The sequence below is a fragment of the Corynebacterium testudinoris genome (assembly GCF_001021045.1).
GTDB lineage: Bacteria > Actinomycetota > Actinomycetes > Mycobacteriales > Mycobacteriaceae > Corynebacterium > Corynebacterium testudinoris.
This window is the reverse complement of the sequence record NZ_CP011545.1, coordinates 1719028-1832298: the sequence shown is the minus strand read 5'-3', so window position 1 is coordinate 1832298 and position 113271 is coordinate 1719028. Positions and strand designations below refer to the sequence as shown.

110 protein-coding genes and 1 riboswitch (2 of these 111 cut by a window edge) are annotated in these 113271 nt (G+C 63.1%); of the genes, 71 read left to right on the top strand and 39 right to left on the bottom strand.

All coding sequences use genetic code 11. The features are described 5' to 3' along the window. Window positions 1-1090: the 5' portion of an ABC-F family ATP-binding cassette domain-containing protein gene (locus tag CTEST_RS08775; protein WP_047253418.1), read on the bottom strand. It extends 584 nt beyond the left edge of the window; 1090 of the gene's 1674 nt are visible here — the first part of the coding sequence; the start codon lies at window positions 1088-1090; its stop codon lies off the left edge, out of view. Between the two features lie 116 nt (window positions 1091-1206). After that, window positions 1207-2229 (bottom strand): DUF6263 family protein, encoded by a 1023-nt coding sequence (locus CTEST_RS08770; RefSeq protein WP_236686068.1) that lies wholly within the window; start codon window positions 2227-2229, stop codon window positions 1207-1209. An 83-nt stretch (window positions 2230-2312) separates the two neighbouring features. On the opposite strand from CTEST_RS08770, the gene lspA reads away from it, so the two are divergent. From lspA to CTEST_RS08755, 3 genes are read left to right on the top strand one after another with little or no spacing between them, the layout of a single operon-like run. After that, complete coding sequence (gene lspA, locus CTEST_RS08765) at window positions 2313-2864, top strand: signal peptidase II (RefSeq protein WP_047254349.1); 552 nt, start codon at window positions 2313-2315, stop codon at window positions 2862-2864. A 47-nt stretch (window positions 2865-2911) separates the two neighbouring features. Then, window positions 2912-3787 (top strand): RluA family pseudouridine synthase, encoded by an 876-nt coding sequence (locus tag CTEST_RS08760; RefSeq protein ID WP_047254348.1) that lies wholly within the window; start codon window positions 2912-2914, stop codon window positions 3785-3787. Further along, on the top strand, window positions 3784-4371 hold the full coding sequence (locus CTEST_RS08755) for a hypothetical protein (RefSeq protein ID WP_236686067.1): 588 nt from the start codon (window positions 3784-3786) through the stop codon (window positions 4369-4371). Before CTEST_RS08760 ends, CTEST_RS08755 begins: the two co-directional genes overlap by 4 nt. Here CTEST_RS08755 and rarD read toward each other — a convergent pair. Continuing rightward, a complete protein-coding gene (gene rarD, locus CTEST_RS08750; RefSeq protein ID WP_047253416.1) occupies window positions 4368-5240 on the bottom strand; it encodes an EamA family transporter RarD in 873 nt (290 codons plus the stop codon). The two genes, CTEST_RS08755 and rarD, sit on opposite strands and share 4 nt — an antisense overlap. Window positions 5241-5310: 70 nt before the next feature. On the opposite strand from rarD, the gene dnaE reads away from it, so the two are divergent. Next, on the top strand, window positions 5311-8877 hold the full coding sequence (dnaE, locus tag CTEST_RS08745) for a DNA polymerase III subunit alpha (protein ID WP_047253415.1): 3567 nt from the start codon (window positions 5311-5313) through the stop codon (window positions 8875-8877). Window positions 8878-8953: 76 nt separating this feature from the next. Here dnaE and CTEST_RS08740 read toward each other — a convergent pair whose 3' ends face one another. After that, the gene (locus tag CTEST_RS08740) at window positions 8954-9286 is read right to left on the bottom strand and encodes a hypothetical protein (RefSeq protein ID WP_047253414.1); all 333 of its coding nucleotides are present in this window, start codon (window positions 9284-9286) and stop codon (window positions 8954-8956) included. A 137-nt stretch (window positions 9287-9423) separates the two neighbouring features. Between CTEST_RS08740 and ilvA the strand changes: the two genes are divergently transcribed. Next, window positions 9424-10728, top strand: coding sequence for a threonine ammonia-lyase IlvA (ilvA, locus tag CTEST_RS08735; RefSeq protein ID WP_047253413.1), 1305 nt, complete (start codon window positions 9424-9426; stop codon window positions 10726-10728). Here ilvA and CTEST_RS08730 read toward each other — a convergent pair. From CTEST_RS08730 to treZ, 3 genes are read right to left on the bottom strand one after another with little or no spacing between them, the layout of a single operon-like run. Next, the gene (locus CTEST_RS08730) at window positions 10725-11459 is read right to left on the bottom strand and encodes an AAA family ATPase (protein WP_083985524.1); all 735 of its coding nucleotides are present in this window, start codon (window positions 11457-11459) and stop codon (window positions 10725-10727) included. The two genes, ilvA and CTEST_RS08730, sit on opposite strands and share 4 nt — an antisense overlap. Then, window positions 11456-12184 carry an AAA family ATPase gene (locus CTEST_RS08725; RefSeq protein ID WP_047253412.1) on the bottom strand — a complete coding sequence of 243 codons (729 nt, stop codon included), beginning with the start codon at window positions 12182-12184 and terminating at the stop codon, window positions 11456-11458. Before CTEST_RS08725 ends, CTEST_RS08730 begins: the two co-directional genes overlap by 4 nt. Before the next feature lie 5 nt (window positions 12185-12189). Beyond that, complete coding sequence (treZ, locus tag CTEST_RS08720; RefSeq protein ID WP_052844431.1) at window positions 12190-13923, bottom strand: malto-oligosyltrehalose trehalohydrolase; 1734 nt, start codon at window positions 13921-13923, stop codon at window positions 12190-12192. Between the two features lie 55 nt (window positions 13924-13978). On the opposite strand from treZ, the gene CTEST_RS08715 reads away from it, so the two are divergent. From CTEST_RS08715 to CTEST_RS08705, 3 genes are read left to right on the top strand one after another with little or no spacing between them, the layout of a single operon-like run. Then, window positions 13979-14614 carry an IMPACT family protein gene (locus tag CTEST_RS08715; RefSeq protein WP_407919237.1) on the top strand — a complete coding sequence of 212 codons (636 nt, stop codon included), beginning with the start codon at window positions 13979-13981 and terminating at the stop codon, window positions 14612-14614. A gap of 24 nt (window positions 14615-14638) precedes the next feature. Continuing rightward, on the top strand, window positions 14639-14872 hold the full coding sequence (locus tag CTEST_RS08710) for a hypothetical protein (protein WP_047253410.1): 234 nt from the start codon (window positions 14639-14641) through the stop codon (window positions 14870-14872). 12 nt (window positions 14873-14884) lie between these two features. Continuing rightward, window positions 14885-15265 (top strand): RNA-binding S4 domain-containing protein, encoded by a 381-nt coding sequence (locus tag CTEST_RS08705; protein ID WP_047253409.1) that lies wholly within the window; start codon window positions 14885-14887, stop codon window positions 15263-15265. A 177-nt stretch (window positions 15266-15442) separates the two neighbouring features. Here CTEST_RS08705 and CTEST_RS13925 read toward each other — a convergent pair whose 3' ends face one another. The 5 genes from CTEST_RS13925 to CTEST_RS08685 form a co-directional block, all read right to left on the bottom strand. After that, window positions 15443-15571 carry a hypothetical protein gene (locus CTEST_RS13925; RefSeq protein WP_260452797.1) on the bottom strand — a complete coding sequence of 43 codons (129 nt, stop codon included), beginning with the start codon at window positions 15569-15571 and terminating at the stop codon, window positions 15443-15445. Window positions 15572-15616: 45 nt separating this feature from the next. Continuing rightward, a complete protein-coding gene (locus CTEST_RS08700) occupies window positions 15617-16642 on the bottom strand; it encodes a GTP pyrophosphokinase (protein WP_047253408.1) in 1026 nt (341 codons plus the stop codon). Then, window positions 16635-19088 (bottom strand): malto-oligosyltrehalose synthase, encoded by a 2454-nt coding sequence (gene treY / locus CTEST_RS08695; protein ID WP_047253407.1) that lies wholly within the window; start codon window positions 19086-19088, stop codon window positions 16635-16637. Before treY ends, CTEST_RS08700 begins: the two co-directional genes overlap by 8 nt. A 44-nt stretch (window positions 19089-19132) precedes the next feature. Next, a complete protein-coding gene (locus tag CTEST_RS08690) occupies window positions 19133-19741 on the bottom strand; it encodes a hypothetical protein (protein ID WP_052844347.1) in 609 nt (202 codons plus the stop codon). Window positions 19742-19845: 104 nt separating this feature from the next. Beyond that, window positions 19846-21219 (bottom strand): exonuclease domain-containing protein, encoded by a 1374-nt coding sequence (locus tag CTEST_RS08685; protein ID WP_047253406.1) that lies wholly within the window; start codon window positions 21217-21219, stop codon window positions 19846-19848. A 90-nt stretch (window positions 21220-21309) separates the two neighbouring features. Here CTEST_RS08685 and CTEST_RS08680 point away from each other — a divergent pair, with 90 nt between their 5' ends. Beyond that, a complete protein-coding gene (locus CTEST_RS08680; protein WP_047253405.1) occupies window positions 21310-21687 on the top strand; it encodes a winged helix-turn-helix transcriptional regulator in 378 nt (125 codons plus the stop codon). Between the two features lie 4 nt (window positions 21688-21691). Here CTEST_RS08680 and glgX read toward each other — a convergent pair whose 3' ends face one another. Beyond that, window positions 21692-24109 (bottom strand): glycogen debranching protein GlgX, encoded by a 2418-nt coding sequence (glgX, locus tag CTEST_RS08675; RefSeq protein ID WP_083985522.1) that lies wholly within the window; start codon window positions 24107-24109, stop codon window positions 21692-21694. Window positions 24110-24140: 31 nt separating this feature from the next. Next, the gene (locus CTEST_RS08670; protein WP_047253404.1) at window positions 24141-24704 is read right to left on the bottom strand and encodes a TetR family transcriptional regulator; all 564 of its coding nucleotides are present in this window, start codon (window positions 24702-24704) and stop codon (window positions 24141-24143) included. 85 nt (window positions 24705-24789) lie between these two features. Here CTEST_RS08670 and CTEST_RS08665 point away from each other — a divergent pair, with 85 nt between their 5' ends. The 3 genes from CTEST_RS08665 to CTEST_RS08655 are packed head-to-tail and all read left to right on the top strand — an operon-like array spanning window position 24790 to window position 26761. After that, the gene (locus tag CTEST_RS08665) at window positions 24790-25419 is read left to right on the top strand and encodes a hypothetical protein (RefSeq protein WP_052844345.1); all 630 of its coding nucleotides are present in this window, start codon (window positions 24790-24792) and stop codon (window positions 25417-25419) included. A gap of 2 nt (window positions 25420-25421) precedes the next feature. Continuing rightward, the gene (locus CTEST_RS08660) at window positions 25422-25937 is read left to right on the top strand and encodes a hypothetical protein (protein WP_047253403.1); all 516 of its coding nucleotides are present in this window, start codon (window positions 25422-25424) and stop codon (window positions 25935-25937) included. Continuing rightward, on the top strand, window positions 25934-26761 hold the full coding sequence (locus tag CTEST_RS08655) for a nicotinate-nucleotide diphosphorylase (protein ID WP_052844344.1): 828 nt from the start codon (window positions 25934-25936) through the stop codon (window positions 26759-26761). The genes CTEST_RS08660 and CTEST_RS08655 overlap by 4 nt, the downstream gene beginning before the upstream one ends. Here CTEST_RS08655 and CTEST_RS13105 read toward each other — a convergent pair. Beyond that, window positions 26758-27861 (bottom strand): YbjN domain-containing protein, encoded by a 1104-nt coding sequence (locus CTEST_RS13105; RefSeq protein WP_052844343.1) that lies wholly within the window; start codon window positions 27859-27861, stop codon window positions 26758-26760. The genes CTEST_RS08655 and CTEST_RS13105 overlap by 4 nt on opposite strands. A 139-nt stretch (window positions 27862-28000) precedes the next feature. Here CTEST_RS13105 and hisD point away from each other — a divergent pair, with 139 nt between their 5' ends. The 15 genes from hisD to pyk all read left to right on the top strand — a co-directional run bounded on the left by hisD (window position 28001) and on the right by pyk (window position 40301). After that, window positions 28001-29332 (top strand): histidinol dehydrogenase, encoded by a 1332-nt coding sequence (gene hisD, locus CTEST_RS08645; RefSeq protein ID WP_047253402.1) that lies wholly within the window; start codon window positions 28001-28003, stop codon window positions 29330-29332. Further along, window positions 29333-30427 (top strand): histidinol-phosphate transaminase, encoded by a 1095-nt coding sequence (locus CTEST_RS08640; protein WP_047253401.1) that lies wholly within the window; start codon window positions 29333-29335, stop codon window positions 30425-30427. Between the two features lie 6 nt (window positions 30428-30433). Then, window positions 30434-31036 (top strand): imidazoleglycerol-phosphate dehydratase HisB, encoded by a 603-nt coding sequence (hisB, locus tag CTEST_RS08635; protein WP_047253400.1) that lies wholly within the window; start codon window positions 30434-30436, stop codon window positions 31034-31036. Beyond that, window positions 31037-31210: a hypothetical protein gene (locus tag CTEST_RS13755; protein WP_047253399.1), complete on the top strand. Its 174-nt coding sequence runs from the start codon at window positions 31037-31039 to the stop codon at window positions 31208-31210. 21 nt (window positions 31211-31231) lie between these two features. Next, window positions 31232-32482 carry an MFS transporter gene (locus CTEST_RS08625; RefSeq protein ID WP_047254340.1) on the top strand — a complete coding sequence of 417 codons (1251 nt, stop codon included), beginning with the start codon at window positions 31232-31234 and terminating at the stop codon, window positions 32480-32482. A gap of 25 nt (window positions 32483-32507) precedes the next feature. Beyond that, window positions 32508-32894 carry a hypothetical protein gene (locus CTEST_RS08620; protein ID WP_047253398.1) on the top strand — a complete coding sequence of 129 codons (387 nt, stop codon included), beginning with the start codon at window positions 32508-32510 and terminating at the stop codon, window positions 32892-32894. A 10-nt stretch (window positions 32895-32904) separates the two neighbouring features. Beyond that, on the top strand, window positions 32905-33540 hold the full coding sequence (gene hisH, locus CTEST_RS08615) for an imidazole glycerol phosphate synthase subunit HisH (RefSeq protein WP_047253397.1): 636 nt from the start codon (window positions 32905-32907) through the stop codon (window positions 33538-33540). Window positions 33541-33558: 18 nt separating this feature from the next. Beyond that, entirely contained in the window at window positions 33559-34299 is a 741-nt protein-coding gene (gene priA / locus CTEST_RS08610) for a bifunctional 1-(5-phosphoribosyl)-5-((5-phosphoribosylamino)methylideneamino)imidazole-4-carboxamide isomerase/phosphoribosylanthranilate isomerase PriA (protein ID WP_047253396.1), read from the top strand. Between the two features lie 9 nt (window positions 34300-34308). Beyond that, window positions 34309-35097: an inositol monophosphatase family protein gene (locus CTEST_RS08605; protein WP_047253395.1), complete on the top strand. Its 789-nt coding sequence runs from the start codon at window positions 34309-34311 to the stop codon at window positions 35095-35097. Window positions 35098-35127: 30 nt separating this feature from the next. Further along, complete coding sequence (hisF, locus tag CTEST_RS08600; RefSeq protein WP_047253394.1) at window positions 35128-35904, top strand: imidazole glycerol phosphate synthase subunit HisF; 777 nt, start codon at window positions 35128-35130, stop codon at window positions 35902-35904. Next, the gene (gene hisI, locus CTEST_RS08595; protein ID WP_047253393.1) at window positions 35901-36251 is read left to right on the top strand and encodes a phosphoribosyl-AMP cyclohydrolase; all 351 of its coding nucleotides are present in this window, start codon (window positions 35901-35903) and stop codon (window positions 36249-36251) included. Before hisF ends, hisI begins: the two co-directional genes overlap by 4 nt. Continuing rightward, a complete protein-coding gene (locus CTEST_RS08590; RefSeq protein ID WP_236686066.1) occupies window positions 36248-36895 on the top strand; it encodes a TIGR02234 family membrane protein in 648 nt (215 codons plus the stop codon). The genes hisI and CTEST_RS08590 overlap by 4 nt, the downstream gene beginning before the upstream one ends. Before the next feature lie 75 nt (window positions 36896-36970). Further along, window positions 36971-37792, top strand: coding sequence for an indole-3-glycerol phosphate synthase TrpC (locus CTEST_RS08585; RefSeq protein ID WP_047253391.1), 822 nt, complete (start codon window positions 36971-36973; stop codon window positions 37790-37792). 21 nt (window positions 37793-37813) lie between these two features. Next, entirely contained in the window at window positions 37814-38791 is a 978-nt protein-coding gene (gene lgt, locus CTEST_RS08580; RefSeq protein WP_083985520.1) for a prolipoprotein diacylglyceryl transferase, read from the top strand. Between the two features lie 76 nt (window positions 38792-38867). Continuing rightward, window positions 38868-40301, top strand: coding sequence for a pyruvate kinase (gene pyk, locus CTEST_RS08575; protein WP_047253390.1), 1434 nt, complete (start codon window positions 38868-38870; stop codon window positions 40299-40301). Window positions 40302-40476: 175 nt separating this feature from the next. On the opposite strand, the gene CTEST_RS08570 is transcribed toward pyk, so the two are convergent. From CTEST_RS08570 to CTEST_RS08555, 4 genes are all read right to left on the bottom strand, one after another. Beyond that, window positions 40477-42861, bottom strand: coding sequence for a glycogen/starch/alpha-glucan phosphorylase (locus CTEST_RS08570; RefSeq protein ID WP_047253389.1), 2385 nt, complete (start codon window positions 42859-42861; stop codon window positions 40477-40479). Between the two features lie 104 nt (window positions 42862-42965). Continuing rightward, window positions 42966-44231, bottom strand: coding sequence for an amidohydrolase (locus CTEST_RS08565; protein WP_047253388.1), 1266 nt, complete (start codon window positions 44229-44231; stop codon window positions 42966-42968). 75 nt (window positions 44232-44306) lie between these two features. Beyond that, the gene (locus CTEST_RS08560; RefSeq protein ID WP_047253387.1) at window positions 44307-45023 is read right to left on the bottom strand and encodes an 8-oxoguanine DNA glycosylase OGG fold protein; all 717 of its coding nucleotides are present in this window, start codon (window positions 45021-45023) and stop codon (window positions 44307-44309) included. A 49-nt stretch (window positions 45024-45072) separates the two neighbouring features. Further along, a complete protein-coding gene (locus CTEST_RS08555; protein WP_047253386.1) occupies window positions 45073-46410 on the bottom strand; it encodes a DUF4921 family protein in 1338 nt (445 codons plus the stop codon). 30 nt (window positions 46411-46440) lie between these two features. Between CTEST_RS08555 and CTEST_RS08550 the strand changes: the two genes are divergently transcribed. Further along, the gene (locus CTEST_RS08550; RefSeq protein WP_047253385.1) at window positions 46441-46839 is read left to right on the top strand and encodes a hypothetical protein; all 399 of its coding nucleotides are present in this window, start codon (window positions 46441-46443) and stop codon (window positions 46837-46839) included. Here CTEST_RS08550 and CTEST_RS08545 read toward each other — a convergent pair. Continuing rightward, the gene (locus CTEST_RS08545) at window positions 46809-47909 is read right to left on the bottom strand and encodes a glycerate kinase family protein (protein ID WP_047254338.1); all 1101 of its coding nucleotides are present in this window, start codon (window positions 47907-47909) and stop codon (window positions 46809-46811) included. The two genes, CTEST_RS08550 and CTEST_RS08545, sit on opposite strands and share 31 nt — an antisense overlap. A 124-nt stretch (window positions 47910-48033) precedes the next feature. Here CTEST_RS08545 and gdhA point away from each other — a divergent pair, with 124 nt between their 5' ends. After that, window positions 48034-49377 (top strand): NADP-specific glutamate dehydrogenase, encoded by a 1344-nt coding sequence (gene gdhA / locus CTEST_RS08540; protein ID WP_047253384.1) that lies wholly within the window; start codon window positions 48034-48036, stop codon window positions 49375-49377. On the opposite strand, the gene CTEST_RS08535 is transcribed toward gdhA, so the two are convergent. Further along, complete coding sequence (locus tag CTEST_RS08535) at window positions 49374-49826, bottom strand: hypothetical protein (RefSeq protein ID WP_047253383.1); 453 nt, start codon at window positions 49824-49826, stop codon at window positions 49374-49376. The genes gdhA and CTEST_RS08535 overlap by 4 nt on opposite strands. Window positions 49827-49952: 126 nt before the next feature. Between CTEST_RS08535 and CTEST_RS08530 the strand changes: the two genes are divergently transcribed. From CTEST_RS08530 to mutM, 4 genes are read left to right on the top strand one after another with little or no spacing between them, the layout of a single operon-like run. Next, window positions 49953-50675, top strand: coding sequence for a DivIVA domain-containing protein (locus CTEST_RS08530; RefSeq protein WP_047253382.1), 723 nt, complete (start codon window positions 49953-49955; stop codon window positions 50673-50675). Window positions 50676-50689: 14 nt separating this feature from the next. Next, entirely contained in the window at window positions 50690-51202 is a 513-nt protein-coding gene (locus CTEST_RS08525) for a YceD family protein (protein ID WP_047253381.1), read from the top strand. Beyond that, window positions 51199-51957 (top strand): ribonuclease III, encoded by a 759-nt coding sequence (gene rnc / locus CTEST_RS08520; RefSeq protein ID WP_047253380.1) that lies wholly within the window; start codon window positions 51199-51201, stop codon window positions 51955-51957. The genes CTEST_RS08525 and rnc overlap by 4 nt, the downstream gene beginning before the upstream one ends. After that, window positions 51957-52805 (top strand): bifunctional DNA-formamidopyrimidine glycosylase/DNA-(apurinic or apyrimidinic site) lyase, encoded by an 849-nt coding sequence (mutM, locus tag CTEST_RS08515; protein ID WP_047253379.1) that lies wholly within the window; start codon window positions 51957-51959, stop codon window positions 52803-52805. The genes rnc and mutM overlap by 1 nt, the downstream gene beginning before the upstream one ends. 39 nt (window positions 52806-52844) lie before the next feature. Here the strand turns inward: mutM and CTEST_RS08510 are convergent, their stop codons facing one another. Further along, window positions 52845-53831, bottom strand: coding sequence for an Abi family protein (locus CTEST_RS08510; RefSeq protein ID WP_047253378.1), 987 nt, complete (start codon window positions 53829-53831; stop codon window positions 52845-52847). A gap of 409 nt (window positions 53832-54240) precedes the next feature. Between CTEST_RS08510 and CTEST_RS08505 the strand changes: the two genes are divergently transcribed. The 11 genes from CTEST_RS08505 (at window position 54241) to CTEST_RS08455 (ending at window position 70315) form a co-directional block, all read left to right on the top strand. Next, window positions 54241-55746: an alanine/glycine:cation symporter family protein gene (locus CTEST_RS08505; protein WP_047253377.1), complete on the top strand. Its 1506-nt coding sequence runs from the start codon at window positions 54241-54243 to the stop codon at window positions 55744-55746. Next, window positions 55731-56012 (top strand): acylphosphatase, encoded by a 282-nt coding sequence (locus CTEST_RS08500; protein ID WP_047253376.1) that lies wholly within the window; start codon window positions 55731-55733, stop codon window positions 56010-56012. The genes CTEST_RS08505 and CTEST_RS08500 overlap by 16 nt, the downstream gene beginning before the upstream one ends. Window positions 56013-56043: 31 nt before the next feature. Beyond that, window positions 56044-59493, top strand: a complete 3450-nt coding sequence (gene smc, locus CTEST_RS08495) for a chromosome segregation protein SMC (protein WP_047253375.1) — start codon at window positions 56044-56046, stop codon at window positions 59491-59493. A 32-nt stretch (window positions 59494-59525) separates the two neighbouring features. Then, entirely contained in the window at window positions 59526-61295 is a 1770-nt protein-coding gene (ftsY, locus tag CTEST_RS08490) for a signal recognition particle-docking protein FtsY (RefSeq protein ID WP_047253374.1), read from the top strand. Between the two features lie 146 nt (window positions 61296-61441). Further along, window positions 61442-62869 carry an ammonium transporter gene (locus CTEST_RS08485; protein WP_083985518.1) on the top strand — a complete coding sequence of 476 codons (1428 nt, stop codon included), beginning with the start codon at window positions 61442-61444 and terminating at the stop codon, window positions 62867-62869. 3 nt (window positions 62870-62872) lie between these two features. Next, the gene (locus CTEST_RS08480) at window positions 62873-63211 is read left to right on the top strand and encodes a P-II family nitrogen regulator (RefSeq protein ID WP_047253373.1); all 339 of its coding nucleotides are present in this window, start codon (window positions 62873-62875) and stop codon (window positions 63209-63211) included. Further along, window positions 63198-65351: a [protein-PII] uridylyltransferase gene (locus tag CTEST_RS08475; RefSeq protein WP_236686065.1), complete on the top strand. Its 2154-nt coding sequence runs from the start codon at window positions 63198-63200 to the stop codon at window positions 65349-65351. Before CTEST_RS08480 ends, CTEST_RS08475 begins: the two co-directional genes overlap by 14 nt. A gap of 44 nt (window positions 65352-65395) precedes the next feature. Then, window positions 65396-67027 carry a signal recognition particle protein gene (gene ffh, locus CTEST_RS08470; protein WP_047253371.1) on the top strand — a complete coding sequence of 544 codons (1632 nt, stop codon included), beginning with the start codon at window positions 65396-65398 and terminating at the stop codon, window positions 67025-67027. A gap of 44 nt (window positions 67028-67071) precedes the next feature. Beyond that, the gene (locus tag CTEST_RS08465) at window positions 67072-68241 is read left to right on the top strand and encodes a TIGR04053 family radical SAM/SPASM domain-containing protein (RefSeq protein ID WP_047253370.1); all 1170 of its coding nucleotides are present in this window, start codon (window positions 67072-67074) and stop codon (window positions 68239-68241) included. Between the two features lie 136 nt (window positions 68242-68377). Further along, entirely contained in the window at window positions 68378-68908 is a 531-nt protein-coding gene (gene rpsP, locus CTEST_RS08460; RefSeq protein WP_047253369.1) for a 30S ribosomal protein S16, read from the top strand. A 465-nt stretch (window positions 68909-69373) separates the two neighbouring features. Next, window positions 69374-70315 (top strand): sugar-binding transcriptional regulator, encoded by a 942-nt coding sequence (locus CTEST_RS08455; RefSeq protein WP_047253368.1) that lies wholly within the window; start codon window positions 69374-69376, stop codon window positions 70313-70315. A 56-nt stretch (window positions 70316-70371) separates the two neighbouring features. On the opposite strand, the gene CTEST_RS08450 is transcribed toward CTEST_RS08455, so the two are convergent. Next, window positions 70372-71586: a NupC/NupG family nucleoside CNT transporter gene (locus CTEST_RS08450; RefSeq protein WP_047253367.1), complete on the bottom strand. Its 1215-nt coding sequence runs from the start codon at window positions 71584-71586 to the stop codon at window positions 70372-70374. A 6-nt stretch (window positions 71587-71592) separates the two neighbouring features. Then, the gene (locus CTEST_RS08445; protein ID WP_047253366.1) at window positions 71593-72000 is read right to left on the bottom strand and encodes a cytidine deaminase; all 408 of its coding nucleotides are present in this window, start codon (window positions 71998-72000) and stop codon (window positions 71593-71595) included. A 149-nt stretch (window positions 72001-72149) separates the two neighbouring features. Here CTEST_RS08445 and CTEST_RS08440 point away from each other — a divergent pair, with 149 nt between their 5' ends. The 4 genes from CTEST_RS08440 (at window position 72150) to CTEST_RS13100 (ending at window position 78368) form a co-directional block, all read left to right on the top strand. Further along, window positions 72150-73436 carry a thymidine phosphorylase gene (locus CTEST_RS08440; RefSeq protein ID WP_047253365.1) on the top strand — a complete coding sequence of 429 codons (1287 nt, stop codon included), beginning with the start codon at window positions 72150-72152 and terminating at the stop codon, window positions 73434-73436. A gap of 10 nt (window positions 73437-73446) precedes the next feature. After that, on the top strand, window positions 73447-74094 hold the full coding sequence (deoC, locus tag CTEST_RS08435; protein ID WP_047253364.1) for a deoxyribose-phosphate aldolase: 648 nt from the start codon (window positions 73447-73449) through the stop codon (window positions 74092-74094). A 14-nt stretch (window positions 74095-74108) separates the two neighbouring features. Further along, a complete protein-coding gene (locus CTEST_RS08430; RefSeq protein ID WP_047254336.1) occupies window positions 74109-75677 on the top strand; it encodes a phospho-sugar mutase in 1569 nt (522 codons plus the stop codon). Between the two features lie 690 nt (window positions 75678-76367). Continuing rightward, the gene (locus CTEST_RS13100; protein WP_052844342.1) at window positions 76368-78368 is read left to right on the top strand and encodes an LGFP repeat-containing protein; all 2001 of its coding nucleotides are present in this window, start codon (window positions 76368-76370) and stop codon (window positions 78366-78368) included. A gap of 468 nt (window positions 78369-78836) precedes the next feature. On the opposite strand, the gene CTEST_RS08415 is transcribed toward CTEST_RS13100, so the two are convergent. Next, entirely contained in the window at window positions 78837-79184 is a 348-nt protein-coding gene (locus tag CTEST_RS08415) for a cupin domain-containing protein (protein WP_047254334.1), read from the bottom strand. A gap of 106 nt (window positions 79185-79290) precedes the next feature. Between CTEST_RS08415 and rimM the strand changes: the two genes are divergently transcribed. The 4 genes from rimM to CTEST_RS08395 all read left to right on the top strand — a co-directional run bounded on the left by rimM (window position 79291) and on the right by CTEST_RS08395 (window position 81953). Beyond that, window positions 79291-79857 (top strand): ribosome maturation factor RimM, encoded by a 567-nt coding sequence (gene rimM, locus CTEST_RS08410; protein WP_047253362.1) that lies wholly within the window; start codon window positions 79291-79293, stop codon window positions 79855-79857. Continuing rightward, the gene (gene trmD / locus CTEST_RS08405; RefSeq protein ID WP_047253361.1) at window positions 79854-80720 is read left to right on the top strand and encodes a tRNA (guanosine(37)-N1)-methyltransferase TrmD; all 867 of its coding nucleotides are present in this window, start codon (window positions 79854-79856) and stop codon (window positions 80718-80720) included. The genes rimM and trmD overlap by 4 nt, the downstream gene beginning before the upstream one ends. 1 nt (window position 80721) lies before the next feature. Further along, window positions 80722-81099, top strand: coding sequence for a hypothetical protein (locus CTEST_RS08400; protein ID WP_047253360.1), 378 nt, complete (start codon window positions 80722-80724; stop codon window positions 81097-81099). Window positions 81100-81197: 98 nt separating this feature from the next. Then, the gene (locus CTEST_RS08395; RefSeq protein WP_052844430.1) at window positions 81198-81953 is read left to right on the top strand and encodes a DedA family protein; all 756 of its coding nucleotides are present in this window, start codon (window positions 81198-81200) and stop codon (window positions 81951-81953) included. Here the strand turns inward: CTEST_RS08395 and CTEST_RS13565 are convergent. The 3 genes from CTEST_RS13565 to CTEST_RS08375 form a co-directional block, all read right to left on the bottom strand. After that, window positions 81950-82990, bottom strand: coding sequence for a GIY-YIG nuclease family protein (locus CTEST_RS13565; RefSeq protein ID WP_144413253.1), 1041 nt, complete (start codon window positions 82988-82990; stop codon window positions 81950-81952). The two genes, CTEST_RS08395 and CTEST_RS13565, sit on opposite strands and share 4 nt — an antisense overlap. After that, window positions 82930-83667: a DUF3320 domain-containing protein gene (locus tag CTEST_RS08380; protein WP_158408158.1), complete on the bottom strand. Its 738-nt coding sequence runs from the start codon at window positions 83665-83667 to the stop codon at window positions 82930-82932. Before CTEST_RS08380 ends, CTEST_RS13565 begins: the two co-directional genes overlap by 61 nt. Window positions 83668-84036: 369 nt before the next feature. Further along, window positions 84037-85062, bottom strand: a complete 1026-nt coding sequence (locus CTEST_RS08375; RefSeq protein WP_047253356.1) for an ABC transporter substrate-binding protein — start codon at window positions 85060-85062, stop codon at window positions 84037-84039. 46 nt (window positions 85063-85108) lie between these two features. On the opposite strand from CTEST_RS08375, the gene CTEST_RS08370 reads away from it, so the two are divergent. The 4 genes from CTEST_RS08370 to CTEST_RS08355 all read left to right on the top strand — a co-directional run bounded on the left by CTEST_RS08370 (window position 85109) and on the right by CTEST_RS08355 (window position 90270). Continuing rightward, the gene (locus CTEST_RS08370) at window positions 85109-86101 is read left to right on the top strand and encodes an iron chelate uptake ABC transporter family permease subunit (RefSeq protein WP_236686064.1); all 993 of its coding nucleotides are present in this window, start codon (window positions 85109-85111) and stop codon (window positions 86099-86101) included. An 80-nt stretch (window positions 86102-86181) separates the two neighbouring features. Next, window positions 86182-87135, top strand: a complete 954-nt coding sequence (locus tag CTEST_RS08365; protein WP_311775648.1) for a FecCD family ABC transporter permease — start codon at window positions 86182-86184, stop codon at window positions 87133-87135. Between the two features lie 17 nt (window positions 87136-87152). Then, window positions 87153-87992 carry an ABC transporter ATP-binding protein gene (locus CTEST_RS08360; RefSeq protein ID WP_047253353.1) on the top strand — a complete coding sequence of 280 codons (840 nt, stop codon included), beginning with the start codon at window positions 87153-87155 and terminating at the stop codon, window positions 87990-87992. Window positions 87993-88002: 10 nt separating this feature from the next. Further along, on the top strand, window positions 88003-90270 hold the full coding sequence (locus tag CTEST_RS08355) for a Tex family protein (protein ID WP_047253352.1): 2268 nt from the start codon (window positions 88003-88005) through the stop codon (window positions 90268-90270). Here CTEST_RS08355 and CTEST_RS08350 read toward each other — a convergent pair. The 6 genes from CTEST_RS08350 to thiC form a co-directional block, all read right to left on the bottom strand. Beyond that, a complete protein-coding gene (locus CTEST_RS08350) occupies window positions 90267-91316 on the bottom strand; it encodes a ThiF family adenylyltransferase (RefSeq protein ID WP_047253351.1) in 1050 nt (349 codons plus the stop codon). The two genes, CTEST_RS08355 and CTEST_RS08350, sit on opposite strands and share 4 nt — an antisense overlap. Further along, complete coding sequence (locus tag CTEST_RS08345; protein WP_047253350.1) at window positions 91317-92096, bottom strand: thiazole synthase; 780 nt, start codon at window positions 92094-92096, stop codon at window positions 91317-91319. It abuts the gene before it with no gap. Window positions 92097-92101: 5 nt separating this feature from the next. Further along, the gene (gene thiS, locus CTEST_RS08340; RefSeq protein ID WP_047253349.1) at window positions 92102-92305 is read right to left on the bottom strand and encodes a sulfur carrier protein ThiS; all 204 of its coding nucleotides are present in this window, start codon (window positions 92303-92305) and stop codon (window positions 92102-92104) included. Further along, complete coding sequence (gene thiO, locus CTEST_RS08335) at window positions 92299-93363, bottom strand: glycine oxidase ThiO (RefSeq protein ID WP_047253348.1); 1065 nt, start codon at window positions 93361-93363, stop codon at window positions 92299-92301. Before thiO ends, thiS begins: the two co-directional genes overlap by 7 nt. Beyond that, window positions 93360-93995, bottom strand: a complete 636-nt coding sequence (locus tag CTEST_RS08330; protein ID WP_236686063.1) for a thiamine phosphate synthase — start codon at window positions 93993-93995, stop codon at window positions 93360-93362. The genes thiO and CTEST_RS08330 overlap by 4 nt, the downstream gene beginning before the upstream one ends. Continuing rightward, entirely contained in the window at window positions 93988-95748 is a 1761-nt protein-coding gene (gene thiC, locus CTEST_RS08325; RefSeq protein WP_047253347.1) for a phosphomethylpyrimidine synthase ThiC, read from the bottom strand. Before thiC ends, CTEST_RS08330 begins: the two co-directional genes overlap by 8 nt. Then, window positions 95744-95857: riboswitch (TPP riboswitch) on the bottom strand. It overlaps the preceding gene by 5 nt. Before the next feature lie 202 nt (window positions 95858-96059). On the opposite strand from thiC, the gene rplS reads away from it, so the two are divergent. Beyond that, window positions 96060-96401, top strand: coding sequence for a 50S ribosomal protein L19 (gene rplS, locus CTEST_RS08320; RefSeq protein ID WP_047253346.1), 342 nt, complete (start codon window positions 96060-96062; stop codon window positions 96399-96401). Between the two features lie 410 nt (window positions 96402-96811). Here the strand turns inward: rplS and CTEST_RS08315 are convergent, their stop codons facing one another. Both CTEST_RS08315 and CTEST_RS08310 read right to left on the bottom strand, forming a co-directional pair. Continuing rightward, entirely contained in the window at window positions 96812-97414 is a 603-nt protein-coding gene (locus CTEST_RS08315; protein WP_047253345.1) for a response regulator transcription factor, read from the bottom strand. Further along, window positions 97414-98616 (bottom strand): sensor histidine kinase, encoded by a 1203-nt coding sequence (locus tag CTEST_RS08310; protein WP_052844341.1) that lies wholly within the window; start codon window positions 98614-98616, stop codon window positions 97414-97416. The genes CTEST_RS08315 and CTEST_RS08310 overlap by 1 nt, the downstream gene beginning before the upstream one ends. A 150-nt stretch (window positions 98617-98766) precedes the next feature. Between CTEST_RS08310 and CTEST_RS08305 the strand changes: the two genes are divergently transcribed. The 4 genes from CTEST_RS08305 to CTEST_RS08290 are packed head-to-tail and all read left to right on the top strand — an operon-like array spanning window position 98767 to window position 100941. Continuing rightward, window positions 98767-99249, top strand: coding sequence for a hypothetical protein (locus tag CTEST_RS08305; protein ID WP_052844340.1), 483 nt, complete (start codon window positions 98767-98769; stop codon window positions 99247-99249). Window positions 99250-99281: 32 nt separating this feature from the next. Further along, window positions 99282-100013 carry a signal peptidase I gene (gene lepB, locus CTEST_RS08300; protein ID WP_047253344.1) on the top strand — a complete coding sequence of 244 codons (732 nt, stop codon included), beginning with the start codon at window positions 99282-99284 and terminating at the stop codon, window positions 100011-100013. Next, entirely contained in the window at window positions 100013-100639 is a 627-nt protein-coding gene (locus CTEST_RS08295; RefSeq protein ID WP_047253343.1) for a ribonuclease HII, read from the top strand. Before lepB ends, CTEST_RS08295 begins: the two co-directional genes overlap by 1 nt. Further along, entirely contained in the window at window positions 100636-100941 is a 306-nt protein-coding gene (locus CTEST_RS08290) for a DUF2469 domain-containing protein (RefSeq protein ID WP_047253342.1), read from the top strand. Before CTEST_RS08295 ends, CTEST_RS08290 begins: the two co-directional genes overlap by 4 nt. A 57-nt stretch (window positions 100942-100998) precedes the next feature. Here the strand turns inward: CTEST_RS08290 and CTEST_RS08285 are convergent, their stop codons facing one another. Next, entirely contained in the window at window positions 100999-101517 is a 519-nt protein-coding gene (locus tag CTEST_RS08285) for an Ltp family lipoprotein (protein ID WP_083985515.1), read from the bottom strand. Between the two features lie 428 nt (window positions 101518-101945). Here CTEST_RS08285 and CTEST_RS08280 point away from each other — a divergent pair, with 428 nt between their 5' ends. The 4 genes from CTEST_RS08280 (at window position 101946) to CTEST_RS13380 (ending at window position 106104) form a co-directional block, all read left to right on the top strand. After that, window positions 101946-102311, top strand: a complete 366-nt coding sequence (locus CTEST_RS08280; RefSeq protein WP_047253341.1) for a YraN family protein — start codon at window positions 101946-101948, stop codon at window positions 102309-102311. Next, window positions 102298-103797 (top strand): YifB family Mg chelatase-like AAA ATPase, encoded by a 1500-nt coding sequence (locus tag CTEST_RS08275; protein WP_047253340.1) that lies wholly within the window; start codon window positions 102298-102300, stop codon window positions 103795-103797. Before CTEST_RS08280 ends, CTEST_RS08275 begins: the two co-directional genes overlap by 14 nt. After that, window positions 103794-104951, top strand: a complete 1158-nt coding sequence (gene dprA, locus CTEST_RS08270; RefSeq protein WP_047253339.1) for a DNA-processing protein DprA — start codon at window positions 103794-103796, stop codon at window positions 104949-104951. Before CTEST_RS08275 ends, dprA begins: the two co-directional genes overlap by 4 nt. A gap of 142 nt (window positions 104952-105093) precedes the next feature. Then, window positions 105094-106104 (top strand): type IV toxin-antitoxin system AbiEi family antitoxin domain-containing protein, encoded by a 1011-nt coding sequence (locus CTEST_RS13380; protein ID WP_158408157.1) that lies wholly within the window; start codon window positions 105094-105096, stop codon window positions 106102-106104. Here CTEST_RS13380 and CTEST_RS08260 read toward each other — a convergent pair. Further along, a complete protein-coding gene (locus CTEST_RS08260) occupies window positions 106002-107240 on the bottom strand; it encodes an IS256 family transposase (RefSeq protein WP_047253337.1) in 1239 nt (412 codons plus the stop codon). The genes CTEST_RS13380 and CTEST_RS08260 overlap by 103 nt on opposite strands. 188 nt (window positions 107241-107428) lie before the next feature. Between CTEST_RS08260 and CTEST_RS13680 the strand changes: the two genes are divergently transcribed. The 4 genes from CTEST_RS13680 (at window position 107429) to CTEST_RS13375 (ending at window position 111122) form a co-directional block, all read left to right on the top strand. Continuing rightward, window positions 107429-107566: a hypothetical protein gene (locus CTEST_RS13680; protein WP_158408156.1), complete on the top strand. Its 138-nt coding sequence runs from the start codon at window positions 107429-107431 to the stop codon at window positions 107564-107566. Between the two features lie 60 nt (window positions 107567-107626). Then, entirely contained in the window at window positions 107627-108466 is an 840-nt protein-coding gene (locus CTEST_RS08255; protein WP_052844339.1) for a nucleotidyl transferase AbiEii/AbiGii toxin family protein, read from the top strand. A gap of 413 nt (window positions 108467-108879) precedes the next feature. Next, the gene (locus CTEST_RS08250) at window positions 108880-109755 is read left to right on the top strand and encodes a tyrosine recombinase XerC (RefSeq protein ID WP_047254327.1); all 876 of its coding nucleotides are present in this window, start codon (window positions 108880-108882) and stop codon (window positions 109753-109755) included. A 17-nt stretch (window positions 109756-109772) separates the two neighbouring features. Then, window positions 109773-111122, top strand: a complete 1350-nt coding sequence (locus CTEST_RS13375; RefSeq protein ID WP_047253336.1) for an LssY C-terminal domain-containing protein — start codon at window positions 109773-109775, stop codon at window positions 111120-111122. On the opposite strand, the gene CTEST_RS08240 is transcribed toward CTEST_RS13375, so the two are convergent. Continuing rightward, window positions 111070-111558: a M23 family metallopeptidase gene (locus CTEST_RS08240; RefSeq protein WP_047253335.1), complete on the bottom strand. Its 489-nt coding sequence runs from the start codon at window positions 111556-111558 to the stop codon at window positions 111070-111072. The two genes, CTEST_RS13375 and CTEST_RS08240, sit on opposite strands and share 53 nt — an antisense overlap. Before the next feature lie 302 nt (window positions 111559-111860). Here CTEST_RS08240 and rpsB point away from each other — a divergent pair, with 302 nt between their 5' ends. Together rpsB and tsf are read left to right on the top strand one after the other, a co-directional pair. Further along, entirely contained in the window at window positions 111861-112733 is an 873-nt protein-coding gene (gene rpsB / locus CTEST_RS08235) for a 30S ribosomal protein S2 (RefSeq protein ID WP_047254326.1), read from the top strand. Between the two features lie 116 nt (window positions 112734-112849). After that, window positions 112850-113271, top strand: the 5' portion of a protein-coding gene (tsf, locus tag CTEST_RS08230; RefSeq protein ID WP_047253334.1) for a translation elongation factor Ts. Its footprint extends 406 nt past the window's final position; the window shows 422 of its 828 coding nt (coding positions 1-422); the start codon lies at window positions 112850-112852; its stop codon lies off the right edge, out of view.

Sequence of the window (113271 nt, the reverse complement as noted above, 5' to 3'; positions counted from 1 at the left end):
GTTCGCCGAGCGAGGCCAGCGTTCCGTGCTCGGGAATGCCATGGAATTGCAGGCGAGCGGGCGGCTGGGGCAGCTCGTCGCGTTCCAACGCCTCCAATCGGTTGCGGGCCGAGCGGAGCCGGTTGCCTAACGTCTTGGCGGCGCGATCGGAATAGAACTTGTCGGTGATCCGCGACTCGGACTTGGACTTATCGCTGTGGAAGATGTCCGATTCGCCGGTCTGGGTGGCCTTTTCCAGGCGAACGCGCTCGTGTTCCTGTGCGGCGTAGAGCTCTTCCCAACGGCGGCGGATATCCTCACGGGACTCCAAGTAATCACTGAACGAGCCGGTGAACTGAATGCCCTGGCGGGTATCCTCGCCCGAGCCGCCTTCCGCGCCGAGACCAGGGTCGAGGTCGACGAGAGCGTCTGCAGCCTTGTCCAGGAAGAAGCGGTCGTGGCTGGCTACGAGCACCGGGCCGGAGAACTCCTTGAGCTCGTTGATGAGGAAATCCACGCCGTCATCATCGATGTGGTTGGTGGGCTCGTCGAGCACGAGGGCGTCGACCGGGCGCAGCAGGAGAGCGGCGAGGGCGAAACGGCGACGCTGCCCGCCAGAGAGATGGCCGATGGTGGTGTCCAAGGGAATGCCAGCCAAGCCGAGACCGGCGAGGACGGTGGCGATGCGCGAGTCCAACTCCCACACCCCCGACTGCTCTGCCTGAGCGAGGGCGGCATCGAAGGCCTCGGCGAGCGCCGGATCATCCGGGGTATCGGCGATGGCAGAGGAAATCTCGCCGATGCGCGTTTCGACGGCGCGGAGCTCAGCCACCGCGGCGTCGATAAGCGCGGAGACGGGGGAGGAAAACGGCAAGTCCGTCTCCTGCGCGATGAACCCCGTGGTGGGCGGGGTGGTGATGAAACCAACGTCCGGCTGCAGATTCCCGGCAATGAGCTCGAGGAGGGTGGATTTGCCGGCGCCGTTTTCGCCGATGAGACCGGTGACACGCCCGGCGGGGATAGCGAAGTCGACGTCGGTGAGAACGCGGCGCGCAGTTCCGGGATAGGTAAAGCTGACGCCGTCAATTTTTAAGTGGTGGGGAGAAGCCATGGGGTGATCCTTCGGCCGGGGCGGGAGCCGAGAACACAGGCTGCGACCGCACGGAAGATGGGGAAATGGGGATGAACTACCAAAGGATCATGGGTGACAGTGTACCAGTCGTGAGATTAACCCTGAGCAAACGCCAGGGACGTGGTGGAATCCTGCACGATCCTGATGGCCGGATCCTGGCCACCGTAGACGACTCGGGTGGTGAAGGAGACGCGGCCGTCGATAGGCAAGGGCTTGGTCAGATCGACTGTCAGCGTGCCCTCGCTGGTGGTGTTGGAGTTGAGCACGTTGAGGGTTTGGCCGGTCATTTCCATCGCGCCGGGCAGGCCGTCGATGCTCAGGGAGCTGATCGCGGGGCGCTGGTGCACCGAGACATCCAGGGTCACGATGTCGCCGTTGATGGAATTGAGCGTGTACGTCGTGGTCTGCAGCAGGGTGGATTCGCCCGTAACCCGGGAATCAACCGTCCACGTTGCGCCCTCGGAGACCGCCTCGGTGGGGAATTGCACCGGCAGGGACACCAGCTTGAGCAGCGCTTGCTCCGTGACGGCGCGGCCATTATCCGTCGCATCCTGCGGTGCCGCCAACCGCACCGTGGACATCCCGCCGTCATCTCCGGCCCGCCAACCGAGGCGGAAGCCCTCCGTGGAACGAATGTCATCGGTGAGCTCTAAGTTGGAGTTCGACGGCTGCCCCAACACCAGGGAGACGTCGCGGGTGGCTGCGCGCTCCTGGTTATTGGTGTCCGCCTCTGAGGCCACGCTCGTGGAACCTGTCAACGGCAGGCGCATGGTCTGCACATCACCGCCAGCGGGGGCGTTGACGTCGAGTTTGTCTTGAGTGACGGCGAATTGGTTGAACCCTTCAGCGACTTCGACGTTGAAGGTGTGCTCGGCTGCCTCCTCGCCCTCCGGCGTTGCGTCGCGGAAGGCGAGAACCTGTGCTTGTCCATTGCTACCGCCGCCGAGGGACTCCACGATGAGCCGACTCGCGTCGAACGGCAAGCCGACCGCATTCTCCACTGTCGGCGCCGAATCTTCCTCCGACGTGCACGCACTAAGCACCAGGGCCGAGGACACCACGAGGGCGGCAGCGGCGAGCAGCGGACGGGGGAGACGGCGCGAAGTGGAAAAATTCACATCGTCCACGCTACTCCATGCAGGTTGCGGTGAGGGCAGACGGTGGGCGCGCGGGTGGACCTGGGACGGCGGGGTGGGGGATGATGGTCACCGTGACTTCGCCAGCAGCTCCCGCATCGCCCGCCGCGTCCGGGCCTCGTGCCCGATACATCGCGCTCATGGCTGCCATCATTGTGACGGTGGCCGCGCTGGATCAGGTGATCAAGATCCTCGTCGTGCACTTTATGGAGCCAGGGGACATCATCCCGGTGATTGGTGATTGGTTGCGGCTGTACCTACTGTTCAACCCCGGCGCGGCATTTTCCATGGGCGCGAATTCTACGTGGCTGTTCACCACCATCCAGCTCACCTTTGTCGTGGTCATCGCGGTCATTTCTCCGCGCATTCGGGAACGGTGGCAGGCCGTGGGTTTGGCGATGATTGCCGGTGGCGCCCTGGGCAATCTCATCGATCGACTGTTCCGGGAGCCTGGTTTTTGGTTCGGTCACGTCGTGGATTACATCTCGGTGGGTCGCTTCGCCATCTTCAACCTCGCGGATGCCTCGATTACTGTCGGCGTGGTGGTCTTTGTTATTGCGATGTTCGTCGATGAACGGCGCGCTAAGCCCGCAGCACCTGAGGAGGTCGACGCGTGAGCCAACGTGAAACCCGCAACCTGCCCGTCCCCGAGGGCCTCGCCGGCATGCGCGTCGATGCCGGTTTGTCCAAGCTTTTGGGCCTCTCCCGGACCGTCGCGGCGGATCTCGCCACGGCGGGGGAGGTGCTTATCGACGGCGCACCGGCAGGCAAGTCCGATCGCCTCCCGGCTGACTCGTGGCTGGAGGTCACCCTCCCGGAGGTTGCAGATCTCACCCCACGGGCAGAACTGGTCGAGGGGTTGGACATCCTCTACTCCGACGATGATCTCATCGCGGTGCACAAGCCCGTCGGCGTCGCCGCGCATCCCACCGTCGGCTGGGAGGGGCCGACGGTGGTCGGGGGACTGGCCGCCGCGGGTTTCCGCATCTCAACCTCCGGGCCACCGGAGCGCAAGGGCATCGTCCAGCGCCTCGACGTCGGGACCTCCGGGGTCATGGTTGTCGCCGCCTCCGAACGCGGTTATTCGGTGCTTAAGCAGGCCTTCCGCGACCGGACGGTGGACAAGACCTATCACGCCCTGGTCCAGGGCCATCCTGACCCCTTCACCGGCACCGTCGATGCCCCTATTGGCCGTCACCCCTCCTCCGGCTGGCGATTTGCCGTCACCTCCGAGGGCAAGCACGCCATCACCCACTACGACACCATCGAGGCATTCCGCGAGGCCACCTTGTTGGAGGTCAAGCTGGAGACGGGCCGTACCCACCAGATCCGCGTCCACATGTCAGCCATCGGGCACCCGTGCGTCGGCGACCCCATGTACGGATCTAACCCGGAGCTCTCCGCGCGTCTGGGGCTCAGCCGCCAGTGGTTGCACGCCGTGCGTTTGGGGTTTAACCACCCGGCGGATGGTCGATGGATGGAGATCGAGGCGCCCTACCCGGATGACCTCGCCCGTGCGTTGGATCGAGTGCGGGAATGAGTGCCGGTATGCACGAGCAGCGTTCCGCGCTTATCACTCGCGTCGTCGGTGGCCTGGCCATGCTCGCCCTCGTCGCAGCCTTGATTTTCGCTTTCTTTGATGACGCCACGTCGCGGCCGCTCGCGCCGAACGGGGATACGGTGGGCAAGGAATCCGCCGAGCCTTATTCCGTCTATGCCGCTCGTGCGGCTGATACGTTGGCGGCCGCCGATGACCCCGCTTATGCGCTGGTCACGTTCACGCATCCGCTGACGCCGGAGGAAACCCAGGCAGCGCTCGGCTCGGTGGGTCGCGTCAACGCCATGGTTATTGACTCCGCCCCGCCCTTCCCCCTTCCCGAACCCGTCGACGGCGCTTCCCGCTCCTCCGTCTTCCACACCCAGTTGGACCGCATTGCCCTCATGCTCTCCGGCGTGGGGGAGGTGCCGGTTCCGGAGCGTATCGACGCCGTCGTGGTCTACGATGCCGGCGACTCCCTCCGGGAGGTCGCCTCCCACACCGACATCGCCACCGTGGAGGTCCTTCCTGCGGATGCCTCTTGGGGCCGCTTCGGGGTGCGACCAGTGGAGGTCCCCCAGGGCTAGGCTCGCTTGCGGGCGGCGGACCGCTGCCGCGCCTTCCGTGCCAGGTCAATGAGGTAGATGGCCACGGCGAACCAGATGATGATGAAGCCGATCCAGCGACCCGTGGAGAGGAATTCCTGGGTGACAAACAGCGCCCACAGCATCTGCATCGTCGGCGTGAGGTACTGAATCATGCCGAGGGTGGCCAAGGGGATTCGCTTGGAGGCCATGCCGAACAGCAGCAACGGCACGGTAGTCACCAGGCCAGAGATGATAAGCAGCGCCGTGTGCGAAGGGCCTTCGCTGAGGAACGTGCTGCGCCCCACGGCGGTGAGCCACACGAGGTAACCGATCGCCAGCGGCGCCATGACCAGAGACTCCGCCGTCAGCGATGCGGTGGGTGGCACCTGTACCTGCTTCTTCACCAGCCCATAGAAGCCGAAGGAAAACGCCAGGCCGAGGGCCAACATGGGGGCCTGCCCGGACAGGAACGTCAATTGGATGACACCGACGGCCGCGATCGCCACCGACATAGTTTGGAGGCGGCTGAGGCGTTCGCCGAGGAAGACCACCCCCAGCAGCACTGAGACCAGCGGGTTGATGAAGTAGCCGAGGGCGGCGTCAGCGACGTGATCGGAGTTCACCGCGACGACATAGATGCCCCAGTTCACCGAGATCAGCAGCCCGGCTGCGACGAGCAAGAGCCAGGTGGTGCGGCTGGCGCGGCGGAGGGCGCCCCACCCCTTGAGGGCGGTGAGCACGACGATCATGGTCACGGCGGTCCACACGATGCGGTGGGAGAGAATCTCCACCGGACCCGCTGGCAGGAGCAGCGGGAAGAAGGCCGGGAACAGTCCCCACAGCAGGTAAGCGAGCAGACCATAGATCATGTGAGGTCATGCTACTAGCGAGTTGGCCAGCCAATTTCTTTGACTTGCCAGACTAGCTAGACTTCACGGCATGGCTAAGAACTCCTCTTTCGTCCACTTGCATAACCACACCGAGTTTTCGATGCTCGACGGAATGGCCAAAGTGGACCTGCTCGCAGAGGAGGTGGGCCGCCAGGGAATGCCCGCCGTCGGCATGACGGACCACGGCAACATGTTCGGCTCGGATGCGTTCTACAAGCGCATGACCGCCGCCGGGATTAAGCCGATCATCGGCATTGAGGCTTATCTGGCGCCGGAAAGCCGCTTCAACAAGACCCGCGTGCGCTGGGGTGAGCCCCACCAAAAGTCCGATGACGTCTCCGCTTCGGGCGCTTACCTCCACCAGACGATGCTCGCGGAGAACGCCACCGGGTTGAAGAACTTGTTCTACCTGTCATCCATGGCGTCGTATGAGGGGCAGCTGGGCAAGTGGCCCCGCATGGATGCGGAACTCATCGCGGAGCACGCCGATGGCATCATCGCCACGACGGGCTGCCCCTCGGGCGATGTGCAAACCCGCCTCCGCTTGGGCCAATTTGATCAGGCATTGGAAGCCGCCGCGATGTGGCAGGACATCTACGGCAAGGACAATTACTTCCTCGAACTCATGGATCACGGTCTGCACATTGAGCAGCGGGTGCGCACCGAGCTGCTGGAAATCGGGCGCAAGCTCGAACTCCCCGCCCTCGTCACCAACGATTGCCACTACGTTCTCGAATCTCAGGCGCAGGCCCATGAGGCCATGCTCTGCGTCCAGACCGGCAAGACCCTCAACGATCCTGATCGTTTCAAGTTCGATGGCACCGGCTACTACATCAAGCCTGCCTCCGAGATGAGACAGCTTTTCGACGACATCGTTCCCGACGGATGCGACAACACCCTGCTCATCGCGGAAAGGGTCCAAGACTACGGGGAGATCTGGGAGTCCCACCCCCACGACCGCATGCCGGTGGCTGACGTGCCCGACGGCCATACCCCGACGACGTGGCTCCACCACGAGGTGATGGAGGGCCTGCGCGAACGCTTCAACGGTGCGGAGGTCCCCGCCGAGTACCTCGAACGCGCCGAGTTCGAAATCAACGTCATCGACATGAAGGGCTACCCCTCCTACTTCCTCATCGTCGCCGAGATCATCAAACACGCCCGCTCCATCGGCATCCGCGTCGGCCCGGGCCGTGGTTCCGCAGCAGGTGCGTTGGTGGCATACGCCCTGACGATTACTAACATTGACCCGATCGAGCACGGCCTCCTCTTCGAGCGCTTCCTCAACCCCGAGCGACCGTCTGCCCCCGATATTGATATCGACTTCGATGACCGTCGTCGCGGCGAGATGATCCGCTACGCCTCCGAGCGGTGGGGCGAAGACAAGATCGCCCAGGTGATCACCTTCGGCACGGTGAAGACGAAGCAGGCGCTAAAGGACTCCGCCCGTGTGCAGTTCGGCCAGCCCGGCTACCAGATGGCCGACCGCATCACGAAGGTCCTTCCGCCCCCCATCATGGCCAAGGACATTCCCCTGTCCGGCATCACCGACTCCTCGCACGAGCGATTCAACGAAGCCGGAGAAGTCCGCCAGCTCATTGAGACAGATCCGGACATCCGAAAGATCTACGAAACTGCCCGCGGCCTCGAAGGAGTGGTCCGCCAGGCCGGCGTGCACGCTTGCGCCGTCATCATGGCGTCGGTTCCCCTCCTCGACCACATTCCCATGTGGCGCCGCGCCAACGACGGGGCCCTCATCACCGGCTGGGACTATCCCGCCTGCGAGGCCATCGGCCTACTGAAGATGGACTTCTTGGGTCTGCGCAACCTCACCGTCATCGGAGATGCGCTGGACAACATCAAGTCCAACCGCGGCGAAGACCTCGACCTAGAGACGCTGGCGATCGAGGATACGGAGACCTACGAACTGCTCGGCCGCGGCGAGACCCTCGGCGTGTTCCAGCTGGACTCCGGCGGCATGCAGGAGCTGCTCAAGCGAATGAAGCCCACCGGCTTCAATGACATCGTCGCCTCCCTGGCGCTGTACCGGCCCGGCCCGATGGGTGTGAACGCCCACCTGGACTACGCCGACCGCAAGAACGGCCGCAAACCCATCGTGCCCATCCATCCCGAGCTGGAGGAGCCGCTGCGCGACATCCTCGACGAAACCTACGGCCTCATCGTCTACCAAGAGCAGATCATGGAGATCTCGCGCCGGGTAGCCAACTATACGGCCGGTGAAGCAGATGGATTCCGCAAGGCCATGGGCAAGAAGAAGCCCGAGGTGCTGGAGAAGGAATACGCCAAGTTCGAGGCCGGGATGCTTTCCAACGGCTTCAGCGCGGCATCCATCAAGGCACTGTGGGACACGATCCTCCCGTTCGCCTCCTACGCGTTTAACAAGTCCCACGCCGCCGGATATGGGCTGGTGTCCTTCTGGACCGCCTACCTCAAGGCCCACTACGCCCCCGAATACATGGCCGCCCTGTTGACCTCCGTCGCGGATAAGAAGGACAAGTCCGCCATCTACCTCTCCGACTGCCGGCACCTTGGTTTGAAGGTCCTCCCGCCGGACGTTAACCAGTCCGAAAACGACTTCGTGGCCGTCGGCGAGGACATTCGCTTCGGCCTGGGGGCAATCCGCAACGTCGGTGAGGAGGTGGTGGCATCCATCGTGGAAACCCGCAAGACGAAGGGCGCGTTCACCAGTTTCTCCGATTACCTCGACAAAATTGACCTGCTTCCCTGCAATAAGCGCATCACGGAATCGCTCATCAAGGGTGGAGCCTTCGACTCCTTGGAGCACCCGCGCAAGGGGCTCATGCTGGTCCACGAGGACGCCGTCGATTCTGTCCTGGCGACGAAGAAAGCCGCCGATAAGGGCCAATTCGATCTCTTTGCCGGCTTCGGCGGCGATGACGGGGATGATAGCGGCGTCAGCGTGTTCGCCATCGAGGTTCCCGATGAGAACTGGGACCGTAAGCACGAGCTGGCGCTCGAACGCGAGATGCTTGGTCTCTACGTCTCGGGTCATCCCCTCGACGGCTTTGAGGAGGCGCTCGAGGCCCAAACCGACACCGCTTTGACGACGATCCTCGCCGGAGAGGCCCGGCACGGGGCCGAGGTCACCATCGGCGGCATCATCTCGGGTGTGGACCGCCGCTTCTCCAAAAAGGACGGCTCCCCCTGGGCCATCGTGACTATGGAAGATCACCACGGCGCCCAGGTGGAACTCCTCGTCTTCAACAAGGTCTACTCGCTCGTGGCGTCCCAGATCGTCGAAGACAACATCATCCTGGCTAAGGCTCACGTGTCCATCAAAGATGATCGGATGTCTTTGTTCTGTGATGACCTCAAAGTCCCCGAGCTGGGGCCGGGCAATGGTGCCGGGCTACCCCTGCGCCTGACGCTGCGCACCGATCAGTGCACCATCGAACACATCACCAAACTCAAGCAGGTGTTGGTCTCTAACAAGGGCGAATCCGATGTGTACCTCAAGATCGTCAACGGCGATTCCTCCACGATGATGGTCCTCGGCGAGCACTTGCGCGTGGAGCGCTCCGGATCGTTGATGGGAGACCTCAAGGCCACGATGGGGCAGGGGATCTTGGGCTAGGTCGCTTAAAGACCACCAAGACAAAAAAGGGACTCACCAGCCTGACGCTGGTGAGTCCCTTCGTGGTGCAGGGGAACTAGACCTGGACCCCGATGCTGCGGAGGGCGTTGCGCAGCATGGCCTCGCCGTTGGGGATGTACGGGGTGGCAAAGGCAGCAACCTTGGTCACGAGGGCGCCCGCCATCATGACAGCCTGCACGGTGTCGAGGACCAGCTTGGTATCACCGGTGACCACGGCCGACCCCAGCATCGGCGGAATGCCCTCGGGCAGATCCTCGGAAGTGCTGCTCAGCGAGGAGTCGGAGGACAGGCTGGAGCCTGAGGCTTCCTCGGCCTGGACGGGAGTGACGAGCGCGAGGCCGGTGGCAGTGGCTGCGACGAGGGCGACGGTCAGACGACGGCGATTCATGGGTTCTCCTACTGGGGGCCTACAAGAGCTATGACATTCAACAAGAAACTTAGCAGTTGCATGGGAGATTATCTTCCCCCTGGCAAATTCAGCCGGTTGTTCAGCGCTGAGAAGACAGGGGACTACACTGTTGCCCCATGAGCGAGAACCGATCGGTATCCCTGGCCCCTGCTACTTTCGACGCCGTCCGTGCGTCGGACATTCAGCTTGCTCAGGCCCGAATTTCCTCGGTCATCGCCCCCACCCCTCTGCAGTACTGCCCCCGCCTTTCTGAGCAAACCGGGGTCGAGGTCTACCTCAAACGAGAAGATCTGCAGGATGTTCGTTCCTATAAAATTCGCGGCGCGTACTACGCGGTGGCGAACCTGGATGAGGAACAGCGCGCCGCAGGTATCGTCGCGGCCTCGGCCGGAAACCATGCTCAGGGCGTGGCGTACGCCTGTCGCACGATGGGCATCCGTGGGCGCATCTACGTCCCCAGCCAGACCCCGAAGCAGAAGCGAGACCGCATCATGGTCCACGGCGGGGACATGGTCGAGCTCATCGTGACGGGAAACAACTTCGACGAAGCCTCCGCTGCCGCGCATGCTGATGCCGCGGAGCGCGGCGCCACCGTCGTCGAGCCTTTCGACGCCCGCGATACCGTCATCGGGCAGGGCACCGTCGCCGCAGAAATCCTCACCCAATTGACGTCCGTGGGTAAATCCCTCGACTCGGTCTTCGTGCCCGTCGGTGGCGGCGGCCTGCTTTCCGGGGTGGCTAGCTACCTCGCCGACATGGCTCCCCGGACCGCCATCATCGGCGTTGAGCCCGCCGGAGCGGCCTCCCTCCAGGCCGCCTTAGCAGCTGGTGAGCCCGTCACGTTGGAGCAGTTGGATCCGTTTATCGATGGTGCTGCGGTCAAGCGCATCGGTGACTTGCCGTTCCATATCGTTGAGGCCAACCAGGGTCGCATCCACACCATCGATGTCTCGGAAGGCTCGGTGTGCACCGAGTTGCTGGAGCTGTACCAAAACGAAGGGATCATCGCGGAGCCCGCCGGCGCGCTGTCGGTCACCGGTCTGCGCCACACCAACTTGGCACCGGATTCGGTCGTGGTGTGCATCATCTCCGGCGGCAACAATGACGTCCTGCGCTACGCCGAGATCATGGAGCGCTCGCTCGTCCACCGCGGCCTTAAGCACTACTTCCTGGTCAACTTCCCGCAGGAGCCCGGGCAGCTGAGACACTTCCTCACTGACATCTTGGGCCCCGATGATGACATCACGTTGTTTGAGTATCTCAAGCGCAACAACCGGGAAACCGGGGCGGCGCTCGTCGGGCTGGAACTGGGGCGCGCCAGCGACCTTGATCCGCTGCTGGAGCGGATGGCCACCTCGCGCATTGAATGCCAGCTGCTGCACCCGGAGACCCCGGAGTACGAGTACCTGGTCAGCCTCTAGTCCGGTTCCATCGCCTGGACCATGAAATCGGCGATGGTGTGGGGGTCGGCGAAGAAGTCACGCAGGGCTCGATACGCGGTCGTCTCCTGTACGCCGATTCCCCGCAGGACATCTCCGTCGGCGGTGAACTCGTAGATGCGCGCGCCGGGCAGGGACAACAACACCGGTGAATGCGTCGCGATGATCAATTGTGCGCCCGCTCGGGCGATCTGGTGGAGTTCCGCCAGCAGGGTCATTTGGCGCACGAAGGAGAGGCCTGATTCGGGCTCGTCGAGAAGAAACAGGCCGTTGCCGTGGAACTTCTCCTGCACGAGGTGCATAACGGATTCCCCGTGGGACATGGCGTTGAAGTCGTGCTCGTGATTGCGCTGGAATTCACTCGCCAGGCTGATATGCGTTTCTGCGCGCAGGAAGTAGCCCTGCATAGCGCGGGTCCCCATCGTGGGATAGGCGGCATTGCGCAGGGGATTGACTCGCTCTACCACCCGCTCCCCATAGGCGCCGCCGTCGCTGTTGAATCCGCAGGACACCGCAATGCCCTCTAACAGCGTGGACTTTCCCACGCCGTTTTCGCCCGTGAACAAGGTGATGGGCCGTTGAAGGTTGATGGCGCCCACGTTGTTGAGGACCTGGAACGCCGGGACCTCGCTCACCCAGTCCGGAGCGGGATGAGTGAGCGACGGGGGATAGGCGGGGCGATAGTCGCGGATGAACCACCCTGCAACGCTCATGTGTCCTCCTCGGTGAGGAATGCCGCAGTACCCACCGGGTCAGAGACGAACTCCCGGGCTGCGGCGAAGGCTTCGGTCTCCTTGAAGCGCACCGAGCGAACGTCGGTGGCGGTGAGTTCGAGGATCTGGGCATCCGGGATGGCCAGAAGGACGGGGGAGTGGGTTGCCATGATGACCTGGGAGCCTGCTTCGGCGAGGTGATAGAGACGCCCCAGCAGCTCCAGCTGGCGGAGAGTGGAGAGGCCGGCCTCGGGCTCGTCGAGAAGAAACAACCCGTCGCCGTGGAAACGGCGAAAGATCGTGGCCATGAGGGACTGGCCGTGGCTCATCTTCCGGAGATCGTTCATGGGAGGGCTGCGAAGCGGCGCCGGGTCGAGGCCTTCGTAGTAGCTGGCCAACTGGTAGAAGGACTCCCCGCGGAGGAAGAAGGCATCCTCGGGATTGCGGTGCCGAACGAGCGTGATCGCGGCGTGCAGCGGGGACACCGGGTCTTCCATAGTGCCAAAGGAGGCGTGGCGCGAGCCGCCCTCCGGGTTGAGTCGGCTGGCGACGGCGATCGCCTCGATGAGGGTGGACTTCCCCATGCCGTTTTCGCCGGTGATGATGGTGATGGGCGCGTCGAACTCCAGACCCTCCGAGGCCAGCAGCTGCACTACCGGCAGCCCCGCTACGTAGGGCGGGAGCTCGGCGAGGGGAGAATCCAGGCGCGCGGAGGTGATGAACACGGCTGTCAGCGCCTGATCAGCGCGAACTCCCAGGCGCCTAGCTCCGTGGCATCCCGGCCCACAGTGGGCGAGGTGAAGGAGTAGATCAACTCCCCGCCGAAGGGCACGGTTACCTCTTCGGCGGAGAGATTGGCCACGAGCATGACGTCCTCATAGCCCATGGCCAGCCACTTGTTCTCCTCCGAACCCGTCTCCACGATGAGCTGGGTGAGGTCGGCGCGGGCAAGGCCCAACTCCGAGCGCAGGCGCAGCAGCTCGCGATAGGCGGAGTGAATCTCCTCCTGCGTTCCATCGAGGACCCAGTTAAGTTGGGAAGCCTCGAAGGTTGCGGGCGACGCCGGATCGGGGACCATGGCGTGGTCCCAACCGGCGTGGGAAAACTCGCGGGTCCGGCCTTCGGTGGTGAGGTGGTTGAGGTGCTCATCGGTGTGTGAGCAGAAGAACGCAAACGGCGTGCGCGCACCGAACTCCTCGCCCATAAACAGCATCGGGGTGAACGGGGAGGAGAAGATGATCGCTGCCTTGAGCACCTGCTGCCTGGGGCTGAGGTTCATCGACGGGCGATCACCGGCGGCGCGGTTGCCCACCTGGTCATGAGTGGTGGTGTAAGTGACAAAGCGATGCGCCGGGGTCGTCGCGCGGTTGATGGCCCGGCCGTGGGTCCGTCCGCGGAAATGCGACATCGTGCCGGTGAAGAAGTAGGCCTCCCGCAGGGTTTTTTCTAGCGCCGCAAGGGAGCCGTAGTCCTCGTAGTAGGCGTGGTCCTCGCCGGAGACGAGGGTGTGGAGGGCATGGTGGACATCATCAAGCCATTGCGCGGCGAGACCGTAGCCACCGCCCTCGGGGGAGGTAATGAGCCGTGGGTCGTTGAGATCGGACTCCGCGATGACGTAGCGCGGAACTCCGGTGCGGGCCGTCGCATCGTCGGCGACGGCCTGGATTTGTTCCATGAGGGAATAGGCGCCGCGGTCGTCGTAGGCGTGGACGGCGTCGAGGCGCAGCCCATCAATCCGGTAGTCGACGAACCACTGGCACACGGCGTCGAGAATAAACGCCCGCACCTCGTCCGAGTCGGGCCCGGAGATGTTGACCACTTCGCCCCAGCCGGTGGACCCACCGGCGGTGTAGGGGCCGAACATGCCGTTGTAGTTGCCGTCCGGGCCGAAGTGGTTGTACACGACGTCGAGGATGACGCCGATGCCGGCGTTGTGCGCGGCGTCGACAAGCTTTTTCAGGCCCTCGGGCCCACCATAAGCCGAGTGCACGGCGTGGAGGTCGACCCCGTCGTAGCCCCAGTTTCGTGCGCCGCCGAAAGGCTGCACGGGCATGAGTTCAATGGCGGTAACCCCCAGCTCACGCAGGAAATCGAGCTTGCCAATCACCCCGGCGAACGTCCCCTCCGGGGTGAACGTACCCACGTGCAGCTCATAGATCACCTGCCCCGGCAGCCCCCGCCCCGTCCACTCGCCGGAAGTCCAGTCAAAGGCCGGGTCCGTCACCTCTGAGAGGCCATGGATGCCATCGGGCTGGGAGGTCGTGCGCGGATCGGGCACGACCGGGGACCAGTCCTCCCCGTTGAACAGGGAAAACCCATAACGCATCCCCGGCTCCGCGATCTGCTCCGCGACCCACCACCCACCGGCACGCTTGTGCAGCGGATGCACCGAACCATCACCCAGGTGCAGCCGAACGTCGTGGGCATAGGGGGCCCACACGGACAAGGGCTCATACGCAGTCATGCGTTCCAGGCTAGGGGTTTGCGCCTCGACGTGCCAGGTAACATGGGCGCCCATGGTGACCTCGTACCAACTTCCCGCCGCCGACCACACCTGGAGCGACGAGTACGAGGTCAAACGCTCCCGCTTCATCGCCGTCGCGCGCCGGGCCACCTCCGAGGAACAGGCCCGAGAGTTCATCCACGAGGTTAAAGCCGCCTATTCCGATGCCCGGCACCATTGCAGCGCATTCATCGTCCACGTCGACGGAGCGCAACCCATCGAACGCTCCTCCGACGACGGCGAACCATCCGGCACCGCCGGCAAACCCATGTTGGACATGCTCAAAGGTTCCTCGCTTATCGACGCCGCCGTGGTCGTCGTCCGCTACTTCGGCGGCGTCAAGCTCGGGGCAGGGGGACTGGTGCACGCCTACTCCCACGCCGTCGGCCAGCTGCTCCCGCAGGTGGACCGTGCCACCCGCTCCCTGCGGGAGCTGTACACGATTGATGCCTCCCACTCCGACGCTGGCCGCCTCGAGGCGGAACTACGCGGCCGGGGTATCGCGGTGGTCGACGTCAGCTACGCGGCGCGAGTGCGGTTCACCCTCGGCATCGACCCCGGCGGGCGAGACGACCTCGCCTCGACTCTGGCGGCACTGACCTCCGGGGCGGCACAGCTCCATGATGCGGGAACAGCGTGGGTGGAGTCTTAAGCCCGGGCTACTAGGATGAGGGCTATGACAATGCAACGACGCCCGAATAATCCGATTGAGCAGCGCAAGCAGGCCGTACGCAAGTACACCCGCAACGCTGTCGTGAGCGTCGGCGTTGGTGTCGTCGGCGGCGTGGCCCTCGGCCTTATTTTCACCAGCTGGACCTTGCTGATTCTTGGCATGGTCATCGCCGTCGCCGGCGGCTACACCAACTGGTCGAAGGTCCAGAAGATCGTTAACCACCAAGACAACTACTAGGTCCTTTCCCCGATGACTCAACCCGACGGCGGACCCGTCCGCATCGACGCATGGGTATGGGCGGTCCGCATCTTCAAAACGCGCTCCGACGCCGCCGCAGCCGTCCGCGCCGGCCACGTCAAACTCAACGGAGTCGCCGTCAAACCCGCCCAGCAGGTTGTGCCCGGCGACCGGGTGCGCATCTGGGTCAACCACCGCGAGCTCGACCTGGAAGTTGCGGCCACTGTCCGCAAGCGAGTCGGCGCGCCCGTCGCCCGAACCTGCTACGTCGATCACTCCCCGCCGCCCCCGCCGAAAGAAATCCTCGCCTCCCAGCCGCGCCGGGATCGCGGAGCTGGCCGGCCGACGAAGCGCGAGCGGCGCGAGATTGATCGCTTGCGGGGAAGAGACTGAGCTGCCCTACAAGAATTCTCTAGAATGCGAACAGCCGTTTCTCACGACCTGCGAAAACGCATGGTCATACGATTCATTCTAGAGAATCTTTGTAGGTCTAAGTAGAAAAAGGGGTGTGCTCGCGTCGTGATCACGACGCGAGCACACCCCTTTTAACGTGCCGGGAGCGGGCAGCTCCTAGGACAGACCCCAGGTGGAGGGCGGAAAGTCGATACCGAAATCCCGGAAGAAATCGGCGATGGCCAGGGCCCAGACGTGAATTACGTCGGCGGCCTGGGGGAAATCTTCGCGGATGGACGAAAGCATCAGGTCTTCTCCTAAGGAAGTCTGTAATCAGGTTCGCTGACCATGCTACTGCTTCTTCGGCGTTTCCGACGAAACTTGGCGCGCGGCGCGGATCTGCTTCAAACGAGCGGCGAGCCGCTGCGGCCTCTGCGCTGCTCGCGAGCCACTCCCACCCGTGCGAGTGATGTGGCCCTGCCCGAATCGACGCAACAGCAGGTCATCGATGAGGCGGATTTGGCCCGGGTTGAAGCGATAGTTCAACGCGGCGTGCACCTCGCCGATGGCCTTCTCATCGAGCAACACCTGGAGTTCTGCCACCGTGGTGATGCCGTTGGCGTGGAGCAACTCCTCCAGCCAGCGATAGTTTTCCGAGCGGGAGCCCGGGAAACGATTGCCCAGCAGCATGGTGAGCACCCCGGGTAGGGTCTCGGCGGTGAAATCGACATCCGCGGCCTTCGCACCGTGCGCGTTTTGCAGGGCCCCGATCTGGTCGAACTGCTGATCCGCTAACTCGATGAGACCGGCGGCCAGGGTAAAGGCACGATCAACCCGCGGGTCCAGGTCTTCGCTGCCGCGCTTATAGCGGATGTCATGCTCGAACTCCGCCCACGCATGTTGCAGCACCGTCCGGACCTGGACCTCGAAGCTCACATCCCGGTACGGGGCGAGTTCTTCAATCTCGGAGGAGTTGTCATCGACGGTGAGAACAAGATGGTGGGAGCCGTAGCCAAAACCACCCGAAATGCGGGTCTCGGCCGTTTTATCCACCGAGCGCTCCACCGTGAATGACTGCTGGAGCACGTCGATGACCACGGGAATCTCCGTGGATTGGAACGTGGTCACGCGCACGCCAATGAGGTCATTGATGTCTTTCCACGGATCCGGGTAGAGGAAGGTTCCATCGGCGTGCTTTTTACGGGCCTTGGACTTCAGTGACGGCCATTCCTTGACCCGGGCGGTGACGCGATCGTAGGTGACACCGGCGTCGGCAAGCAGGTCCTCAATGGCGTCGCCGAAAGCGTCCGCGGCGGTCGGGTGCTGGTGGACCCACTCGTGGTACCGGCTTCCCAGCCGGGAGAGTCGCTCAGACATCGCGTTCGACCGCGGGCTGCTTCACCAGCACGGCGGTGGGGAACTGGGACAACACGTCACCCACGTCGACGGTGCCGTGGAAGTGGCGTCCGGTGAGGCGTTCCAACCATGCGCCCTCGGGCAGGGTGACGGTCGTGCCTTCCCAACCACCGCGATCTTCGAGGATGAGCGGGCGGCGGGTGGCCAACGCAATGACCCCGATGCCGGTGGCGCTCGGGGCGCTGACATCTCCACGGGCAACACCGATGAGGTGGGATTCTGCGGGACCGACCGCGTACACGGCCTGGCTGTCCCCGCCGATGAAGTACTCCGGGTGCTCAGCGCGCATGGCGATGCCAGTGTGTACGACATGGAGTTTGGCGCGGTCGGCGAAATTCTCCGGGGTCAGTGCCTCCCAGTCGATCCCCTCAGTAAGCATGTCGAGGACTTGCCGGCGAGCGGTGTAGTCGATGAAGCGCCGGTTGTCGGGGTCGACGAGCGAATCATCGAAAAACTCGGTGCCCTGGTAGACATCGGGGATGCCGGGGCCGATGAGCTGAAGCATCTTCCTTCCCAGGGAGATGTCCATGGCACCCCGGGCGAGGGGGCCGACGAATTCGGTGATCATCGAGGTGACCGGGCCATCAAACAGCGCCTCCGCCCAGTCGGTGATCGCGAGCTCAAAGCTCTCATCGGGATCGACCCAATTGGTGTGGACCCCTGCCTCGCGGATGGCTTTAATGGCGTAGCCGCGGAACCGCTCCCGAAGAGCATCAGTGATCTGCCCATCGGCCGGCCAAATCCCGAGGAGATTTTGCAGGAGGAAATGGCCGGTCCCGGAATCTGGGGCGGGCACAATCGAGGTGACGCGGTGGACGAACTCGGAGAAGTCCGTGGGGCGCTCGGTCAGCTCAATGATGCGCGCGCGGACATCCTCGCCGCGCTTGGTGTCATGGGTGGACAAGGTGGTCATCGCCTTGGGCCACAGCCGGGCGCGCTCTTGCTGGAGCAGGTGGAACTCCGCGGCGGAGACTCCGAAGCGCCCCGGGGCGCCACCAACTTCTTGGAGAGCGACGAGGCGGCAGGCGCGGTAGAACGTCGTGTCCTCCACACCCTTGGCCATGACGGCGCCACACACCTGCGCAAAGCGGACCTTGGCTTCGGCGTTGGCGTTGAGGGCGGCAGCAATGAGGTCCAGGGCGTCGCGCCGCGAGGGGAAACGGCGTGACATCTCGGCAACGACCGTCGCGGTGACTCGGGAAAGGGACAGGTAATCAGCACGGTAGACGGGCATGGCTGCAACCAGCTCGATGATGGTGGTGCGCAGGTCCTCATCGGAGACCTGGGAGCCCGCGGTGGAGAAGTTGTCGCGGCGGATAGCGCGGGCGAGACGACGGATTTCCGCGGAGAGTTCCTCCCCCGCGACCTCCCGTTTGAGTTGCTGCTGTGTGGCGTGGATTGCGGCGTCGTCCCACGTGGAACCTGATTGTTGGAGGGCCAGCATGGACATCGAATCCTCTGCCTCCCGGGAGAGGAAGACCCCGTCGAACTCACGCAAGGCGTCATAGCCGGTGGTGCCATCGACGGCGAGGCGGGGATCGAGCACTTCGTTGACCTCGAGGATTTTCTCCACCACGAGCCAGCGGTCCGGGCCGACGACGTCGCGGAGGCGGTTGAGGTAGCCGAAGGGGTCGGAGAGGCCGTCGGGGTGGTCGACCCGCACTCCGTCGATGAGGTCTTCGGCGATGAGCTGGCGGATGATGCGATGGGTGTGCTCGAAGACCATCGGGTCTTCTTGGCGGATGCCCGCGAGCCCATTGACCGAGAAGAAGCGACGGTAGGAGATGACGCCGTCCCGCCAGTACATGAGGCGATACGACTGTCGGTCATAGACCTCGGCGACATTGTCATCGATGCCGGAGGCGGTGCCATCGGCGACGGGGTACACGTTGTCGAAGTAGGCGAGGAGAAGCTCCCCATCGACCTCGCGCAGTTCTAGTTTGTCCTCATCCCCGGGCTGGCCCAGGACCGGCATTCCCAGCTTGCCCCCGGCGCCGTTGTCCGGGTTCCAATCGATGTCAAAGTAGTGCTCGAAATCGGATTCCTGACCATTCTTCAACACGTCCCACCACCAGGCATTGAGCTGGGGGTCTTCCACGCCGAGGTGGTTGGGCACGATATCAATGATGATGCCCATCCCCATCTCGCGGGCGGTGGCGGACAGCTCACGCAGGCCCTCGATGCCGCCAAACTCGGGGTTGATCTCGGTGGGATCGGTGACATCGTAGCTGTGGGCTGATGACGGGGAGGCGGTGAAAATTGGGGAGAGATAAAGGTGGCTGATCCCCAGATCGCGCAGGTAAGGAACCTGGGCGGCCGCGTCGGCGAAACCGAAGGACCGACCCGCGGGGTCCGCCTGTGGGCCGCGCATTTGCAGGCGGTATGTGGCGGTGAGGGGACGGCGCATGGGACTCCTTGGCTTGGGGGGATGCAAAAAACGCACCCACCAGCCTAGACGGGCGCCGGGATTAATGGGGAGCCAGGGACGTCGGCGGGGAAACCCTGGGACCACCGAACGGGAGTCCGCGTCAGGCTTTCCCCGGGCCGGGACAGGGCGTCGGCGGCCGCCATCCAGCGCGGATCGTGGAGCTGTGACAGGGGCAGGGCAAACAGCATCGATCGGGAGGGGATGAAATAGCCGACGGGTTCGCCGAGCAGGTGTTCCAGGTGGGAGTCGAGGATGGAGAAGCTGTGCGGGTGGGCCATCCAGGCGGAAGCGCAGGCACCCGGGGTGGACACCTGGACCCCGGGGGCGCCGGGCCCTAAGGCTAATGCGGCCGCACGGGTGAGGATGCGGACCCCGTGTGCCGAGCTAGCCCGATTGATGAGGTTATAGGCGGCCAAGTCCCAGGCCCGGTGGGCGGATAAGTCAAGCTGGCCGAGGTGACGGTAGCTCAACGCCATATCACCGCTGTAAATGCAGGCCAGCAGATCGCGGGAGAGGGTAATGGTGGCGCGGGAGTCACTAAAACCATCATCGCTCAGGCTGCGTCGATGGGGGAGCTCCAGGCGGCGGAGGGAAGGAAGGATCGTCGTGGAGTCAATGGGAGAGGTCGTCATGGCGGGCTGCCTGTTCTGTGTGGTGACAATCGTTGTTCTCACCACTGTCAGACTCCCCGCCGGGGCCCCAAGGTTCCGCGTCCCCCACATTGGGGGTAGGCGGATTAGAACGGAGGCTGCTCGTCGTCTGATTCTGCGGCCGGATCGAGGGCCAGCACTGCGAAGAGCTGCTCACCGTTCCAGATGTCGATCTCTTGGCCCTTGTCAATGAGCTCTTGAGCGCGCTTCTGCTTTGACGTCGGGGTAGCCCAGTCACCGGCGACGAGGATGGTGGTCTTCCGGGTGACGTTTTTGCCAATCGTGGCGCCTAGCTCTGCCATCTTCGTCCACAGCAGTCCCTTGTCAAAGGGTTCGAAGTCGCCGGAGAGGGTGACGTTTTGGCCGTAGAGGGGGTTGGCGGAATCGGCGTCGAGGTTGGGTTCGGGGATGACGTCGGGGGTGGACACCGACTTCCACGGCGCCGCTCCTCGCCCCCGCTTGCCACGTTCCTGAGGCTCAGCCGGGGCGGATTCAGCCTCCGCTACGGCCTCCATGGCAACCTCACCGCGCGCCTGTAGGGCAATGCGAGCGCCTGAGCGATCTTTGAGCACGGGGTGCACAACGCCGTCGGCCAGGTGGCCCAGAATGAAGCCTTGGGAATGCTGGAATCCCTGCAGGCTGCCCTCGTAGTGTGCGCGCCTGGCCAAGGCGACGACGATCTCTCCGGCGGCGCGGGCGTCGGCGGCGGCATCATGGTGGTGCTCCAACGCCACGTCGAGGGCCCGTGCCACGGTGGGGAGGCGGTGATTGCTCAACCCCAGTGTGGTGTGGCGAGACAGCGCGAGCGAGCAGGCAAACATGAAGGGCGGTGCGCTCTCAGAGACACTGGCACATGCCCGCGTTAAGGCAATGGCATCGAACTGGGCGTTGTGGGCAACCAGGGGCAACTCGCCGACGAAGGCTTTGAGCTCTGGCAAGACCGCCGCGAAGGCAGGTTGATCGGCCACAGCCGCGGCGTCAATGCCATGGACGGCGATGTTGCCGGCGTCGAAGTGGGAGATCGCGGGCGGAGGCGAGCACAGCCAGGATTTGGCTTCGACCTCAACGCCGTCGACGAAGCGAACGACGCCGACCTGGCAGATGGAACCAGAGTCGGAGTTGGCGGTTTCGACATCGAAGGCGACGAAATCGAATCCCGGGACGCCAGCACCAGTGGCTACCTCCGGGACGACTTCGCCTCGCAGCGCTGCCTCCACCGTGCGGACGAAAAGTTGGGCTTGGTCTTCCTGGCCGGGGGCGAAGGCGACGGTGATGTCGGTGCCGTCGAGGGAGGCAACGCCGACGTCGATAAGCGAAGGCGGCGAGAGGCGCACACCCGTGACGGAGGAAAGCGGAACAGTGACCTCCTGCGTGCCCGAGAGGGCGGCGGCTAACGCCGAACGTTCGATGATGATGGCGTCATTGGTGACACGCAGGTGGGCTCCATGTGCCGAAATCACGTTGCAGGCTCCCTCGAGGCTCGGGCGTAGGTGAGGCGTAGGTGAAAGGTCAGTCTACTCGGGTGACGTACTCCACTACGATGGGAGGATATGTACCACTGGGCACGAGACGTCGATCCTTTCGACCGCACCTGCCCGAGCCGCGGGCTGCTGGCCTCCTTGGCGGACAAATGGTCGATCCTCATCATTGTCAGCCTCGACGGCCAAGAGTTGCGCTACAGCGACCTTGACCATGCTGTTGATGGGATTTCGCCGAAAATGCTCACGCAGCGGCTGCACTCGTTGGTGGGCGATGGGCTGGTGCGGCGGGTCGCCCACGATGAGATCCCGCCGCGAGTGGTCTATTCCCTCACCGACCTGGGGGCCAGCTTGCTGCCCGTGTTCTACCCCCTGGTCGGGTGGCTCATTGAGCACACCGCCGAGGTGGAGGAGTACCGGGAACAGCAGCTGGAGGCGGAAGGCGCCTAGCCTGCTACTCGACGTCCGTGTACTCGTCCGCCACAGCCGCCTTCCGCTTGGCGGCTAGCTCCTCGGGGGACAGATCAGTGATGCCGGTGTCCTCGGACAGCGCGTGCTCTTCAGCTTCCACGGGCTCCTCAGGTTCCTTCCCGGAGGTCTCCTTCACCACGGCGTCGACGGTAGCGCTCGACGCGGCAGTGACTTTGTCGCCCACGCGTCCATGATCGGCCTCGCGGTCGGCAGCCTCGACGAATTCGTGGTCGTCGGCCTCCGTGTAATCCGGGCCCTCGATCTGCTTGAGCAGCATCGTCGAGCGCGCCGGGACGGTGATGGTGCCCTTGGCGTCGATGACGGCGGCCTCGATGGGGTAGCCGATGTCCTCGGTGGTGTCCACGAGCAGCTGCCAGCGCACACCGAGTGAACGCGGCGGGAGGGTGAACTCGATCTCCTCGTAGTGCGCGTTGAACATGAGGATGAAGGAATCATCGACGATCTTCTGTCCGCGCTCATCGGGCTCGGTGATCGCTTCGCCGTTGAGGTAGACCATGAGTGCTTTGCCAAAGGCGAAGTCCCAATCGTCTTGGGTCATCAACTTGCCGGAGGGCACGAGCCAAGCAATATCGCGATCGCGGACGTTGGCGCCCAGGGGGCCGCCCGCCAGGAAGCGGCGGCGACGGAACACGGCGTGCCGGCGGCGGATATTGAGCAGGCGTTTGGTGAACGCGTGCAGGGTCGAGTTGTCTTCCAGCTGCTCCCAGTTCATCCACGCCAGTTCGTTGTCCTGGCAGTAGACGTTGTTGTTGCCGTCCTGGGTGCGGGCCATCTCATCGCCGTGAGAAATCATCGGGGTACCCAGGGAGAGGATGAGGGTGGTGAGGAAGTTGCGGCGCTGGCGGGCCCGCAGGGAGCGCACGTCCTCGTCGTCGGTGGGGCCTTCGACGCCGTGATTCCACGACCGGTTGTGTGATTCGCCGTCGCGGTTTTCTTCCCCGTTGGCCCAGTTGTGCTTTTCGTTGTAGCTGACCAGGTCGTTGAGGGTGAAGCCATCGTGGGCGGTGATGAAGTTGATCGATGCGGTGGGGCGACGATCGTTGTTGCCGTAGAGGTCCGAGGAGCCCGTGAGGCGGGACGCGAATTCACCGAGGGTGGAGGATTCGCCGCGCCAGAAGTCGCGGACCGTATCGCGGTACTTGCCGTTCCATTCCGTCCACAGCGGCGGGAAGTTGCCCACCTGGTAGCCGTTGTGGCCCACATCCCAGGGCTCGGCGATGAGCTTGGTTTGGGAGACAACCGGGTCCTGCTGAACCAGGTCGAAGAAGGTGGCCAGGCGGTCGACGTCGTGGAGCTCGCGCGCGAGGGTGGAGGCGAGGTCGAAGCGGAAACCGTCGACGTGCATCTCGGTGATCCAGTAGCGCAGTGAATCCATGATGAGCTGCAGGGAATGGGGGTCGCGGACGTTAAGCGAGTTTCCGGTGCCGGTGTAGTCCATGTAGTGGAACTTGTCGTCGTCGACGAGGCGGTAGTAGGCCTCGTTGTCGATGCCGCGGAACGCGATCGTCGGGCCGAGATGGTTGCCCTCAGCGGTGTGGTTGTACACCACGTCGAGGATGACCTCCATGCCAGCCTCGTGGTAGGCGCGGACCATGCCCTTGAACTCGGATACGGCGCTGCCGGGCTTGTCGGAGGCCGCGTAATCCTGCTGCGGGGCGAAGAACCCGAAGGTGTTGTAGCCCCAGTAGTTACGGAGCCCGATGTCGCGCAGGCGGTCATCCTGGAGGAACTGGTGGACCGGCATGAGCTCGACGGCCGTGACCCCAAGGTCCTTGAAGTAGTTGATCACGCTGGGGTGAGCCAGACCGGCGTAGGTGCCGCGCAGGTTGGCGGGCACGTCCGGGTGGGTCATGGTCATGCCCTTGACGTGCGTCTCGTAGATGACGGTCTCGTTGTAAGGAATGCGCGGCGCGCGGTCTGAACCCCAGTCGAAGAAGGGGTTAATGACCACGGAGTACATGGTGTGGCCGAGGCTGTCCTCTTCGTTGCGCCCGGAGCCGGCGGGCTCGGCGTGAATATCGTAGGAGAACAAGGAGGGGTCGCCGTCGAACTCGCCGTCGAAGGCACGAGCGTAGGGATCAACCAGCAGTTTGTTGGGATCGCAGCGCTTGCCATTGTCCGGGTCGTAGGGGCCGTGGACGCGGTAACCATAGCGCTGCCCGGGCTGGACGCCGGGGAGGTAGCAATGCCAGACGTGAGCATCGACTTCTTCCAAATTGACGCGCGTTTCATTATCGTCAGCGTCAATCAGGCACAGTTCTACTTTGTCAGCGACGTAGGAGAACAGGGCAAAATTCGTGCCCGCGCCGTCGTATGTGGAGCCGAGGGGATATGCCTCTCCCGGCCAGACGGTATAGGTGGGCTCAGACTCAAGTGTCATGAGGTCTGATCATAGTGGTTCGGAGCCTGTTTTACGTCACAGCCGCGCTGGTTGGCGGCTGGGAAAGTCCCGCGAGGATAAGGTCTACCCCCCGCGCGAAATCTTCCTGCGCCTCATCGAGCCCATCAATGGTGGTGCCGGTATCAAAGGCGAACTGGCGCTGCGACTGCTCCAAGGCCGCGGCGCCCAGCACGAAGTGCAACAAGGTCGCCGCCCCGATCCGCCGAGTACCGGAATCGAGGGCGGGGTCCAAAGAATCTGCCAAGAGCTTCTCGACGTCCGCGCGGGTCTGCGAATCCGGCATCGACAACGCCGCACTCACCAGCTCTGCGCCGTCCCGGCGCAGCAGCATCGCCGTGCGGAGTTGTTCGGTGATGTCCGTGGGCGTGGACAGTGAGGCATCATCAAGCACGCTGGCCAGGATCTGATCCGCAATGGCGGAAATTAACTGTTGTTTGTTGGACACGTGCCAATACAACGCGCCCGGTGCTACCTCCAGCTGGCTCGCGACCCGGCGCATGGTCATATCCGCCAGGCCGTAGGAGTCGAGGATGTCCAGGGCGGCAGCGACGATCAGAGTCCGAGTCAATTGCACACCTGGAAGCCTACCCGTCCAAAATCTCAGGTCTTCGGGGTAAGGTGTCCTTTCGACGCGACCGAAACATCAGGAGATATTTATCGTGACGACTTCTTTCAACGCCAAGATGGCCATCGCGGCCCTCGCCGTAGTGACCCCGCTGACCCTCGTAGCGTGCGGGTCAGACGAGGAAACCACCGAGACGACGAGCGCTCCGAGCACCATCACCAGCACCCGCACGACCTCCTCCACCACCAGCTCGGCAGAGTCGACGACGGAGACCACCTCCGCCGAGCCGACCACCGAGGCAGCGGCGGAGCCCACTCCGCTGGCCGACCCCTTGGCTAACTTGCCGGAGGGTTCCCCCGTAGCCCCCGTCGCCGGTGCCCCCGCCTCTGAGGCAGACTACAACGCCATCAATGGCCTGGTCAGTGGCCTGTACCAGCAGACCACCATGCATTCCTTCCTGCGCTACATGCCGGACAACACCTGCCACGCCGTGGTGGAGGCCAACGGCGGCGCCGGAAACATGGACCTTGCCGGTATTCCCGATGTTCCCTTGAACCAGATGCCCGCCTACGCCCAGTCGCAGCCGCACATTCAGTCGGTGGACAATGTCAACGTCGACGGCTCTGTCGCTTCCGCCAACGTCACCGTGGTCACTTCCGGGCAGACCGGTACGAGCACCGTGCGCTTCCTCCATGAGGATGGCCGCTGGAAGTTCTGCAACTAGGCATGACAGTTCCGCGAGCATGGGGCAGCGGCGCCGGGGTTCTCGCGGCGTCGCTGCTCGCTTTTTCCCTCTGTGGCGCAGTGTGGGGCCTGTTGCGCCCCGCTTACCGGGGCACTCTGACAGCTGATGGCAACCTGCAGCTGGACTCGGCCTTCAATGTCGAGTTCAGCTCCTTTATCTCCTTCGTGGTGGCCACGGGGCTGGTGGCTACGGTCATGTCCCTCAGCGCCTTCATTGTGGTTCCCGATTCCCGCGGGCCGGGCATGCTGTGGTGGGTGGTGTTCGTGTCCTTCGTCTCCGCACTGGCGTTTATCGCGGTGGGGGAGGTGACGTCGTCGCTGCGCTATCCCATGCCTGATGTCGACGCATTGTCCGAAGGAGATTTTGTCACCATCGTGCCAGCCCTGGCCCCCGGGGTGGGACTGTTGGCCGCGCCGTTCATGGCCGCGTTGGCGTATTGGTGCTCCGCGCTGGTGAGCCCCGATGAGGAGCCCTCGGAGCTGGAGCTGGTGCGATGACCCCATCTGGGCAGTTCGACCAGCTCATTGACTCCGCGATAGCACTAGCGCCCAGCCAGGACATGGCCTTGAGCGCCACCGTCCCCGCATCTCACCGTTCGGTGGCCGTGGTGACAGCCCGGCAATCGGGGGTCGTCGCCGGGCTGTTTTTCACAGACGAGGTCCTAGGCCGTGTATCGGAGTTGCCGTATACCGTCTCCGATCTCCTCCCCGAGGGCACGCAGGTCTCGGCAGGAGACACCCTCGCGCGGATCGAGGCGGGCACCCACGACCTGCTTCGGGCCGAACTCCCGATGGCGACTCTGATCAGGCACTGCTCGGGCATGGCTACCGAGACTGCGCGATGGGTCGCCGCGGTGGACGGGACCGGCGCCCGCATCCGCGCTTCCCGCGAGTCCGTGCCGGGCGTGGGTGAGCTTGCGCCCTACGCGGTCACCGTCGGCGGGGGAGAGACCCATCACCCAGCGGCAGTGATCACGCGTCACCACGCCATCGCCGCCGGAGGAGTAGCGGAGGCCTACCGCTTGGTGCGCACAACCGTCCCGGACCTCCCTTGCGAGGTCGTCGTCACTTCCCTCGCTCAACTGGATGACCTGCTCGCCGAGGAACCTGCCATGATCACGCTCGACGGAGTTGAGCTGTGGGCAGCGCAGATGGCTGTGCAGCGCCGAAACCGGGTGTTTCCCACCACCTGGTTGGCCGCAACCGGTCTGACCATCGATACCGCCGCCGACTATGCCCGCAGCGGCCTCGACTTCGTCGACATGCCCTCACCCGTTCACTCCACTCTGGATGTGGGGCTGGACGTGCTCCCCGCTGCTTAAGGCCAGGCGACCGCCGACTGGCCTGTGGCATCCGAACTAATCGAGTCAATAGCTTGCAACACCTGATTAATCGCCACGGCCGTGTTGTGTTCTAGCTGATCATCGCTGAGCCCCTCCCGGACCGGGACGGTGAACTCGACCCGCACCTGCAAGCCTTCAACGTCTTCGTGGCAGAAGGCCTTCGTATTCATCGACGACTCATTCCAGTCATTGCACAATAGGAAGAGGCGGAGGAAATCAGACTCGGGGTTGAGGTTGGGATCCCAATGACCCTTGATGAGGTAGCTCGGTCCGTTATCGAGGAAGAAACCGAAGAGGACGTCGTTGATCCAGGCGATGACGATATCTTCGTCGCCCTGGGTTTTCTCGATGCCCATCTCGAAGAGGATGTCGCGGACCCGCTCGACACTCACGGGGGTGGGGTCACCGCTTTCTCCGGAGTTAGTTGCCGGGCTATCGGCGGAGAATTCTTCGTCGTTGGTATCCATGGTCGTCGAATGCTCCTCGTCGGGGGCCAGTTCGTCAGAGCGCAGGTGAAGATCGTCTTGCGTGCGGCGCTGGTCGAGTTCGCGCAAACCCTTTATGTCGTCATCCAGCTCATTGAGGTTGACGTGGCGGTCGCGGGGCAGGGGACCGGCCAGGGCGGCCGTGTCCTGCTTTTTGCGTTGAGCCTCGCCAACATCGCTGTCGAGGGAGGATAGTTCGGGAAACTCCTCGGCGAGGTAGTCCACGGCGATCCGGGCGGTTTCCATGGACAACTTGATGAAGGAGGCTAGCTGCTCATCGGTGGCCCCGCGGCTAATGAGCAAGCTGGAACGAGCATGGAGGCTGATGGTGGCATCATCGCCCACGCGCAGCGAGAGGGTGGGGCCCAGACGCTCCCGGTTCCATTCAGTAATGACGCGGGCGAGTTCACTGGTGTATTCCAGCCCGACGGTGGTGCGCAAGTCGGTGTCGAAAACGAGGGCAGTGGGGTTGCGTTCGTCGAGATAGGAGGTGACGATGTGGTCGCGCCATGGGAATACCAGCCGGTCAGCGCCGACATAGCTGTGGAATCCGAGCTCCTCGGCCACGGCATAGACCTGGATGAGGGGGATCATTGGAGAGGGCACCTCCTTCCAGAGTTAGGCCGAGGGGGCGGGGGTGGGCAGTCGACTCATCAGTCTAGTGCTCGGATGGCAGCCCCGTGGGTCCTACAATAAGGAAACAATCAATCGGACTTCGAGGAGTTGCGTCACGATGCTCAACGTCATCGACCTGCGCGGTCGTACCCCGTCCACCAGCGAGCTGCGCCGAGCGCTGCCGCGGGGAGGCACAGACGTCAACTCTGTCCTGCCGGTCGTCGCCCCCATCGTGGAGGCGATCCGCGACCGCGGCGCGCAGGCGGCGTTGGAGTACGGCCAGCAGTTTGACGGCGTGACGCCGGAAACGGTGAAGGTGCCTGCGGCGGTGATTGCGCGGGCCGTCGATACGCTCGAGCCGGACGTGCGCCTAGCGCTGGAGGAAGCGATCTCTCGCGTGCGCACCGTGCACGCCGAGCAGGTTCCTTCCGCTCACACGACGACCCTGGCAGAAGGCGCGAGCGTGACGGAGGTCTTCCTTCCGGTCGAGCGCGTCGGTTTGTACGTGCCGGGCGGTAAGGCCGTGTATCCGTCGTCGGTGATTATGAACGTTGTGCCCGCCCAGGAGGCAGGGGCGACCTCGCTGGTGGTCTCCTCGCCGCCGCAGGCCGACCACGATGGCTGGCCGCACCCGACGATTCTCGCGGCCTGTGGGTTGCTGGGCGTGGACGAAGTGTGGGCGGTCGGCGGGGCGCAGGCCCTCGCGCTCATGGCCTATGGCGATGATGCCGCGGGCTTGGAGCCGGTGGATATGGTCACCGGGCCGGGCAATATTTTCGTCGCCGCCGCCAAGCGCCTCGTGCAGGGTGTGGTGGGCATTGATGCGGAGGCCGGCCCCTCGGAGATCGCGATCCTCGCCGATGACTCTGCCGACCCCGTCTACGTGGCTTACGACCTTATTTCCCAAGCAGAGCACGACGACCTTGCGGCGTCGGTGCTCATCACCGACTCGGAAGAATTGGCGGAGGCCGTCGACCGAGAGATCGAGGCCCGCTACACCGTCACCCGCAATGCCGATCGCGTCGCCGGAGCCTTGAGCGGCAAACAGTCCGGCATTGTGCTGGTCGATGACATGGAGCAGGGCCTGGCAGTGGTCGATGCGTACGCCTCGGAGCACTTGGAGATCCACACCGTCAACGCCCGCGAGATCGCCGAGCGAGTGCGCAACGCCGGCGCCATCTTCGTCGGTGCCTACTCCCCGGTGCCGTTGGGGGATTACGCCGCCGGGTCGAACCATGTCCTGCCCACCTCCGGCACGGCGCGTTTCTCCGCCGGGTTGTCCACCCATACGTTCCTGCGCCCGGTCAACCTCATCGAATACGACGAGGTGGCGCTCAAAGACATCGGCCGACATGTCATCGCTCTCGCCGATGCCGAAGATCTCCCGGCGCACGGCGAGTCCATTCGCGCCCGTTTTGAAACCATGCCAACCAGCAAGGACAGCAAGTAGATGCCCAAGATCACTCTGGACCAGTTGCCGCTGCGCGAGGAGCTGCGCGGGCAGTCCGCCTACGGCGCCCCGCAGTTGGACGTCCCCGTCCGGCTGAACACCAACGAAAACCCTTATGCCCCTTCGCAGGCGCTCATCGATGACCTGGTGGAGACCGTCGCCAAGGTCGCCGGCGAGCTCAACCGCTACCCCGACCGGGACGCTGTTGAACTGCGCTCCGAGCTGGCGAAGTACGTTCATGCGCAGACCGGCGTGCCCGTCACGGCGGACAACGTGTGGGCCGCGAACGGGTCCAACGAGGTACTGCAGCAGTTGCTGCAGGCCTTCGGCGGCCCGGGCCGCAGCGCTCTCGGTTTCCAGCCGTCCTACTCCATGCACCCGATCCTGTCGTCGGGGACGCAGACCACGTTCCTGGATTGCCCGCGGGGCGCGGACTTCCGCATCGATATTGATGCCGCGCTCGCCGCCATCGCGCAGCACCGCCCGGACGTCATCTTCATCACGTCCCCGAACAATCCCACGGGCGATGTCACCTCCCTCTCCGACATCAGGATGCTTATCGAAGCCGCCCCCGGCATCGTCATCGTCGACGAGGCTTACGGGGAGTTCTCCTCCTCGCCGTCCGCCACGACATTGCTGGCCGAGTACCCCGCCAAGCTCGTCGTCTCCCGCACGATGTCGAAGGCCTTCGATTTCGCTGGCGGTCGATTGGGTTACTTCATCGCCGACCCCGCCTTCATCGAGGCAGTCATGCTCGTGCGCTTGCCTTATCACTTGTCGATGCTGTCTCAAGCCGCAGCGACGGTGGCGCTGCGGCACAGCGGTGACACCCTCGCGACCGTCGATAAGCTGGCGCGCGAGCGCGACCGGGTGGTCGCTGGCCTGCACGAACTCGGCTACGATACCGTTCCCAGCGAGTCCAACTTCGTCTTTTTCGGACGATTCGATGACCAGCACGCCACCTGGCAGCTATTCCTCGACCGGGGAGTGCTCATCCGCGACGTCGGCGTCGCCGGATACCTGCGCACGACCATCGGTCTGCCTGCCGAAAATGATGCTTTCCTCGCCGCCGCAGCCGCCATCGAAGGAGAATGACACCCCATGACCGATCGCATTGGGCGGGCCACCCGCACCACCTCCGAGTCCGATATCAGCGTCGAGATCAACCTCGACGGCACCGGCCGCGTCAACATCGACACCGGCCTGCCGTTTTTTGATCACATGCTCACCGCCTTCGGTGTCCACGGTTCCTTCGACCTCACCGTCGCCGCCAAAGGCGACGTCGAGATCGATGCGCATCACACCGTCGAGGACACCGCCATCGTCCTTGGTCAGGCGCTTATTAGCGCCCTCGGCACCAAAGCCGGCATCCGCCGTTTCGGATCGCAGCAATTACCGATGGATGAGACCCTCGTCGAGGCAGTCGTCGACATTTCTGGCCGACCCTACTTCGTTATGAGCGGCGAGCCGGACCAGATGGTCACCGCCGTTATCGGTGGGCATTATGCCACCGTCATCAACGAGCACTTCTTTGAGACCTTGGCGCTCAACTCCCGCATCACCCTGCACGTCATTTGCCACTACGGCCGGGACCCGCACCACATCACCGAGGCCGAGTACAAGGCCGTCGCCCGCGCCCTGCGCCAGGCCGTCGAGCCCGATCCCCGCGTCCAGGGAATCCCGTCGACCAAGGGGGCGTTGTAGGTGGAATCCAATAACTGGCTCATCTACCTGCTTTTCATCGTCGCCGGTTTGTTGGTCGGCGGCGTGTGGTCCGCCTACCAGGCTGGTAACAAGCTGCTGACTATTGTCCTGGCCGTGTTCGCCGCCGTGGCCCTCACTGGTGCGGTGCTGTGGATGCTGGGAGCAATGACCTAAGTGGCACAGGATGCCCCGAGCATGTGGAAGGCCCCGGGTTTCATCCCCACGCTCATCGCCGTCTTCGCGGCGTTCGCCAGCTGGGCCCTGCTGCTTCCCGTCATCCCGCTCGCGGCGCTGGAGGCCGGGCATGGCAAAGCCCTCGCGGGCGCCTCGACCGGAGTGTTCATGGCCGCCACCGTGATCACGCAACTGTTCACCCCGGCCGCCCTGCGCCGAATCGGCTACAACCCCGTCATGGTGTTCTCCGCGTTCATGCTTGGCGTGCCAGCGCTGGGACACCTGCTGGGGCTGGAGGCGTGGAATCTCCTGCTGTTCTCCGCGCTGCGGGGTATCGGCTTCGGAGCGCTCACGGTCGCGGAGTCGGCCCTCATCGCCGAGCTCGTCCCCGTGCGATTCCTTGGCAAAGCCACGGGCATGCTCGGCGTGTTCGTCGGCGTGGCCCAAATGGTGTGCCTCCCCCTGGGTCTGGCTCTGGCCGACGCCTATGGCTTCGGCATTGTCTACGTCCTCGCCGCGGCGATCGCCCTCGTTGCTGCGGTGATGTGCCTGCGCATCCCGCGGCTGAAGGCGGCGTCGAAACGCAGGCCGCTGGCCGACGCCGACGACACCAGCGCGCCGGAGGTGGCGACGTGGAAGCTCGTCCTCGTGCCAGCGCTGGCTGTTATGAGCCTGTCCATGAGCTTCGGCGCCGTCTCCTCCTTCCTTCCGGCGGCGGTCATTGACTTAGACCCGGGGAAGGGCGCCGTCATTGGCGGTCTCTTACTGTCGATCGTCGGTGGTGCCGCGATGGTGATGCGCTACGTCGCGGGCATCATCGCCGACCGGCGCGGTACGCCCGGAGTGACCATGATCCCCGCCCAGGTTGTCGCCCTGGTGGGGGTGGGGCTCATGGCGCTCACCTTGGCTAACGGTTGGTCGGTGTGGTGGCTCGTTGTGGCCGGGCTGTTCTTCGGTGGAGCATTCGGCATGGTGCAAAACGAGGCCCTGCTCAGCATGTTCCACCGCCTACCCCGCACGAAGGTATCCGAGGCGTCGGCGTGGTGGAACATCTCCTTCGATGCTGGCACCGGAATCGGGTCCTTCATCCTCGGAGCCGTCGCCGCCCAGGCAGCCTACTCCGGCGCCTACGGTGTCGGAGCCGGTATCGTGGCCGTAGGAATTATCTTTACCCTCGCTGATCAGTTCGTCGGCGCGCACCGCATCGCCGAGCACCACAACACCCGCGCTCGCCTTCGACGCCTGCCTATTCGTCGCCCCCGGAAGGACTGACGCGGGGCCTACCCGAGGAGCTCGAATGATCGTCAGCCCGGTTCCACTGTGGGAGATCGACACCATTGCGTACCCGAATCCCGACATGATCGTTCGCCTGCGGCTGACCGGGGAAGATTTCTTTGGTGAATACACCCTGGAGGAACTGCGCTCCCTGTATTTCTTTACCGACTACCACTCGATGGCCCGACAATTCCGCCACTACTTCGAATTTGGCGCCTTCACCTGGATCCCCGAGCAGAGGGTGCACGAAGAACTCATGCCGATAGACGAGTACAAGGACAAGGTGCCGCGGGAGCCCAAGGTGGATTTGGCCACGTGGGAAGCGGAAGCGAGAACGTGGCCACGTTTCAAAATCTGGGGAGCCCGTAGAACTCCGGTCGAGGACTGGGAGACCACGCCCGGGGCGTAGACTTTCCGCCATGGCAAAAACTGTCGCCCTCCTTGATTATGGATCCGGCAATCTCCGTTCCGCCCAGCGCGCGGTGGAGCGGGTCGGCGCCGATGTCACTGTTACCTCCGACCCGCAGGTCGCCCTCAATGCCGACGGTCTGTTGGTCCCCGGGGTCGGTGCTTTCGCCGCCTGCATGGAAGGCCTGAACAAGGTCCACGGTGCCCGCCTCATCGGCTCGCGCCTTGCCGGTGGCCGCCCGGTCATGGGTATCTGCGTGGGCATGCAGATCCTGTTCGACGAGGGCCACGAGCATGGAGTCCACTCGCGGGGGTGTGGCGAATGGCCGGGCACTGTCGAGCGCCTGCAGGCTGACGTGCTGCCGCACATGGGGTGGAACACCGTCGCCGCGCCGGAGGGCTCGCAGATGTTCGCGGGCATCTCCGATGAGGAGCGCTTCTACTTCGTCCATTCCTATGGCGTCCGCGACTGGACCCTCGTCACCGATGAGCTGACCGCACCGCCGTTGGTGACGTGGGCTGAGCACGGGGGCGACTCCTTTGTGGCCGCCGTGGAAAATGGCCCGTTGTGGGCGACGCAGTTCCACCCCGAAAAGTCCGGTGACACCGGTGCCGTGTTGTTGGAAAACTGGCTCGCGACTCTCTGACAGATAGGATCGGACACCATGAGCGATTTCACCCTTCTTCCGGCCGTTGATGTGGTTAATGGCCAGGCCGTGCGACTTGATCAGGGCGAGGCCGGGACGGAGAAGTCTTACGGCTCCCCGCTCGAGGCTGCGTTGGAGTGGCAGGAGCAGGGCGCGCAGTGGCTGCACTTCGTCGACCTCGATGCCGCGTTCAACCGTGGTTCCAACCACGAGCTCATGGCCGAGATCACCGGTCAGCTCGACATCAAGGTGGAGCTAACGGGCGGCATCCGCGATGATGCGTCCCTCGAACGGGCGCTGGCCACCGGCGCGACCCGCGTCAACATCGGCACCGCCGCGCTGGAGAACCCGGAATGGATCGCGAAGGTGCTTGCCGCTCACCCTGAGACCGTGGCCGTCGACATCGCGGTCCGCGAGATCGACGGCGAATGGCGCACCCGTGGCAACGGATGGGTCTCTGATGGTGGGGACCTGTGGGAGGTTCTGGAGCGTCTCGACGCCGCCGGTTGCCGCCGCTTCGTCGTCACCGATGTTTCCAAAGACGGGACCCTCGCCGGGCCCAACGTCGAGCTGCTGCGCGAGGTCGCGGCCGCCACCGACGCCCGCATCGTCGCTTCCGGTGGTATCTCCGCCCTCGACGATGTCATTGAGTTGGCCAAGTACACCGACGAGGGCATCGATTCAGCCATCATCGGTAAGGCCCTCTACGAGGGACGAATTAGCCTGAGTGAGGCCCTCGCGGCCGTCGAAAAGCTCTAGGAACGACATATGGATGCGCGGGAGCTGCTGGTCGTTGCCGAGGCCGTCGTCGATGACGCGGAGGCGATGTTCATCGCCGGCCTGGGGGCGGACCCTGCGCATTGGAAGCAACCCGGGGAGTTCGCCACCGAGGTCGACCTGGCCATCGAGGCAATGCTGCGGCAGATGCTCACCCAATTCACCGGCATACCCGTGCTGGGGGAGGAGGCCGGTGGGTTGCTCACCGCCGACCCCGTGTGGGTGGTCGACCCCATCGACGGCACCTCGAACTATGCCGCCGGCAACCCCATGTGCTCCATCCTTATTTCCCTGCTCGTGGACTACCAGCCCGTCGTGGCGCTGACGAGCATGCCGCTGCTGGGCCAGCGGGTGACGGCTTTCGAGGGCTCGCCGCTCATCATCAACGGGCGCCCCTCCACCCCGCTGGCGGAATCGCGGGAAATGGTCGCCCAAGTCGGCTTTTCCTCCGTGGCATCCCAGGTCAGTTCCACCTTCCCTTCGCTGCTGCGCCAGGGGCTCTTGGCCGAGCTGGCCGCGACCTACCTGCGGCCGCGGATCACCGGGTCCGTCGGCGTTGACCTCGCCTTCACCGCCCAGGGCATCTTCGGCGGTGCCGTGAGTTTTTCCCCTTACGTGTGGGACAACGCCGCCGGCGTCATGCTGGTCAAGGCGGCCGGGGGAGTGGTCACCGATACCGAAGGCAATGACTGGACGCCAGAGTCCATCGGGGTCGTGGCGGGGACTAGTCGGGCGCATGAAGCGATCATGAGTACCATGGACGCGATCCTCAATTCCTGACTCACACTTGTACTGAAAGGGGCGGATTCGATGGCCGTCGCTGTCCGTGTCATTCCCTGCCTTGACGTCGATAATGGGCGCGTGGTCAAGGGGGTCAACTTTGAGAACTTGCGCGATGCCGGCGATCCGGTGGAGCTCGCCGCCCGCTACAACCACGAGGGCGCCGACGAGCTAACCTTCCTCGATGTTTCCGCCTCCAAGGACGGGCGCGGCACTATGCTCGAGGTTGTCCGCCGCACCGCCGACCAGGTGTTCATTCCGCTCACCGTGGGTGGCGGCGTGCGCAGCGTCGACGACGTGGACCAGCTGCTGCGTGCCGGGGCTGACAAGGTTTCCGTCAACACCGCCGCTATCTCTCGTCCGGAGTTGCTGCGCGAACTGGCGGATCGATTCGGTTCGCAGTGCATTGTGTTATCGGTCGACGCCCGCCGCGTCCCCGAGGGCGGCCAGCCCCAGCCTTCCGGGTTCGAGGTGACCACCCACGGCGGCTCGAAGTCCGCCGGACTGGATGCCATCGCCTGGGCCAAGCAGGGGGAGGAGCTCGGCGTCGGTGAGATCCTGCTCAATTCCATGGATGGGGATGGCACGAAGGATGGCTTCGATCTGGAGCTTCTTCGCCTCGTGCGCGAGGCCGTGTCCGTGCCGGTCATCGCCTCTGGCGGTGCTGGTGTGGCCGAGCATTTCCCGCCCGCTGTTGATGCGGGTGCTGATGCCGTCCTCGCCGCCACCATCTTCCACTTTGGTGAAGTATCCATCCCCGAGGTCAAGGATGCCTTGGCCGATACCGGTCACGAGGTGCGCCGATGAACCCCGCCGACTACGAGCTCGACCCCGCGATCGCCGAGCGACTGAAACTCAATGATGCGGGCCTCATCCCCGCGATCGTCCAAGCCGATGGGACCGGTGAGGTCCTCATGATGGCCTGGATGGACACCCACGCGCTGGCCCATACGTTGGAGACCCGCCAAGGCACTTACTACTCCCGCTCGCGCGATGAGTATTGGATCAAGGGCCTCACCTCGGGGCATACCCAGGACGTCACGGGCGTGCGCCTCGACTGCGACGGTGACACCATCCTCCTGACGGTCCGCCAGACCGGCGGGGCCTGCCACACCGGCGACCGGACTTGTTTCGATGCGGGGGAGCTCCTGTGAGATCACGCATGGCCTCCCTACTGCTGGGTCTCGGCGCCATATTCCTGTGGATCGGCTCGCGCTTTACCTGGATCACCGCTGACACGTTTGATGACAAATCCGGTGCCGCCACCCTCGGTATTCCCGGCGCCGCGTGGTCGAATGAGACCACTGCTGTCGCGCTGTTGCTCGCCGCCGCCTGCCTCGCCGGCTTTGCTTTACGACGCCTCGGTCGCCGCATCGTCGGCATCATTGCCGCCATTGCCGCCATCGGCGGCAGTTGGACGCCGTTGACGCTGCTGGCGGGCTCACCCGACGGTGAGCGTGCCCGCACGATCCTCACCTCCGGTGCCGCGAGCCAGCGGGCGGACACGACCATCCTCATTTCCGAATGGGCGGAGGTTACCAACCTCACGGTGCACCCCACCGGCGTCATCATCACCATGGTGGGCTGCGCGATTGCCCTGTTCGGTGGCATTATTTTGGCCATGCGCCCCGGCGTGGACACCGCCAAGCTGAATAAATACGAGCGCAAGCAGGACCGCGAAGCCAAGATCGTCGACGACTTGGAAACCACCCCAGATTCCGGCCGAGTCATGTGGGACGCCCTCGACGCAGATATCGATCCGACGGAGAATGACGGCCCCAATACCCCCCGCAGGTGATTTCCTGGACTGAAGGGCCACGGGTTAGCCTTAACGCTGAAACAAGGCAACCAGCCCAGCAGAGGGGAGGTGTCGATGAGCACACCTACGTATGCGGAACGCATTGTGTCCGAGGTCCTAGCCGACGTCGCCGCCCGCGAAGCCCTGCTGCCCTTCCAGGAAATCAAAGTCCGCTCCCGCGCCACCTCCGACACCCGCGACGGCTTCGCCGCCCTGCTGAGAAGCGGATGCAGCGTCATCGCTGAGATCAAGCGGGTGATGCCCGGTCGGGCCCCTTTCTTTTCTGACGCGACGCCCGATTCCATCGCCAACCTAGCCCGCGACTTCGAAGCCGGTGGGGCCCACCTCATCGCCTGCCAAACGGAGCGGCTGCGCTTCCAAGGGTCTCTCTCGGACATGCAGGAGGCCCGTCGGGCAGTTGATCTCCCGATGTTTTGCCGCGACATCATCATCGACCCCTACCAAATCCACGAGGCCCGCCTCTTCGGCGCCGACCTCGTCCCCCTCCAGGTGGAACTCGTCGACCAGGCCCGGTTGGAATCCCTCATCGATCGCATCGAATCCCTTGGCATGACCGCCGTCGCCGAAGTCCGCACACCCGAGGAAGCAGACCGCGCCATGAACGCCGGGGCACGCGTCGTGGCGGTGAATGCGCGCCCGTTGACGGGCGGGGACGTCGATAAGCATCTTTTTGCCAGCATTGTTCCCGGACTGCCGGAGGCGACCCTCCGCATCGCCCTCTCGGGCGTGCACAGCGCCCGCGATTTACTCAGCTACGCCTCCTCGGGAGCCGACGCCGTCGTCGTCGGCGAGGAGCTCATGACTGCCGACGACCCCGCCCGCCTCACCCGCACGCTCGTCGCGGCGGGGCAGCACCCATCCTGCCCGTCCCGCTAGCGTCTCTGGCACACTGTGGGGGTGCACACGACGATCCTCGCGAACCTTCCTTCCCCTCCCCAAGGGGTGTGGGACTTCGGCCCCATCCCCATTCGCGCCTACGCGCTTTGCATCATGGCCGGCATTCTCGCTGGTCTATGGCTAACTCATCGGCGCTATGTCGCCCGCGGCGGCAACCCGGACCTGGTGTGGGACGCCGCCCTCGTGGCCATTCCCTCCGGCATCATCGGGGCGAGGATCTACCACGTCATCACCGATTACGATAAATACTTCTGCTCCTCGTGCAACCCGGTCGACGCCCTGAAAATTACCAACGGCGGGCTGGGCATCTGGGGAGGCGTCATTCTCGCCTCGGTAGGCGTGTGGCTGCTCTTTCGCTGGCGGAAAGTCCCCCTCGGCCCGTTCGCAGACGCCGTCGCGCCCGGCATCATCCTCGGACAGGCCATCGGGCGCCTGGGCAACTGGTTCAACCAAGAAATCTACGGCCGCCCCACCGACGTGCCGTGGGCGCTGGACATCTACTACCGCGTGGATGCCAACGGAAACTTTGCTCCCCTGACCGGGCGCTCCACCGGCGAAGTCATCGCCTCTGTTCACCCCACCTTCCTCTATGAGGTGCTGTGGAACCTGCTCATCTGCGGCCTGCTCATCTGGGCTGACCGCCGATTCCGCCTCGGCCACGGCCGGGTATTTGCCCTCTACGTCGCTGGGTACACCTTGGGTCGCTTCTGGATCGAGCTCATGCGCGACGACTCCGCCACCATGATCCTCGGCCAGCGGGTCAACACCTGGGTGTCTTTGATCTTCTTCATCGGCGCGGTCATCGTCTTCTTCCTATTGAAGAAGGGCCGGGAGACGCCGGACGAGGTCGATCCCCACCGTGTGTCCAACGTGACATCAGACGACTTTGAGTCAGAAGATGGCGTTGCACACGCCAAAACCGCAGAAAACCACGGTCAAGGCCCGATCGGACAGTCTGATCGGACGTCTTCTCCTTAGCGAGTTCCGCGCCGTGCAGGTAGGTTGGGGTCTAGTAACTCAACGCCACTTAGCGAAACGGAGAAGGTAGTAACCCGTGTTTAGAAGAACCAAGATTGTGTGCACCCTCGGTCCGGCTGTCGCCAGCCAGGACGCCATTTTGCGACTCGTTGAAGACGGCATGGATGTCGCCCGCCTTAACTTCTCCCACGGCGATCACGCCGACCACGAGCAAAACTACAACTGGGTCCGCAACGCGACTGACGTCAGCGGCCGCGCCGTCGGCATCCTCGCCGACCTCCAGGGCCCGAAGATCCGCCTCGGACGCTTCATCGATGGCGCCACCGTCTGGGAGACGGGCGAGATCATCCGCATAACCGTCGACGACGTCGACGGCACCCACGATCGCGTATCCACGACCTACAAGAACCTAGCCAAGGACGCCAAACCCGGCGACCGCCTGCTCGTCGACGACGGCAAGGTCGGCCTCGAATGCATCGGCGTCGAAGGAAACGACGTCATTTGTAAGGTCACCGAGGGTGGCCCCGTCTCCAACAACAAGGGCGTTTCCCTGCCCGGCATGGACATCTCCGTTCCCGCCCTGTCCGAAAAGGACATCGCCGATCTCCGCTTCGCACTCAACCTCGGCGTCGACTTCATCGCCCTCTCCTTCGTCCGCTCCCCAGCCGACGTCGACCTGGTCCACGAAGTCATGGACGAAGTGGGCCGCCGCGTCCCCGTCATTGCCAAGCTGGAAAAGCCCGAAGCCGTCGACGCCCTCGAATCCATCGTCCTCGCCTTCGATGCCATCATGGTCGCCCGCGGTGACCTCGGCGTCGAGGTTCCCCTCGAGCAGGTGCCGCTCGTGCAAAAGCGCGCCATCCAGATCGCCCGCGAGAACGCCAAGCCCGTCATCGTGGCCACCCAGATGCTTGACTCCATGATCGAGAACTCGCGCCCCACCCGCGCCGAGGCCTCCGACGTTGCCAACGCCGTCCTCGATGGCGCCGACGCCGTCATGCTCTCCGGCGAGACCTCCGTCGGCGTTGACCCGCACAATGTCGTGCGCACCATGGCCCGCATTGTCACCCAAGCCGAGACCGACGGCCGCGTCCCGGCACTGAGCCACGTCCCGCGCACCAAGCGCGGCGTGATCTCCTACTCTGCCCGCGACATCGCCGAGCGCCTCAACGCCCGAGCCCTCGTGTGCTTCACCACCTCCGGTGACACCGCCCGCCGAGTCGCCCGCCTGCACTCGCACCTGCCGCTGCTGGTGTTCACCCCGAACCAGTCCGTCCGCTCCCAGCTGGCACTGACGTGGGGCGCCGAGACGTTCCTCTCCCCGCCGGTGTTCACCACCGACGACATGATGCGCGAGCTGGACGAGGCCCTGCTGTCCATGGATGACTACGACCGCGACGACATGATGGTCGTTGTCGCCGGTACACCTCCGGGAGTCTCCGGCAACACCAACATGATCCACGTCCACCTCTTGGGCGAGGACACCCAGGAGCCGCAGCTTCTCCCATAGGCTGACTGACGTCGAAGGCACCCTCCGTTGTGGAGGGTGCCTTTGTCGTGGGTGCGCGCGTTGCCGAGGTGGGTTGCCTACATAGATTCTCTAGGATCTAAGGTGCTACCAAGCGTTTCCGCTGGTCGCGGGAAATGGCTTGTCGCATTCTAGAGAATCTATGTAGGCCGTGCTGTTACTCGGTGATGGAGACCGGGTTGATCTTCCACACCTCGGTGGCGTAGTCGTTGATCGTGCGGTCGGAGGAGAAGCGACCCGACTCGCAGATGTTGACCCAGCACATCCGGGCCCACGCACGGCGGTCGGCGACGTAGTCGCCGGCCATGCGGTCGCGGGTCTCGCGGTAGTCGGCGAAATCGCCGAGGACGTAGTAGACGTCCGGGGTTTCGTAACCGCCGCCGTCGAGAAGCGACGACCGAAGGTCGTGGAACATGCCGGTGTGGTTGTCGTCGAGGGTGCCGTCGACCAGTGCGTCGATGGTGCGCTTGAGACCGGGGACGGTCTCGTAGGCCTGCCACGGCTGGTAGGTGGCACGCAGTTCGGGCAGATCTTCCTCGCGAGCGCCGAAAATGTAGGCGTTGTCGTCGCCGACCGAATCGTGGATCTCGACGTTGGCGCCGTCCATGGTGCCCAGGGTGAGGGCGCCATTCATCATGAACTTCATGTTGCCGGTGCCGGAAGCTTCCTTGCCGGCGGTGGAAATCTGCTCGGAGATATCGGTGGCCGGGATGATGTGCTCGGCGGGGGAGACGTTGTAGTTCTCCACGAACACGACGCGCAGGACATCGTTGACGTCCTCGTCATTGTTGACAACGTCCGCGATGGCATTGATGAGCTTGATAATCGCCTTGGCGCGGACGTACCCCGGTGCAGCCTTGGCACCGAAGATGAAGGTGCGCGGCGGGACATCCTTGAGGCCATCCTGCTTGATCCGCAAGTAGAGATCGAGGATGTAGAGCGCGTTGAGCAGCTGACGCTTGTACTCGTGGAGGCGCTTGATCTGGGTATCAAAAATGGAGTTCGGATCAACCGAAACACCCTGGCGAGCTTCAATCCACTCGGCGAAGTCAACCTTGTTAGCAGCCTTGATGTCCATGAGCTCATCCATGACGGCATCGTCGTGGGTGAAGGGGAGCAGCTTCTTCAGCACGTCCATGTCGGTAACCCAAGCATCGGAGCCGACGAGACGGTCCAGCAGGTCGGACAAGCGCGGGTTACACATCTTCAACCAGCGACGCGGGGTGACACCGTTGGTCTTGTTGTTGAACTTCTCCGGCCAAATCGCGTGCCATTCGCCCAGAGTGTCACGCTTGATGATTTCGGTGTGCAGGGCCGCAACACCGTTGATGGAGTAAGAGGCGTAGCAAGCGATCCACGCCATGTGCACCTGGCCGTCTTGGACGGGTGCCATGTAGTTGATGAGCTGCTCATCCAGGCCGCGCTCGCGCATATCCACCCGGAAGCGACGATCGATTTCGAGGATGATCTCCAGCACTCGGCCGAACAGCTGCTGGAAGATGGAGACGTTCCACTGCTCGAGAGCCTCAGCCAGAACAGTGTGGTTGGTGTAGGCGAAGGTCTTGGTGACGATATCCCAGGCCTCTTCCCAACCCATCCCATGCTCATCGAGGAACAACCGCATGAGCTCGGGGATGGCCAACACCGGGTGGGTGTCATTGAGCTGGATGCAGTTGTACTCGGCGAAGGTATCCAGTGAGCCGTGGTTGGCCAGGTGCGAATCAATCATCGACTGCAGGGAAGCAGAGACGAAGAAGTACTGCTGACGCACACGCAGGACCTTGCCGGCGTAGGTGGTGTCGTTCGGGTAGAGGACGCGGCACAAGTCCATGACGGCCTCGCGCTCGACGATGGCGTCGGTGAAGCGCTGAGAGTTGAAGGCGTCATAGTCGAACTCCTCCAGCGGCTCGGCCTTCCACAGGCGCAGGGTGCCCACGTTGTCCGTGCCGTAGCCAGTGATCGGCATGTCATAGGGCACGGCGGAGACGGTCATGTCGTCGAAGTTGACGATGCGGGCCTCGGTCTCACGGCGGATGTAGAAGGGGTAACCGTCTTCCTTCCACGCATCCGGGTGCTCGGTTTGGAAGCCATTTTCAAAGGTCTGCTTGAACAGGCCGTAGCGGTAGAGGATGCCGTAACCGGTGACCGGAAGATCCTGGGTGGCGCAGGAATCGAGGAAACACGCTGCGAGGCGGCCGAGGCCACCATTGCCCAGGGCAGCGTCATTCTCTGCCTCAAGGATGTCGGTGAAGTTCTGACCGAGCTTCTCCACCTCAGCGGCAGCTTCCTCGGTGAGGCCGAGGTTGGTCGTGTTGTTCAGGAGGGCACGGCCCATGAGGAACTCGGCGGAGAAGTAGTGCTGCTGGCGGGTAGCCGCATACGCCTCGGCTGTGGCCTGCCAGTTGTCGGCGATCTGCTCCATGATGCTGGCGGAGAGGCCGAACCAGAACTTCCGGTCACTGGCCGACTGGGGGGTGGAGCCTGATGCGGCACGGACATGTCCGCCGACGGTCTGGCTCAGCGCGGGGGCAGATTCGCTCATGAAACTCGCTCCTGGAAATGTTGATGACAAATCGGGTACTCAGTCAGCATATCGGGGCTAGCCCAATTCCTCTCTTCCGGCTAGCGCTATTGCCCAGCTACCGCCTATTTCGGCGTGTTCTTACCCACATATGCCAGCACGGCAGCCGCCGCGGCCTTGGTGGTGGCGTCAACAGTGGGTTCGTACTCGGGAAGAAAGGTACTCATATGGTTGACAGGGACATCATCTTTGACCCGGTTCTCGGCGACAGCCTTATCCCACAGCTCCCGGGGTGTACATCCGACGACCCAGAACAAATACGGAACACCAAAGGCGCGGGGGATGTTGGCAAAATCCTCCGACACTGTCGTGCGCCGGGCGTCGACGGACTCCTCGCCGAAGACGGCGTCGAAAGTGGGACGGACCTGTTCAAAAACGGTCTGATGGTTATCGATGAGCTCGCCATGAGCGAAGAATTCAAACGTCGGCTCCTCCTCGATACCAGAGGCTTGGCATTCGGCGATGACCACTCGTTTGATGGCGGCGTACACACGACGTTTAACCTGGTCGTCATAGAAGCGACAGTTGAGCACCAAGTCTGCCGAGTCCGGGATGATGTTGTTGGTTGTGCCGGACTTCAACGTGCCCACGGACACCACGGCGAAATCGTTGGGGTCAACCTCCCGGCCGACGATGCCTTGCAAACGGATAACCACCATGGCGGCGGTGTACGTCGGATCAATCGAATTGTGAGGCATCGAGCCATGGGCGCTGCGCCCGGGGATGTGGATGCGGATCGAATCGCAGGCCGCGAACTGAGGGCCGGCCATCGTTTGCACCTCGCCCGCGCGGCCAGGCATGACGTGCTGGCCCAGGCACACATCCGGGCGAGGAACACGGGTGAGCAGCCCGTCGGCGATCATGGCATTCGCACCGACGGCATTTTCCTCCGAAGGCTGGAAAAGGGCGATGAAGGTGCCTGACCATGCCTCACGGTGGGCGTCGAGAAGCGCACAGGCACCCATCAACGCTGTGGTGTGCATGTCGTGCCCACAGGCATGCATGACACCGGTCTGTGTGCCATCGGCCGCAGGGCGCAGCCGCGTGGAGGCAAACGCAACGCCCGTTTCTTCCTTGACAGGCAGCGCATCAAAGTCCGCGCGGAATAGCGCCGTCGGACCCTCACCATTACGGAAGATTCCGACGACCCCGTATCCCCCGATGTGAGTAATCACCTCACAGTCGAAGCCCGCCAACTTGGCCGCGATCTTCTCCGCCGTCTCGCTCTCGTGGCCGGATAGCTCGGGCCGCTCGTGCAAGTCTTCGTAGAAGGCCTGCTGCCAAGAAAGGTCGGCGGAATGCTGGGAGAGGAGACGGGAAATGTCACTCATGGGGGTGTTCGGAAGCTCCTTAGTGGGTTGAGTGCCTGATACACGGCTTGCGGACAACTCTAGTGGAAGGCATTCTCAGTGCCCAGGAGTCGAGAGGATGTTGGGACAAGGCGCAATCGCTCCACCGTAAAACAGGGTGTACTCAATGACGTCGGTAGGAAGCTCTGGGCGCCAGCGTCGTTGGAGTTCCTCAACCACATCAAGGTAGTGAGTGTATTCGTCGGTGGACCATCCAGAGGTTTTCTTCCAACCCAGAGATCTGGCGACTTTCATGTCCAGGATGAGCGGGTGTCGGGTATCCGTCTCCTTGGGAGAACCGGCAGCGAAATAGAGCAGCTTGGTAAAGAAAGCTGGGCCTAAGAATTTGATCCTATTCCGGTTGTAGTTATTGAATGCTCGGTATCCCTCGTCGGCTGTTTCTGTCTTGGCCAACCTCAGACCTGTCAGGAGACGTTGTGGTGCGTCGATTTCTCCAAGTGGCCTTAAACATCGGTCCACTTGTTGGGCGCTACTACCAGCGCCCCAGGCACAGACTGCGACGTAGAACCTCACCGCATCGTCTTCCGTCTCGATGGACTCACCGAGTGTAAAAAGGTTGTCTCGGGATACCGACAGCTTTGGCTCTGGCCTGTTGAGGATGGCCGGAAGCTCGAGCACTGCGGGCCACCGTTTCTTCCAATGATCGAGATAAAACACCGACGTCTGCTCCCGCACGTCTTTGAGGCAAGCGTGCTGTTTGGCCGGGCCAAGGACCTCGAGAGCCAGCGACAGTTCTTGCTCCGATACAGTCACAACATTTCCTCCTCTTGTTTCGCCACTTTTTCCTTGACCACCCATCCGACTACCGCAGCAACGGGTTGTACAACAGCGAGTTCCGCTCCGCCGAGCATTCGGTGGCGATCTTGATGTCGGGTGCGATGGAGCCCTCGTCGCGCAGGCGGTAGAGGGCGGGGACGACGCGGTCGCGGACGTCGGTGGGGGAGAGGGTGTTGACGTAGATTTTGGAGACGCCTTCGAAGCCGGCGACGGTGGACATGCGCCATTTGATGTTGACTCGCCAGGGCATGGGGATGTCGAGGTCGATGGGTTTGTGGTGCCATTCTTCGTTGCAGGCGACGTCGGGTCCGACGGCGGCGTGGCAGGCGTGGATGAGGTCGCTCATGCAACGCACTTCCGACGGAGTTTGTAACCACGGTTCGGGGGCGGCGGAGCGGGAGTAGACGGTGAGGGTGGGGTAGCGGTGGCCGATGCCGGCGGTGACCACGGCGTGGTCGTTTTCGGCGATGATGAGGTTGCGGTAGCCGGCGAAGTCGACACCCCATTCGTTGTACATGTTGGCGTTATTGCGGAGGCGGGAGATTTCCATTTCCGCTTGGACGGAGCGTTCGTCGATGGCGACGAGTTGTTTGTGCAGGTGGTCGAAGGAGGCTCCGGCGGGGGCGAGCCAGTTTTGGAAGGCGACGACGTAGGGGGCGTAGCGGTTGCGTCGGTAGAGGTCTTCGATGGCGTCGATGGTGAAGGCGATGAAGCCGTAGTGCTCCTCGGGGGTGAGGGTGCCGGAGGAGGCGAGTTGGTTGTCATACCCGGCGCCGTCGATGAAGTGGCGGCGGCCGATGATGACGTCGTGGCCTCCGGCGAAGTAGCCGTCGGACAGGTCGAGGAGGGCGTCGTCGGTGAGGTCGGCGAGGTCTGCGTCGCGGCCGCCGGCGCGCAGTCGGGTGCGCACGATGTCGAGTACGTGTTGTCGGCCGATGGGATCGGCGAGGTAGGCGGCTTTGCGCTCGATGGTGTCGGTGTCCATGAGGAAGCCGTAGTTTTTCACCCAGTAGTCGTAGGCGACGATCTCGAAGAGGTTGGGCACTCGGCGGAACTGTGCTTCGGTGTCGTTGAGCTGCTCGGGGAGGAGGCCGCGGACGATGGACCAGCCGCCGTCGGCATCGCGCACCATTCGTGCTTTTTCTGGCGGGGTGGCCAGGGGAGTGTCGGCGCAGAAGGAGCAGGCGTGGGTTTTGTCGCCGTCGGGCAGGGGTTGGGGGTCTTTCGCTGGGGTGGCCAGTGGCCGGTTGCCCCGCCCGGGAACGGTCCACACTTCGGTGCCGGAAAAGGGGTTGACCTGCTTCACCGTCCCGTCGGCCATGGTGATCAGTGGGTCGCGGGGGGCGTGGGCGGGGATGCTCATGACTTAAACACTATTAGCTAGGCTGGCGCCATGCCTGCAATCCTCTTTGATGTCTTGCTCCCCGCTGAACCGGCCGCTCAGCTGCTTCGTTCTTTCGAGGGTGCCGTGAATAAGCTGATCGCCGCTGAGAAGCTCACTGGCGGGTCGGTGACGCTTGATCCGCATCCGCCGCTGGTTGATGGGGTGGAGGAGGCGTTGCGGCAGTCGTATCGCGATGAGCATGAGGACGCCGAGCTCGCCGATGCCAGCGTTGTCCGTTATGTCATCACCGTGGAGGGGGCGACGGGGTCGATCAATCAGTTGGCGATGGTGCTCTCGAGGTTTATGACCCCGCAGGCGAATCTCCCCGCCGATGCGGTCTTGTTGGAGAACCAGTCGTCGTTGGAGGTCCCCGCCATTTATCCCTGGGCGGTGGAGATCCGCAGGTAGTCGGCGGCTATCGCCGCTCCTGCTTGGAAAAGCTGCTTATCGACGTCCCCGTCACCCAACTCCGCTGCAATCACCCCGTCACCGGGGTCGAGGTCCATGCGCCCGGCGGCGATCGCGAGGGTGGCATCGGTGCCCTCAACGAGCTCAGCGATGGTGCCCACGACTTTGCCCGTGAGGGACTGATCGTCGAAGGCGCCTTCGCCGGTGATGACGAGCCCGGCCTGCTGGATCGACTCCGGCAGGCCTAGGGCGTCGGCAACCACCTGCGCGCCGGGCAGGACGTGAACCTTGCTGGGGTTGCCGTGCAGCAGGGTGGAGAGCCAGTGGATGGCGACGGGGATGGCGCCGGCGGCGCCATATCCCGGCGTGAGTGGGTCGACGTTGAAGATGTCGCAGGCGTGGGTGAGGGCGGCGTCGAGAAGCATGACCTCATCGGGGGTAGCCCCCTTTTGCGGGCCGAAGACTGCGGCGGCGCCGTCCGGGCCGACGACGGGGGCGGTGACGTCGGTAAGCAAGACCCATTCGACGGCCGCTGCGGGGATGTTGAGTTGCGCGGTATCCACGCTGGCGAGCTCGCCGAGCTGACCGCCTCCCTTGGGGAGGGCATAGCCCTGCGAGTTGAGGGGCGTGGCGCCGAGGGCGACGAGGATGCCCGTGCCCGCGTCGACGGTGGCGGACCCGCCGAGGCCTAAGACGATGCGCTCGGCGCCGCGAGTCTGGGCATCCGCAATGAGGACGCCGGTTCCGTAAGTGTCGCCGGTCAGGGGCACGGGATCGTCCGCAACGGCGGGCAAACCGGACGCGGCAGCCACGTCGATGTAAGCGGTGCTGGCCTCCGCATCGAAGGTATAGGTCGCATCGGTGAGGCGACCGGCGGCATCAACCGTTGGGAGGGTGATCTGCTGACCGGCGAAGGTAGCGGCCGTACCTTCCCCACCATCAGCCATGGGGGCGAGGGTGATCTGCGCATCCCGAATGACCGAACGCACGCCCTCTCCTAAGTAGCGGGCGGCCTCCTGAGCGGTGGCCGTGCCTTTGAACGAGTCCGGGGCGATGATGACGGAAACCATGGGATTCAGCATAGAGGGGTGACCGAGGTTACTGCCCGTCAACTTGCATGAGACGGCTCGCACGTGAAAACTACTGGAGAATAGAAATGTACGAACCCGGCGTTCCGGGACGGAAAGGACACCCATGTCTGTTGATGAGCAGGTCTCGACCTACTACAACATGCTCCTTAAGCGAAACGCGGGCGAACCCGAGTTTCACCAGGCCGTCTCTGAGGTTCTCGAATCCCTCAAGATTGTCCTAGAAAAGGACCCGCACTACGCCGACTACGGCCTCATTCAGCGCCTGTGCGAGCCGGAACGCCAACTCATCTTCCGGGTGCCGTGGGTCGACGACAACGGCGTTGTCCAGGTCAACCGTGGTTTCCGCGTGCAGTTCAACTCGGCGCTTGGCCCCTACAAGGGTGGCCTGCGCTTCCACCCCTCGGTCAACCTGGGCATCGTGAAGTTCCTCGGCTTCGAGCAGATCTTTAAAAACTCCCTCACCGGCCTGCCCATCGGCGGCGGCAAGGGCGGCTCCGACTTCGATCCCAAGGGCAAGTCCGACGCCGAGGTCATGCGCTTTTGCCAGTCCTTCATGACCGAGCTGCACCGCCACATCGGCGAGTACCGCGACGTTCCCGCCGGTGACATCGGCGTCGGTGGCCGCGAAATCGGCTACCTCTTCGGCCAGTACCGCCGCCTGGCTAACCAGCACGAATCCGGCGTCCTCACCGGCAAGGGCCTGGCCTGGGGCGGTTCCCTCGTGCGCACCGAAGCCACCGGCTACGGCACCGTCTACCTCACCCAGGAAATGATGAAGGAGCACGGCGAGGATCTCTCCGGCGCCAAGGTCATCGTCTCCGGCTCCGGCAACGTCGCCATCTACGCCATCGAAAAGGCCCAGGAGCTCGGCGCCACCGTCGTCGGTTTCTCCGACTCCTCCGGTTGGGTGGAGACCCCCAACGGCGTCAACGTGGAACTGCTCCGCGACATCAAGGAAGTCCGCCGCGAGCGCGTCACCGCCTACGTCGACGAAGAGACGGGCGCGACCTACCACTCCGATGGCTCCATCTGGGACCTCGCCGCTGACGTCGCCCTGCCGTGCGCCACCCAGAACGAGCTCAACGGTGAGCACGCCGCCACCCTCGCCGCCAACGGTGTCCGCTACGTCGCCGAAGGTGCGAACATGCCCTCCACCCCGGAGGCCATCGAGGTCTTCCGCGAGAAGGGCGTCCACTTCGCCCCGGGCAAGGCAGCTAACGCCGGTGGCGTGGCCACGTCCGCTTTAGAAATGCAACAGAACGCCTCCCGTGACTCCTGGTCCTTCGAGTACACCGACCAGCGCTTGCACATGATCATGTCGAACATCTTCAAGAACATGTCCAAGACGGCGTCCGAGTACGGGCACGAGCACAACTACGTCGTCGGTGCGAACATCGCCGGCTTTAAGAAGGTCGCCGACGCCATGCTCGCCCAGGGCGTTATCTAGCCCTTCGCGGCATCACGCAGCTGCTGGTTCGTGGCGGTGCACTGAGCGGTGCCGCCCGGACCAGCAGCTGTGCTTTCACTGACCAACGTCTCGCCCACGAAGATCTGACAGGTCACCGCCCCACTTTCCGCCTCGCTGTTGGCTGCGGTGAGGTGGGCGGCGTCGTACCCGCTCAACGTTGCCGTCGCTTCCCAGCCGCTGGAGACGTTGCTTTCATCCACCAGTGCCGAATTCGGCCCGGTGTACGTAATGGAGACGTCCTGAGACGTCCCGTCCAGGCGATACGTGACATCGAAGCTGTCGGATGCCTGCTTTTTCACCTGGTCAGAGGCGTTATTAACGTAGAGGGAGCAGGCGCCGAATAGGACGAGTGCTAGCACCGCGAGGCTGAGGGGAATAATCACCGCGCGGCGGCGAAACCACGGGGTGGTGGGTCGGGGAGTGCTCATGGGAAAGCCTTTCTCGTGCTGGAAGGTCTAGCGGTGTGCTCTTCTTGCCAACCTAGAGGATTCGTCTGGGAGACACACCTGACCGGCGAGCGCCCATATCGCTGTCCTGCCGGTACGCTGACATTTATGTATCGCGTTTTCGAGGCCCTAGATGAACTCGTCCAGACTGTGGAGCAGGCGTATGGCGTTCCCATGACGTCGAATTGCATGGTCCCGCGCAATGACATGCTGGCTTTGCTCGATGACCTGCGCAATGCGCTGCCCATCGAGATTGATGATGCCCAGGATGTCCTGGATAAGCAGGACAACATCCTCCGTGGCGCCGAAGATCGCGCCCGCGGCATGGTAGAGGACGCTGAGGCCCAGGCTGCGGGCATCCTCGCAGATTCCCAGGATCAGGCGGACGCCATGGTCGCTGATGCTCAGCACCGTGCCACCACGACTGTCTCCCAGGCCGAGGATGACGCTGACCGCATTGTGGGCGGCGCCCGCAGGGAAGCAGAAGACACCGTCGCCCGCGCCCAGGATGAGGCCGATCGTCTCAACGCGGAAGGCAAGGAGTCCTACCGCCGCGCCGTCGAGGATGGTATGGCGGAGCAGAAGCGACTGGTTTCCGAGGCGGAGGTCGTGCGCCGCTCCAACGAGGAGGCTCACCGCATCGTCGATGCGGCCCACGCCGACTCGAACCGCCTGCGCACCGAGTGCGACGAGTTCGTCGACTCCAAGCTGGGAGAATTCGAGGAATCCCTCAACGGGGTCCTGCGTTCCGTCACCCGCGACCGTCAAGCTTTGCGACGCGGCGCTGGTGCCGCGGGCAGCGACTACGCCCCGCGCCGTCGAACTGAGTAAGCTCAGGTCTCGATATGACTTCACCTTTCAAGTTCAACATTGCCCGGCTCAGCGACTTTGAGCAGCGAACCCAGACCGGCCCCGCCCCCGTCCGCATCGGCCCCGAAATGATCGGAATCCCCGAAGGCGGGGAGGTCACCGTCGACGCGACCCTCACCCACCTCGGTGGGGGAGTGCTTGTCGACGCCGACGTGCGCGGCGAGCTCATCGGCCAGTGCGTTCGCTGCCTCACGGAGATCCGCCGCCCGCTGGATATGCACATCAGCCAGGTCTTCTCCACCTCGCCCGACTTCGTCACCGGCGACGAGGACGAAGACGGCCTCACCGATGACATTCCCGAGGTCACCGGCGATACCCTCGACCTCCTGCAGACCGTCATCGACGAAGCCGGCCTCACCCTGCCGTTCAACCCGACCTGCGACGGCGGCTGCTCGGACGAGGAGACCCCCGCCCCCGACGGTGTGTCCGGCGAAGACGAGGACAAGCTGCAAGATCCCCGCTGGGCCGGGTTGGAGAAGTTCCTGTGAGCCGAAAGAACCGTCTGACCGGCGACGAAGCACTTGACGCGGCTTTCCGCGCAGTCGATCACGCGCCTCTGCTGGCCGCCCTCGGCATCCCCTTGGCCGATGAGGGCCTGCGCCTGGCGCTGACCCACCGCAGCTTCGCCAACGAAAACGGCACCCTGCCCAACAATGAGCGGCTGGAATTCCTCGGCGACGCCGTCCTCGGCCTGTCCGTAGCCAATCAGCTGTACACGCAGTATCCCTCGCGCCCCGAGTCGGACATTTCCAAGATGCGGGCATCGATCGTCTCCCGCTATGGGCTCGCCGACATCGCCCGCGAGATCAACCTTGGCCCGCACATCCTGCTGGGCAAGGGAGAGCTGGTCACCGACGGTCGCGACAAGGATTCCATCCTCGCCGACACCACCGAGGCGCTCCTCGGAGCGATCTACCTCGAGCACGGCTTCGAAACCGCCCGCGGCGTGGTCCTGCGCCTGTTCGCCGCGAAGATCGATGCTGCTTCCGCCACGAACATCCACCGCGACTGGAAGACCGCCCTGCAGGAACGGGCAGCTGAGCTGAAATACCCCATGCCGGTCTACTCCGCCACCTCTACCGGCCCCGATCACGACCTCACCTTCACCGCCACCGTGACGGTCAACGATGTCCCCCTCGGGTACGGAGTCGGCGCCAGCAAGAAGTTCGCCGAGCAGAAGTCCGCCCATGAGGCCTACCGGCTGCTCCGCGATAAGCCCCTGGCGGCCCAGAAGGAGCAGTAGTGCCCGAGCTACCCGAGGTAGAGGTCGTTCGGCAGGGACTAGAGTCCCATCTGTTGGGCTCTCGATTCGAGTCAGTCGAGGTCCTCCACCCCCGCGCCAACCGCGGCCAAGATGCCCCGCTCGACGATCTCCTCGTCGGCGCTCACATCCACGACGTTCGTCGGCGCGGCAAATACCTATGGTGCGACCTCGGCCACGACTCAGCCCTCTTCGTCCACTTGGGCATGAGCGGGCAAATGCTCGTCGGCAAGCCAGGCACCTGCACCTCCAAGCACCTGCGCATTCGCGCCACGCTCGTTGGCGATGATGCCGACCACGAGCTCGCCTTCGTCGACCAACGGACCTTCGGCCGCTGGCTCTTCACCTCCACCCGCGACGGCGTGCCCCTTCCCGTCACCCACATCGCCCACGACCCCTTAGAGCCTGGATTCGACCCCGCCGAGGTGGCCCGACGCATCCGCAAGAAAAACTCCGCGATCAAAGCCGTCCTACTCGACCAAACCGTAGTCAGCGGCATCGGCAACATCTACGCCGACGAAGCCCTCTGGGCCGCCCAGATCGCCCCCACCCGCCGAGCATCCTCCCTCACCCAAGAAGAAGTAACCCAGCTTCTCGACGCCGCCGCCGACGTCATGGCCCGCGCCCTCGAACAAGGCGGTACCTCCTTCGACTCTCTCTACGTCAACGTCAACGGCGCTTCGGGCTACTTCTCCCGGTCACTCAACGCCTACGGCCAAGAAGGGGAGCCGTGCGTGCGGTGTGGCACGCCGATTAGGCGCGAGAAATTTATGAACCGGTCGAGCCACTTTTGCCCGGCTTGTCAGGGGCGGAGCTTTGCTGAGCTTTGACTTCGTGTTCGTGAACTCCAGCAGCCAGGCACTAGCCATCTAAGGTTTCCAGAGCTTTAGAGACTCCCAGTCCGTGGGTGCACCCATTGACTCGATCGATAGAGCATGCGTAGTTGGGAATTCACGAAGAAGTGCGGACGTCCGTTGCGTCCAGTCAGCTTCTGGGTCGATTGACGTCAGTACATACGCGATGACGGCAAGGGCGTTGTAGGTGCCAAAGACACCTTTTGCATTCTCACTACCCCGCAAGTGGTCGAGGAGCGGGATCTGGCCAACTTTAGGGCGGGAAGGCGCGTTCTGGAGCTTCCTATTGAACAGCCGGGAGTGGTGTGCAGCAACGTTGCGTACATAATTTAGGCTGGCCAGCCAACTCGACATGATTTTCTTCGTTGGAACTCCGAAAGCCGTCGCAATCTCCTCAGCATCTTGTTGATTCATGCCGCGGTATAAACCAGAGAGTTGCCCCAACTCAAGGATTTCAGTGAGGGCCCACACTGGCATTCGGTCCTCGTACTTCTCCCTGAAGTGCTCGACGAACCTCTCATCCGAACGAGATCTTCGCTCGTTCACCTTCTGAAGCCATTCCACATGCTTGCTCGGGCCAGGGTCTCGAACGTCAGTGCGCTGGTTAACAAACGATGTGGTGAAGACGGCTGGGTCTTCGTAGGCAAATGGTGATCTTTTCCCAAGTGCGTAGCCGACTTGCATACGGACTGCGACCTCGAAACGCTCGATGCCATCCATCACGAGCATTCGCAGCCGTCGATCGAAATTGATGATGTCTTCCGCATGTTGGAGAGTCGTTCCCTGACGATAGGCAGCAAGCACTTGGACTCGAGCGTGGCCTTGTTCGTCGGTTGAGTGCTCGGACTCGCGGTAAGGGTATAGGTATCCGGTTAGTCGGTAGTACCCCACGGCATGCAGGATGGAAGCTGCTCGATCGCGATCCTGGATTGTCACCCCCTGACTTGAAAGCCGATCAATCTGCTCGTCGACTGACAGCCAGGGCTTCTCATACTTAGCCATGGTCCCCGCAGGAATAGAAAATCAGCCCGCGCTTTTGGCAACGGGCTGATCATGGTGGGTTGATGATAGCACAACGCGGTGGAGAGGTCGACATAGGAGGAAGTGGTTGACTTATATGTGAACTTGACGGCCTTCCGAGATCACATCGTCACCCTAGCGGTTGAAAGGCGGGTCTTGGAGCCCATCGTCGAGCACTTGCCATCCCTGCGGTACTCGGTCCCTGGAATTGGACGCAGCTAGTGGCACGTCTGATGGTTCGCACCGTGCGGCCCAGGGAGGTGCCTGTCTCTGGCGGATGGGTGAGCGGATGTCCTCCGATGCAGGGGTTGATTGCGGACTCGTCCCAGTGAACCATGACGATATTCGCCTAAGTGGTGACCGCAGCCACAAGGCGAGCTACATTAAAGCAATGGAAAACATCGAATCGTTCGTCACAGGGACGATCAACGACAACCTCTGGACGGTCGTGCCGTGGTTGCTCATTGCGGCCGGACTCTACTTCGGCATCCGTACCCTGCTGGTCCAGATCCGTCTGGTGCCCGATATGTTCCGGTCCGTCATGGAGAAGCCTGGTGGGAAGGGCAAGGACCAGGATGATGAGTATGGCGGAATCTCGGCGTTCCAGGCGTTCACCATCTCGGCGGCGTCGCGCGTGGGTACCGGCAACGTGGCTGGTGTCGCAGTCGCTATCACGCTGGGTGGGCCGGGTGCGGTCTTCTGGATGTGGATGATCGCCATCATTGGTGGCGCGACGGCGTTTGTGGAGTCGACGTTGGCCCAGCTGTGGAAGACGCGCGATAAGGATGGCAACTATCACGGTGGCCCGGCGTATTACATGACCAGGGGTCTCAATGCCCGCTGGCTGGCGATATTGTTCGCGATCTTTATCTCGATTACGTATGGCTTCATCTACAACGCTATCCAGACGAACTCGATCGTCGAGGCGGTTGGCCAGTCCCTGCAGCGTGATTCGCTGGGCTTCAAGATGATCATCGGTGGCGTCCTGGCCCTGTTCACGGCGTCGATTATCTTCGGTGGTGTGCGCCGCATTGCGCATGCCACTCAGATCATTGTTCCGTTCATGGCGGTGGCCTACATCATCGTCGCTGTCATCGTGTTGTCGCTGCGCATCCAGGAAGTTCCGGGAGTTATCGCTGACATCGTCGGCCACGCTCTCGGCTTCAAGGAAGTGGTCGGCGCGACGGTCGGCGCGGCGTTCATGAACGGTATGCGTCGAGGTTTGTTCTCTAACGAGGCCGGCCAGGGTTCCGCCCCCAACGCGGCCGCTACGGCGACGGTGTCGCACCCCGTCAAGCAGGGACTTGTGCAGACCCTGGGCGTATATTTTGACACGTTGGTCGTCTGTTCCATCACCGCTTTCATCATTCTGCTCGGTAGCCAGGACATGGTGTACGGCGAGAGCATCCAGGGTGCGTCCCTAACTCAGGCGGCACTGTCTAGTGAGGTCGGCGCGTGGGGTACGCACTTCGTTACCTTCATCCTTTTCTTCCTGGCGTTCTCCTCCATCCTGGGTAATTACTACTTGGCTCAGGCCAACATCGAGTACCTGACCAAGTCGACAACCTGGCTCAACGTGTTCCGCGTGGTTGTGGTTGGGTTCGTGTTCTTCGGTGCTGTCGGCTCCCTCCCGCTGGTCTGGGCGCTGGGCGATACTTTCGCGGCGTCGATGGTCTTCATCAACCTCATCGCGATCATCCCGTTGGGTGGGGTGGCCTTCAAGCTGCTCAAGAACTACGGTGAGCAGAAGCGGCAGGGGCTCGATCCGGTGTTTAACCGTGACATGCTCCCTGAGCTCAAGAACGTCGAGGTGTGGGACGGCTCCGACCCGGTCACTCGTCGTAGCGAGGAAGACCGCCGCAAGCTCGAAGGTCGAAGCGAATGGCCGATCGTCTAACTGCTTACGTGCACGGATTGGTGCAGGGCGTGGGCTTCCGCTGGTGGGTGCGCGGTGAGGCCGTCGAACTGGACCTCACCGGGTCTGCCACCAATCTTCCCGATGGTCGCGTCTGCGTCGTCGCGGAAGGCTCGGGTGATCACCTCGAAGAGTTGCTCCATCGGCTGCAGGAAAAACGGACGTCCCATCGTCGCCCAGGTCGGGTGGACCGAGTGGCTTTCAAGTGGTCCCCGGCCAAGGGCGAGCGCGGGTTTAGTGTCGAATAGTCCTGTCGGGCCCAGGTGTTAATCTGACCGGGTGCATTTGAAGTCGTTGACACTTAAAGGATTTAAGTCCTTTGCGTCTGCGACGACCCTGAAATTTGAGCCCGGCATCTGCGCGGTGGTCGGGCCGAACGGGTCGGGTAAGTCGAACGTGGTGGATGCGCTCGCCTGGGTCATGGGGGAGCAGGGCGCAAAGACCCTGCGTGGCGGCAAGATGCAGGATGTCATCTTCGCGGGGGCGGGGGATCGTCAGCAGCTCGGCCGCGCTGAGGTGACGTTGACCATCGATAATTCTGATGGTGCGCTGCCCATTGAGTACAGCGAGGTCTCGCTCACGCGCCGGATGTTCCGCGATGGTGCGAGCGAATACGAGATCAATGGTGCCAAGGCCCGGCTCATGGATATCCAAGAGCTGTTGTCGGATTCCGGTATTGGCCGCGAGATGCACGTCATCGTCGGGCAGGGCCGACTTGCCCAGATCCTGGAGTCGAAGCCGGAGGAGCGTCGCGCCTTCATCGAGGAGGCGGCGGGTGTGCTCAAGCACCGCCGCCGGAAGGAGAAGGCGCAGCGCAAGCTCGTTGGCATGCAGGCGAATCTGGATCGCCTCACTGATCTCACTTCGGAGCTTAAGCGCCAGCTCAAGCCGCTGGCCAGGCAGGCAGAGGCGGCGCAGCGGGCGGCGACGGTCCAGGCCACGCTTCGCGACGCCCGCTTGCGGCTGGCCGGCGATCGCGTCCAGCGTCTCCGGCAAGAGTTTGAAGATGCGGACCGCCGCGCTCGCCTGCTCGCGGAGGAAGTAGAGGAGCTCACCGAGCGGCTGGAAGAGGCTAGCGACGTGCAGGTCACGCTCGAAGGTCAGCTGGAGGGGATCACTCCGCAGGCGGAGGAGGCTCAGCAGCTGTGGTTTTCGTTGTCCACGCTGGCGGAGCGGGTCTCCGCGACCTCGCGTATCGCGGCGGAACGCAGTGCCAATGCTGGAGCCCAGATCGCTTACGCCGGGCAGGATCCGGAGGTGCTGGAGCGGCGCGCGGCGGAGGCAGAGGAAGAGTTTGAACTGCTCACCGAAACCGTGGACATGGCTCGTGAGCGGCTGGAGTCGATTCGCGATGAGGTGATGGACCGGGAAGAGGCGCGGAGGGAAGCCGACTCCGAGCACATGGCGCAGGTGCGCGCGATCGCGGATCGTCGAGAAGGTGTGGTCCGCCTCATCGCTGCGGAAGAGTCCCTCGCTGGCCAGGTCGCGGGCGCGGAGGAGGAGATCGCGCGCCAGGAGGAAACCCTCGCCGAAACGTTGGCGCGCACCACCGCCGCCGAAGCCGAGGTGACGGAGGTGGCCGCCACACTCCAGGAATTGGGTGGACGGCGGGAGCCCTTGGACGAGGCGCATGTGCGGGCGGCGAGCGAGGCCGGAGCCGCCGAGAAGCGCCTTGACCAGCTGCGGGAGCAGCAGCGTCAGCGGGAGCGGGCGGTGTATTCGCTGCAGGCGCGGATCGATACGCTGCGCCAGAATGCCCCGACCGTCGACGCCGCCGAGAAACTAGGGGAGTGGACCGCCCTCGCCGACCTCATCAGCAGCTCCGAGCCGCGCGCGGTCTCTGCTGCGCTGGGGGCACACGCCGAAGCACTGACCGGCCACCTCAGCGACGGTCTGCTCGCCGAACTCGCCGGTAGCACCCGCACCGTCCTCATCGACGCCAGCGACTCTGGTCAATCCTGGCGGCTGGACGCCACGCTGCCGGATGGGGTGACGTGGATTCTGGACCACGTGGACGTCGATAAGCGAATTCTTGTGGCAATCAACCGATTGCTTGCCGACGTCGTCCTCACCGCCGACCTGCCCACCGCCCGGAAGGCGGTGGCACACGACCCGCGGCTGCGGGCCGTGACCCGCGACGGCGTGCTGTGCGGGCAGGGGTGGGTGCAAGTCGGCCATGGTGCGACCACTCCGGTCGAAGTCAGCGCGCAGATTGCGGATGCTGACAAGGAACTCGTTAGCGCGCGAGCGGAGTTGGAAGAATTGTCCGGCACGCTCGCCGGTGCCAGCATCGCGGCGGAGGATGCGCGCGTCGATGCCGCAGCGAAGAAGGCCGCGCTGCGCGAACACGACCAGTCGGTGGTCGCGTGGGAGAGGGATGCCGCGCGTTTGCGGAAGCAATACGAGGCCAACCGGGCGGAGCACCAACGCGCCGCCGAGCGTGCCACGGGTGCTGAAGCCCGACTCGCCGGACTGCGCGATGAGTTGACGCAGGTGCGCGATCGCTTGGCCCGAGTCGACGATGCGGATGCGCCGGAGGAGCCATCGACGCTTGCCCGAGACGAAGCGCAGACAGCGTTGGCGCAGATTAAGGCCATGGAAATGGAGGCGAGCCTCGCGCTGCGCACCGCCGAGGAGCGCGCCAACCAGGCCGCGGGCAAGGGGGAGAACCTACGCCGCCAGGCTGTGCATGAGCGACAGGCGAAGGCCCGCCACGATGAAGCCATGCGACGGCGTCGAGAAGCAGCTGAGCTCGCGGAGAGCGTGGAAAAGCATGCCCGTGACCTCGCGGCGCGAGTAAACGACGCGACGGCGCGGGCAGTGACCAACCGCGACGAGCTGACCCAGCGGCGCACAGCGATCTCCACGGAGCTCGCACGGGCAAAAGATAAGGTCAGCGCGGCCCGCAACCAGCTCTCCCGCCTCACCGACAATGCGCACGCCGGCGACATTGCCCGTTCCCAGGCGCAGGTGCGTATCGACGAAGCCGAGTCGAAGATCGTCGAGCAACTCGGCGTACCCATCGCCGACTTGATGGCCGACTACACCCCCGACGAGGACTTCAACCGGCCGGAGGAAGAAAAGCGCCTCAAGCAGGCCGAAAAGGACCTCACCGCCCTGGGCAAAGTCAACCCCTTGGCGCTCGAAGAATTCAAGGCGCTGGAGGAACGCTACGAGTTCCTATCCACCCAGCTCGACGATGTTATCCAGGCCCGCAAAGACCTCTCCGGCGTCATCGACGACGTCGACGCCCGAATCCTGCAGCTATTCACCGATGCCTGGCACGACGTCGAAGCTCAATTCCCGCACGTCTTTGGCACGCTCTTCCCCGGTGGCGAAGGTCGACTCATCCTCACCGACCCCGATGACCTGCTCACCACCGGCATCGACGTCGAAGCCCGTCCCCCGGGCAAGAAGGTCAAGCGCCTTTCCTTACTCTCTGGCGGCGAAAAATCTCTCACCGCGCTGGCGATGCTCGTCGCCATTTTTAAGGCGCGACCCAGCCCCTTCTACGTCATGGACGAAGTCGAAGCAGCGCTGGACGATGTCAACCTTCGCCGCCTCATCGCGCTTTTCGAAGACCTGCGCAAAGACTCCCAGCTCATCGTGATCACTCACCAAAAACCCACGATGGACGTAGCGAACGTCCTCTACGGCGTCACCATGCGCGGAGATGGCATCACCCGAGTCCTCAGCCAGAGAATGAGCCCTCAGCACGAACCTAGGTGAGAATTCCGGCCAGTCCTGCCACTATGGACACTATGAACTTGACCATTGTCTCCATTGCGCTTGCCGCACTCGTCGTCCTTCTCCTCATCATCGCCATCGTGGCTATCGGATTGAACCGCCGAAAGAGCAAGACGGTGAGCTTTGAAAAGAACGAAGAAGAACCGAAAGAGCTCACCCAGCAGGAGAAATCCGGCAACTACCAAGCCACCGGTGGTTTCAACTTCGCCCCAGCCAAGCAGGCCGAGAAGGAGCCCGTGCCGGTCGTTCCGGTGGTTCCCGTCGAGCCGGAGAGGGTATTCGAACCGGAGCCAGTTGAACCGGTCGAGGTGGCGGAGCCCGTCGAGACTGGCGTCGTCATCGATGAAGCCACAGTTGAAGAAGATGTGCAGTCCGCTTCCGAACTGGACCTGAACCCAGTGGTTGTCGAACCGGTTGAGGTGGCAGAGTCCGTCGAGTCTGACGTCGTCTTCGATGAAGCCGTGGTTGAGGGAGATGTGCAGTCCGCTTCCGAGCTAGACCCCAACCCGGTGGTTGTCGAACCGGTTGAGGTGGCAGAGCCTGAGGTTATCGCCGAAGAAGAAGAGGTTGCCGAGGTTGCGCCCGAGCTCGTCGAGACTGACGTCGTTCTCGATGAAGCCACAGTTGAAGAAGTTTCGTCGTCCGCTTCCGGGCTAGACCCGAACCCAGTGGTTGTCGAACCGGTTGAGGAACCGGCAGTGGAAGAAGAAGTGCTCCCGGAGCCCGAGGTTGTGGAGGAAGCTGAGGAGGCTGCCGCTGCGGCGGCGGTGACTGTCGATGCCGTCGAGGAGGCTGTCGAGCAGACTCCGGTCCCAGAGGTTGCGCCCGAGCCGGAACCGGTGCCCGCTGCGGTGGAGGAGATTGCTCCCGCATCAGGGCGTTTGGGTCGTCTGCGTGGGCGGCTGTCGCGTTCGCAAAACGTCATTGGGCAGGGTGTCCTGGGCATTCTGAGCGCGGGCGATTTGGATGAGGATGCGTGGGAGGAGATCGAGGACACGCTCATCATGGCGGATCTTGGCACGGCGGTGACCACGAAGGTGGTGGAGTCGCTGCGGCTGAAGATCGCCGAGCGTGGTGTGTCCAGCGAGGAGGAGGCGCGCGCGATGCTCCGTGAAACCCTCATCGAGGCGGGTGGTCCTCACCTGGATCGATCGATCAAGGCCATGCCTTATGAGGGCAAGCCGGCCGTCGTGCTCGTCGTGGGTGTCAATGGCACTGGCAAGACGACAACGACGGGCAAGCTGGCGCGTGTGCTCGTGTCGATGGGGCACACGGTGTTGCTCGGTGCGGCGGATACGTTCCGTGCTGCGGCGGCTGATCAGCTGGAGACGTGGGGGCGCCGAGTTGGGGCGTCGACGGTGCGGGGTTCGGAGGGGGCGGATCCTGCGTCGGTGGCTTTCGACGCTGTGGCCACGGGCATTGAGCAGCAGGCCGACGTCGTGCTTATTGATACCGCCGGGCGACTGCACACTGCGACGGGTTTGATGGATCAGCTGGGCAAGGTCAAGCGCGTGGTGGAGAAGAAGGCGGTTGTCGATGAGGTCTTGCTGGTTCTGGATGCGACGGTGGGCCAGAACGGTCTGACGCAGGCGCGGGTGTTCCGAGACGTCGTGGATATTTCCGGCGTTGTGCTGACCAAGCTGGATGGTACTGCGAAGGGCGGCATCGTTTTCCAGGTGCAGGAGGAGCTGGGAGTTCCGGTCAAGCTTGTTGGCTTGGGGGAGGGCGCTGATGATTTGGCGCCGTTCGACATCGCGGCGTTTGTGGACGCCCTCCTCGGGTAGAGACCGGGAGCAGGCGCGGGGGTAGCCTCCACCCCCGCCTAAACCTGTAGCGCTATCGAAACCTTTTCTATCGTCCTATAGTTAGCCACGGCAGTAAAACCTGTCGCACGATAGTTTAGGGAATTCGATAACGAGGAGGTCCGCACATGAACGCGGATGAAGTCATGATGGCGTCGGGAAACGCCAGTTGGATGCTCATCTCAGCATCGCTGGTGCTGCTGATGACGCCCGCGCTGTCACTGTTCTACGGAGGCATGACGGGTCGCCGTTCCGCACTGAACATGATGATGATGTCGTTTGGCACCCTGGGTGTGGTCAGCGTGGTGTACATCCTGTGGGGCTGGTCAATGTCCTACGGCACCGAGTCCTGGCTGGGCATCGTGGCCAACCCGCTGGAGTTCTTCGGCCTGCGGGACTCCATCACCGACTCCGCCGGTAACTACCTCGCCGGAGCATCCGGGTACGCCAACGTTATCGACATCGCCTTCCAGCTCACCTTCGCTGTTATCTCCACCGCATTGATCTCCGGAGCGCTGGCCGGCCGCGTGAAATTTGGCACCTGGCTGGTCTTCTCCGGACTGTGGTCGACCTTCGTCTACTTCCCCCTCGCCCACATGGTCTGGGGTGGGGGACTGCTGTCCCACGCGGAGAACGGCCTCGCCGCCTGGATGTTTGGCACCACGGACGGGGAAGCCACCATCGCCCCGATCGACTTCGCCGGCGGCACCGTCGTCCACATCTCCGCCGGAACGGCCGCGCTGGTGTTGGCCCTGCTCGTGGGCCGTCGCCGTGACTTCCTCACGGCCGCGCAGCGCCCCCACAACCTCCCCTTCGTCATGCTTGGTGCCGCTCTCCTGTGGTTCGGGTGGTTTGGTTTCAACGGTGGATCCGCGTTTGCCGCGGATGGTGCCGCAGGCATGGCCTGGCTGAATACGACTGCCGCAACGGCGGCAGCGATGCTGGGGTGGCTGGGCGTCGAGAAGCTCCGTGACGGCAATCCCACCTCGTTGGGTGCCGCCTCTGGTGTGGTGGCTGGCCTGGTCACCATCACCCCGGCGGCGGGTGCGCTGACGCCGCTGACCTCGATCATTCTGGGCGTTATCGGCGGCGCGCTGGCCTGCCTGGGCGTTGGGCTGAAGTACCGCTTTGGCTACGACGACTCCCTCGACGTGGTCGGTGTGCACCTCGTCGCCGGGCTGTGGGGAACCGTCGGGCTGGCGTTCGTGGCAACGGACAGCGGTGTTTTCACCGGCGGCGGCATTGACGGACTGAAGCTGCTCGTCGTGCAAATCGTCATCGCCTTGGTCACCATGATCTTCGCCGGAGTAATCACCGCGATCATTGGCCTCGCCCTGCGGGCAACGCTGGGCTGGCGCATCGACGACGAAGCCGAATTCGAGGGCATCGACATCCACGAGCACCGCGAATCCGCCTACGACGACCTAGTCGGACGCGAGCCACGACCCTTCACTGGAGGGGCAGTAGGATTTGTTGCGGGAGACCAGCCCGCCCGCCCATACTCGGGATCGGTGAGCACTTCCGCCGACGACGCCCGCGACAGCAACCAGGAGTAGAGAATGAAACTCGTGACAGCAGTAGTCAAACCATTCACGCTGGCAGACATTCGTGAGGCCCTCGAAGCAGTCGGAGTACACGGCATGACCGTCACCGAGACTCAAGGATATGGCCAGCAACGCGGACACACCGAGGTCTACCGCGGCGCAGAATACGCCACCGAGTTTGTGCCCAAGGTCAAACTGGAAATCCTCACCCGCGACAACATGCTCGATGATGTCCTCGACGCCGTGACCAAGGCCGCCTATACCGGCAAGGCCGGAGACGGCAAGGTGTGGGTGACCACCGTCGACCACGTCATTCGCGTCCGCACCGGCGAGCGCAACGATGATGCCATCTGATCCGAACCCGGATCACCGCCCGACCAGCCCGGATAACCACCCTGACCCCGCCGCAGTGCGGGAGCAGGTCGTGGCCCGGGCTTTCGGCCTTGTGCAGACCCTGCCGCTCCCGGACGGCTGCGCGCTCGTCGCCACCGGTTCCCTCGCGCGGCGGGAAATGACCGAGTATTCCGACCTCGACCTCATCCTCGTGCATCCGGCGGATAGCCCCCCAACTCCCGAGGAGGTTGAGCGAATTTGGACCCCGATCTGGGATGCCAAGTTCCGCCTCGACTACTCTGTGCGCACGCCCGAAGAATGCGCCAGCATGATCACCGCCGACTCCACCGCGGCGCTCGCACTGCTGGAAATGCGCCACCTCCGGGGAGACGCGGACCTCAGCGAGCGGGCCCATGCGCTCGTCCGCAGTCGGTGGCGCACCGAGATTTCCCGGAACTTCGACGCCCTGGTCTCCACGGCGGCGTCCCGCTGGCGGCGCGCCGGCTCGGTGGTCGCCATGACGCACCCGGACCTCAAGCACGGGCGTGGGGGGTTGCGGGACATTGATCTGCTCAATGCGCTGGCCATGGCGAACCTTTGTGATGCCGCGCCCGTGGCTCGCGAGCGCACCCTCCTGCTGGATACCCGGACTTTGCTGCACCGGGCGGCTCGCCGACTCCGGGATGTGCTCGACCCCGAGTTCGCCGAGGATATTTCCGCCCAGCTGGGGATGGCTGACCGCTACGAGCTGTCCACCACGCTGGCTGAATCTGCCCGTCGGGTCGATGACGCCCTTAACAGTGGGCTCACCACCGCCCGCGCCGTGCTGGCTGGCCGCTCCCGGGCGGTGTCCCGGCGGCCGCTTGACCTTGATGTTGTCGATGGTGGTGGGTACATCACGTTGTCGCGCAACCCGGACTATTCTGACTCCGCGTTGATGCTCCGTGTCGCGGCAGCCGCCGCTCGCACCGGGTTGCCCATCGCTGAGCACACGTGGCTGCAGCTCCAGAAAGTCCCCGCATTGCCACCCCGGTGGCCGGCGGCCGCGACCGATGACTTTTTCGCCCTGCTTGCCTCCCCGGAGCACAGTGCCCGGGTCATCGAGGACCTGGATCGACACGGCCTATGGGAGCCCATGGTTCCCGAGTGGGCGCACATCCGCGGGCGCCTTCCCCGCGAGCGAACCCACATCCACACGATTGATGCCCACTCGCTGGTCACCGTCGCCCAGTGCGCCGCGGCCACCGTGCAGGTGGCCCGCCCCGATCTGCTGTTGCTGGCCGCTTTGTTCCACGACATCGGCAAAGGCTACGGCCGCCCCCATGAGCAGGTCGGCGCCGAGTTCGTCGCCAGGATGGCACTTCGCCTGGGCCTGAACCTTCCGGACCGTTCGCGCGTGCAAACTCTCGTCGCGGAACACACCACCATTGCCCGCCTGGTGGCCACGGCGGATCCCGCCTCCGACGCCACCCGGGACCAGCTTCTCGACGCCCTCCATTACGACCTCATCAGCGTCAACCTGTTGGAGGTGCTCACCGAAGCCGATGCCCGCGCCACGGGCCCCGGAGTGTGGAACCGCCGCCTGGAGTCCGGACTGCGAACCCTCACCCGCCGAGCCCGGCACACCCTCACCGAGTTGGTCCCCGTCCGACCGCACCTCCACGCCCCGACGGATCTGGGGCTACGCCTCAACGACGAGGCCCAGACGCTTACCGTGTGGTGGCGGGGGAGCTACCAGCGGGAGTGCGTGCGGGTCCTGGCGGTGGCCGCGGCGAAGGCCTGGACGATCATGGGTGCTCGCCTGGCTAGGGACTCAGATGGCCTGGTGCACGTGGAGCTGGACGTGCGACCGGCCGTCGATACGCTCGTGGAAGCGGCTGACGCCGATGCCCTCGTGCAAGCCTATAAGTCGGGGGTTTACTCCACCGTGCCCCCGAGCCAGCCCGGGCCCACCGCGACCTATTGGAACGGCAACGTCCTGGAAGTCCGAACCGCCTTTCGCTCCGGCGTGTTGGGCGCGCTGCTGACCGTGCTGCCGGACGTGTCGTGGCTGGAGGCCCGGAGCCCGGGCGCGACCTTCATCGTGCAAGTAGCCATTCAGGGTGCGTTCGACCGGGCCCAGGTAGACAAGGATGTGACCCGGGCGCTTGCAACGGGCTAACATGGGAAAGTTGTAACTGCCCAAAATCCAGGGAGAGTGTCCTAGTGTTCGAGTCTCTGTCCGACCGCCTCCAAAGCGCCCTCACTGGGCTGCGCGGAAAAGGCAAGCTCACGGAGGCGGACATCAATGCCACTGCCCGCGAAATCCGCCTCGCGCTCCTCGAAGCCGACGTGTCCTTGGTGGTTGTGCGTGGCTTTATCAAGCGCATCAAAGAACGCGCCGCGGGGGCAGAGGTCTCCGAGGCGCTCAACCCGGCGCAGCAAGTGGTCAAGATCGTCAACGAGGAGCTCGTGGAGATCCTCGGCGGCGAAACCCGTCGTCTGCAGCTGGCAAAAACTCCGCCGACTGTCATCATGCTCGCTGGTTTGCAAGGTGCTGGTAAGACGACCTTGGCGGGCAAGCTGGCCAAGCACCTGATCAAGCAGGGCCACACCCCGATGCTCGTCGCTTGTGACTTGCAGCGCCCGGGGGCGGTCCAGCAGCTGCAGATCGTCGGTGAGCGAGCCGGAGTCCCCACTTTTGCTCCCGACCCGGGTACCTCGGTCGATTCCTTTGAGCACGAGATGGGGACCTCCCACGGTGATCCCGTGGCCGTGGCGCAGGCAGGCATCGAGGAAGCTCGCCGTACCCAGCATGACGTGGTCATCGTCGATACCGCCGGCCGTTTGGGCATCGATGAAACCTTGATGACGCAGGCGCGAAACATCCGCGACGCCGTCAACCCCGATGAGGTGCTCTTCGTCATCGATGCCATGATCGGCCAGGATGCGGTGAGCACCGCCGAGGCCTTCCGCGATGGCGTCGACTTCACCGGTGTTGTGTTGACCAAGCTTGATGGCGATGCCCGCGGTGGTGCCGCCCTCTCGATCCGCGAGGTCACCGGCAAGCCCATCATGTACGCCTCCACGGGTGAGAAGCTCGACGACTTCGATGTCTTCCACCCCGAGCGCATGGCCAGCCGCATCCTCGGTATGGGCGATGTGCTCAGCCTCATCGAGCAGGCGGAGCAGGTCTTTGACCAGCAGCAGGCGGAGGAGACCGCCGCCAAGCTCGGCGCGGGGGAGTTGACGCTCGAGGACTTCCTCGATCAGATGCTCATGATCCGTCGCATGGGCCCCATCGGCAACCTGTTGAAGATGCTGCCCGGCGGCAAGCAGATGAACCAGATGGCTGACATGGTGGATGAGAAGCAGCTTGATCGCATCCAGGCCATCATTCGCGGCATGACGCCCGGCGAGCGCTCCGACCCGAAGATCCTCAACGCTTCCCGCCGCAAGCGCATTGCCGCTGGTTCGGGCGTCACCGTCACCGATGTCAATCAGCTCGTCGACCGGTTCTTTGAAGCCAAGAAGGCCATGAGCCAGATGGCCGGCCAATTCGGGTTGCCGGGCGCGGGTGTGAATCGCTCCGCCACCAAGAAGAAGCCCAAGGGCCGCAAGGGTAAGGGTGGCAAGCGCAAGCCGGTGAAGAACCGTCCTACCCAGCCGCAGATGCCGGGTGGAATGCCGGGGATGCCTGACATGGCTCAGCTGCAGCAAATGCAGAAGCAGATGGAAGCAGGCGGTGGAATGTCGGGTATGCCTGGTATGCCGAAGCTCCCGGGAATGCCGAAGATGCCCAAGGGCATGGAGGGTATTGATTTGGATAACCTCGATTTTGGTCAGGGCAAGAAGTAGCTCTCCGGTTTTAACCTGAGTCCAGTCGGGTTTAATCTGGAGGCATGAGTCGCACCCCGCTCGTTCGGCAGGTCCACCATGACATCGGCGCCAAGCCGTTTATCGCGATTTGGGAGGTCACCCGGGCCTGCCAGCTCGTGTGTAAGCACTGCCGTGCGGACGCCCAGCATTCCGCCGCGCCCGGCCAGCTCAGCACCGAGGAGGGTTTCGCTCTCCTCGATTCCCTAGCTAGCTACGACAAGCCCACACCCCTCGTCGTCCTCACCGGGGGAGACCCCTTCGAGCGCGCCGACTTGGTGGACCTCACCCGCTACGGCACTTCCCTGGGTCTTAATGTGTCCCTCTCCCCGTCGGTGACTCCTCGGCTGACCCGCACGAGCTTGGAAGAGCTTCACGACGCCGGTGGTTCCGCCCTGTCCCTCTCCCTCGACGGTGCCACCGCCGCCACCCACGACAGCTTCCGCGGCTTTGACGGCACCTTCGACGCAACGATCAGCGCCGCGCGCACCGTCACCGACGTCGGCTTCCGGCTTCAAATCAACTCCACCCTCACCGCGGGAAACGTGCGTGAGGCCCCGGCGCTTCTGTCCCAGGTTATTGACCTCGGCGCGCGCCTGTGGAGCGTGTTTTTCCTCGTCCCCACCGGCCGAGGTTCGAGCCTGGCAGCCCTATCGGCTGAGCAGCGCGAGGACGTGCTCCACTGGCTCCATGACGTCTCCGATCGTGTCGCCATCAAGACGACGGAGGCGCCGCAGTACCGCCGCGTGGTCATTCAGCGCAGCCAGCCCGGCGCCACCTATGCAGGTGGCGAACTGTACCGCTTCCTCACTGCGGAAACCTCCCGCTTGCTGGGTCCCCAGCCAGCTGCTTCTCGACGCCGCCCTCGCCCACCCATGGCCATCAACGCCGGCAGCGGCTTCGTGTTCATCGATCACCTCGGAGACGTCTACCCCAACGGCTTCCTGCCTCTGCACTGCGGAAACGTCAAGCAGACCCCATTGCCGGAGATCTACTCCGACTCCCCGGTCTTCCAGGCCCTGCGCGACTCCGCCCAGTGGCAGGGAAAATGCTCCGTATGCGAATTCGCCACCGTCTGCGGAGGGTCACGGTCCACCGCCTACGCCATGACAGGTAACCCCCTCGCCTCAGACGAGACCTGCTCGTGGACGCCGAAAGCGTGGGGGATTTCTGATCGGGAGATGCACCCGGTATAGTTGTCCGAGTTCCTGCGTAGCGCCGCCCTTGACCACGGTCAAACGGACACGTCACACGCAGGTGAATCCAAGGGTTGAACCGGCCCGCCGGCAGTTGGCGGGTGACTGAACTGCCCAGTGACTTAAAGGAGCCATCATGGCTGTCAAGATCAAGCTTCAGCGCCTCGGCAAGATCCGCACCCCGCACTACCGCGTGGTCATCGCCGACGCCCGCACCCGCCGCGACGGCAAGGTCATCGAGAACATCGGTATCTACGAGCCCAAGCAGGACCCCTCCATCATCCAGATCGATTCTGAGCGCGCTCAGCACTGGCTGTCCGTCGGTGCCCAGCCGACCGAGCCGGTTCTCGCTCTGCTGAAGGTCACCGGTGACTGGCAGAAGTTCAAGGGCATCAGCGGCGCCGAGGGTACCCTCCGCGTTGCCGAGCCCAAGCCCTCCAAGCTGGACCTGTTCAACCAGGCCCTCTCCGAGGCTAACGATGGTCCGTCCCTCGAGGCCGTGACCGAAAAGAAGAAGAAGGCCAAGGAAGAGGCCGAGGCCAAGGCTCAGGCTGAGAAGGAGGCCGCTGCCAAGGCTGCCGCCGAGGAAGCCGCAGCTGCTGAGGCCGCCGCTGCCGTTGAGGCTGAGGACGTCGCCGTTGAGGTCGCCGAGGAGACCGCAGAGTAAATCTGCCTCCTCTTTTCCACGATCATCCCCTTGCCAATGGCAGGGGGATTTTTGGGTTGGGGGACACGAAGGTGCTGGGGTAGGTCGCGCGCGGATGGAGGTTCATCACTCGTAGCCCTTAGGGTGCTAAGCCCTCTGAGTCGATGGAAACCCGCACTTCCTAACAACTTGGCAGGTTTGGGAAGGGGATTGACCTCGGAGTTGTTAGGAAGTGCGGGTTTTGGGCTCCTCTTGAGACAACGTGTGCTGGAGCTTCGGGTCGGGGCTTGACAGGGTGCTCGTGGCGGTAATTCTGGTCAGGAGGTGACCAGAGGTTGGATTTCCATCACCTTATGTCCGCTAATCCGGCGCTCCTGCTCGGTAAACTTCAACACTGCGTGATGCGCTAGATCAGCGGCGCCATGTCCACACCCACAGTGTGGCCCATCGAAAAATCCACCAGTGCCCACTGCTAGAGTTTTGCTTATGGATAGTAGAGATGAGCAGGCCTTAAGAGCGGCGAAGCTCTACTATGAATCGGAATTGAGCCAAGCGGAAGTAGCTGCCGAGATTGGGGTCTCTCGACCCACTGCAGCCAAGTTGCTGCAGCACGCACGGCAGCGTGGTTTCGTCACCGTAGAGGTGCACGATCCACGAGAGATGGGCGGGGAAGTCGCGCAGCGACTCGTGGAGAAGTTTGCTTACACCGGACTTGTTGAGGTGCGGGTTGTCCAAGCCGCGCGACAACGAGAAGAGGAGCTGCTGCGCGAGCTCGGCCGGATGGGCGCAATGGTGCTGTCCGAGCACGTCCAAGATGGCCAATTGGTCGGCGTCTCCTGGGGCAACACGATGTATTCGGTTGCCAAGTGCCTGGATCACCACGCTCATCGCGGCGTTGAGATCGTCCAACTCAAGGGCGGCCTGAGCTATACCCAGTCGTCTACCAATGACATTGAAACCATTAATCTCTTCTGCCAGGCCTTCGACGCCTTCGCTCGTACGCTGCCCCTGCCGGTGATCTTCGACAACGTCGAGGCAAAGCGCATCGTGGAGCAAGACCGTCACATCGCACACTTGCTGGAGCTGGGTCGACGAACCGACGTCGTGATCTTCACCGTCGGTGCCACCACCAAGGAATCGCTGCCGCTCACCATGGGCTACCTCAGCGAGAAGGAGACCGAGACGCTGGTGGAGCGAGCAGTAGGGGATGCCTGCTCTCGTTTCTTCACTCGCGACGGGGAGATCGCGTTGCCCTCCGTTGACGAGCGCACCGTGGGAATCACGTTGGATGACCTCTCTACGCGCCCTACCCGAATCCTTGTTGCCGGAGGGCGGGAAAAGGCAGAGGCCATCGAGACGGCGCTGCGAATGGGCTTAGCCACCCACCTCGTCGTTGACTCGGTTGTTGCAGCCCAGATCCTGGGTTAAAAGGAAAAGCCCTTGACGTCCGCAGGGGCGTCAAGGGCTTCAGTCGTGGGGTGTACCTAAAGCGCCACCACGCCGACAATCGCAGCGTTGAGCATGTTGGTGCAGAAGCCGGCGAACAGGGCCTTGAGGCCTAGTTGGGCGATGTCGGATCGTCGTTCGGGGACAAGTGCTCCGAAGGCGCCGATCTGGATGGCGATGGAGGAGAAGTTGGCGAAGCCAGCCAGGGCGAAGGTGGTGATCATGATGGCCTTCGGGCTGAGCACGTCGACGTATTCGGAGAAGGACGTGTAGCCGACGAATTCGTTGATGATCGTCTTTTGTCCGATGAAGTTACCGACGAGGCTGGCCTCGTCCCACGGCACGCCCAGGGCCCAGGCGAGCGGGGAGAAGATGATGCCGAAGAGGCCTTCGAGGGACCAACCTTCTTGGCCGAAGATGTTGCCGATGCCGCCGAGCATGGCCGAGAGCATGGCGATGAGGGCGACGAAGGCGATGAGCATGCAGCCGACGGTGACGGCGATGCGGCCACCGGCCATGGCGCCGGAGCCGAGGGCGTCGATAATGTTTTTGTTCTCTTCGTCGCGGATGGTGCGGACGTCGGCGGAGGCGACGGACTCTTCGGTCTCGGGGATGAGCGCTTTGGCCATGATGAGGGAGCCGGGGGCGTTCATAACGGAGGCCGCGAGGAGGAAGGGCAGCGGCGCGCCGAGCAGGGAATAGCCGATGAGGGTGGAGCCGGCGACGGAGGCGAAGCCGCCGGTCATGCAGGCAAACAGTTCGGAGCGGGTGAGCTTAGGCAGCCAGGGGCGGATGACCAAAGGTGCCTCGGATTGGCCGAGGAAGATGACGGTGGAGGCCCACACTGACTCGACTTTGGAGGTGCCCAGGAGTTTGTTGAGGGCTGTGCCGACGATCTCGACGAACCATTGGAGGATGCGCAGGTAGTACAGCGCTCCGATGATGGCACCGAGGAAGATGATGACGGGGAGGACGTTGAGGGCGAAGACGAAACCAACGCTCTCTCCGAAGAGGGGGCCGAAGACGAAGGAGGTGCCTTCGGCAGTGAAGTCAATGAGTTTTTGGATGCCATCGGCGGTCCATTTAAGCGCTGCGAACCCGGGCTCCCATTTGAGCACGAGGAGGGCGAAGGTGACCTGCATCGTGAGGCCGACGCCGAGGGTGCGCCAGTTGATCTTCTTGCGGTTGGACGACAACAAAATGACGACCGCGAAGATAAGCGCGATGCCAATGAGTCCTTGGAAACGTTCCATGGTGGACTACTTCCCTTCGAGGGCGTCGGGGCCGAAGGAGTTCGGCAGGAGGTCGTCGAATGCGAGGGAGACGGGGTTGCCGTCGGGATCCTCGACGATGACGCGTTCGCAGTGGAATTCCCTTAAGACTTGGCGGCAGGCGCCGCAGGGCCAGCAGGGGGCGGCCTTGAGGCCGACCACCGCGACCGCCGACAAGCGGGGTGGCGAACCTGCGGCGATCATGGTGGTGACGGCATTGCGTTCGGCGCAGATCGCTTCGCCGTAGGCGGCGTTTTCGACGTTGCAGCCGGTGTAGAGGGTGCCGTCTGCGCTGACCAGGGCGGCTCCGACGGGGAAGGAGCTGTACGGGGCGTAGGCGCGGGTGGCGGCGTCTCGGGCTGCCTGGAGTAGCTCGGTATCGCTGAGTTGGGTCATGGCCGGGGTCCTTTCTGCAGGGCAACCATGAAGCGAACAAAAGAGAAATTATCGGTTGACAATTGTTCTAGGAACGATGATAATCGGGTCATACCGGGCTACGCAAGTAGTCAGAGTCACAAAATTCGTCCTATACCGAGGAGTACACAGTGACCACCGAATCCTTTGACGCCGTAGACGTCATCCGCACGAAGCGGGACGGCGGCGAATTATCCTCCGAACAAATCAACTGGATCATCGACGCCTACACCCGCGGCATCGTCGGTGATGAACAGATGGCCGCGCTGAATATGGCCATCTTCCTGCGGGGAATGAACCGATCTGAGATCGCGCAGTGGACTCAGGCGATGATTGATTCCGGCGAGACCATGAGCTTCGCGTCTCTGTCCAAGCCGACCACGGACAAGCACTCGACCGGTGGGGTGGGGGACAAGATCACCCTCCCGCTCGGCCCGCTCGTCTCCTCCTACGGGGTGGCTGTCCCGCAGCTGTCCGGCCGAGGTCTTGGTCACACCGGCGGCACGCTGGACAAGTTGGAAGCCATCCCGGGGTGGATGGCGGACGTGAGCAACGAACGTCTCATGGAGATCCTCGAGGATTCTGGGGCCGTGGTCGCTGCCGCCGGAGCGGGCCTGGCACCGGCGGATAAGAAGCTCTATGCCCTGCGTGACATCACGTCCACGGTGGATTCGATCCCCCTCATTGCCAGCTCGATCATGTCGAAGAAGATCGCGGAGGGAACGTCCTCGCTGGTCCTCGACGTCAAAGTCGGCTCCGGCGCGTTTATGAAGGACCTTGACTCCGCTCGCGAGCTCGCCCGCACGATGGTCGACCTCGGCACGGATGCGGGCGTGAACACCCGCGCCCTGCTCACCGACATGAACACCCCGCTCGGCCGCTGCATCGGAAATTCCCTCGAAGTACGCGAGTCGGTGGAGGTGCTCGCCGGTGGCGGCCCCGCCGACATCATCGAGCTGACCTGCGAGCTAGCCCGCAACATGCTGGAGTTGGCAGGCATCCCAGACGCGGATGTCGAGGAGGCTCTCAAGGATGGTCGCGCCATGGATTCGTGGAAGAAAATGATCCGCGCCCAAGGCGGTGACCCGGATGCCCCCTTGCCGGTGGCTCCGCACACCCACGATGTCCTCGCCGAGCGTGATGGCTACGTCACCGAGTTGGAGGCTCTGGCCTTAGGTGTGGGATCGTGGCGCCTCGGCGCCGGGCGTGCCCGCAAGGAAGACCCCGTGCAGCTCAGCGCCGGCATCGAGATCCATGCCGGGCTGGGGGAGAAGGTGACCAAGGGGCAGAAGATCCTCACCCTCCACACCGAAACCCCGGAACGCTTCGAGCGCGCCCTCGAGTCCATCAACCACGGCGTGAGCATTGGGGATGAGGCACCCGCCCCGCGCACCCTTATTCATGACCGCATTATCTAAAAGGAACACCATGAACCGTACTGAACTCGCCCACACCATCGACCACACTCTGCTCAAGCCGGAAGCCACCCCGGCCCAGGTCGCCGCACTCATCGACGAGGCTGCCGCCCTGCACACCTACTCCATCTGCGTATCACCGTCCATGCTGCCGGTGACCACGCCAGACGACGTCAAGGTCGCCACCGTCTGTGGCTTCCCCTCGGGAGCCGTGCACTCGGAGATCAAGGCCGCGGAGGCTGCCCTGTCTGTTGAACAGGGTGCCGATGAGGTGGACATGGTGATCAACCTCGCCAACGCCGTCCAGGATGATTTCGACGCCGTCGAGGCCGACATCCGCGCCGTCCGCGAGGCCATTCCCACCGCCGTGCTCAAGGTCATCCTCGAGACCGCAGCACTCTCGGATGAGCAGGTCACCCAGTGTTGCCTCGCCGCCGAGCGTGCGGGAGCCGACTTCGTGAAAACCTCCACCGGATTCCACCCGGCTGGTGGCGCTTCCGTCCACGCCATCGAACTGATGAATGCTGCTGTCGGCGGTCGCCTGGGCATCAAGGCCTCCGGCGGCATCCGCGATACCGACACCGCGCTGGCCATGCTCGCCGCCGGTGCCACCCGCCTGGGCTGCTCGTCCAGCGCTGACGTTCTGGAGGGCCTCAAGTGAATCCCAACGACTGGATGACCCACGATCCCGACCCGATCACTCGCGCCGAGATCAAAGAGCTTATCGACGCCTCGTCCCCCGAGCTCGCAGACCGCTTCGCCGGTCCGCTGGAGTTCGGCACCGCGGGCCTGCGCGGCCCGATTGCCGGTGGCGAATCGGCCATGAACGTCGCCACCGTCACCCGCGCCTCCGCCGGGCTTGGCGCCTGGCTGGTGTCGAAGACCCCGCGCCCCCGCGTCGTCGTCGGTTGCGATGCCCGCCACCGTTCGTCCGATTTCCAGCGCGCCACCGCCGAGGTGCTCGCTGCCGCCGGGTGCGAGGTGCTCCTCCTTCCCGCGCAGCTCCCGACCCCGGTCACCGCCTTCGCTGTGCGTCACCTCGACTGTGATGCCGGTGTCATGGTCACCGCTTCCCACAACCCGCCCCAGGACAATGGCTACAAGGTCTACCTTGGTGGGAGGGTTGTCAACAGCGACAACGAAGCCGGCGTGCAGCTCGTCTCCCCGGCGGACAAAGAGATCGCCGCCGAGATCGCGGCCGCCGGTTGGGCTGACGAGATTCCGCGGAGCACCGAGGGCGTGCAGAACGTCGACGTCCTCGACGCCTACCTGGAGCGCGCCGTCTCCCTGGTCCCAACCATGGAACGAGACATGCCCATCGTCATCACCGCCATGCACGGAGTCGGAGGCGAAGTCCTCCGCACCGCGCTGTGGCGGGCCGGGTTCATCAACATCATCCCCGTCGCCGAACAGTTCACCCCGGACCCCGACTTCCCCACCGTCGCCTTCCCCAACCCGGAGGAAGCAGGCGCCCTGGACCTGGCGATCGCCACCGCGGAGCGCGAGGGAGCCCGCCTCATCCTCGCCCTTGACCCGGATGCTGACCGCTGTTCCGTCGCCATCCCGCAGGGCGATGGCTGGGTGCAGCTCACCGGCGACCAAGTCGGCGGACTCCTCGGCGAGGATGCCGCCCGCAGAAGCGCCGTCGGTACCCTGGCCTGCTCGATCGTGTCCTCGCGACTGCTCTCCCGCATCGCCGAGAACCACGGTTTGAACTTCCAGCCCACCCTCACCGGCTTCAAGTGGATCGCTCGCACCGAGGGCCTGGTCTACGGCTACGAGGAAGCCCTCGGCTACTGCACCGACCCGGAGTTCGTCCGCGACAAGGACGGCATCACCGCCTGCCTGCGCGTGGCCGACCTCGCCGCCCGGACCGATCTCGGAGAATTCCTCGCCGATATCGGCACCGTCTACGGCTGGTACCTCACCGCCCCGCTGACCATCCGCATGGAAGACCCCGCGGACATTGCGGCGGCACTGGGCCGATTGGCTGCCAACCCGCCGGAGCAGTTCGCCGGATCGCCCGTGACCAGCACCATCGACCTGGCCGACGGCTACCTCGGACTGCCCGGAACGCCCGGCCTAGCAATCCTCACTGGCGCCGCCGACCGCGTCATCGCACGGCCCTCAGGCACCGAGCCGAAGCTCAAGTGCTACCTCGAAGTCATCGCCGAATCCCCCGAAGAAGGGCGCGCCCGACTGGAGGAGATCAAGCGCGAACTGGCTGTCGCACTGGGCGTTTAGCGGAGCAATTTACCCACATTGGCCTCCCTCTGGCTTCGGAGGGAGGCCATTCAAGCGGTTGTGGGGTTCGTGCCGAGGATCAAGAAGTTCGCATTGCCTCAAAGACTCGTTCAACGGACGGTGCTTGAAGTACCTCGCCAGTTCTCCCATCGAAGAGAACGACGACACGATCAGCTGTCACTGCTAGCTCCAAGTCATGAGTCACGGTGACGAGTGCGGATCGAGGAGTGACCGTGTCGCGCAAAAGGGGCTCTTCCACTTAGAGAGTGCGTCTTAGATCCGAGTGGTCGGTGCAATACCCTGATGCCTGCGGGGAGGACGCGCGTGTTGCTGGGTGGAGGCAGGCCACTATTCAGATGGCTGTGGCCTACCCGAGCCGCCTTGGGGAGTACCTGTAAGAAATCCCCCGGCGCACACAGTTTGATACGCCCGGAGTCAGCTACTTACCAAAACCCAACGGTCAGCAGTGCACTACCCCCGGAACATCGCGTCAAGTGTGTCCCCGACCACTTGACACAAACATTGGGGCACCCCCAATAATCACCCTCAGTAGATGGGCTTTCTCACATTTCCTGCGCTTTGCGTTTAGAGTGACGGGGGACACTCACTAAATGCCAAGGAGATTCCCGGTGACACCACTGAAACGGATCGCCGCCGTGGCTGCGGCCTTCATTATGACCGGGGGGGGTCGTGCCCGCGGTAGCCATTGCCCAAGCTGACCGTACCGTCACCCCCGATGAGATCGACGCCTACGTCGCCGAATATGAGCAAGATCCACATGTCACCCCCGTGGTGGACGGTGTCGGAGGCGTCAGCGACACCGAACTCGCCGCCTATCACGATCTCGTCCGCGCCACCCAGGCAGCAGGCGAGCCTGAAACATCGCTGGCCCCTGGAGAAATGTGGTCCGATACTATCGGCCTACCCGCAGACGTGAGCAAGGCAGACGCTGATGCAGCAAAGATCGCTATAGCCACCGAGCAGGACGCCCTACCCAGTATCAATTCCCTGAACAGTCTGGATAGGCTCGATGATCAGACGATGGCGCGGGCATCAAACTGCAGGACTTTCTTCTTCTCGCCCCACCAGGTGTGCGGTGCCATCCTGGCGGCCTACGAATCCCTGGGTGGACAGTTCGGCTGGCTCATGCACCCGGTCGAACCGATGTATCTCAACCCTGACGGACAGGGCTACCGTCAGAGGTTCCGCAACGGCTTCATCTACTGGCACCCGAACACCGGCGCCCACGCCGTGACTACCCGCAGTGCAGTGGTGTGGGACCGCAACGGATGGGAACAGGGATGGCTCGGATACCCGACGCGCGCAGAGGTTCCGGTGCGAGGTACGACTCCCCAAGACGGTGAACTGAATGGTTGGGTGCAGTACTTCCAGGGTGGAAGAATGTATCGCACTCCGTTGGCACAAGGCGCTCATGTCGCTAGCATTAACGGCCTGATCCTCGACAAGTGGCTGGCTATGGGGGGTCCCGACAGTGAACTCGGATTTCCGATAGCTGATGAAGCCAAAACCGCCGACGGTATCGGACGCTTCAGTGTCTTCCAACACGGCAGCATTTACTGGCACCCCCACCACGGAGCGCACCCCGTTTTCGGTGAAATTCTTCACCAGTGGGCAACAGCAGGCAGTGAAATGGGAACGCTTGGCTATCCCGTTGAAGATCCAACAGGGGGCTCCTCGCTTTCAGTAAGTCAGCAGTTCCAGGGGGGATTCCTATCCTCCCCTCACGTCCCAGTAAACCTATTCGGCGACTTAGGTAGATACTCTCTTGGTGTACTTTCGCCGGAAACGTTCCAACCTTCCATTGAGGGATCATCAGCAGTTCTTGAAAATAATGACTTCCGAGTGTCACTGACCCCAGGTGGGAAATTCGATATAGGTTATGATATCACATTCAAAAATCCTTCCGAAAACCCCAATTTTCGCATTCTAGTGGGCCTCCCCGATGGCTTACATCTTGAATCCAGGTATACGAGCCGAGTCAGTGTTGTAAACGCTGCGGGTCAAGAAATTGCTGCTATCGTAACTCCAACATCCCTTGTTCATTCAGACAACTGGGTCGACATTGACACCCAGCTCAATGGCAACGAAGTCACGTTTCACCTTTCGGGCGACGAATCGGCAAATATGATGCGGAATCATGCGAGGGCCCAGCATGCCGAGCTTCGAGTTAGTGGCGTGGCTGTAGGGGATGCGGTCTCGAACTACGTCGGAATTAACGCCGGGGATCACGAAAAGGCTGTCTGTCAAAATGAACTTTACCACTGCGTGCGAGCTTATCGATCAGGTGCTCATGAACAAGCGAAAGCTGTAGGAGAGAGTTTGGTCTTACCTCCTCATGACAACGAAGGCGATGCTGCCCGACACTGCGTGTGGCAGGGTCTGACTACCGATGCATCAAACGCCGGATTCGCGTCACGAATGGCGCAAGCGCATGAGCGCGATGTCATCTCTGATCCAAATGGAGTGTATACACCAGCGCAGACTGCAGGAATGGACATCTACAACAATTACACTGGGCGCCAAGTTGGAATCCGGTTGGATGGGAAACCTGAAGAAATTGAGAATGTTTGCATAAGATACGCCTTGTCGGCGCGAGAAACTCTAGCTCCCCAAAATGAACTCCCCCTCTACGGCAATGATTTGGTGGTCTTGAAACGTGACCTCAACTAACAAATGGAGAAGAAGAGTGGGCATCGGCCTACTTTTTCTATCCGGTTTGGTGCTTGGGTATCTACTCCGCTACAGTCTTCTGCCAATTGAAGCTGTCCTAGAGCGAGAGATGCGTTGGATCCTGGGCTTTTTCATCAGTCAGATAATTCTGTTTGGAATAATAGTCGCCACAGGTGCTATCTTGTATCGTTATCGACGTGGGCAGTATCTCATTCTTGCTTTGGGGTGGGGAATGTGGAGTGGTTTCCTCGTTGGATATCTTTTCATTTTCACCTTTATGCTTGCGGTGTCAATATACGGGATTAGCCCCTGATATGGAATCCTCGTATTTAGCTCCAGAGAATACTAGGGGCACAGGAATTGCGTTGGGGTTTCGCAACCTGGACCACTACATTTTGTTGCGGTGTTTGATTTACTCTGGGCAGCTACAGGGGCGGATCAGCGCACTCCACGACGTGAAGAGCCAGCTTAGTCACGTAGGTGTCGTTCACCCGTGAGCATCGTCAGCAGCAAAATGTTGGATTCGTCCGAAGCATCCGGCGGGCATTCGACGCGGTGGACGATGTGATCACGCAGGTGAACGACCATGCCCGGACTTAACCGCACAGTCTCCCCACCAGTGGTGAAGTCCAAGGTGCCGGAGAGACACTGCACGGTGATGGGATGGGCAGCTTGGTGGTCGGGGAGATCCTGGCCAGGCGCAAAGTTAAAGACGATGAGGTTGGCGCCGTCTCCTTGAAGGAGGCGCTGCACCGCAGGGCGGGGCCGTGCGGGGTTGGGGGACGGGGCGGCGTCGATAAGCGATAGGACAGTCATGCCTGTCGAATCGTGCACTGAAGCGTCGCCGAAGGTGTCGGGGGAGTTGGTGGGAACGGAATGCTCAGCCATGATCCCGAGAGTAGTAGCGGCTACGATCTAAGGCGTGAATGAGAACGACGTACAGATCGGCCGAGTGATCAAACCCCACGGCGTGCGAGGCGAACTCGTCGTCGACCCCACAACCGACGATCCGGAGGGACGTTTCGCGGTGGGTGAGGTGCTCACCGGCAAGCAGACGGGCAAGACACTGACGCTGACCGTGAAGTCAGTGCGGCCGCATCAGAATCGCCTGCTGGTCACGTTCGATGAGATTCCCGGGCGCAACGAAGCGGATACCCTCCGGGGTCTACGCTTTTTCGCCGCTCCGGTCGTCGATGACGATGAGGATGCTTATTACGATCACGAGCTCGTGGGGCTGCGGGTGCTTAACGTCGGCGATGTCTCCGAGGACGAGGCCAACGCCCGGGCTTATGAGGGCGCGCAGCCGGAGCCGGTGGATATCGGCGAGGTGACCGGCGTCGTCCGCGGGCCCGCCCAGCGACTGCTCGAGGTTGCGCTCGACGAGGGTGGCCAGGCACTGGTGCCGTTCGTCCATGCCATCGTCCCGATCGTGGATCTGGACAACGAAGCGATCGTGATCACCCCGCCCGAAGGGTTGCTGGACCTGTGAGAATAGACGCCGTCACGATCTTCCCCGAGTACCTCGACCCCCTGCGCCATGCACTCTTGGGCAAGGCCATCGAACAGGGGATCCTGGCCGTCGGCGTGCACGACCTGCGGCACTGGGCCACCGATGTCCACAAATCCGTCGACGATTCGCCCTACGGCGGTGGTCCCGGCATGGTGATGAAGCCGGAGGTGTGGGGCCCCGCGCTTGATTGCGTCGCCGCCGGCACCGTCGCACAGAACTCCGACTTGCAGTCCTCCCTGCCCCACCTGGATAAACCACGTCACGACGACGTCGAAGGCGTGGAGAAGCACTCCTACGACGGTGGCGAGGAATCAGACCTGCCCCTGCTCATCGTGCCCACGCCCGCGGGCACACCATTCACCCAGACAGACGCGCAGGCGTGGTCGAACGAAGAACACATCGTCTTCGCTTGCGGGCGCTACGAAGGCATTGACCAGCGCGTCATCGACGACGCCGCCCAGCGCTACCGCGTGCGCGAAGTCTCCATCGGCGATTACGTGCTCATCGGTGGGGAAGTAGCTGTCCTCGTTATCACCGAAGCCATCGTTCGCCTCATCCCCGGGGTCCTGGGCAACCGCCGCAGCCACGAGGAAGACAGCTTCTCCGATGGGCTCCTCGAAGGCCCTAGCTACACCAAACCGCGCACGTGGCGCGGACTCGACGTCCCCGAAGTCCTCTTCTCCGGGAACCACGCCCTGGTGGACCAGTGGCGCCGCGAGCAGGCCCTAGCTCGAACCCAGGCCGTGCGACCCGAATTGCTTGCCCACGCTGACCTGTCCGACGCCGACCGAGCCTTCCTCGACCTGCACCTCGACGAACACCTCGACGAACAAGGAGAATGACATGACTCGACCTATCTCCACCGACCTCAACGTGCTCATCCGCACCTCAGACTGGGAGCACCTGGCCCCCACGATGCCCGCCACGCTTGCCGAATTTGGCTACCACGTGGATACCATCCACGCCGACTTGGTCGACCTCACCTGCGAGCCCGACAATATGTTGGTCAACCAATACGCCCAGATCGAAGGCCACCAGCCTGTGGTGGAATCCCTGCACCGCGTCGTGGTCAACGGCACCTCCGATCTATCGCTGAAAGACGCGACGAAAGCGGTCGTGGCAGCCCTGCCCGCCAACTCATATTGGTATGGCACCAGCAACGAAGGCACCACCGATCCCGGTGTCTCTGCTTCCTGCGCGTGGCAACACGGCGGGAGCTAAACGATGCACCTGTGGATCTTAGGTGGTTTCTCCGGCCTCAGTGAGACAATCCCATGTTGCCGACATACGATCTCTGGCATGGCCCGATTGGTGAACAGATGAGTAGCAATCCGCAGGACGAGCGGGACGAACAGCTGGAGGTCACGGAGACTTCGGAGGCTGTGGAGGAGCCTAAGGACTCCTCGGACTTCCCCTCCTTCATCTCCCACCCGGAGAAGGCAGACATATGGCTGCTGTTCGCGCTGTTCGCCATGGGTGTCTTCTCCCTCTCGCTGATCCCCCTGCGCGCCTATCTCCTGTCCCACCCCCTGGCCTACACGCTGCTCGTCGGCGGGTACACCAGCGCGGTGGTCTCTGGCGCAAATGCCTCAGTGGGCAATGGGCTGTGGTTGGTGTACCTGCTGTGCACCGTCATCGGCGCGGCGAAGTTCGTCCCCATCTACTGGTTCATGGGCAAGCGCTGGGGAATGGAGTTCATCGACATGTCCCTGCAGTACATGCCCCGCGCTCATCGCTTCTTCCAACGGGCCGTGTCGTCCGAGTCGGGTAAAGCGACGGCGCTGACCCTAGCCCTCATTCCCGCCGGATACGCACCAGGCCCGGTGCCCGGCAACATCGTTAATGCCGTCGCCGGTCTGTTCAAAGTGCGGCTGTGGATCGTACTCGCCATCAATGTCGCCAGCATCCTCGTTATCAACGGCATCATGATGTGGCTGGGCTTCCGCTACGGCGACGAAGTCCTCGACGTCGTCACCATCGTCAACCGCTACCTGCTATGGTTCACGCTCGCACTATTGGGAGTTGTGTTCTTCCGGGTGTGGCGGCAATCGCAGAGGAAGAACGCCGGGGCTTAATTCGCCTGGTTTTGCTTCCCAGAGTTATCCAACAGACTTTGATGGTGATCAAAAATCTCACCGGCCAGAGTCGGACTGTGGTGGCGACGGAAGATCCCCGAATCTCGGTATCGCATGATATCGAGGGCAAATAGCCGAGCATCGGTCAGTAATTCCTGCTTGTTGGCAAAGAAGTCTCGAAGATGCCCTACCGGTAAGCCTAGGCGGACCGCGTCAGACATCTTGTAGGAAACCGGCTCAATGAAGCCGCTTACACCATCGTTGGTAAAAGCGAATCCTTCATCGCCGTCCTCAAGGGCTTCCGGAGGCAAATTGAAGAACGCGAAGCTGAATGTATCATTGGTTAGCCCGCTAGGATCGAGTTCCGGAGGACGGGGGAAATAAGCGAGCTCGAGGGCGCCGACGTTTAGCGTTGCAAAGCGGCCCCCCGCGGTGTCCGGCCAGTCGGACACAGTCCAGTATTTAGACTCGAGGTCCACCGCATCCGGAATGATGTGGCTCAGACAAAACGCGATGTCATCGAGAACCCCGTCGTACACTTCCTTGGAAACCTTCGACGGAACGTGAGAAGACAATTTGCTCTGTTCGCCGGGCCCCAGTGACGGACGTTTGTGGAGGTCAGCGAGATCGTACTGGCCGTCCCCGAGGGCCCAGTGTTGTTGATCCTCGACCGATACATCTTCGTCGAGCTTGGCTTTTTGCCGGTGCCCAAAGTTCAGACTCTTGTTGCGGAGTTCGTACCCCAAGGATTGCTGACGGAGGATTTCATCGATTTCTGCCTCTCGGAGATTGCCTTCTGGCATTTCTCGGAATCGAAGCGCCACGACGTCTTTCCAGCCGTCATGGTGGGAGGAACCATGAAGGTGGCTGGTAAACCGATTGACCACATTGACGCTTAGCCCAACATAGCGGCAGCCATCCTCGAATTCGAGAACGTAGATGCCACGGCGATGGTTTTGGATCAGCGGGACGATACTCATTCCTTGCTCCAGCATCCATCGTTTGAACACGATTCCGCGGCCGGCATCGATAGACATGGATTGCTGCGCGACTGCGTTGCGGGTCTTAAGCGGTGCTGCAGTGTGCTCTCCTGGGCGGGCAGCACTGTCTTGGATCGTTGTGGATCCAGCGCCGGGAAGAACGATGGGGCCAATGAAACTGTCGTGCCTTCGTCATGCAGATCGCCGCGAATGACAGCAAGGGTTAGGGCTTCTTCCAAGTAACTTGAGGCGGATTCGGTGAGTCGGGTGAGTCCGAACAGGGCCATCGCCGCGCGGTAGGCGGCAATGTGGTCAAGCCCCTCAGGAGCATCTGCGACTGCGGCGACGATGGCATTGGCCAGCTCGGTAGTGGGGATTTCACCAATAGTGCGTGCTCCATTCGATTTTCGATACCGCCGCCAGGTCGATGGTGAGGCTTCTTCCGGCCATACGAATGACCGGCTCCCCTCGCCGACAAGCACGCCTCCCGGAATCCGGTAGGTGATTGTTCGTTTCCAACGCTTGGCTACCCGCTGATAACCAAACCGCTTACCGACCTTGCGTGTCAACGCATCGAGCTCGATCGGCGCCTCAACCGACACAATTTCCTGAATGGCGGCTTCGAGTCGGGCACGCGCATCTCTAGTCAGTCGCCCTTTCAGTTCATCCTGCGTCCCAACAATCTCGGTGGGGCTGCAAACATATTCCTCGGCGATAATTCCGCAGTCACTCATAACGAGAATTATTACCTGCGTGGTAGACATAGTGGGTCGCTAGGGTGAATGCTCTTTCGAACGAATTGCAACCACCGACAACGTTGTCAGCCGACTTAAGCCTTTCTTGATGCCCTCTGCGAGCTACATCGCCGCGAACGGAACTTCGGAGTACCGAGCTTGCATCGCAATGCGAGGAGCGGGCGGCAACTACTGCTCCATTGATTCGATGGGATGAGGTCTGCGAGCCTTGAGGTGCTGATGAAGGGGATCGGGACTTACCTGAGTTGTCCGTGTAATGGACCCGCAACTTGCCCGCACCATTTGTTTACAATGACGTCGAAAACCCCAGCAACTCACCAAGGAGTGCTGGGGTTACCATCGATTGATTTAGGAAACGCCGAGGTGTTCGCCGAGCTGCTCGACGATGAGGCGGGCACCTGTCGGGCCGAGGCCCATGAACCATACGTCATCATCGACGCGGAATGCTTTGCCGTCGGCCACGGCGGGGAGTGCCTTCCAGGCGCTTCCTTCGACGACAGCGGTTTCGCCGGTGGCATCGGGCTGGCCGTAGCTGGAGTAGAAGATGTAGTCCGCGTTGGCTTCGTCGATGTTCTCGGGGGAGATTTCCACCGCGAGGTCGTCGATGTCTTGGTTGGCCGGGCGGGCGAGGCCTGTGTCTTGGAGGATGACGCCGAGCAGGGACTTGTTGCCGTAAAGGCGCAGGCGCTCCGGCATGAATCGCACGGCGGAGATGGTGGTGTCCGGTTCGACGGAGTCGCGGATCACGGCAACCTTGTCTGCGTAGTCGTTGAGGGCGGCGACAGCGGCGTCTTCCTTGCCCAGGGCATCACCGATGAGCAGGAAGTTCTCCTTCCAGGGGTAGCCCGGGCGGATGGAGAACACGGTGGGGGCGATCTCGGCGAGCTGGGGGTAGAGCTTGTCGGCGCGCAGCTGGCTGCCCAGGATCAGGTCGGGCTCGAGGGCGGCGATGGCTTCGAGGTTGAGTTCGTTGATGCTGCCCACGGATTCGACGTCGGCGACCTGGTCGGCGAGGTAGGAGGGAACGGGGTTGGCGCCCTGCGTGGTCACCATGCCGACGGGGGTGATGCCCAGTGTGAGGACGTCGTCAAGCTCTCCGGTGTCGAGGACCACGACGCGCTTGGGCTCGGCGGTGATTTCGGTGGTGCCGGCGGCGTGGACGACGGTGCGGGGGAAGACCCCGGCTTCGGCGTCGCTGCCGAGCTTTGCGGTCTCGGCATCGGCGGTGCTGAAACGCTCGCCGCCAGTGGCGACATCGGTGTTGCCGGCTCCTTCGGAGGAGGTGGAGGAGTCGGAAGAACAGGCACTGAGGGTGAGGGCAATGGCGGCCGTCAGTGCGATGGTCACGGTGCGTGACTTCTTTAAAAAGGACATGAAAGTAGGTTAGCCTAAGGTATTTGTTGATGCTAGGCTTCGGATCGTGAAAAGGAGAATACTCGGAGCAACTGCCTTAATGGCGACGTTGTTCGGGCTGTTGATAGTCAGCCTGCTCCTCGGTGCCCGGGCCATTCCATTGCCCGATATCTTTCAAGCACTATGGCATCCGGACCCCGCTGACCCGTTGACGGCAGTGATCTGGGATCGTCGGCTGCCTCGCACCATCTTGGCGGTGGTAGCCGGTGCCGCGATGGGAATCGCTGGTGCCCTCATTCAAGCGCTCACCCGCAACCCACTCGCTGACACTGGTGTGTTGGGTATCAACTCCGGTGCTGCTTTCAGCGCCGTGCTGGCTTTCTCACTCTTAGGGGTGACGTCCGCGCCCGGTTTCCTCGCCTTTGCCATGCTCGGCGCGCTCATCGCCGGAGTGTTGGTCTACTACATTGGCCGCGGACGGGGCGTCGGGGTCGACCCGTTGCGGCTTGTCCTGGCTGGCGTGGCGCTCAGTGCCATCTTGGAAGGAGTGGGGGAAGGCATGGCCCTGGTTGACCCGCAGGCCTTCGACCGGTTGCGTAGCTGGATGGTGGGCAATCTCGACGTCGGCAGTTTCCGTCCCATCATGACGGTGAGCATTGGACTGTTAGTAGGAATCCTTGTCCTCCTTCCGGGGCTCACCAGCCTCAACTCTTTGGCGCTGGGCGATGACATGGCCACCGCGCTGGGTGTCTCGGTTCGCCGGACCCGCGTGCTCATGCTGCTATCCATCACGATTTTGGCTGCCTCAGCCACGGCAGCCGCCGGCGTCATGGTGTTTCTCGGTCTCATGGTTCCGCACCTGGCCCGGTGGGTGGGCGGTAGCGACCAACGCAGTGTCCTCGTGCTCTCGGCCATCATCGGGCCCGTCGTGCTGTTGGCCGCGGACATTATCGGCCGCCTCATCCTGCCCGGCGAACTCCCCGCCGGTGTGGTCGTGGCCTTCGTCGGTGCGCCCTTCCTCATCATGTTCGCCCGCCGCCGAGGAGTGATCACGCTATGACGATTCGATGGGGTTCACAGGCCTCGACGTGGGCCTTTTCGCGCCGGGTGTACCGCCGCACCGTTCTCGTGGGTGCCGTGATGTTGCTCGTCCTTGTTGCCGCGGGTTTTCTCACGCTCCTCCTTCCGGGGGCGGGCATCGGCTCGTCGAAGGCGGTGGGTGTTCTTCTCGGCCAGGAGACTGGTTTCGCCCGCACGGTGGTCATGGAATGGCGCCTGCCGCGGCTCGTGGCAGCTGCCGTGATCGGCGCCGCATTGGCGCTGGCCGGTGCCTTGTTCCAGGCGCTGACCCGCAACCCGCTTGGTTCCCCCGACATCATTGGCTTCAACACCGGCGCTTATACCGGAGTGCTGTTTACCCTCCTGATGGGGGCGAGCAGTTTCGCGGCGATCTCCTTCGGCGCGCTCATCGGTGGCTGTCTCACCGCGGTGGCCGTTTTCCTCCTCAGTGCGCAGCGCGGGCACACAATCAGTGGTATCCGGCTCATCCTCGTGGGGTTGGGAATCTCGATGATGTTGTCGTCGTTTAACCGCTGGCTCATCCTGCGGGGTGACATGGAGACGGCACTGTCCGCCGCCAGCTGGGGTGCGGGAACCTTGAACGGGGTGCGGTGGGAACAGGCGATTCCCGCTGCCGTGTGCCTGGGAGCCCTCGTCGCCATCGCGTTGGTGGCTTTCCGTGGGATCAACATCTTGGCCCTGGGCGATGACACTGCCACGGGACTCGGCCTCGGCGTCAACCGCATCAAGGCGCTCATGCTCAGCATCGGAGTCTTGCTCACCGCAATTTCTACCGCCGTCGCCGGGCCGATTTCCTTCGTCGCGCTCGCCTCACCGCATATCGCCGCGCGACTGACCCGTTCGCCCCGCATCCCGTTGGCGGTGACAGCTCTCACCGGGGCGTCGTTGCTGGTGGTCTCGGATATCCTCGCGCAACGGCTGTTCGCTCCCGTGCAACTGCCGGTCGGCCTCATCACCGTCACGCTCGGCGGCATCTACCTGCTCACCCTCATTGCCCGTCCCGCTAAGAATTAATCAGGAGACGACTACTCATGACTAATCACCCTGCCGTGGAAGGCCGCGATCTCACCCTCGCCTGGGAAGGCAACGTCATCCTGGAGGGTATTGATGTGTCGGTCCCGCGTGGACAGTTCACGGCGATTATCGGCCCCAATGGTTGCGGCAAGTCGACGTTGCTGAAGTCCTTTGCCCGGATCCTCGCGCCCCAAGCCGGCCAGGTTTTCCTCCACGATCAACCCATTGATTCCCTGGCGCCGAAGGAAGTGGCGCGTCAGCTTGCGATGCTGCCCCAGAGTGCGACGGCACCGGCGGACATTACGGTCGAGGAGCTCGTTGGGCGCGGGCGTTTCCCGCACCAGACATTCCTGCGTCAGTGGTCCCAGGACGATGCCACTGCGGTGGCGGCGGCCATGCAGGCCGCCCGGGTGGAAGAGCTTGCTTATCGACGAGTGGGGGAACTGTCCGGCGGTCAGCGCCAGCGAGTGTGGCTCGCCATGGTGCTTGCCCAGCAAACTGAGGTCCTGCTGCTCGATGAGCCGACCACCTTCCTCGACATCGGTCACCAATACGCGCTCCTGGAATTGGTGCGCGCGCTTCGCCGCCAGCAGGAACGCACGGTCGTCGCGGTGCTCCACGATTTGCAGCAGGCCGTTCGCTACGCCGACCACCTCATCATCATGAACAAGGGCGCCATCATCGCCACGGGAAACCCCCACGATATCGTCGATGCCGCCCTCATCCGCGAGGTCTTCGCCCTCGAGGCGGAGGTCGTTCGCCACGGCACGGAGATGGTCATCGTTCCCGGGATTCTCGCCGAGCCAGACATCAGCGTGTTGGGGACCGTGCCCAGGGTGCCGGAAGCGCATCGCTAGACTGTCCCGAATGATCGTCACCACCATTGCCCGTGAACTTGGCGTGCGCGAAGACCAGATCCGCGCCGTCCTGGACTTGCTCGCGGAGGGGAATACCGTCCCCTTCATCGCCCGCTATCGCAAGGAGGCGACCGGGGGTCTTGATGATGCGCAACTGCGCACTATCGACGAGCGCGCCACCTACCTGCGCGAACTCGAAGAGCGCAAGCGGGCAATCCTGGAGGCCATCGAGGAACAAGGCAAGCTCACCGACGACCTCCGCTCACTCATCCTCGCCTGCGAGACGAAGGCGCGCCTGGAAGATCTGTACCTACCGTTTAAGAAGCGCCGCAAGACGAAGGCTGATATCGCGCGGGAGGCGGGCCTGGAGCCGCTCACCGATCAGCTCATCGCCAACCCCTCCGCCGACCCTCAGGAGTTCGCCGCCGGTTACCTCACCGACGGCTTCGACGACCCGGACAAGGCCCTGGAAGGCGCTCGCCATATCCTCATCGACCGCTTTGCCCTCGATCCGGACCTCGTCGGCGAGGTCCGCGAGCGCATGTACTCCACCGGGTCCATGAGGGCCGGAGTTGTGGCGGGCAAGGAGAACGAGGGCTCCAAGTTCAAGGACTACTTCGAGTTTTCCGAGCCCTTCCACAAGCTCCCGTCCCACCGCATCCTCGCGCTGCTGCGCGGGGAAAGCGAAGGGGTCCTCCACCTCGATCTTGATGCCGGTGACGACACCATCTACCAAGGCATGATCGCCGATCGTTTCGATCTGGATACCCACGCGTCCGCGTGGCTTTCCGACGCCGTCCGTCGCGGCTGGCGCACCAAGCTCGCCGTGTCCTCCGGGCTCGACGTCCGCATGCGGTTGAAGGAGAAGGCGGAGGAGGGGGCCCTCCAGGTCTTTGCCACCAACTTGCGCGATGTCCTCCTCGCCGCGCCCGCCGGCCAGCGCGCCACCCTCGGCCTGGACCCGGGTTTCCGCAACGGTGTGAAATGCGCGGTGGTCGACTCGACCGGCAAGGTCCTCGACACCGTCATCGTTTACCCGCATCAGCCGCAGAACCGCTGGTCGGATGCCGTCCAGACCCTCGCCGGGCTGTGCGCCTCGCATGGGGTCGACCTGCTGGCGGTGGGCAATGGCACCGCCTCCCGGGAAACCGAGAAGCTCAGCAATGAGATCGCCGACCTCATCAAACAGGCCGGTGGCACCCGTCCGACCCCGGTGGTTGTTTCCGAGTCGGGTGCTTCCGTCTACTCCGCCTCCGAACTGGCCTCCCAGGAGTTCCCGGACATGGATGTCTCCCTCCGGGGTGCCGTGTCCATCGCCCGTCGTCTGCAAGACCCGTTGGCGGAGCTGGTCAAGATCGACCCGAAGGCCATCGGCGTCGGCCAGTACCAGCATGACGTTAACCAGACGGCCCTGGCTCGCACTCTCGACGGCGTCGTCGAATCCGCTGTCAACGCCGTCGGCGTCGACCTTAATACCGCCTCCGTTCCGCTCCTGGAGCGGGTCGCTGGCGTGACCGGCACCCTGGCCAAAAACATCGTCGCCCACCGCGATGACCACGGCGCGTTTGCCTCCCGCAAGGGCCTGCTCAAGGTCCCGCGCCTGGGCCCTAAGGCCTATGAACAGTGCGCCGGATTCCTGCGCATCACCGGCGGCAATGATCCGCTCGATTCTTCGGCCGTCCACCCCGAGGCTTACCCGGTCGTTGCCCGCATCGCCGCCGCCACTGGCCTGAAGGTGGAAGACCTCATCGGCAACACCCGCGTCCTCTCTACTCTGCGCCCGGCTGACTTCGCCGATGACACCTTTGGCGTGCCCACCGTCACCGACATCATCGCTGAGCTGGACAAGCCGGGCCGCGACCCGCGCCCCGAGTTCAAGACCGCGACCTTCAAAGAAGGCGTGGAGAAGGTCTCCGACCTCACCCCCGGCATGATCCTCGAGGGCACCGTCACCAACGTTGCGGCCTTCGGCGCCTTTGTCGACGTCGGGGTGCATCAGGATGGCCTCGTGCACGTCTCGGCGATGAGCGAGAAGTTCGTCTCCGACCCCCACGAGGTCGTTCGTTCGGGCCAGGTGGTCAAGGTCAAGGTCATGGAGGTCGACGTCGATCGCCAGCGCATCGGCCTCTCGCTGCGGCTTAACGATGAACCCGGTCAGGCCCCGAAGAAGGCGCCCCGCCAGCAGAATCGCCAGCAGAAGCGACAGCCAAAGAAGCAGCAGCCAGCGGCCGGTGGCAGCATGGCTGATGCCCTCAAGCGCGCCGGCCTGGGCCGTTAGCTAACTGCCGCGATCCCGCCAGGCAGGTCGACGAAGTCGTAACCCACATCGGCGTAGCGCTCGCAGAAGCGGGCGCTGCGCGCCCCGGAGGCGCAATAGACGATGACCCGCGGGGCGTCGCCAAGCAGTGTTGTCAACTGTTCCGGGCCGGTGACGGAGGACTGCGGCAAGCGGAGGGGATGAAGCGGGGCGAGGGGGTCGTGGAGTGCCCATTCTATCGGCTCACGGATGTCCAGCAGGAGGGCGCTGCCAGCGCGAACCTCGTCGAGGAGGGCCTGGACGCCTCCGTCGTAGCTGGTGGACAACGTGCGCACCCGGGGGCGCGTGGGATCCGCCGATACTTGGAAGGCGCGGGTCGTGCCGGCGAGCGCGTCATAGCTGAGCAGCCGACCGGCTTGAGCAGTGCCGATCCCGCTGAGGTAGGTGATGGCCTCGGTGGCCATGAGCGCGCCGACGACCGCGGTGGTGGCGCCCAAGACTCCGGCGGAGGCGCAATCGGGGAGATCCGTGCCGTGCGGCTGCTCGGGGAAGAGGTCGCGCAGGCCAACGAAACGGTCGAAGAGGCACACGTCGCCGCGGAAGCGCAGGACCGTACCCCAGACCAGGGGAGTTCCGGTGATCTCGGCGGCGTCAGCGACGAGGTATTTGGTGGCGAAAGTGTCGGACCCATCCACCACGAGGTCCACGCCCGCGATGAGCTCGCAGGCGTTTCCTACAGTCAGTTTCTCCTGACGGGCCGTGACCTGGACTCCCGGCTGCAGCTGACGTAGTCGCTCGGCGGCGACGGCTACCTTCGGCTGGCTGATGTCGGAGGCGCCGAAAAGGATCTGGCGGTGAATGTTGGACAGGGCGACGAGGTCGTTGTCGATGATCGTTATCCGCCCCACCCCGGCGGCGGCCAACGACTGGAGCGCCGGGCAGCCCAGGCCACCGGCGCCGACGACAAGGACGTGCGCCTCATGCAGGCGGGCCTGGTGTCCCGCGGTGAAGCCGGGTAATTGCAGGTGGCGGGCGGTGCGCTCGGCCTCGCTGGGCGGCAAGGCCATCTACAAGACCTCATCCGACCAGGAGGCGAGCCCCTCAAACGTCGACGAGGCAACGGCGTGCTCGCGCCGGGGGATGCGCCCGGCAGAGCGGGCGAGATGGCCCGCAGCGACCGCGAGTTTCATGGCTTCGGCCATCGCCACGGGGTCCTGGGCGCGGTTGACGGCGGAAGCGAGGAGGACGCCGTCGCAGCCGAGCTCCATGGCGAAGGTGGCGTCGGAGGCGGTGCCGACGCCGGCGTCGAGAAGCACCGGGACACTCGCGCGGGAGCAAATGAGCTCGATGTTGTGGGGGTTGAGGATGCCCAATCCGGTGCCGATGGGCGAGCCCAGCGGCATGACCGCCGCGCAGCCGACATCCTCGAGGCGCAGCGCGGTGACCGGGTCGTCGGAGGTGTACGCGAGGACGGTGAAGCCGTCGGCGACGAGGAGTTCGCAGGCATCGAGCAGCTCGACGACGTCGGGAAGCAAGGTGTGCTCATCGGCGATGACCTCGACTTTCACCCAGTTGGTATCCAGTGCTTCCCGCGCGAGCTGGGCCGTGAGGACCGCGTCGCGGGCGGTGCGGCTGCCGGCGGTGTTGGGCAGCGGGTCAATGGACAGCCGTTGCAACAGGTCAAAGACCGTTTCCCCGCCAGCACTGGGGGAGTGGCGCCGCATAGCTACCGTGGTCAGCTGCGTGCCGGAGGCGACGAGCGATTCCTCAAGCATCGCGAGGGAGGTCGCTCCGCCCGTGCCCATGATGAGCCGCGATGCGAAGCTGCGATCGGCGATGGTGAGCACGAGGGTTAGCCTCCCTGGACGGCGCTGAGGACGTCGACCACGCAGCCGTCGATAAGCAGCTGCGATGACCACTGGGAACGCGGGACAACGACTCCATCGACAGCCACGGCGAGCCCCGCGGTGGGGATCGAGCCGAGATGGTCGAGCAGCAGGGCTTCCAACGTGTCGGCATCGGTCGAGTGGGGCTCGTTGTTGAGCGTGATCAGCATGGGTGCTCCTGAAATCGGGTGGGCAGGCAGGCGGAGAGATCGACAGCGGGTTCGTTGCCCTCGATGAGGTCGACGGTGACCTGGGCGGCCAGGGCGGCGAGGAGGATGCCGTGGCGGAAGTAGCCGGTGGACACGATGACGCGATCGGAGATCCGGCCCAGATAGGGCAGGTCATCGGGGGTTCCGGGGCGGGCGCCACACGAGGCGCCTAGGAAATCGCATTCCTCGAGCGCTGGCACGAGGCGGATGGCGTCGCGCAACAACTCATGGACACCGGCGACCTGCGGGACGTGGCGCCCATCTTCGCGGCTGGTCGCGCCGATCGCGATCGTCCGATCAGCCCGGGGAATGACGTACACCGGGCGGCCCTCGACGTATCCACGCACCACCCGGGTCAGCGGCGGGTCGAGGTGCTCGGGCACCCGCAGGCGCAGCATGTCCCCGTACACCGGCCGCAGACGCAAGCCCTCCACCAGGCGAGCGGCATCGAGCCCATTACACACCACCACCTGGCCGTCCGCGGGCAGATGATGGATTTCCTCGCGGATGACATCGACACCGAGGTGCCCCAGGGCATCAAGAAGTGCCGCCGCCAGTGTTCGGGGTGACACCTGATGATCACCCGGAATGCTCACCGCACCGGCCAATCGCGGGTGAAGCGCCGGCTCCAGCGCACGCGCTTGCCGCACGCTCAGCCGCTCCACGGCCATGCCGTGCGCGGCCTGATACCCGGCCAACTCCGCCACCTGCGTCGCATCCGCCCGGTCCGCCGCCACGACAAGCGTGCCCTCGGTGCGGTATCCAGTGGGAAAGGTCGTGTGCTTTTCGACGTCCGCGATCAGCCCCGGGTACATCTGTGCCGACGCCCTCATCAGCGGAAACAACGTCTCCTGCCGATACACCACCTCAGCCGTGGGGGCGAGCATGCCCCCGGCATGGTGGGTGGCACCCCGCGCCGGGGTCGGATCAAACAACACGACGCGGTGCCCGCGCAACCCCAGCCGGAAGGCCGTGGACAGGCCGATGAGCCCGCCGCCGATGACGGAGATGTGCGTCATGGGTGGAACCCCTGGAGTAGGTGCGCGGCGTAGGCCGCGGGGTCGGGGGAGTCCATGAGCCCCCGGCACACCGCCAGGCCAGCGACACCCGTCGCTGCGAGTGCCGGGGCGTCGGCAGCCGTGACATCACCAATGGCGACAACGGGCACCTCGGAGGCCGCCACCAGCGGCGGGTAGCCCGCGACGCCCAGCGGGGCGCGGCCGGAATCCTTCGTCGGAGTCGGACGGAAGGGGCCCGCACCGATGTAGTCGATGACGTCAGCGACCTCGTTGGCCGCCTCCACCAAGGCCAGGGTGCCGGTGGTGAGGCCGATGATCGCCTCGGGCCCCAACAACTCGCGGGCCACCCGCACATCGAGGTCATCCTGGCCGAGGTGGACGCCGTGGACGGGGAAGCCCCGGCGGCGAAGCGCCAGGGCGACGTCCACGCGGTCGTCGATAAGCACTCTCGTGGCGGGATTGACCTCCGCGACCACCAGGGCCACCTCGGACGCCAGCTCGTAGAGCGCCCGGGCGGAGATGGGCTTGCTGCGCACCTGCACCACACCCGCCCCACCCGCCGCGGCTTTGGTGGCCACCTCCACGGCGCGCGTGGGATCACCAGTGACAAGATAACAGCGCAGGTCAAGCACGGTGATACACCTGCGACCCCGCCGCCCGGAACTCCGCCGCCTTGAGCGCCATACCCGCCTCCGCATCCACCGGCTCACCCACCGAAGGCATGCCAAGCGAATCGGGGAACGCATCACGAATGTCCTGGCTAATGCGCATGGAACAAAACTTCGGGCCACACATAGAACAAAAATGCGCCGTCTTCGCCGGCTCCGCGGGCAACGTCTCATCGTGATACGCCTGCGCCGTATCGGGATCCAACGACAAGGCAAACTGATCGTGCCAACGGAACTCAAACCGAGCTTTGCTCATCGCATCATCCCACTCCCGCGCCCCCGGATGCCCCTTGGCCACATCGGCAGCATGCGCAGCCAACTTGTACGTGATCACGCCAGTCTTAACATCATCCCGATTCGGCAGCCCCAAGTGCTCCTTCGGCGTGACATAACAGAGCATCGCCGTCCCACCCATCGCGATATGAGCCGCCCCAATCGCGGACGTGATGTGGTCATAGCCCGGCGCAATATCCGTCACCAACGGGCCGAGCGTATAAAACGGCGCATCCCCACACCACTCCTGCTCCAACTCATTGTTCACCTGCACCATATTCAGCGGCACATGTCCCGGCCCCTCGACCATGACCTGCACGTCATACTCCCAGGCGCGCCGAGTCAGCTCACCGATCGTCTTCAACTCCGCGAACTGGGCGGCATCATTCGCATCGGCGAGGCTGCCCGGACGCAAACCATCACCCAAGGAAAACGCAACGTCATACTGCGCAAAAATCTCACAAAGCTCATCGAAATTCTCATAGAGGAAAGACTCCTTATGATGAGCCAGGCACCAGCCCGCCATAATCGAGCCACCCCGACTGACAATCCCCGTCACCCGCTTCGTGGTCAACGGAATGAACGGCAGCCGCACACCCGCGTGAACAGTCATGTAATCCACGCCCTGCTCACACTGCTCAATGACCGTATCCCGGAAAATCTCCCAGGTCAGATCCTCCGCGACCCCATTGACCTTCTCCAACGCCTGATAAATCGGCACCGTGCCAATGGGAACCGGGGAATTCCGCAAAATCCACTCCCGAGTGGTGTGAATATCATTGCCCGTCGACAGATCCATCACCGTATCCGCACCCCAGCGCGTCGCCCACCGCAGCTTGGACACCTCCTCCTCGATCGACGAGGTCACCGCCGAATTGCCAATATTCGCGTTGATCTTGGTGAGGAACTTCCGCCCAATAATCATCGGCTCCGACTCCGGATGATTGACGTTATTAGGAATGATCGCCCGCCCCCGCGCCACCTCCGCGCGCACAAACTCCACATCGCAATGCTCACGCAAAGCAACAAACTCCATCTCCCGGGTGATCACCCCCGCCCGCGCGTAATGCATCTGCGTGACCCGCTTGCCCGAGGACGCCCGCAGCGGCTGGCGCTGCGTACCCTGCCACTCCGCCGACGCCTCCCCGCGCCGGGAAGCCTTAGTGCCATCATCAGCCAGGGTGCGTTCCCGGCCCACATACTTCTCGACGTCCCCGCGCCCCACAATCCACTCCTCCCGCAGCCCCGGCAGCCCGACAGTGACATCACACTCCGGGCCCCGCGTGCGATACACACGGAAAGGCTCATTCGGACCCGTAGGGGAATCATCCAACTGGATCTCCGTCTCCGGGACACTCAAACCATCGAGCGTTAGCGGCGCGAAACGGTGCTTGGGGTGAATCTCGTGGTTTTGATCGTGGTTCTGATTGTGGGTAGGCGACATGGCCTGGCCTCTCTTCCTTCGCCGGTACTAACCGGACAGGTTCAAACGGTATTCACGCAAGCTCCAGCGCGATCTCAGCCCGATGCTTCGGGCACCCGTGGGGTGGTCGTGGACCCACGCTAGCGCACTTCTCACCCACCCGGAGGAGATTTGCCTGATCCCGCCGCGATGTGGCACACTAACCCGGTTAACCGCGACCTTTGATGGGGTAGTGGTAGCAGTACTTTGCACCGGGCACGAACCGGCCGAGCGTTCCACCAAGAAAGAGCCGCCAGGGTCCTCTGTCCAGAACTAAAAAAGGAATCAGTTCAATGAACATTCTCGACAAGGTTGATGCAGCACAGCTGCGCGACGACATCCCCGCCTTCCGCCCCGGCGACACCCTCGACGTTCACGTCAAGGTCATCGAAGGTAGCAACGAGCGTACCCAGCTGTTCAAGGGCGTTGTCATCCGCCGCCAGGGCTCCGGCATCCGCGAGACCTTCACCGTCCGCAAGGTGACCTTCGGCATCGGCGTGGAGCGTACCTTCCCGGTCCACTCCCCGAACATCGACAAGATCGAGGTCATCCGCAAGGGCGACGTCCGTCGTGCGAAGCTCTACTACCTGCGCGACCTGCGCGGCAAGGCTGCCCGCATCAAGGAGAAGCGCTAGTTTTCAGTGCTTGACCGAGCTGCAAGATGCTCTGACCAGCGGCCCCGCACCACCATCACCTGGTGGAGCGGGGCCGTTTTTCTGCCCCGATCCCGCAACGCCGGAGCAGGCACTGGGATCGGAGGGCCTACACAGATTCTCTAGAATGCGTTGCGCTGCTTCAGGTTTTCGCAGGTCGCGGAAAAGCGGAATGTGCATTCTAGAGAATTCATGTTGATCGCGACATCCTGATCGCGACATCAGACCGACTGCTGCTGGCAAGCTAGTTTGCCTGCGTCTCTATCCCCGGCTCCTGACACAAAGTGTGTTTTCACCCTGTCGAAACCAGTCCTCTCAACCGTGCTGGGAGCCCACATCGGGGCTGTTTCGACAGGGTGATATCACCCGAGGCGGGGAGGAAGCCGCGGCGCCTAGATCCAGCCTTCCTCCCAGGCCACGTCGGAGGCTTCGCGTCGTGTTGCCACACCCAGTTTTCGCATTGCCTTGGAGAGGTAGTTGCGGACGGTGCCGGGCGCGAGGTGGAGTTCTGCTGCGATGTCGCCGACGGTGGCGGCGTCGCGGCCGACGCGGAGGACGTCGAGTTCGCGGTCGGTGAGGGGTGTTCTTTCGGCGGTGAGGGCGGAGGCGGCGATATCGGGGTCGACGTGGCGTTTGCCGGCGGCGATGGCGCGGATGACTTCGGCGAGTTCGGAAGCGGGCGTTGATTTGGTGACGAAGCCTGCCACGCCCGCTGCCATGGCTCGGCGGAGGACTCCGGGTCGGGCGTGCCGGGTGACGATGATGGATTTCGTCGATACGCTGCGGGCGATTTTCTCGGCTGCTTCCACGCCGTCGAGGCCGGGCATTTCGAGGTCGAGGAGGCAGACGTCGGGCCTGAGTTCGACGGCTTTGGTGACGGCCGCTTGGCCGTCGCTGACGGAGGCGATGACCTCGATGTCGTCTTCGAGGTCGAGGAGTGTGGTCAGGGCGGTGCGGATCAAGTCCTCGTCGTCGGCGAAAAGCACGCGGATCATTAGGATACCTCCAGCTCAGGGGGAAGGGTCGCATTGAGGATAAACGTCTCGCCGTCGACGGTGGTTGTGAGCGAGCCGCCGGCGGTGCGGAGGCGTTCGCGCAGCCCGGCCAGGCCCGAGCCTTCCGCAGGAAGGCTTTTCGACGCCCCCACCGCATTGCTGATGCGGAGGTTCCAATGGTGGGAGGCGCGGTCGTCGATAAGGATTGTTACCGGCCCCGGGGATGCGTGGCGGAGGATGTTAGTGGTGGCTTCGCGGAGGACGCGGCCGAAGACGGCGCGTGATGCGGGGGTGGTGGGGAGGCGGTCGACGTCGAGGTGGGTGCGGAAGCCGGCCGCTTCCAGCACGTCGTGGGCGTTGCTGAGCTCCTCGGCGAGTTCGGGAGCGCGGTAGCCCTGGACGAGTTCGCGGGTGTCGCTGAGTGAATCGGCCGCTAGGGTGCGGATTTCGGCCAATTGGGCGCGGGAGGCGGCGGGATCTTTGTCTAGTAGGCGCTCGGCAAGCTCAGCTTTGAGGGCGATGACCTGCAGCGTATGGCCCTGGATATCGTGCAAGTCGGCGGCGAAGCGCAGGCGCTCCCGGGCAACGGCGAGCCGGCTCTCAGAGGAGCGCGCGTTATCGATGCGCACCACAATGTCCCAGGCCCACACCGTGCCGAAGGTGGTCATCGGGAGTAACACCGCGAAGAGGAAGGAGAGGGGACCGCGGTTGCTGCCGTCGGGCATGGCCACTATTTCGACCAGGAGCGCTCCGACGGCGAGGGTGAGGGCTAACCAGCGGCGGGCTCCCCTGAGTGAGCACGCCAGCAGGGCCGCCGCAGAGATCAGCGGGAGAGATGACCACGGCAGGGGAGCGGTGATGCCGAGGACTGCCGCCCCCGCCAGCAACATCGCTACTGCCACCGGCCAATTGCTCACGCCTCGGCCCATTCCCTGCCGCAGCCCCATGAGGAAGGCCAGCTGGGTGCCCGCCGAGACCACGCACACCACCACGGAGAGGAGTGCTCGGGCGCTTACTCCCTCCTCGACCATGGCAACAGGCGCGACCACTAGGGCATTCGAGGCGACGACCACCATGGCCAAGCCGGACCACGAGTACCACCAGCTGGCCCGCATTCCGGTGGCGACGCTGCCTCGGGCACGGGTGGCGTCGGAAAGCTGTCCCGCCGGGCGGGGAACGGCGAACTGGTCAGTCTCTGTCATAGCGTCCACCGTAGAGCAATGACAATTGTCATGGAACAACGATGACAGGTATCTGGGCAGGTCATGACGTCGCGGTACTACCGGGAAGCCTCGGCAGACGCGAAGCTAGAAAGCGTCCAAGTAACACCCCATGAGATAAGGAGCCCGATCATGCAAACTCTCCAGAACTTCGTTTCTTCCCTTCCCGACGCCGTCCAATTCCTCGGCGTGTTCCTCATCGGTTTCATCCCCTTCATTGAATCCCACGCCGGATCCATCATTGGTATCGCTGCGGGCGTGCCCATTCCCGTGGCCGTCCTGGCGGCGACACTGGGCAACGTCCTGTCGGTGCTGGCGTTCGTCTTCGTCGGCGACCAAATCCGCCGGGCCGTGCGTGGCTCACGTCCAAACGCCGCGTCCGCGGAAGGCAAGCGGGCGTCTCGAGCAGTGGAGAACATGAAGCGTTTCGGAGTCCCCGGCGCCAGCCTCATCGGCCCGGCCCTGCTGCCCTCCCAGTTCACCTCCACTGCATTGGTGGGAGCTGGCGCCAAGCGCAGCACGGTCGTCGCGTGGACTCTCGTGGCCGTGGTGCTGTGGGGCGTGTTCTCCGGCGCGGTAGCCGCTGGCCTGTTCCACGCCGTCGGTGTGGTCTAGCCTGCTGCCTCACCGGGTTGTGTCAGGGTTGACTGGTAGCATCTGCTGGCGTGAGCACATCAGAGAAGAAGTCAGCGCCCTGGTACATCGAGATCCCGGTGGTCATTCTGGTGACGTTGCTGGCTATCTTCCTCATCCAGACGTTCGTTGGCCGGGTGTACATGATCCCTTCGCAGTCGATGGAGCCGACGTTGCACGGCTGTGAGGGGTGTACCGGCGACCGGATTTTTGTGGATAAGGTGAGCTATCGTTTCAGCGACCCTGAGCCCGGCGATGTCGTGGTGTTCAAGGGCACCGATTCGTGGAACAGTGGGTTTATCTCGCAGCGTTCCACCAATGATGTTGTGCGGACGTTGCAAAACCTCGGCTCGTACGTCGGGCTCGTGGCTCCGGATGAAAATGACCTGGTCAAGCGCATCGTCGCCACGGGTGGTCAGACGGTGTCCTGCCAGGCGGGCGATCCGGCGGTCATGGTTGATGGCAGCCCCATAGATCAGTCGTACACGATGCAGCCGTCGGCGTACCCCGTCAATCCCATGACTGGTTCGGAGGCCTGCGGTGGCGACTACTTCGGCCCCATCCAGGTCCCGGAGGGCAACTATTTCATGATGGGCGATAATCGCACCAACTCCCTCGACTCCCGCGCCCACGTCGGGGATCAGTACCAGGGCACCATCCCGAGGGAGAATATCCGCGGCAAGGTCCAGGTCATCATTTTCCCCTTCAATCGCATTGGCTCCGTGAAGGACCTGGATATTCAGTAGTGGAGTTCCTGCTTTCACGGCACGGACTCGGGCCCGTCGCGGGCGTTGATGAGGCCGGTCGTGGCGCCTGTTGTGGCCCCATCACCATCGCTGCGTGCATCCTGCCTGATTGTGACCTGCCCGAGTTGGCCACTCTCACCGATTCCAAGAAGCTCACCCCGCGCGCCCGCGAGCGGCTCTTTCCCATCATTGCGTCGGTGGCGGTGTCCTGGTCAGTTGTCAGCATTGAGGCATCGCTTATCGACGTCCGTGGGATCCAACATGCCAACATCTCCGGCATGCGCCGGGCTATCGCCCGCCTAGACACCCACCCCGGCTACGTCCTCACCGATGCGTGGTACATCCCGGGACTCACGTCGCCGCACTTGCCCATCATCGGCGGCGACCTGGCTGCGCGCTGCATTTCTGCGGCGAGTGTCCTGGCCAAGGTCACGCGGGATCGCCTCATGGTCGAGATGGATGCTCGGTTCCCCGACTACGGTTTGGCCTCGCACAAGGGGTACTCCACGAAGGCGCATATGGCTGCGGTGCGCCAGCACGGTGCGACCCCGGAGCACCGATACACTTATGCCAACATTGCGGCGGCCCACCGCGAGTGGCTGAATATGCAGGAGGAAGAACTGTGAGTGCTGAGGAACTCGACAACTACGAGGCAGAGGTAGAACTCTCCCTCTACCGTGAGTATCGGGACGTGGTCAGCCAGTTCTCCTACGTCGTGGAGACGGAGCGACGCTTCTACCTCGCCAACGCCGTGGAGCTCATTCCGCACAACGATGGCAAGGACGTCTACTACGAGGTCCGCATGTCTGACGCCTGGGTATGGGATATGTATCGAGCTGCCCGTTTCGTCCGCTACGTCCGGGTGATCACGTACAAGGACGTCAACATCGAAGAGCTGGACAAGCCCGATCTGATCCTGCCTGACTAAGTGTTGGAAATACTCACGTCCCCCTGACCTGGAAGTGGTCAGGGGGACGTGTCCTACTTAGAGGTTGTCGACCGCGTATTGCGCCTCCTCCGGCGTGAAATTCTCGCCATATTCGCTCGTCAGCTGATCGTAGATTGCGCTGGGGGACAGAGCCATTTCCTCATACACCTTCGCCTTTTCTAAAGCGTTAGCGTTCCAATCGGCATCGACATTGTCGATCGCATATTGCGCGGCCTCGGCGGTGAATTGGCCGCCATACTCAGAGGTGAGTTGGTTATACAGGCCAACCTTCGACATATGGAGCATTTCGGAATACGACTTCGCCTGACGCAGGGCCGACTTGTACTCCTTGGGAACCGACTCCTCCTGGGACGGGGCTGCCGCTTCCGGAGCTGCCGGTGCGGGTGCAGCGGCCTCCTCAACAGCGGCGATGCTGCTCGTCGGGGCGGAACTGGTGCTGGAAGTATCGACACACGCAGTGGCCAGGGCGACAACCAACACGCTGGCGGCGCCAACGCCGAGGAGCTTGCTCCGCGTGGAACGAGGATGCGTCGCGGGAGTCTGGGGGTTAAACATGATGGTGCTCTCCTTTTCAGTGAGGAAGATCAATCACGAATGATCGATGTTTGTGGCGGAATACTCGATGAGTTATCCGTCGACGGGTGAACATGACAGCAGCGAGGTAACCGCTACGAACTCACGGCTTCTTGTGCGCTACAAACATGAAAGTAGTAAACGGGTCCGACACGACTTTGTCTGTGTTCGAAATTGCACGGAAGTAACTTTCTAAAACAATGGACAAAAGACCTTTCATCGGGCGATGCCGTGTCGCCTGCCGCCAAAAACATGAACAATTAAGGCTTGTCAAGCAGGTGCCCCCTGGACCTGTGGACAAATTCCGGTTATCCACAGTTTCCGCCCCGTGGGCGCATCGACCATTGCCACGAGCTGAACACTGGGGAGAGGGTGGAGGAGTAAAGCACTGTCTATCCAGGGGGAATAACATGAGCACTCCAGTACGCACCCGACTGGCTCAACGGGGTGAGACCTTCGCCGCTCGCCTCTATCAACGCCAAGGCGCCACAGTTCTCGACAGAAATGTCCGCTATCCCGTCGGCGAGCTCGACATCATCGTCCGAGAACCGGATGGCACGGTCGTCTTCGTCGAAGTGAAAACCCGGTCGGGGAGGGGATACGGCGGCGCGGAAGCCGTCACCGGACGAAAGCTAGCGCGCATGCGGCGAGCAGCCGCCCTGTGGCTCGACGGTCGCCCATACGTGTCCGTGCGTTTCGACGTCGTCGCCCTCACCACCGCAGGCACCACCTTCGAGGTCGAGTGCTACGAAGGAGTAGAACATGGCGCTCGGTAGGAGCTTCACCACTGCCCTGGAGGGCGTCGATGCCCGCATCGTCACCGTTGAGGCGAACATCGGACCTGGGCTTCCTGGCATCCACGTCGTGGGCCTTGGCGACGCCGCCGTGAGTGAATCGCGTGATCGAATCCGCACGGCATTCGCCAACTCCCAGCTAGCGTGGCCAAAGACGAAGATCGTCGTGTCGATGTCGCCAGCATCATTGCGCAAAGCTGGCTCACACTTTGACCTTCCCACGGCACTGGCTGTCCTCGCAGCACGCGAGCCCGGCGCCACGGCAAAACTCGATCGCACGATCGTCCTCGGGGAGCTGGGGCTGGACGGCTCAGTCCGGGAAGTCCCGGGAGTTCTGCCGTCGCTGCTTGCCGCCGCTGCCCACGGTTGCGAGTATGCGCTCATTCCCGCCGCTAGCCAGGAACAAGCCATGCTCGTCCCTGGCCTGCACGTCTTGCCCGTGTCATCCCTCCAACAGGCGTGGGAGTGGGCACTGGGAGAAACGATGCTCTTCGAAGCCAGTGGACAGCCAACCCAGCCAGCACCAGCTCCCACCGCCGACTTTTCCGACATCGCCGGTCAATCAGAGGCCAAACTCGCCGCCGAAGTCGCGGCCGCCGGGGGACACCACCTCATCATGATCGGCCCACCCGGCTCAGGAAAGTCCATGATCGCTGCGCGTCTGCCCAGCATCATGCCTCCGCTGACTCCCCAAAGCTGTCTGGAAGCGACGGTCGTGCATTCTGTGGTCGGTGAATCCGGCGTGGTCACCCGTGCACCATTCATCGCCCCACACCATTCAGTGTCAAGGGCCGCACTCCTCGGCGGTGGCTCCGGGCGCGCCCACCCCGGGGCAGTCAGCCTGGCCCATCACGGAGTGCTCTTTCTCGACGAGGTCTCCGAAATCCCCGCGGCCATCCTCGACAGCCTGCGAACTCCCCTTGAGGACGGAGAAGTTCGACTCGTCCGCTCACGGCGGGAGGTAACTTTTCCCGCCCAGTTTCAGTTGGTGCTGGCTGCCAATCCGTGCCGCTGCGCCGCGGATGACCCCACGAGGTGCACCTGCACGTCCCGCCAGCGCGCCACGTACCTCAACAATCTCTCCGGCCCGCTCCGCGACCGCCTCGACATGGTCATCAACCTCACCGGGTCCGGCGCGGTGCTCACCACTGCCTTCGGCGAGAGCTCTGCCACCATCGCAGATCGCGTGGCAGCGGCCAGGGCCAAAGCCGAACAACGGTGGTCGAGCCACGGGCTGGCCGCCAGCGTCAATGCCCACGTTGATCCGCATCTGCTTCGGCGACACCACCCCGCCACAGAGGATGCAATGGCCTACCTTGGCGGCTTGCTGGCACAGGGCAGAATCAGCCAACGCGGCGTCGATCGCTCCTTGAAGCTCAGTTGGACGCTCGCTGACCTCGCGGGAGAAGACCAACCGACGCTGGATCACCTCGGCCTTGCCGTGACGCTGAGAGGGGGACGGATATGAGCACCCTGAAGTCATGGGCCTACCTCAGTCGAGTGGTGGAAGGCCCCAGCCGGCCACTGCAAGCACTTCTTAATGCTGGTCGCGACGCCGACGAGATTGCCCACGGCGTACGGACGCGCGCCAGTTGGCTGGGAGACCTCCATTCCCAAACCGAGTCGCGCTACGCCTGGGACCGGGCATCAGAAGATTTGGCGCAGGCGGAAACGATCGGCGCCCGGCTGATCAGCCCCGAAAGCCCCGAGTGGCCTGCCGCAGAACTGGACCAAGCTTTCGGATTCGCTGCCACCGGACGCAGTGACCACGTCCGCAGCTACCAAGCGGATGCCGTAGCACCACACGCTTTGTGGGTGCGGGGCGCCAACGTGAAGGCGGCTGTTGCGCAATCGGTCGCCATCGTGGGCACGCGCGCCCTCACCCGCTACGGGATGGAAGCCACGAAGCTACTCGTCAGCGGACTCGCCGCCCACCAATGGACGGTTGTCTCCGGAGGGGCGCTAGGGATAGACACCGTAGCGCAGGAAGCCGCGCTCGACTCCGGGGGAGTGACCATTGCCGTTGCCGCCTGCGGCCTCGACCAGTCATACCCCGCCCGAAATGCGGCGCTGTTTGATCGGATTGCCGATCGCGGCTGTCTGATCAGTGAGTATCCCCCGGGAACTCCGCCCCAACGCCACCGCTTCCTCACCCGCAATCGGCTGGTCGCAGCACTAACCCAAGGGACGGTCATCGTGGAGGCTGCCTGGAGATCCGGTGCTCTGAATACCCTCAGCTGGGCGGAAGGTTTGGGCAGGATTCCCATGGCTATACCTGGCCCGATTACCGGGGTGGGGTCCTTGGGATGCCACGAGCGGATCAAGCGGGGCAGAGCGGAATTGATCACTGGTGCCGACGACATTCGTGCACTCCTCGGAGCAGTGGGTGCCCTCGACGTGGAGGAGCAATACGAGTTGGCCTTCGCGGCAACTCCCGCCCAATCGCTGAGCCGCAACGAACTCCGCGTGTTCGACGCCTGCCCTCCGGAGGGATCAATCACCCACGACGTTGCCCGGTCAGCTGGAATGACTGTCCCGTTGACGATGCACGTCCTGATGGAGTTGGAAAGCCGCCAACTTGTCCGTCGGGAAGGGTCCAAGTGGTGCCGGCAGAATGGTTAGGGATATAACGGGTACAGGGTCCGCACATCTAGTGCTCAACCGGGCCCTCTATAGTCTGCAAAAATATCCTAATGTGTAATTTTTGCAGTGGATGACAGGGGTAGATCGCTTCGGAAATATCAGATGGTGTAATATTTGCAGTATGAAGACCGCAACGGCGACAGAGATTGTGTTGGATCTCGCTTCCCAACAATGGGGGATGGTGACCACAGCTCAAGCAAAGGAGGCCGGGGTCTCGGCCGTTATGCTCAGTCGACTGGTGGAAAAGTCAGTTCTAGCACGGGTGCGCTCCGGGGTGTATCTTTCCACCTCTGCCGGGTGGTCATCGGCGACCGAGGTCCGAGCGCAGTGGATGGCACTGGAGCCAAAAGCCATGGCGGCTGACCGCCTTGGTGCGCAACCGAGCGCCGTGGTGTCGCACGAATCCGCTGCCGAACTGCGCCGCATCGGAGATCTTGAAAGCCCCCAAATATGTTTCACTGTGCCTACTAGGCGTCAAAGTCGCCAACCCGAGGTTATGTTCCGTATTTCTAAGCTCAATGACGAGGACTGGGATGTCGTTGATGGAATGCCGGTGACCACCGCCGTGCGCACGCTCACTGATCTGGCCCGAGCCGGTCACGAACCTGGCCATCTCACCGACATGATCGGCGATATCCTTCAACAGCGTGCGGCGACCCGCGCTGAAGTCGCCGATGCGCTGGTAGATATAGCCGATATCCTCACCATCACTCCGCATACTGCTCAGGGAGCACGAGCGTGGTTGGATGAGCGATTTCCCGGCCCAGATCCGTCCTCACCGACGGTGGAAAATCTGCAGGAGACCGTGTCCCAAGTACTAGCCGCGATGCCGCCGCTATCTACACAGCAGATGAGGGTCCTGCAAGAAATCATCGAAAAGTCACTTGAGCCCGTCCAAGAGCAAATGCAAAGTGTCCTCGAGACGCTAAACAGCAGGGTCAAGTCCGCGGGAGTGGTGTTTCTACCTTTCGATAAAACTGAAGACCTAACGACCCCAAGGGCCGGCACGCACCCGATACCAATACCGGTTCATGCCACCACCTCAGCCTTCTCACCGGGGTCAATGATATTAGCCCTCATCAGCGTCTTGGTCTGCTCCAGACTCGTCAACGACATATACCGTTTCTGCTGAATCCAATCATCATGCTGCTCCGCCAACACAGCCCCCACCAAACGGATCACAGCCTCACGATTGGGAAAGATGCCCACGACATCAGTACGCCTACGGATCTCCCGATTGAGCCGCTCAGTCGGGTTATTCGACCACACCTTCTTCCACACCGACTTCGGCGTATTCGTAAACGCCAACAGCTCATCCAACGACTCCTCCAGATAGTCAGCAACATGCGGAAACCTCTGCTCGCAAAACGCCACGACCTCCCTCGCCTGGGCCCACACCGAAGCTGCATCCGGTTGCTGGAAGATCGTGTGGAACATCGCCGATAACGTCGGCCACTGCGTCTTCGACACCAGCCCGGAGAGATTCTTGGCGAAATGGGTCCGACACCGCTGCCACGACGCATTCGGTAATACCTCGCCGATCGCGTGCTGGATACCCAGGTGCGCGTCACTAGTAACCAGGTACACCTCGTTAAGGCCCCTAGCCTTAAGATCCCGGAAGAACCCAGTCCACGACGCTGATGACTCTGCGGTGGCGACCTGCATGCCCAATAGTTCCCGGTAGCCTTCAGCATTAACCCCGGTGGCCAACAACACTGAGGTTTTCACCACCCGTCCGCCTTCGCGGACTTTCATGGTTAACGCGTCACACGAGACGTAGAGATACGGGCTGGTATCCAATGGTCTGGTGCGGAAATCCTCGACCATGGAGTCAAGATCCTTGGCCATCTCAGATACCTGCGACTTCGACAGGTTGTTAATCCCGAGGGTGGCGACCAGGTCGTTCATCCTGCGGGTAGAGACCCCTTTGAGGTAGCAAGTGGCGATCACGGTGGTCAGGGCTCGTTCGGCCCGGGTGCGTCGTTCCAGCAGCCAGTCGGGGAAGAAGGAGCCGGTACGTAGTTTCGGGATGGCGACGTCGATGGTGCCCACCCGGGTGTCGAGGTCGCGGTGACGATAGCCATTGCGGGTGTTGACGCGAGCATCGCTGGTGGTGGCGTAGTCCGCGCCGCAGACCTGATCAGCCTGGGTCGACAGGATTTGGTTGATGAAGCCTTGGAGCATCTGCCGCATCAGGTCCGGCGAGGCCTGGGAGAGCAGGTCGTCGAGGTAGGTGGTCGGGTCGATAGAATGAGGGCCAGCGGCCATCGTGGGTTGTCCTTTCGAGGAGATGTAGGAGTTGATTCGAAAGGTACCTGCGGTGGTCGCCCATGTTGTTAATGGGGCCGTCACCGGCAGTTACAGATACACCACGCTAGAGGACGTAACCAAACAGCAGTCCTGCTATCAGACAAGCTTTCGCTAAGATCCCGGACACAGTCACTCACAATCCGGCTTTGCAGCAGAAGGTGTTAGATGCCGCCGAGGCTTGCACTTCAGCCTTCGACAGCTTGCCTTCCCACCAGTTCGCTGACGTCGACTTCCAAGATTTCTCGGGCAGTGAAGATTTCAGGGGCGAGGATGCGGAAGAGTAAGCCGAAACGTACAGACGGGCAGATCCGCGATGCCCTGAAAAAGAAGCTCGCGAGCAGGGGATGAATCCCAACGAAGCCTACAACCGATTCTTCCGGGAGCTGTTTCTCGCTGAATTGATGAGCCGCGACCAAGGATGGGTCCTCAAAGGAGGAACCAACCTTTACTGCCAGATTCCCGGTGCACGGCACACCCGAGACCTTGACCTATACCGCCAAGATGATCCGACTTCCTTTCTCCGGGCGGCTGCTGAACTGGTCGAGACCATGGACGAAGCGAAGATCGGGTCATACCGATTTAACGTTTCTATACCGAAAGGCGAGACAGTCGACGGTGCAATCGACAACATAAGCCTGAAGGTCGAGATCTTCTATGGTGTTAACCCGGTTGTGGAATTCGGAATTGACGTCAGTGGAGACCTCCATGTGCCGGTCGTAACCGATTTCTTGGACGTGCAGCGCTCTGATGGACTCGATTTGGAATTCATGGAAAGGGACTACAGGATCCGTTCTTACCCGATTGAAAACCAGATCGCCGACAAAATCTCCGCCATGTATGAGCTTCATGATCTGCGTCAGCAACCTTCTACCCGCTACCGAGATCTATACGACATCGCCCTCATCTCCTTGGAGCTGAGGGCCGACGCTTCCCGACTGGCTGAAGCCCTACGCATCCAGGCGAAGATCCGTTGCCTCACTCTTCCCCTCGAACTCCATCTGCCTAGCTCGGAGTGGGCCGACGGCTACGCCAGGCTGATTGGCCGGCTAGTCGGGCCTCGACAGGAGATCATTGAAGTCAATGATGCCCTTCGCATTGCCGGGGCATTGGCCAACCCAATCCTCTCCTCTGTGGAGTCGACCGTCACAGGTGAATGGTCACCGGATGCCGGACGCTGGATCTAACCTTCCATTGATTGTCTCTCCTGTGGTCTGGGAAGCAGATCGCTGGCTTGCCTCATCGCGTGGAAATTCACGGCGCACGGAGAGTGCCCCGACATTCTCTTCCGCGCGGGGCTATTTCCTGTTCCAAATGGCGGCGGCGGATTGTGGACGATATCGAGCCGGCATACACCCGAACTTTCTTTTAGGAGCTTAATGTAGTGTTTTGCGACTTCGGCGAGCGTCTGGCAACTAGATTTTTTCCCCTGAAGATAGCGTCATGGGTGCCTTAAGCACCGACTTCCGCGCGCCGATCGTGGGAGCGCTTCAAATGCTGGTAGCGCGTTTCACAATCCATCGTGATCTCCTCCGCCGCTTTGCGTCTTCGGCAGGAAGAGTGAGCAACGACTGGCAAAGTCGCGGGTAGCATGTGCCACATGAGCACGCAGATCGAGGAGGCCATCGAGGACTTTGCCGAGCATATGCGGCTGGTCCAGGGCCGCTCGGAGGCGACGGTGCGGGGGTACCGTTCTGATCTGCTCGATCTTGCGCTGGCGACGCCGACTTTCGGTGAGCTCGATCTGAACTCGCTGCGCGCGTGGCTTGGTCAGGCGGCGGCGGAGGGTAAGTCGCGGGCAACATTGGCTCGGCGTACCGCCTCAGTGAAAGCTTTTTCCGCGTGGGCGCGGCGCCAGGGGTATCTTGCCGAGGATGTTGCTGCTCGCTTGGTCAGTCCGAAGGTCGGTCGTCATTTGCCTGAGGTCTTGGGGCAGAAGCAGGCGGGGGAGTTCGTGGGCAATGCCGCTTCCGCCAACGAGCTGGAGTTTTATCGGGATAGCGCGATGCTGGAACTGCTGTATGCCACGGGAATGCGCGTGTCCGAGCTGACGGGGCTCGACGTTAAGGATCTGGACTTGTCCCGGCGGACTGCTCGGGTGACCGGCAAGGGAAATAAGGAGCGCACCGTTCCGTTCGGGGAGGCCGCTGCGACGGCGGTTTCCACTTGGCTGGAGCAGGCCAGGCCCGGCATGGCCAAGGACACGCCAGCCTTATTCGTGGGAGTGCGGGGGAGTCGGATCGATCCGCGACAGGTGCGCCGCGTCGTGGAGAAAGCCGGCCAGGTCAGTGGGCAGCATGTTACGCCGCACGAATTGCGGCACACGGCCGCGACCCACCTCTTGGAGGGTGGGGCAGACCTGAGGGTGGTGCAGGAGCTCCTGGGGCACTCGTCGTTGCAAACCACGCAGATTTATACGCACGTGTCTGCCGAACGTCTCAAGGAAGTGTTTTCGCGCGCTCACCCGCGGGCCTGAGCGGTATTCTGGCGGGCATGCCGCAGAGTAAGCCCGCGCCGAGCTACGCGCCTCGGCAGGAGAAGGTGCACGCGCACCGATCCAAGCCTTTTTCGGTGGCGGCGGTCGTCGATTGGGTGTTTTTCGTTTTCGGGGCGGTGTTTTCCGCGTGGTTTGCGGTGTTGCTCATCCGCTCGGGGTTGAACCTCAACTGGTGGCATTTGCTGTACCTCATTGGGTTCTGGGTGGTTGCCGCGTATTTGGCGCTGCCGCGACTGCACCGTGTGCTCACCGAGCTGTATGTGCCGGACTATTTCATTGGCCGGGTGCGCACTCCCGACGGGTTGCTCGGCGATCCGGTGAATCTTGCGCTCCGCGGCTCGGGTGAACAGGTCGCGGCGGCATTCGAGAAGGCCGGGTGGGTGGTCGCGGATCCGATTACTTTTAAGTCTTCCCGGCGAATCATCACCAGCTCGTTGACGGGGCGTTCCTATCCGGAGGCGCCGGTCAGCTCGCTGAATCTCTTTGGCCGGGCCCAGGATGTGGCGTTCCAACAGGAGGTGGAAGATAGTCCCTCCAAGCGTCATCACGTCCGGCTGTGGCGCTGTCCGGAAGGCTGGTTTCTGCCGGGTGGACACCAGGTGGATTGGTTGGCCGCGGGTACCTACGACCGGGCGGTCGGGCTGTCTCTGTTCACGTGGCAGGTGACCCACAAGATTGATGCGGATACGGACGCGGAGCGAGACTACATCGTGGAGACGCTGTGTCACGCCGATCGTGATGTCCACGTCGAGGTCATCAAGGACTTTTCCACGGGTTACCACCATCGCAACGGTGGTGGCGACCTCATCGATACTGATGGTGATCTGCCTGTGGTGGATGTCAACGGGGTCCGGGAGACGAGTTCCCCGCCGTGGGTGGCGGCAGCCAGTCATGACAAAGAAAGTGTCGACGCTCCGCCGCGTCCGGCCGTGTTCATCCTCGCCGTGGCAGCCATCATCACGGGTGTGCTTTTGCAGCTGGCGCAGGTGATCCAGCAGGGTGTGCCTGACATTCCGGAGACCGCGGAGTGGGATGTTCGGCTCTTGGCCGCGGGGTTGGCGGCAGGGATGTCACTCGTGGTGTACGTGCCGCTCATGGTCTTTTTCCTTCGTGGGCATTCCTGGGCGCGCTACGGCATGCTGGCGTTGTTGGCCTCCAATGGGATAACGACGATGCTCACCCCGATGAGCAGCACTATCGCGGAGGGTGCCCTAGGGATTCTCAACATCGCCACGTGGATCGTCGCGTTGGTGGCCCTGTCTGACCGGGCGGCTTCGGAGTGGGTGAGGGCCATCAAGGTCCACCGCCGGCAGGAGAAGGTTTCAGGCGGATCGTCGGGGCACTGAGCAGCGATAGGGGATTGAGGTAGTCCTCGCCGCGTTTGGCGCCCCATTGCAGGCCTGGCCACTGGGTGGTGGGATGCGCCAGCCTGCCGATAACGGATCCCTCTTCTACGAGGTCACCGGTGGCGACGAGGGGATGTACGGGCTGGTACGTGGTGCGCACCCCGTCGGCGTGGTCAATGGAGATGGTCGGGGTCCCGACCACCATGCCCGCGAAGGCCACCACGCCGGAACCACTGGCCAGGACATCGGCGCCGACGGTCAGGCGGAGATCAACGCCCCGGTGGCCGGGCAGCCAGTTCTGGGCGGGTTTATCAAATGCCCGGATGACCCCACTGGCGGTGGAAGCGCCGGTGCTGGGGTCGACGTAGGCGAAAGCTGGAGTTGGAGCAAAGAAGGCGACCAGCGAGGTCAGCACAGTGATGATGAAGGTCCGCATACCCCGCACGATAGGGCGGAGGGTGAGCGAGGCGGGCGTCGATAAGCGGGAACCTGTGGATAGTGGGACTGGTGTGACTGGCCTGTGGAAAACTGCGACACCTGGTTTGGCAACGGCTTGACCAGAGGTTAAGCTGTGCGACAGCAGTGTGTCTTCACGCTGACTACGCGCGGCGGAACAAGCCCACGCAGACATGGTCCCGGTTCTCCGGGTGTCGGCATGGCCCCGTCGCTAGGGTGCAGGATAAAAACCTGCACATCAAGGATAAGAAAACCGAAACTCTATATGAAAGTGAGCGTGACATGGCAGTCGTAACCATGCGCGAACTTCTCGATGCTGGTGTGCACTTTGGCCACCAGACCCGTCGTTGGAACCCGAAGATGCGTCGTTTCATCTTCACCGACCGCAACGGCATCTACATCATCGATCTGCAGCAGACCCTGACCTACATCGACCAGGCCTTTGAGTTCGTCAAGGAGACCGTTGCCCACGGCGGCACCGTCCTCTTCGTCGGCACCAAGAAGCAGGCCCAGGAAGCTGTCCAGACCGAGGCCGAGCGCGTCGGCATGCCCTACGTCAACCACCGTTGGCTCGGCGGCATGCTCACCAACTTCCAGACTGTCTCTAAGCGTCTGCACCGCATGAAGGAACTCCAGGCCATGGAGGCTGCGGAGAACGGCTACGACGGCCGTACCAAGAAGGAAATCCTCATGCTGACCCGCGAGCGCACCAAGCTCGAGCGCGTCCTCGGCGGCATCGCCGACATGAACAAGATCCCTTCCGCTCTGTGGGTTATTGACACCAACAAGGAGCACATCGCGATCAACGAGGCTCACAAGCTGGGCATTCCGGTCGTCGCGATCCTGGACACCAACTGTGACCCGGATGTTGTCGACTGGCCGGTTCCGGGCAACGACGACGCTATCCGCTCCACCGCTCTGCTCTCCCGCGTCATCTCCACCGCTGTGGAAGAGGGCAAGAAGGCTCGCGAAGAGCGCGCCCTCGCCGCTTCCAAGGAAGCCGCTGGCGACACCGAGGAGAAGGCTGCTGCTGACGCCGAGAAGGCTGCAGAAGCAACCGAGGCCGCTGAGGTCGCCGAGGCTGTGGAAGCAGTCGAGGCCGTTGAGGCTGCGGAAGCTGCTGTTGCTGAGGAAGCAACCGCCACCGAGAACTAATCTCATCTGAGGTTGTCTCAGGCCCCCGTCCGTCGTGTATGCGCGGCGGGGGCTTTTTCTATCGAGTACGCTCGTTGAACGAATACTTTTCCTACAAGAGGAGGATCGCCCGAACTATGGCGAACTACACTGCAGCAGACGTCAAGAAGATCCGCGAAATCACCGGCGCTGGCATGGTGGCCTGCAAGAAGGCCCTGGAAGAAGCCAATGGTGACTTCGACAAGGCTGTCGAGCTGCTCCGCATCAAGGGTGCCAAGGACGTGGGCAAGCGCGCCGAGCGCAACGCCACCGAGGGCCTGATTGCCGTGTCCGGCAACACCATGGTGGAAATCAACTCCGAGACCGACTTCGTGGCCAAGAACGCTGAATTCAAGGAGATCTCCACCAAGATCACCGAAGGTGCCGCTAAGGCACAGGCCAACACTCCGGAGGAGCTCGCTGCCGCTGACGTTGACGGCCAGTCCGCCGCTGACGTGTTGCAGGCCCTGTCTGCAAAGATCGGCGAGAAGCTGGAGCTTCGTCGCGCCGCCACCATCGA

Bases quoted from the DNA above. Each gene is read 5' to 3' on its own strand.
- CTEST_RS08280 (WP_047253341.1), top strand. From the start codon at position 101,946: ATGAGCACTCCAGTACGCACCCGACTGGCTCAACGGGGTGAGACCTTC.
- CTEST_RS08445 (WP_047253366.1), bottom strand. From the start codon at position 72,000: ATGACCCAACTCAGCGATACCGAGCTACTCCAGGCAGCCCGAGACGCC.
- CTEST_RS08260 (WP_047253337.1), bottom strand. From the start codon at position 107,240: ATGGCCGCTGGCCCTCATTCTATCGACCCGACCACCTACCTCGACGAC.
- CTEST_RS08350 (WP_047253351.1), bottom strand. From the start codon at position 91,316: ATGGCCTTGCCGCCCAGCGAGGCCGAGCGCACCGCCCGCCACCTGCAA.
- rpsB (WP_047254326.1), top strand. From the start codon at position 111,861: ATGGCAGTCGTAACCATGCGCGAACTTCTCGATGCTGGTGTGCACTTT.
- CTEST_RS08455 (WP_047253368.1), top strand. From the start codon at position 69,374: ATGGATAGTAGAGATGAGCAGGCCTTAAGAGCGGCGAAGCTCTACTAT.
- CTEST_RS08375 (WP_047253356.1), bottom strand. From the start codon at position 85,062: ATGTCCTTTTTAAAGAAGTCACGCACCGTGACCATCGCACTGACGGCC.
- CTEST_RS08275 (WP_047253340.1), top strand. From the start codon at position 102,298: ATGGCGCTCGGTAGGAGCTTCACCACTGCCCTGGAGGGCGTCGATGCC.
- rpsP (WP_047253369.1), top strand. From the start codon at position 68,378: ATGGCTGTCAAGATCAAGCTTCAGCGCCTCGGCAAGATCCGCACCCCG.
- thiO (WP_047253348.1), bottom strand. From the start codon at position 93,363: ATGACGCACATCTCCGTCATCGGCGGCGGGCTCATCGGCCTGTCCACG.
- CTEST_RS08625 (WP_047254340.1), top strand. From the start codon at position 31,232: ATGTGGAAGGCCCCGGGTTTCATCCCCACGCTCATCGCCGTCTTCGCG.
- CTEST_RS13375 (WP_047253336.1), top strand. From the start codon at position 109,773: ATGCCGCAGAGTAAGCCCGCGCCGAGCTACGCGCCTCGGCAGGAGAAG.
- treY (WP_047253407.1), bottom strand. From the start codon at position 19,088: ATGCGCCGTCCCCTCACCGCCACATACCGCCTGCAAATGCGCGGCCCA.
- dnaE (WP_047253415.1), top strand. From the start codon at position 5,311: ATGGCTAAGAACTCCTCTTTCGTCCACTTGCATAACCACACCGAGTTT.
- CTEST_RS08475 (WP_236686065.1), top strand. From the start codon at position 63,198: ATGATGCCATCTGATCCGAACCCGGATCACCGCCCGACCAGCCCGGAT.
- CTEST_RS08400 (WP_047253360.1), top strand. From the start codon at position 80,722: ATGACTCGACCTATCTCCACCGACCTCAACGTGCTCATCCGCACCTCA.
- hisB (WP_047253400.1), top strand. From the start codon at position 30,434: ATGACCGATCGCATTGGGCGGGCCACCCGCACCACCTCCGAGTCCGAT.
- gdhA (WP_047253384.1), top strand. From the start codon at position 48,034: ATGTCTGTTGATGAGCAGGTCTCGACCTACTACAACATGCTCCTTAAG.
- CTEST_RS08505 (WP_047253377.1), top strand. From the start codon at position 54,241: ATGGAAAACATCGAATCGTTCGTCACAGGGACGATCAACGACAACCTC.
- CTEST_RS13925 (WP_260452797.1), bottom strand. From the start codon at position 15,571: ATGCTTTCGTCCATCCGCGAAGATTTCCCCCAGGCCGCCGACGTAATT.
- CTEST_RS08255 (WP_052844339.1), top strand. From the start codon at position 107,627: ATGAATCCCAACGAAGCCTACAACCGATTCTTCCGGGAGCTGTTTCTC.
- CTEST_RS08240 (WP_047253335.1), bottom strand. From the start codon at position 111,558: ATGCGGACCTTCATCATCACTGTGCTGACCTCGCTGGTCGCCTTCTTT.
- CTEST_RS08640 (WP_047253401.1), top strand. From the start codon at position 29,333: ATGCCCAAGATCACTCTGGACCAGTTGCCGCTGCGCGAGGAGCTGCGC.
- lspA (WP_047254349.1), top strand. From the start codon at position 2,313: ATGGTCACCGTGACTTCGCCAGCAGCTCCCGCATCGCCCGCCGCGTCC.
- CTEST_RS13105 (WP_052844343.1), bottom strand. From the start codon at position 27,861: ATGATCCCCCTCATCCAGGTCTATGCCGTGGCCGAGGAGCTCGGATTC.
- CTEST_RS08355 (WP_047253352.1), top strand. From the start codon at position 88,003: ATGATCGTCACCACCATTGCCCGTGAACTTGGCGTGCGCGAAGACCAG.
- CTEST_RS08310 (WP_052844341.1), bottom strand. From the start codon at position 98,616: ATGACAGAGACTGACCAGTTCGCCGTTCCCCGCCCGGCGGGACAGCTT.
- CTEST_RS08760 (WP_047254348.1), top strand. From the start codon at position 2,912: ATGCGCGTCGATGCCGGTTTGTCCAAGCTTTTGGGCCTCTCCCGGACC.
- thiS (WP_047253349.1), bottom strand. From the start codon at position 92,305: ATGCTGATCACGCTCAACAACGAGCCCCACTCGACCGATGCCGACACG.
- treZ (WP_052844431.1), bottom strand. From the start codon at position 13,923: ATGACTGCGTATGAGCCCTTGTCCGTGTGGGCCCCCTATGCCCACGAC.
- CTEST_RS08380 (WP_158408158.1), bottom strand. From the start codon at position 83,667: ATGAGTGACTGCGGAATTATCGCCGAGGAATATGTTTGCAGCCCCACC.
- CTEST_RS08500 (WP_047253376.1), top strand. From the start codon at position 55,731: ATGGCCGATCGTCTAACTGCTTACGTGCACGGATTGGTGCAGGGCGTG.
- CTEST_RS08565 (WP_047253388.1), bottom strand. From the start codon at position 44,231: ATGAGTGACATTTCCCGTCTCCTCTCCCAGCATTCCGCCGACCTTTCT.
- CTEST_RS08365 (WP_311775648.1), top strand. From the start codon at position 86,182: ATGTTGCTCGTCCTTGTTGCCGCGGGTTTTCTCACGCTCCTCCTTCCG.
- CTEST_RS08510 (WP_047253378.1), bottom strand. From the start codon at position 53,831: ATGGCTAAGTATGAGAAGCCCTGGCTGTCAGTCGACGAGCAGATTGAT.
- CTEST_RS08570 (WP_047253389.1), bottom strand. From the start codon at position 42,861: ATGAGCGAATCTGCCCCCGCGCTGAGCCAGACCGTCGGCGGACATGTC.
- CTEST_RS08535 (WP_047253383.1), bottom strand. From the start codon at position 49,826: ATGAGCACTCCCCGACCCACCACCCCGTGGTTTCGCCGCCGCGCGGTG.
- CTEST_RS08705 (WP_047253409.1), top strand. From the start codon at position 14,885: ATGACTCAACCCGACGGCGGACCCGTCCGCATCGACGCATGGGTATGG.
- CTEST_RS08285 (WP_083985515.1), bottom strand. From the start codon at position 101,517: ATGTTTAACCCCCAGACTCCCGCGACGCATCCTCGTTCCACGCGGAGC.
- CTEST_RS08415 (WP_047254334.1), bottom strand. From the start codon at position 79,184: ATGACTGTCCTATCGCTTATCGACGCCGCCCCGTCCCCCAACCCCGCA.
- ftsY (WP_047253374.1), top strand. From the start codon at position 59,526: ATGAACTTGACCATTGTCTCCATTGCGCTTGCCGCACTCGTCGTCCTT.
- CTEST_RS08480 (WP_047253373.1), top strand. From the start codon at position 62,873: ATGAAACTCGTGACAGCAGTAGTCAAACCATTCACGCTGGCAGACATT.
- CTEST_RS08530 (WP_047253382.1), top strand. From the start codon at position 49,953: ATGTATCGCGTTTTCGAGGCCCTAGATGAACTCGTCCAGACTGTGGAG.
- CTEST_RS08485 (WP_083985518.1), top strand. From the start codon at position 61,442: ATGAACGCGGATGAAGTCATGATGGCGTCGGGAAACGCCAGTTGGATG.
- rplS (WP_047253346.1), top strand. From the start codon at position 96,060: ATGAACATTCTCGACAAGGTTGATGCAGCACAGCTGCGCGACGACATC.
- CTEST_RS08730 (WP_083985524.1), bottom strand. From the start codon at position 11,459: ATGAGCGTTGCAGGGTGGTTCATCCGCGACTATCGCCCCGCCTATCCC.
- dprA (WP_047253339.1), top strand. From the start codon at position 103,794: ATGAGCACCCTGAAGTCATGGGCCTACCTCAGTCGAGTGGTGGAAGGC.
- CTEST_RS08250 (WP_047254327.1), top strand. From the start codon at position 108,880: ATGAGCACGCAGATCGAGGAGGCCATCGAGGACTTTGCCGAGCATATG.
- CTEST_RS08315 (WP_047253345.1), bottom strand. From the start codon at position 97,414: ATGATCCGCGTGCTTTTCGCCGACGACGAGGACTTGATCCGCACCGCC.
- CTEST_RS08465 (WP_047253370.1), top strand. From the start codon at position 67,072: ATGAGTCGCACCCCGCTCGTTCGGCAGGTCCACCATGACATCGGCGCC.
- CTEST_RS08305 (WP_052844340.1), top strand. From the start codon at position 98,767: ATGCAAACTCTCCAGAACTTCGTTTCTTCCCTTCCCGACGCCGTCCAA.
- CTEST_RS13565 (WP_144413253.1), bottom strand. From the start codon at position 82,990: ATGTCTATCGATGCCGGCCGCGGAATCGTGTTCAAACGATGGATGCTG.
- CTEST_RS08740 (WP_047253414.1), bottom strand. From the start codon at position 9,286: ATGAATCGCCGTCGTCTGACCGTCGCCCTCGTCGCAGCCACTGCCACC.
- CTEST_RS08395 (WP_052844430.1), top strand. From the start codon at position 81,198: ATGAGTAGCAATCCGCAGGACGAGCGGGACGAACAGCTGGAGGTCACG.
- CTEST_RS08545 (WP_047254338.1), bottom strand. From the start codon at position 47,909: ATGGTTTCCGTCATCATCGCCCCGGACTCGTTCAAAGGCACGGCCACC.
- hisI (WP_047253393.1), top strand. From the start codon at position 35,901: ATGAACCCCGCCGACTACGAGCTCGACCCCGCGATCGCCGAGCGACTG.
- ilvA (WP_047253413.1), top strand. From the start codon at position 9,424: ATGAGCGAGAACCGATCGGTATCCCTGGCCCCTGCTACTTTCGACGCC.
- CTEST_RS08360 (WP_047253353.1), top strand. From the start codon at position 87,153: ATGACTAATCACCCTGCCGTGGAAGGCCGCGATCTCACCCTCGCCTGG.
- CTEST_RS08660 (WP_047253403.1), top strand. From the start codon at position 25,422: ATGACAGTTCCGCGAGCATGGGGCAGCGGCGCCGGGGTTCTCGCGGCG.
- CTEST_RS08620 (WP_047253398.1), top strand. From the start codon at position 32,508: ATGATCGTCAGCCCGGTTCCACTGTGGGAGATCGACACCATTGCGTAC.
- CTEST_RS08690 (WP_052844347.1), bottom strand. From the start codon at position 19,741: ATGACGACCTCTCCCATTGACTCCACGACGATCCTTCCTTCCCTCCGC.
- CTEST_RS08700 (WP_047253408.1), bottom strand. From the start codon at position 16,642: ATGTCTGAGCGACTCTCCCGGCTGGGAAGCCGGTACCACGAGTGGGTC.
- CTEST_RS08525 (WP_047253381.1), top strand. From the start codon at position 50,690: ATGACTTCACCTTTCAAGTTCAACATTGCCCGGCTCAGCGACTTTGAG.
- CTEST_RS13380 (WP_158408157.1), top strand. From the start codon at position 105,094: ATGAAGACCGCAACGGCGACAGAGATTGTGTTGGATCTCGCTTCCCAA.
- CTEST_RS08755 (WP_236686067.1), top strand. From the start codon at position 3,784: ATGAGTGCCGGTATGCACGAGCAGCGTTCCGCGCTTATCACTCGCGTC.
- deoC (WP_047253364.1), top strand. From the start codon at position 73,447: ATGAACCGTACTGAACTCGCCCACACCATCGACCACACTCTGCTCAAG.
- thiC (WP_047253347.1), bottom strand. From the start codon at position 95,748: ATGTCGCCTACCCACAATCAGAACCACGATCAAAACCACGAGATTCAC.
- CTEST_RS08710 (WP_047253410.1), top strand. From the start codon at position 14,639: ATGACAATGCAACGACGCCCGAATAATCCGATTGAGCAGCGCAAGCAG.
- CTEST_RS08655 (WP_052844344.1), top strand. From the start codon at position 25,934: ATGACCCCATCTGGGCAGTTCGACCAGCTCATTGACTCCGCGATAGCA.
- glgX (WP_083985522.1), bottom strand. From the start codon at position 24,109: ATGACACTTGAGTCTGAGCCCACCTATACCGTCTGGCCGGGAGAGGCA.
- CTEST_RS08680 (WP_047253405.1), top strand. From the start codon at position 21,310: ATGTACCACTGGGCACGAGACGTCGATCCTTTCGACCGCACCTGCCCG.
- CTEST_RS08450 (WP_047253367.1), bottom strand. From the start codon at position 71,586: ATGGAACGTTTCCAAGGACTCATTGGCATCGCGCTTATCTTCGCGGTC.
- CTEST_RS08430 (WP_047254336.1), top strand. From the start codon at position 74,109: ATGACCCACGATCCCGACCCGATCACTCGCGCCGAGATCAAAGAGCTT.
- CTEST_RS08555 (WP_047253386.1), bottom strand. From the start codon at position 46,410: ATGAGCATCCCCGCCCACGCCCCCCGCGACCCACTGATCACCATGGCC.
- hisD (WP_047253402.1), top strand. From the start codon at position 28,001: ATGCTCAACGTCATCGACCTGCGCGGTCGTACCCCGTCCACCAGCGAG.
- CTEST_RS08585 (WP_047253391.1), top strand. From the start codon at position 36,971: ATGAGCACACCTACGTATGCGGAACGCATTGTGTCCGAGGTCCTAGCC.
- priA (WP_047253396.1), top strand. From the start codon at position 33,559: ATGAGCGATTTCACCCTTCTTCCGGCCGTTGATGTGGTTAATGGCCAG.
- hisF (WP_047253394.1), top strand. From the start codon at position 35,128: ATGGCCGTCGCTGTCCGTGTCATTCCCTGCCTTGACGTCGATAATGGG.
- CTEST_RS08550 (WP_047253385.1), top strand. From the start codon at position 46,441: ATGCCTGCAATCCTCTTTGATGTCTTGCTCCCCGCTGAACCGGCCGCT.
- CTEST_RS08605 (WP_047253395.1), top strand. From the start codon at position 34,309: ATGGATGCGCGGGAGCTGCTGGTCGTTGCCGAGGCCGTCGTCGATGAC.
- rarD (WP_047253416.1), bottom strand. From the start codon at position 5,240: ATGATCTATGGTCTGCTCGCTTACCTGCTGTGGGGACTGTTCCCGGCC.
- hisH (WP_047253397.1), top strand. From the start codon at position 32,905: ATGGCAAAAACTGTCGCCCTCCTTGATTATGGATCCGGCAATCTCCGT.